This is a genomic window from Rugamonas sp. GW822-FHT03B10 (assembly GCF_058801745.1).
The window spans coordinates 1-115,343 of sequence record NZ_JBXANP010000009.1 but is presented as its reverse complement, the minus strand read 5'-3'; the positions used below and the strand labels follow the sequence as shown (position 1 = coordinate 115,343).

Here is a 115,343-nt window from a genome sequence, read left to right as displayed (position 1 = left end):
CGCCTGCTGGATCGTCATGCCCGGCATGGCGGCGAAGTAGTTCGATGCTTCGCGCGCCAGCGAGTCGGTGGCGTACAGGTCGCGCAGGCCGGCCGTCATGCGCAGGTCGGGCGAGAAGTGATAGGTCGCTTCGCCGAACGCCGCCTTCTGCGTGGTGCGGTAGTGGCGCGCCGTGAAGTAGGCGCTGTCGTTGGTGAAGGCGCCGGGGAAGGTGCCCGACATGACGGCCGGGTCTTCCGCGTTCAGGCCGTATTTGGCGAACAGCGCGTTCATGCCCGGCACCGGCTCGTTGTCGTTGACGGTGGTGTGCAGGTTGGAGAAGTAGGCGCCGGCCAGCCAGGTGACGGGCGTGGGCGCCTTGGCGTCGTAGCCCTTGGAGGCGAGGCGGAACTCCTGCGCGAACTGGCGCACCTGGTTGTTCAGGTAGACGTAGGCGGGCGTGACGGCCAGCGTGGAGGCGAGGCCCGATGGTGCGCCCGGTTGCAGCAGCGTGGCCAGGTAGGCGCTGTTGGCCTGGGTGCCGTCCTGGGTGCGGTTGAAGTCGCGCTGGTAGAAGCTGGTGACGGACACCAGGTCGGCCTTGCCCAGGTCGTAGTTGACGGTCAGGCTCGGGGTGAACAGCTTGTCCTTGCCCGGCTCCAGCACCGGCTTGCTGACCTGGTACGGTTGCAGGGCGGCGCCCGAGGTTTGCGAATACGGGTATTCGGTGGGCAGGTCGCCCGTCTTGACCTCCTGGTAGAACAGGGCCGGCGTGACGGTCAGGTCGCGGTTGACGGCCCATTTGAGCGCCATGCGCAGCACGGCGTCATCCTCCGAATTGGTGCGGCGGTGCACGGTGGCCAGCGTGTCGGGATCGACCTGGGTGATGTAGCCGCTCACGTGGGTGCTCTGCACGCCCACACGCAGCGCCATCTCGTTGGCCACCAGCGGCACGTTGAGCACGGCGTTCAGGCTGTGGTTGATGCCGCCGTGCGAAGTGGACGACACCTCGGCCATCGCGCTGTTGTCCATCTTCTTCAGGTCCGGCTGGTTCAGCAGCACCTTCAGCGTGCCGCCCATGGAGCTGGCGCCGTACAGCGTGCCTTGCGGACCGCGCAGCACTTCGATGCGGTCCACGTCGAAGAACTTCGGCTCCGGGCTGCCCAGGCTGTACAGGTTGCGGGTGGTCATGGAGACGTCGTCCATGTAGATGCCGACCGTGCCGGAACCGGCCGACGAGGCGATGCCGCGCATCTCGATGTTCGACAGGCCGGGGCCATTGCCCTGCGTGCCGCCCGAGAACGAGATGTTGGGCACGTTGCGAGTCACGTCTTCCAGACCGGCGATGTGTTGGGCCGCCAGGTCCTCGCCGCGCACCACGGACATGCTGATGGGCACCTTGCCCGCGTCTTCCTTGCGCTTTTGCGCCGTGACCTGGATGGTCTGGATCTGATCGCTGCGTGCGGCTTTGGCGGGCGCGCCGGCGGCGTCGGCGGTCGTGGCGGCGGGCGGCGCGGCAGGCGCTTCCTGCTGGGCCCAGGCGGTGGCGCCGACGGTGGCGCCGGTGGTGAAGAGGGTGGCGATCGCCAGCTGCAATCGGGTGCGTTGGATTTTCATGTGAGGACAGGGCCGGCGGGCAGTCGCGGCCGCAATATTGGCAAGGGCCGATATTGTCCTACATTGTTGCACCGCGGAATTGATTGTATAGACAACAAATTTTGCGGCAATCGCGGCTTTCTTGATTCTTCGCTGCTTATCCGGTTCACGGGAAGCCGGTTACTAAAACTGACTACATGCCGCTATCGAAATAGTGGCGTTTAGTTTGGCTTAGTGTTGCCTGCACGGTTATTTTAGTAAGCGATAGTGGGCGATAGCAGCCATTACAAACATATAGCGGCGATTAGAAAAAAGAACTGGCGTGGATGGATCCTGGCCGGTCTGGCGGGGAAGCGTCCGTCAACGTTAATCTTATGGCTATTTTTCGCCGGGATCGAGCATTGGCGCGGCCTGCGGGCGAAAAAAAGACCATATTTTCGTGCGCATTTTTCACGCACAATTGGTTGTTGAGATACAATGCCGCGTGCTATCCTGATTGACCGATTTTAGTTCTACCGAAAGAAACAAGAGTCCTTCCCCACAACTTGATGTGCAATCCGCTAACCGGTCAGGCCGTGTCGCGGAAGGTTAGATTAACCCGCTAATCTCGCGAAACGCGAAGAAAGGTGAGCAATATGATGCAACAATACACGTCCAACTCCTACCTGTTTGGTGGGAACGCGCCGTACGTCGAAGAACTGTACGAGGCGTATCTCAACAACCCGGGTTCCGTGCCAGACAACTGGCGCGCCTACTTCGACGCCATGCAGCACGTGCCGGCCGTCGATGGTTCCAACAAGCCTGACGTCGCCCATGCCTCCGTGATCGCCTCGTTCGCCGAGCGCGCCAAGGCCGGCCCGATCCGCACCGTGACCGCCTCGGGCGATCCCGAAATGGGCCGCAAGCGCGTCGCCGCCACCCAGCTGATCGCCGCCTACCGCTACCTGGGCTCGCGCTGGGCCAACCTGGACCCGCTGCAGCGCCAGGAACGTCCGATGATCCCCGAGCTGGACCCCAGCTTCTACGGCTTCACCGATGCGGACATGGACACCGTGTTCAACATCAGCAACACCTACTTCGGTCCTGAAACCGCGACCCTGCGCGACCTGACCAACTTCCTGCGCGATACCTACACCCGCTCCATCGGCGCGGAATACATGTACATCTCCGACCCGGCCGAGAAGCGCTGGCTGCAGGAGCGCCTGGAATCGATCCGCTCCACCCCGAATTTCACCAAAGAGAAGAAGCAGCACATCCTTGACCGCCTGACGGCCGCTGAAGGCCTGGAACGCTACCTGCACACCAAGTACGTCGGCCAGAAGCGCTTCTCGCTGGAAGGCGGCGAGACGTTCATCGCCTCGATCGACGAGATCATCCAGCGCGCCGGCGAAAAGGGCGTGCAGGAAATCGTGATCGGCATGGCCCACCGTGGCCGCCTGAACGTGCTGGTCAACACCCTGGGTAAGAGCCCGAAAGAGCTGTTCGAAGAATTCGAAGGCAAGCATGGCGACGACCTGCCGGCCGGCGACGTGAAATACCACCAGGGCTTCTCGTCCGACATCTCCACCGTCGGCGGCCCGGTCCACCTGTCGCTGGCGTTCAACCCGTCGCACCTGGAGATCGTCAACCCTGTCGTTGAAGGTTCCGTCAAGGCCCGTATGGACCGTCGCGGCGACGCGCAAGGCGCGCAAGTGCTGCCTATCCTGGTGCACGGCGATGCCGCTTTCGCCGGCCAGGGCGTGGTCATGGAGACCCTGAACCTGGCCCAGACCCGCGGCTACGGCACGGGCGGCACGGTGCACATCGTTATCAACAACCAGATCGGCTTCACCACCTCGGACCCGCGCGACGCCCGTTCGACCATCTACTGCTCGGACGTGGTCAAGATGATCGAGGCGCCCGTGCTGCACGTGAACGCGGACGATCCTGAAGCCGTGGTGCTGGCCTCGCAGATCGCGATGGACTACCGCCTGCAGTTCCAGAAGGATATCGTGGTCGATATCATCTGCTACCGCAAACTGGGGCACAACGAGCAGGACACGCCTGCCCTGACCCAGCCGCTGATGTACAAGAAGATCGCCCAGCACCCAGGCACCCGCAAGCTGTACGCGGACAAGCTGGCCGCGCAAGGCGTGATCGCTGCCGATGGCGGCGACAAGATGGTGGCCGCCTACCGCGAAGCGATGGACGCCGGCAAGCACACGATCGATCCGGTCATCTCCAACTTCAAGAACAAGTTCGCCGTCGACTGGCTGCCGTTCCTGAACCGCAAGTGGACCGACTCGGCCGACACCGCCGTGCCGATGACGGAACTGAAGCGTCTGGCCGGCCGTATCACCACCGTGCCGGAAGGCTTCAAGGTGCACTCGCTGGTGGAAAAGGTGCTGGGCGACCGCGCCGCCATGGGCCGTGGTGAACTGAACCTGGACTGGGGCATGGGCGAACACCTGGCCTACGCCTCGCTGGTGTCGTCCGGCTACGCCGTGCGCCTGACCGGCCAGGACGCCGGCCGCGGCACCTTCGTGCACCGCCACGCCGTGCTGCACGACCAGAACCGCGAGCGTTGGGACGCCGGCACCTACGTGCCGCTGCAGAACATCGCCGAAGGCCAGGCCCCGTTCACCGTGATCGACTCCGTGCTGTCGGAAGAGGCGGTGCTGGGCTTCGAATACGGCTACTCGACCGCTGAACCGAACACGCTGACGATCTGGGAAGCCCAGTTCGGCGACTTCGTCAACGGCGCGCAAGTGGTGATCGACCAGTTCATCAGCTCCGGCGAAGTGAAGTGGGGCCGCGCTTCGGGCCTGGTCATGATGCTGCCGCACGGTTACGAAGGCCAGGGTCCCGAGCACTCGTCGGCCCGTCCTGAGCGTTTCCTGCAGCTGTGCGCTGACAACAACATGCAAGTGGTGCAGCCGACCACCGCGTCGCAGATCTTCCACGTGCTGCGCCGTCAGATGGTGCGCCAGTTCCGCAAGCCGCTGGTGATCCTGACCCCGAAATCGCTGCTGCGCAACAAGGACGCCGGCACCCCGCTGACCGAACTGGCCAAGGGCGCGTTCCAGACCGTGATCGGCGAGGTGGACGACAAGATCGACGCCAAGAAGGTCAAGCGCGTGGTCGCCTGCTCGGGCAAGGTCTACTACGACCTGGTCAACGCACGCAAGACGCGCGGCCAGACCGATACGGCCATCATCCGCATCGAGCAGCTGTATCCGTTCCCGCACAAGTCGTTCACGGCCGAACTGAAGAAGTTCCCGAACCTGGCCGAAGTGGTGTGGGCGCAGGACGAGCCGCAGAATCAGGGCCCATGGTTCCAGATTCAGCACAGCATCTTCGAGAGCATGGAAGCGGGCCAGCGCCTGGCCTACGCCGGTCGTCCGGCCTCGGCTTCGCCGGCTGTCGGCTACTACGACAAGCACTACGCCCAGCAAAAAGACCTGCTGGAGACGGCGTTCTCGAAGCTCAAGGGTTTCGTTCTGACCAAGTAATCAAGCACACACACACTGACGGTGCGCCGCGCGGCCTGCAAGGGCGGTCAGCGCGGCGCCGCAACAACAAAATATACGGAGTTTTACATGGCACAAATCGAAGTCAAGGTTCCTCAACTGTCCGAGTCGGTCGCCGAAGCGACCATGCTGACCTGGCATAAAAAAGTCGGCGAGGCGGTGGCCCGCGACGAAAACCTGATCGATATCGAAACCGATAAAGTGGTGCTGGAACTGCCGGCGCCGAGCGCCGGCGTGCTGGTGCAGATCATCAAGGGCGACGGCAGCACCGTCGTCGCCGGCGAAGTGATCGCCATCATCGACACCGAAGGCTCGGCATCGGCCGCCGCTCCAGCTGCCGCTGCCGCTCCCGCCGCTGCACCAGCCGCAGCACCTGCCGCCGCCGCCAACAAGGGCGACGTGGCCATGCCCGCCGCCGCCAAGATCCTGTCGGAAGCGAACCTGTCGGCCTCGCAAGTGGCCGGCACCGGCAAAGATGGCCGCGTGACCAAGGGCGACGCCCTGGCCGCCGCCGCCAAGCCTGCTCCCGCCGTCGCGCCGCTGGCGCCAGCCGCCGCCAAGCCGGCGCTGCAGCAAGTGGCCGTGGCCGCGCCTAACCTGGGCGACCGTCCGGAAGAGCGCGTGCCGATGAGCCGTCTGCGCGCCCGTATCGCCGAGCGCCTGATCCAGTCGCAATCGACCAACGCCATCCTGACCACCTTCAACGAGGTGAACATGGCGCCGGTGATGGACCTGCGCAACAAGTACAAGGACAAGTTCGAGAAAGAGCACGGCGTCAAGCTGGGCTTCATGTCCTTCTTCGTCAAGGCCGCCGTGGCCGCGCTGAAGAAGTACCCGATCCTGAACGCCTCGGTGGACGGCAACGACATCGTCTACCACGGTTACTTCGACATCGGTATCGCCGTCGGTTCGCCACGCGGCCTGGTGGTGCCTATCCTGCGCAACGCGGACCAGATGTCGATCGCCGACATCGAGAAGAAGATCGGCGAATTCGGCGCCAAGGCCAAGGAAGGCAAGCTGACGCTGGACGACCTGACCGGCGGCACGTTCTCGATCTCGAACGGCGGCACCTTCGGCTCCATGCTGTCGACCCCGATCATCAACCCGCCGCAGTCGGCCATCCTGGGCGTGCACGCGACCAAGGACCGCGCCGTCGTTGAAAACGGCCAGATCGTGATCCGTCCGATGAACTACCTGGCGATGTCGTACGACCACCGCATCATCGACGGCCGCGAAGCCGTGCTGGGTCTGGTGGCCATGAAGGAAGCGCTGGAAGATCCAGCCCGCCTGCTGCTGGAACTGTAATCCCCCGCGTTTCGCCAGTTCAAAGGGTCTGACCCGCACGGGCCAGACCCTGGTTTGAAGCACGACTAGCCCGAAAGGCCGCCATGAACGTATCCGAAGAAATCAAGCGCCTGCACGAGCTGCACCAGGCGGGCGCCTTGTCCGACGAGGAATTCGCCCAGGCCAAGGCCAGGCTGCTGAACGCCGGCCCGCCGCCGCGCGACGGCGGCGAGGTCGACCTGCCGGGCGAATTGAACCGCCTGCGCCGCTCGCGCAGCGACCGCTGGATCGGTGGCGTGTGCGGCGGCCTGGCCAAGGCGTCGGGCATGGAATCGTGGGTGTGGCGTTTGATATTCGCGCTGTTCACGGTGTCCTTCGGCTTCGGACTGGTGGTCTACCTACTGTTATGGATCTTCGTCCCGGACGAGGAACTGATTGGGAATTGAGAAAAATATGAGCACTAAACAATTTGACGTCGTCGTGATCGGCGCCGGTCCTGGCGGCTACATCGCCGCCATCCGCGCAGCGCAGCTGGGCTTCTCCGTGGCCTGCGTGGACGCATGGGAAAACGCCAAGGGCGGCCCCGCTCCCGGCGGCACCTGCACCAACGTCGGCTGCATCCCGTCCAAGGCGCTGCTGCAATCGTCCGAGCACTACGAGCACGCCGGCCACGCCTTCAAGGAGCACGGCATCGACGTCGCCGGCCTGTCGCTGAACCTGGGCCAGATGATCAAGCGCAAGGACACGGTCGTCAAGCAGAACAACGACGGCATCCTGTTCCTGTTCAAGAAGAACAAGGTCACCTTCTTCCACGGCCGCGCCTCGTTCGGCGGCGCCGCCACGGCCGACGGCTATCCTATCGTCGTCTCGGCCCCGGCCAACGAGACCATCAACGCCAAGCAGGTCATCATCGCCACCGGCTCCAACGCCCGTGAACTGCCAGGCGCACCGTTCGACGAGAAACTGATCCTGTCGAACACCGGCGCGCTGGCCATCGACGCCGTGCCGGCCAAGCTGGGCGTGATCGGCGCCGGCGTGATCGGTCTGGAAATGGGTTCCGTTTGGCGCCGTCTGGGCTCCGAAGTGACCGTGCTGGAAGGCCTGCCCGTGTTCCTGGGCGCCGTCGACGAGCAGATCGCCAAGGAAGCGGGCAAGCTGTTCGCCAAGCAGGGCCTGTCGATCAACCTGGGCTGCAAGATCGGCAAGATCAGCACCGGCAAGAACAACGTCACCGTGGAATACGAGAACGCCAAGGGCGAAGCCCAGAGCGCCGTGTTCGACAAGCTGATCGTCTCGATCGGCCGCACCCCCAACACCAACGGTCTGGCCGCCGACAAGGTCGGCCTGCAACTCGACGAGCGCGGCTTCGTGGCCGTGGACGGCGACTGCAAGACCAACCTGCCGGGCGTGTGGGCGGTGGGCGACGTGGTGCGCGGCCCGATGCTGGCGCACAAGGCCGAGGAAGAAGGCGTTGCCGTGGCCGAGCGTATCGCCGGCCAGCATGGTCACACCAACTTCAACACCATCCCCTGGGTCATCTACACCTCGCCGGAAATCGCGTGGGTGGGCAAGACCGAGCAGCAGCTGAAAGCCGACGGCGTGGCCTACAAGGCCGGCACCTTCCCGTTCCTGGCCAACGGCCGCGCGCGCGCGCTGGGCGACACCTCGGGCATGGTCAAGTTCCTGGCCGACGCCACCACCGACGAGATCCTGGGCGTGCACATCATCGGCCCGATGGCCTCCGAGCTGATCTCGGAAGCCGTGGTGGCGATGGAGTTCAAGGCCTCGGCTGAGGACATCGCTCGCATCTGCCACGCGCACCCATCGCTGTCCGAAGCGACCAAGGAAGCGGCGCTGGCGATCGACAAGCGTACCCTGAACTTCTAAAGCAGCACGCGGCGGGCCACGCCCGTCCTACGCGGTACTGGTAGGGCGGGCGCAGGCCCGCCGCTTTTTTTTGCGCAGCCGTCGCACTGAAGTGAATTCCATGAACGTCCAAGAGTTTTACCAGCACGCGCTCGAGCAGCGCGATTTCAAGGCCGACCCTGAACAGCGCCGCGCCGTCGACCGTCTGCAGCAGTGCTACGACGAGTGGGTGGCCTACAAGGGCCAGCGCTCGAACAGCCTGAAACGCCTGATCAACCGCCCCGGCGTGCCGCGCGGCGTGTACATGTGGGGCGGGGTGGGGCGCGGCAAGTCCTTCCTGATGGACAGCTTCTATTCGGTGGTGCCGGTGGTGCGCAAGACCCGTTTGCACTTCCATGAATTCATGCGCGGCGTGCACCGCCAGCTCGACGAGCTGAAGGGCGTGGCCGATCCGCTCAACGAGGTGGCGCGCCGCGTCGCCAAGAAATACCGCTTGATCTGCTTTGACGAGTTCCACATCTCGGACGTGGCCGACGCCATGATCATGTACAACCTGCTGTCGGCGCTGTTCGACAACGGCGTGAGCTTCATCATGACCTCCAACTACGACCCGCAGCTGCTGTATCCGGACGGCCTGCACCGCGACCGCATCCTGCCCACCATCCGCCTGCTGTACGAGAAGCTGGACGTGATGAACATCGACGCCGGCATCGACTACCGCGGCCGCGCGCTGGAGCAGGTGCAGTGCTACTACACGCCGCTGGGCGCGGCCACCGACCAGGCGCTGCGCGACGCCTTCGCCAGCGTGGCCGAATCGGCCGACGAGGAGCCGACGGTGCGCATCGAGAGCCGCGAGATCCGCGCCCTGCGCCGGGCCGGCACCACCATCTGGTTCGATTTCGCCACCCTGTGCGGCGGCCCCCGCTCGCAGAACGATTACCTGGAAATCGCCAGCCGCTTCCATACCGTGATATTGTCCGGGATTCCCATGATGTCGGCGGCCATGTCGTCCGAGGCGCGCCGCTTCACCTGGCTGATCGACGTGTTCTACGATCAGAAGGTCAAGCTGCTGATGTCGGCCGAGGTGGAGCCGGAAGAACTGTACACGACCGGCACGCTGGCCAACGAGTTTCACCGCACCGTCTCGCGCATCGTCGAGATGCAATCGCGCGACTACATGGACAAGGAACAGCGCGGCGCGGCCGACGCGCTGGCGTAAGGCGTAACCGGAATTGAAGATGACACCAACCACTTATTTGCGAACTGCGTTGCGAACTGCGTTGCGACCGGCGCTGCGCGTGGCGCTGCTGCTGGGCGCGGCCCTGCTGGCGCCGGCCCATGCCCAGACCATCGGCCAGGGCCCGCAAGGCGCGCCGCGGGTGCCGGTCACCCATTCGGTCGAGCAGGCCGACGCCACGCTGGAACAGGTGGCGCGCGACCGCGCCGCCGTGCACGCGCGCTACGCGCAGGACGAGCAAGTCTGCTACGGCAAGTTCTTCGTCAACCGCTGCCTCGACCAGGCGCGCGAGAAGCGGCGCGCGGCGCTGTCCGACTTGCGCGCGGTGGAAGTGGAGGCCAGTCATTTCAAGCGCAAGGACGCCGTCGACAAGCGCGACGCCGAGCTGGCCGAGCGCGCCCGCAAGGACGCGGAGGAGCAGGCCGCGCGCGCCGCCCAGCCGCGCACGGCCAAGGCGGCGCCGGTGGACGACAAACCGGCGGCCGCGCCCAAGGCCGGCCCCTCGCTGGCCGAGCGCCAGGCCGAGCACGACGCGCGCGAGCAGCGCCGTCAGGCCGAGGAGGCGGCCGGCGCCGCCCGGCGCGCCGCCAACGTGGCCGCGTACGAGCGCAAGCAGCGGGAATCGGCCGAACGCAAGGCGGCCATCGCGAAGAAGAAGCAGGAAGCGGGCGCCAAGCGCGCCGCGCGCGAGGAAGCCGAGCGCAAGAAGGCCGCGGCGGCGGCCGCCGCTGCCGCGTCGGCCCTCAAGCAATAAGCATCCTAACCGGTGACACCGAATTTGGTCAGACGGCCCGCTTCAGCCGCTGCACCGTGTAGCTCGGTTTTTCCTTGGGTGGGGCGACCAGCTTGATGATGGCCATCGAGCAGTTGTCGCCCTTGCCGGCGGCCCGTTCGATGGCCTTGTTGATCAACCGTTCCGACGCCTGGCGCGGCGTGTTGCGCGCCAGCGCGGCGGCCAGTTCGAGGTCGGTGAAGTATTGCCACAGGCCGTCCGAGCACAGCAGGAAGGCGTCGCCGGCCTGCAGGTTCTCGTGCCGGCCCACGGTGACGAAGGGCGGCTTGAGGCTGTTGCCCAGCACGTTGCTGAGCAGCTTGGAATTGCGGTGCTTCCTGGCCGCCTCCAGCGGCAGCTTGTCGTTGCCGACCAAGTGCTCGACGTAGGCCGCGTCGTTGCTGCGCGCGGCGCAGCTCTGGCCGGCGAAGCGGTACAGGCGCGAATCGCCGACATGGGCCCACACGGCCTGGCGCTGCGGCGTGAGCGCCAGCAGCACCAGCGTGCTTTGCGGCTCGCTGCTGGCGGCGATGGGGTTCATCTTGATCACCTCGTGCGCCTCGTGCGCGATGGTGCGCAGCAGCTCCTCCAGGCGCTCGAGGTTGGGCGTGTCGCCGACGCGGAATTCATCGAACAGGTGCTTGCTGGTCAGCAGCACCTGGTCGGACGCGATGGCGCCGCCGCTGACGCCGTCGGCCAGCACCGCCAGCACGTAGCCGGGCGCCTGGGCGGCCGTGTACAGGGCCACCCGGTCATTTTGCTGGGCCCGGTTGCCGATGTGCTGGGCCGTGCCGGCTTCGATTTTATACGCGCTCATATGTCACACTGTATCCCTGCTGGGCTGGCCGTGGCGTTCGCCACATCAATTCTGTTGGCGGCTGGGCTGGGGTAGATTAAACTATGCACCGTTACACAGTTTTGTTGCAAGCATGGTTGTTGGCTAAGCGAAACTATTTGGATTGTATGCGTATCTGCCCGGAACGCACGGAACAATTTGTAACAGAAAACCTCACCATGACTGATGCACAAGAAATACAGCGGCGCCTGATCGAACTTGACGTGGAACACCGCGACCTCGACGCGGTGATCGAAATGCTGACGCGCGATGGCCACCACGACCAGCTGCAACTGCGTCGCCTGAAGAAGCGCAAGCTGCAGTTGAAGGACTATATCACATTGCTGAAAATGCAATTAGTGCCGGACGTCCCGGCCTGACCCCGGGCGCCCGCACGCCACCACGAAGCTTATTTTGACCGAACCCCAGTTACCGCCCGCCGCCGCGCCAGCCGAGTCCGGCGCGTCCCCGGTGGCCAGCGCGCCATCCGCCAATCCCGCCGTCCCGCACGTGCCCGGCCGCCACGACGCCGAGATCGAACGGCTGTTCGGCGCCGGCGGCCCGCTGGGGCCGGCCGTGGGCAGCTACCGCCCGCGCCGCTCGCAGACCGAGATGGCCAAGGCCGTGGCGCAGGCCATCGCCGAGCAGCAGACCCTGATCGCCGAGGCGGGCACCGGCACCGGCAAGACCTTCGCCTACCTGGTGCCGGCCCTGCTGTGGGGCGGCAAGACCATCGTCTCGACCGGCACCAAGAACCTGCAGGACCAGCTGTTCCTGCGCGACATCCCCACCGTGCGCACGGCGCTGCAGGCGCCGGTGTCGGTGGCGCTGCTCAAGGGCCGCTCCAACTACGTGTGCCACTACCACCTCGAGCGCACGCTGCAGAACGGGCGCATGACCTCGCGCGACGACGTCGGCCACCTGCGCGAGATCTCGCGCTTCCTGAAGATGAGCAGCTCCGGCGACAAGGCCGAGCTGGCCCGCGTGCCCGAGAACGCGCTGATCTGGAACCTGGTCACGTCCACCCGCGAGAACTGCATGGGCGCCGAGTGCCAGTACTACCAGGACTGCTTCGTGATGAAGGCGCGCAAGGAAGCCCAGCAGGCCGACGTGGTGGTGGTCAACCACCACCTGTTCTTCGCCGACGTGGCCTTGAAGGACACCGGCGTGGCCGAGCTGCTGCCGTCGGCCAACACCATCATCTTCGACGAGGCCCACCAGCTGCCCGACACGGCCACGCTGTTCTTCGGCGACACCTTCTCCACCTCGCAGGTGCTCGAGCTGTGCCGCGACGTGCTGGCCGAGGGCCTGGCCCACGCGCGCGACGGCGCCGACTGGGGCAAGACGGTGACGGTGGTGGAGAAGGCGGCGCGCGACCTGCGCCTGACCTTCCCGCAGGACATCGTGCGGCTGTCGCTGCCGCAGATCGCGCCGTCGAGCGACTTCTTCCCGGCCCTGCAGACGCTCAAGGACGAGCTCGACGGCCTGAACGCCGTGCTGGAGACCCAGGCCATCCGGGCCGAGACGCTGGAGCAGTGCCGCGTGCGCGGCATCGAGCTGGCGCAGCAACTGGCCGCGTGGAAGTACGATCCCAAGGCCAGGGTGGAGAAGGGCGAGGAGGCCGTGTTCTGGGTCGAGGCCTACACCATGTCGCTGCAGCTGCACAAGACGCCGCTGTCGATCGCGCCCATCTTCAACGGCCAGCGCGAGGGCGTGCCGCGCAGCTGGATCTTCACCTCGGCCACGCTGGCTGTGAAGAACGACTTCAGCCACTTCGCCAACCAGATGGGGCTGACGGGCGAGCTGTCGATGTCCTGGCCCAGCCCGTTCAACTACGAGCAGCAGGGCATCCTGTACGTGCCGCAGGGCCTGCCCGACCCCAACTCCATCGGCTACATCGACGCCGTGCTCGACAAGGCGCTGCCCGTGATCGAGGCGGCCGGCGGCAAGACCTTCCTGCTGTGCACCACGCTGCGCGCCGTCAAGCGCGCCGCCGAGCGCCTGCGCGACGAGTTCGCCAAGCGCGAGCTGCCGTTCCCGCTGTTCGTGCAGGGCGACAAGGGCCGCACGGAATTGCTCGACCAGTTCCGCAAGGCCGGCAACGGCGTGCTGATCGGCAGCCAGAGTTTCTGGGAAGGGGTGGACGTGCGCGGCGACGCGCTGTCGCTGGTGATCATCGACAAGCTGCCGTTCGCGCCGCCCGACGACCCGGTGCTGGCGGCCCGCATCGAAGTGATGGAGAAGCAGGGCATGAACGGCTTCATGCACCACACCCTGCCGGAGGCGATCATCAACCTCAAGCAGGGCGCCGGCCGCCTGATCCGCGACGAGGGCGACCGTGGCGTGCTGATGCTGTGCGACCCGCGCGTGATCTCCAAGCCGTACGGCCGGCGCATCTGGCAAAGCCTGCCGTCGTTCAAGCGCACGCGCGAGCAGGACGACGTGGTGGCCTTCTTCCGCGAAAAATAAAAACCGGGGTCAGGTCATACCATTAAGCAAGCTGTGCGCAGCTTGCTTAATGGTATGACCTGACCCCGGTTTTGACCCTGGGCGCTGTTCGCTTACGCCTGCGGCAGGATCACCACCTTGCCCGTCACCAGCCGCGCGGCCATGTCGTTCAGGGCCGCCGCCGTGTCGGCCAGCGGATAGCGGGCCGAGATGTGGGGCTGGATCTTGCCTTCCTTGAGCCAGCCCAGCAACTGTCCCATGGCCGCCAGGTTGGCCTTCGGTTCGCGCTTGACGAACTCGCCCCAGAACACCCCCACCAGCGACGCGCCCTTGAGCAGCGCCAGGTTCAGCGGCAGGCGCGGGATCTCGCCGTTGGCGAAGCCCACCACCAGGTAGCGCCCGCGCCACGCGATGCCGCGGAACGCCGGCTCCGCGTACACGCCGCCCACCGGGTCGTAGATCACGTCCGGCCCTTTGCCATCCGTGGCGGCCTTGACGGCGTCGCGCCAGTCGTCGTCGCTGTAGTTGACCAGCACGTCGGCGCCATGGGCCTTGCACACTTCCAGTTTGGCGTCGGTGGAGGCGGCCGCGATCACGCGCGCGCCCAGCGCCTTGCCGATCTCGATCGCGGCCAGCCCCACGCCGCCGGCCGCGCCCAGCACCAGCATGGTCTCGCCCGCCTTGAGGCCGGCCCGGTCCACCACCGCGTGGTGCGAGGTGCCGTAGGTGAGCGTGATGGCGGCCGCCGTGTCGAAGTCCATGCCGGCCGGCATCGGCATCAGCGCCTGCACCGGCACCGCCAGTTGCTGGGCGAAGCCGCCCTGGCCGGTGAAGGCGATCACGCGGTCGCCCACCTGGTAGCCCTGCACGTCGGCGGCCACGGCGCGCACCACGCCGGCCACTTCGCTGCCGGGCGTGAACGGCAGCGCCGGCTTGACCTGGTATTTGCCCTGGATGATGAGCACGTCCGGGAAGTTGACCCCGGCCGCCTGCACGTCGAGCACCACCTGGCCGGGGCCCGGTTGCAGATCGGGAAGTTGCTCCAGGGTCAGCGTGTCGGGCAAGCCCCAGGCCTTGCAGACGATGGCTTTCATTGTGATGTGTTCCTCGTTGGTGGGTGGAAAATCAAAAAAATAGTACGACCGTAAGATTTTTCATTATGCCTGAAACGGGCGGCCGCCGTGCACGCCGGTGCGTGTTTGCGCCCGCGCAAAGCGCGGGGCGGGGGCGGCGCTAGAGTAGGGTGGCGTGGTGCCGCTTGGGGGAAGAAACGGGAGGGGATGTGATGACGATCCGCTACGGCTGTTTCTTTAGCTACGCGCATGGCCAGCATGCGTACATGAGCAAGTTCAAGAACGACCTGGTCGAGGCGCTCAAGTGCTATCTGGAACCGCATTTCGACACCGAGAAGGAGTTGTTCGTCGACAGCGAGCAACTGGGCGGTGGCGACGACCTCGACCAGCGCATCGCGCGCGCCATGTGCGAGAGCGTGTGCATGATCGTCATCTACACGCCCAAGTACGAGGCGCACGCCTACACCCGGCGCGAGTTCGCCGCCATGCAGCTGATCGAGGCCGAGCGCCGCCTGTGGTATCCGCTGCCGAGCCACCTGACCATCCCCGTGATCATGACGCGCCATCCGCTGAGCCTGCCGCCGCAGATCACGGAGCCGGGCATGTACGTGGACTTTTCGCGCTACACGCTGGCCAGCACCGACCTCAAGACCAACCCGGACTTCCTGCCCGACATAGAAAGAATCGTCCAGCGTATCGCCGCCCATTACCACTACCTGAAACGCTGCATGCCGCCCGGGCATGATTGCGGCCGCTTCGTGCTGCCCGACATGCCACCGGAATGGCGCGCCATTCCGCCTCCCCACTTTCCACGCTAAAGGTTCGTCATGGAACTCTCCTCCCTGTCCCTGCCGCCATTGACGGCGCCCGGCGAAGTCGTGACCTTCTATTCCTACAAGGGAGGCACGGGGCGCACGCTGGCCTTGTCCAACCTGGCCGTGCTGCTGGCCAGGCAACGCCATGCGGGCACCCCGGTGCTGATGGTGGACTGGGATCTGGAGGCGCCCAGCCTGCACCACTATTTCCCCTGTCTGGAAGCGGGGCCGGGCGTGCTGGAATTGTTCGAGGCCTGCCGCGACCAGTTGCAGCGGCGCGCCATGCCGGGCATGGACGCGGCGACGCTGGCGCACGACGTGCTGCAGGCGGTCGGCTGGGAGCAATACGTGTGCCGGGTCGACGCGTCCTGTCCGCTGTACCTGATGCGGGCCGGTCACTTCGACGATGGCTACGCCGAGCGCCTGGCCGCCCTGCGCTGGGACGCGCTGTTCGAGCGCTGTCCGCCCCTGTTCCGCTGCTTCGCCGACATGCTGACCCGCCATTTCCGCCACGTGCTGGTGGACGCCCGCACCGGCCGCGCCGACAGCGCCGGCATCTGCACCACGCTGCTGCCGCGCAAGCTGGTGGTGGTGTTCACGCCCGACCGCCAGAACCTCGACGGCGTGCAGACCGTGCTGACGCGGGCGGCCGCCTACCGCCGCAGCCACGAGGACGAGCAGCGGCCGTTGCTGATCTACCCCTTGCCCGCGCGCGTGGAGATGGCCGACAGCGCCGAGCGCGCGCAATGGCGGCGCGGCGACGCGCAACTGGGCATCGCCGGCTACCAGCCCGTGTTCGAGCGTCTGCTGGGCGACTGCTACGGCCTGTCCGCGCCGAGCCTGGAGAGCTATTTCGACGAGGTGCAATTGCAGCAGGGCCGCGGCTTCGCCTACGGCGAGCGGCTGGCCGTGCGGCTGGAGCAGGGCGGCGACCGCTTCTCGCTGACGCGCACCTTCACCACCTTGCTGGACTGGCTGGACGGCGGCTATTTCCCGTGGCAATCGAAGGACGAGATCGCGCTGCTGGGCGCCATCGCCACCGCCCGCGACGACATGGAGCGGGGCGGGCGCGGCCAGGCTTTGCCGCTGGCCTCGCTGTTGCGGCGGCTCGGCGAACTGTACCGGGGGGAAGGGCGGCTGGCCCAGGCCCTGTCCTGTTTCGAGGAGAGCCTGGCGCTGCGCCAGCGCAGCCTGGGCGAGGACCATGCCGACACGCTGGCCGGCAAGGCCAGCCTGGCGATCGCGCTGCGCCAGCAGGGCCGGCTCGACGACGCCCGCTTCCTGCAGGAGTGCGTGGTCGGGGCCAGCGCGGCCGCGCACGGGGCCGACCATCCCGCCACCTTGGCGGCCCAGTCCCAGCTGGCCGCCACGCTGGCGCTGCAGGGGCAGGGCGCCGACGCGCTGGCCTTGCAGGAGGCCGTGCTGGGCAGCTACCAGCGGCTGCTGGGCCCGCATCATGCGTTGACGCTCGACAGCCAGGCGGCGCGCGCCGACATGCTGTGCCAGCGCGGCGATTACGGGCTGGCGCGCGACGTGCAGGAGCAGGTGCTGGCCGCGCGCATGCGCTCGCTGGGCGCCGAGCATGGCGACACGCTGCGCGCCAAGGCGGCGCTGGCCGCCACCCTGGTCCAGCTCGATGAGCTGGACACGGCCCGCTGCCTGGCCGAGCGGGTGTTGCGGGCCCGCCTGCGCCAGCAGGGGGCCGACCATGCGGACACGCGCCTGGCGCGCGCCCGGCTGGCCGACATCCGGCGGCGCCTGGGCGAGCCGGCCATGCCGGCCCTGTACCCGGAGCCCGGGGAGCCGGACGAGGGCGGCGCCGACCCGCTGCCGGCGCTCGGCGGCCTCGACGCGACGCTGCTGCGCGCGCGCGAACCGTCGACCGACGCCTACCAGCGCGACATCCTGCTGACGCTCGACGGCCTGCTGACCGAACCGCGCGGCACGCCGCGCTAGGCCGGCCGCGGCGCGAAATTTATCTGCGCGCGAAAGGCCGGTCATGCGCAGCACGGCCATTGCTTCAGGTAAAATCGTCGTATGAGAATCCTGATCAGTAATGACGACGGCTACCTGGCGCCCGGCATCAACGCCCTGGCCGAGGCGCTGGCGCCCATCGCCGATATCGTGGTGGTGGCGCCCGACAGCAACCGCTCCGGCGCCTCCAATTCGCTGTCGCTGGACCGGCCCCTGTCCGTCCAGCGCGCCGCCAATGGTTTCTATTTTGTCAATGGCACGCCGACCGACTGCGTGCACGTGGCGCTGACGGGCATGCTCGACTACCGCCCCGACCTGGTGGTGTCGGGCATCAACAACGGCCCCAACATGGGCGACGACACGCTGTATTCGGGCACGGTGGCGGCCGCCACCGAGGGGTATCTGTTCGGCATCCCGTCGATCGCGTTCTCGCAGGGCTCCTACGGCTGGGAACACGTGGAGGACGCGGCCCGCCACGCGCGCGACATCATCGTGCGCTACGGCGCCACGCTGCCCAGCCCCTACCTGCTGAACGTCAACATCCCGAACCGGCCGTACGACCAACTGGGCAAGGTGGTGGCCACCCGGCTCGGGCGGCGCCACCAGGCCGAGCCGGTGATCAAGGCGCTCGACCCGCGCGGCAAGGAGATCTTCTGGATCGGCCCGCCCGGCGCCACCCGCGATGCCGGCGAGGGCACCGATTTCCATGCCTGCGCCCAGGGCTGGACCTCGATGACGCCGCTCCAGATCGACTTGACCCACAAGCGCCAGCTCGATGTGCTGGCATCGGCCCTGGCATGAACGACAAACCCCGCACTTTCCCCTTGCCGCTGTCCTCGGTGGTCGATGCGGGCGGCAAGAAGCCGGTCGTGCGGGGGCCGGTGGCCACGCCGCAGACGGCGACCCAGAACGCGGCCCTGAGCGCGGCCCAGCACGCGGGCCGGGGCGGGGCGTCCGGCCAGCCGCTGTACCAGGGCGCGCGCGCCGTGGCCTCGCCGTCGAAGTCGCACCGCGAGGCGCTGGAGCGGGCCGTGCAGCCGGCCCCCGCCGCGCCGCGCCAGCATGCGCTGGTGTCGGACGCCGTGCGGCGCGCCATGGTGGAGCGGGTGGCCAAACAGGGTGTCCAGGACGGCGTGGTGCTGGCCGCGCTCGACACCGTGCCGCGCCACCTGTTCATGGAGGAGGGGCTGGCGGCCCAGGCCTATATCGACGCCTCGCTGCCGATCGGCCACCACCAGACCATCTCCCAGCCCTACATCGTGGCCCGCATGATCGAGGTGATGCGCAATGGCGGCGAGCTCAAGCGCGTACTCGAGATCGGCACCGGCTGCGGCTACCAGGCGGCCGTGCTGGCGTGCGTGGCGCGCGAGGTGTGGTCGATCGAGCGCATCAAGCCGTTGCACGAGCTGGCCAAGGCCAATTTACGCCCGCTGCGCGTGCCGAACCTGCGTTTGCACTATGGTGATGGTATGCTAGGCTTGCCGCAAGCCGCGCCGTTTGACGGTATCATTCTGGCCGCGGCGGGGCTGGAAGTGCCGCGCGCGCTGCTGGAACAACTGGCCATCGGCGGCCGGCTGGTGGCGCCCGTGGGCGCCCGCGCCCAGCATCTGGAACTGATCACGCGCACGGCCAAGGCCGAGTGGGTCGGCACCACGCTGGAGGATTGCCATTTCGTGCCGCTGCGCCCGGGCACCGTTTGAGTTGACATTGAAGCGCACGCGCCGAGGCCGCGCCATCCACCGGATACCGTCCCACCGCGAGTACCGAACACACAGATTAAGATGAGAATGACGAATAAAAGTTCCCTGCTAGTTGCGACCCTGACGCTCGCCCTGTTGAGCGCCTGCACCACCACCCCCAACCAGGCGCCGGTGGTCGAGCGCACGCCCACCGCGCCCCCGGCCAAGCCTGTCACCCCCAGCGAGGAAGCGCAGAAAGAGCGCGACGAGCGCGGGCTGTACACGGTCAGGAAGGGCGACACCCTGATCCGCATCGCCCTCGAGCACGGCCAGAGCTACCGCGACATCGCGGCCTGGAACAACCTGGCCAATCCGGACGACATCAAGGTCGACCAGGTGCTGCGCGTGCAGCCGCCCGACAGCGCCGCCGTGCAGACGGCGGCCGTGGCCATGCCGCCATCGGACACCAAGGCGCCGCCGGCCGCGCCGGTGCCGCGCAAGACCGGGCCCAAGGGCGAGAAGCGGCCGTACTCGGATGCCACCCTGGCCGAACTGCAGAAGGCCGAGGGCGTGACGCCGGAGCGCACCGAGGTGGCGCTGGTCAAGCCGGCCTCGCTGCCGCCGGCGGCCGCGCCGGCCCTGCCGCCGCTGGGCGCCGACGAGGAAAAGCTGAGCTGGATGTGGCCGGCCGACGGCAAGGTGGTGGCCAGCTTCGACGAGGGCAAGAACAAGGGCGTGGACATCGCCGGACGTGCCGGACAGCAAGTCGTGGCGGCCGGCGCGGGAAAAGTCATGTATGCCGGCAGCGGCATCCGCGGTTATGGTAATCTCGTCATTGTGAAGCACAGTAACAGCCTGTTGTCGGCCTATGCCCACAACCGCAGCATCCTGGTGAAGGAGGGCCAGACTGTGAGCAAGGGACAAGCGATCGCGGAGATGGGCGATTCGGACGCCGACTCCGTCAAACTGCACTTTGAAATCCGCCAGCAGGGCAAGCCGGTCGATCCGTCGAAATTCCTGCCTAACCGTTAGCGTACCGTTTATGACACACACGCCGCACGACCCGCTGGACGACGACCCGGCACCGGATGAATTTCCGGACGAGCCGGGCGACGAGCTCGCCGTCGACGCCATCGACCACGGCGATGGCCCCGGCGATGGCGAGGCGGCCGTGGAAGTGGGCGCGGTGCTCGAGAGTGTCGACGAGCTGAAGAAGGTGCTGGCGGCCGAGCTGTCGACCGACACCACCCAGCACTACCTGAACCAGATCGGCACCCGGCCGCTGCTGACGGCGCCGCAGGAGGTGCATTACGCGACGCTGGCCAAGCAGGGCGATTTCAGCGCCCGCCAGACCATGATCGAGCACAACCTGCGGCTGGTGGTGTCGATCGCCAAGCACTACATCAACCGCGGCGTGGTGCTGCTCGACATGATCGAGGAGGGCAACATCGGCCTGATGCGGGCCATCGACAAGTTCGAGCCCGAGCGCGGTTTCCGCTTCTCCACCTACGCCACCTGGTGGATACGCCAGAGCATCGAGCGCGCCATCATGAACCAGGCCCGCACGGTGCGCCTGCCGGTGCACATGGTGCGCGAGCTGAACCAGATCCTGCGCGGCAAATACCACCTGGAGGCGCGCCACCACAACGGCAAGGACGCCACCGCCGAGGACATCGCCGAACTGGTGGGGCGGCCGGTGGAGGAGGTGCAGGACATCCTGGCCCTGTCCGAGCACGCCACCTCGCTCGACGCGCCGCTCGACAACGACCCCCAGTCGTCGCTGATGGACATGCTGCCCGGCGACAGCGAGGACAGCCCCGACGCCCGCGCCGAGCACCACGAGATGACGGTGCTGGTGCGCGACTGGCTCACCAAGCTGCCCGACAAGCAGCGCATCGTCATCATGCGCCGCTTCGGCCTGGACAACGACGACCCGGCCACGCTCGAAACACTGGCCGAGGAAATGGGCGTCACGCGCGAGCGCGTGCGCCAGATCCAGCAGGAAGCGCTGGTCAAGCTGAAGCGGGCCATGGCCGCCCGCGGCGTGGTGCGCGACTCCCTGCTGTAAGCCTGCCGGCGCACCGTCCGGGCGCCGCTTTCTGCTATCATACGGCCCGCCCTGGCGTCCCGCCGGCCGGCCTGTCCCCTCCTCATTAATTGAACGTTATGCAAGAAAATATCATCGACATCAAATCGCTCGACATGGATGCGCGCGGTATCGGCCACATCGACAATGAAGACGGCTCGCCGGGCAAGGTGGTGTTTGTGGAGGGCGCGCTGCCGGGTGAGCGCGTCAGTTTCGAGACGTTCAAGAAAAAGAAGAACTGGGAGGCGGCCCGCATGACGGCGCTGCACCGCGAATCGTCGCTGCGCGTCAAGCCCAAGTGCGTGCACTTCGACTACTGCGGCGGCTGCTCGATGCAGCATCTGGAGCCGTCGGCCCAGGTCGCCATCAAGCAGCGCGTGCTCGAGGATAACCTGTGGCACATCGGCAAGGTCAGGCCGCTGACGGTGATGCGCCCGATGTACGGCCCCACCTGGGGCTACCGCTACCGCGCCCGCCTGTCGGTGCGCCACGTGGTCAAGAAGGGCACGGTGCTGGTCGGCTTCCACGAGAAGAAATCGATCTACGTGGCCGACATCAGCAGCTGCCAGATCCTGCCGCCGCACGTGTCGGACATGCTGCTGCCGCTGCGCGCGCTGATCGGTTCGCTGTCGCTGTACAACCAGATCCCGCAGATCGAAGTGGCCGTGGGCGAGGATGTGACGGCGCTGGTGCTGCGCATCATGGGCCCGCTGACGGCCGACGATGAAACCAAGCTCAAGGCGTTCGCCGACCAGTACCAGATCCAGTTCTGGCTGCAGACCAAGGGCCCGGAAACGGCCGCCCCGTACTACCCGCTGGGGCCGCAGCTGCATTACCTGCTGCCCGAGTTCGGCGTGCGCATGCCGTTCAAGCCGGTCGACTTCACCCAGGTCAACCACCACATCAACCGGGTGCTGGTGCACAAGGCGCTGGGCCAGCTCGACGTGCAGCCGGGCGACCGCGTGGCCGACCTGTTCTGCGGCCTCGGCAACTTCACGCTGCCGCTGGCCACCCAGGGCCGCGAAGTGGTCGGCATCGAAGGCAGCACCAGCCTGACAGAGCGCGCGCTCGACAACGCCAAGGCCAACGGCCTGTCGGCCAAGACGGCTTTCTCGACCCGCAACCTGTTCGAGGTGACGGTCGAGGACCTGATCGCCTTGGGCAAGTTCGACCGCATGCTGATCGACCCGCCGCGCGACGGCGCCATGGCCGTCAGCCTGGCGCTGGGCGCGCTGCGCGAGCAGCGTCCGGAGCTGCTGCCCAAGCGCATCGTCTACGTGTCGTGCAGCCCGTCCACGCTGGCGCGCGACGCCAACGTGCTGGTCAACATCGCCGGCTACACGCTGAGCAAGGCGGGCGTGGTCAACATGTTCCCGCACACCTCGCACGTGGAATCGATGGCCGTGTTCGACCTGGCCTGAGTACTATCAAGTCGTTCCCGCGCAGGCGGGAATCCATACGCCGCGTATTCAGAGGCTCGGCATGGGTTCCCGCCTGCGCGGGAACGACGAGTTAGCGGCTTTTCGAGGTGTCCGGTAATGCTGGCATACATCGGCGCCTCGCCCCCCCGCCGCGTCGCTTTTGTGATGGCTTTTTTATAATTTTATTGACAGCCACAGGCGCCTTTGTAACACTGGCAGCTCCCCCTGATTCCTGAAGCATGCGCCAGGCCGCCAGTGCTTGTGCACTCCCAGCCCGGTAGTGCGACACTCACCGGAGCCGGCATGCCTGTCCTGCGTCATATCCTCGTCTCAATCCTGTTGTGCTGCGCGGCCTGGTCCCTGCCCGCGCGGGCCGCGTCGCCGGGCGTGCTGTCGTTCTCGCCCAGCGGCGCGGCCAAGGCCGTGCGCCAGGTGCAGGTGCGCTTCGACACGCAGATGGTGGCGTTCGGCGACCTGGCCCTGGCCGATCCGTTCACCATCGACTGTCCCGAAGCGGGCAGCGGCCGCTGGATCGACGGCGCCAACTGGAGCTACGATTTCGCGCGCGACCTGCCCGGCGGCGTGGCGTGCCGCTTCACGCTCAAGCCCGGCCTGAAGAACCTGGCCGGCCAGCCGCTGGCCGACACCACGCCGTTCCGCTTCAACACGGGCGGCCCCGCCATCGTGCAGGCCATGCCGCGCGAGGGCAGCATGGTGGTCGACGAGCAGCAGGTGTTCGTGCTGGGCCTGGACGCGCTGCCGCGCGAGGACACGGTGGCCGAACATGCGTGGTGCCGCGCGGACGGTATCAACGAGCGCATCCCCGTGCGCGTGCTGGCCGGCGCCGAGCGCGATCAGATCCTGGCCCAGCGCAAGGACTTCACGGAACGCTACCTGTCGCTGTACTTCCGCGCGCGCGGCGTCGTGTGGCGCGCCACCACGGGCGTGCGCAGCAAGTGGCTGGAGCGGATGCCGATCGTGGTCCTGCAATGCAAACGCCGGCTGCCGGCCGAAGCGGGCGTGGCGCTGGTGTGGGGCGCGGGCATCGCGGCCGACAGCGGCGTCGCCAACACGCAGGACCAGACCCTGAGCTACAAGACGCGGCCCGACTTCACGGCCCGCTTCAGTTGCGAGCGACTGCAGCGCAAGGGCGGCTGCATCCCGTTCCTGCCGGTGCGGGTCGATTTCTCGGCACCCGTGCGCATGGCGGACGCGCTGGCCGTGCGCCTCACCGGGCCGGGCGGAAAGAGCTACGGCGCCGCCGTCGACAAGAGCGAGAAGAAGGCCGATTTCGTGAGCAGTGTGACGATCGCCGGCCCGTTCCCCGAGCAGACCAAGTTGATGCTGGCGCTGCCGTCCGCCTTGAAGGACGACGCCGGCCGCGCCCTGCTGAACCAGGCGCGCTTCCCGCTGGCCGTGCGTATGGACGCGCAGCCGCCGCTGGTCAAGTTCCCGGCCCGCTTCGGCATCATCGAGGCGCGCGGCGACCGCATGCTGCCGGTCACGGTGCGCAATGTGGAGCCGGCGCTGGCGGGGAACATGGCGCGCGTCGAAGACGGTGCCGTCAAGGGCGCCATGCTGCGCGTGGCCGACCAGCAGGACCAGCAGGTGATGGATTGGCTCGCTCGCATGTCGCAAGGCCCAGGCAACTGGGAACCGGGCGAGCTGTATGGCACGGCCTTCACGCGGCCCGTGCTGGGCGGCGGGAAGGACGCCACGGTGAGCCGTTTCACGCTGCCCAAGCCGGGTGGCAAGCGCGCGTTCGAGGTGGTCGGCATCCCGCTGCGCAAACCGGGCTTCTACGTGGTCGAACTGGCCAGTCCCAAGCTGGGCGCGGTGCTCAACCTCAAGCCGTCGCCGGCCTACGTCAGCGCGGCGGCGCTGGTCACCAACCTGGTGGCGCACTTCAAGCATGGCGCCAGTTCGTCGCTGGTGTGGGTGACCTCGCTCGACAAGGGCCAGCCGGTGGCGGGCGCCCAGGTGGCCGTGCGCGACTGCGCCGGCAAGCTGCTGTGGCAGGGCGCCACCAACGCGCAGGGCGTGGCGGCCATCGCGCAGGAGCTGCCGCTGCTGACCTGCCACAACAACGACGGCTATTTCGTCAGCGCCCGCAGCGGAGGCGACATGACGTTCACGCTGTCGAACTGGAACCGCGGCATCGAAACGTGGCGCTTCAACGTGCCCACCGATGAATTCAAGGCCGACAACATCATCGCCGCCACCGTGTTCGACCGCACCCTGCTGCGGGCCGGCGAGACGGTGCACATGAAGCACTTCCTGCGCCGCCATGTGGAGCAGGGGCTGCGCTTTGTGCGGGCCGACGACGGTCCGCGCACCAGCAACCGCGACTGGCGCGCGCGCAGCCTGGGCGCGCAGGACCGCGCCGCGCTGCCGCAGAAGATGTTCGTCATCCACGAGGGCAGCGAGCAGAAATACGAACTGCCGCTGCGCTGGAACGCCAACGGCACGGCCGCCAACGACTGGGCGATTCCGGCCGACGCCAAGCAGGGCTGGTACGAGATCATGCTGGGCGGGCAGAGCGCGGGGCGCTTCCGCGTCGAGCAATTCCGCGTGCCGACCATGAAAGCGGTCCTGCAGGGGCCGAAGACGCCGGCCGTGCAGGCGTCCAGCGTGGACCTGGACGTGCAGCTCAGCTACCTGTCCGGCGGTGGCGCGGGCGGCGCCGCCGTCAAGCTGCGCACGATGGTGGAGCCCAAGACCGTGCGCTTCGACGATTATGACGACTTCACCTTCAGCGCCGGCGACGTCCGCGTGGGCAAGGAGGACGACACGCCCGTGTTCGACGAGGACGAGGGCGGCTTCGACGAAAGCGGCGACCAGCCCTCGCCCGGCGCCGCGCGCACGCGCGAGCTGACGCTTGACCGCGCCGGCGGCGCCCGCGTGGCGCTCGACGGCCTGACGCCATCGCCGGTGCCGCGCCAGCTGGTGGCGGAGATGTCCTACCAGGATGCGAATGGCGAAACGCTGACGGCATCGACCGGCATCGCGCTGTGGCCATCGTCCTATGTGATCGGCATCCAGCCCGATGGCTGGGTGATGAGCCGTGCCGCGCTCAAGTTCCAGGTGGTGGTGCTGGACCTGCAGGGCAAGCCCGTGGCCGGCGCGCCCGTCAACGTCGACTACTTCCAGCGCGAGAACTACTCGCACCGGCGGCGCCTGATCGGCGGTTTCTACGCCTTCGAGAATAGCAGCGAAGTGAAGGCGCTGGGCGCCGCCTGCGAGGGCAAGACCGACAGCAAGGGCCTGCTGATCTGCGAGGTCAAGGCGCCGGCGGCGGGCAATCTGATCCTGCGCGCCCGCACCAAGGACAACGCCGGCCACGAGGCCGTGACCAACCGCGAAACCTGGGTGGCGGACGGCGACGACTGGTGGTTCAAGGCCACCGACAACGACCGCATCGACCTGCTGCCCGAGAAGAAGCGCTATGAACCGGGCGACACGGCCAGCTTCCAGCTGCGCATGCCGTTCCGACATGCCACGGCGCTGGTCACGGTGGAGCGCGAGGGCGTGATCGACACCTATGTGCGCCAGTTGTCGGGCAGCGCGCCCGTGTTCACCATTCCCGTCAAGCCGCAGTACGCGCCGAACGTCTACGTGTCGGCGCTGGTGGTGCGCGGGCGCGTGGCCGGGGTGCGGCCGACGGCGCTGGTGGACCTGGGCAAGCCAGCCTACAAGCTGGGCATCGCGCCGCTGCGGGTGGGCTGGTCGGCCAACGAGCTGAAGGTGCAGGTGCACGCCGACAAGCCGGTGTACAAGATCCGCGAGAAGGCCACGGTGGCCGTCAAGGTCACGCGGCCGGACGGCACGCCCGCGCCGGCCGGCGCCGAGGTGGCGCTGGCGGCCGTCGACGTGGGCCTGCTGGAACTGATGCCCAACGCCAGCTGGGACTTGCTGGAGGCGATGATGGGCCAGCGCAGCCTGCAGGTGCAGACGGCGACGGCGCAGATGCAGGTGGTGGGCAAGCGCCATTTCGGCCGCAAGGCCGTGCCGGCCGGCGGTGGCGGCGGCAAGGGCGCGGGCCGCGAGCTGTTCGACACGCTGCTGTTCTGGAAGGCGCGCGTGGCGCTGGACGCCAACGGCGAAGCCACGGTGCAGGTGCCGCTCAATGATTCGCTGACGGCGTTCCGCATCGTCGCCGTCGCCAGCGCCAACGCCGACCTGTTCGGCACCGGCCGCACCGAGGTGCGCAGCACGCAGGACCTGATCCTGCTATCTGGCCTGCCGGCGCTGGTGCGCGAAGGCGACAAGTTCCGCGCCGGTTTCACGCTGCGCAATACGACCGATGGCGAGGTGCAGGTGGACCTGGGCGCCAGCGTGGGCGGCAGGGCGCTGGCGCCGCAGAAGCTGGCGCTGGCGGCCGGGCAGGCGCGCGAGATCGGCTGGGACTACCAGGCGCCGACCGGCGTGGAGCAATTGCAGTGGGACGTGAGCGCGGCCATCCACGGCAGCGGCGGCGCGGCGGCCGGCGCCGCCGACCGGCTGCGCGTGCGGCAGAAGGTGGTGCCGGCCGTGCCGGTGCGCACGGTGCAGGCCACGCTGCTGCAGCTGGACAAAGCGCACAACATGACGGTGCGCTTGCCGGCCGAAGCCATTCCCGGCCGGGGCGGCGTGCAGGCCACGTTCAGTGCGCGGCTGGGCAACGAGCTGCCCGGCGTGCGCGAATACATGCGCAGCTATCCGTACACCTGCCTGGAACAGCAGGCCTCGCGCGCCATCGTCCTGCAGGACAAGGCCCGCTGGCAAACGCTGGTGGGCACGCTGCCGGCGCACATGGATGGCGATGGCCTGCTCAAATACTTCCCGATGATGGAACAGGGCAGCGACAGCCTGACGGCCTACGTGCTGTCGGCGGCCGACGAGGCGGGCTACGAGATACCGCCCGAACTCAAGGCGCGCATGGAGGAAGGCTTGCTGGGCTTCGTGCAGGGCAAGGTGGTACGCGGCTCCGCCTTGCGCACGGCCGACCTGGCGGTGCGCAAGCTGGCCGCGCTGGAGGCGCTGTCGCGCAGCCGTCCGGTGGCCGCGCGCGAGTTGGAATCGTTCACGCTGGCGCCCGACCTGTGGCCCACCTCCGCCGTGCTCGACTGGTATCTGATCCTGCAACGCAGCGCTGCCCTGCCGCAGCGCGCGGAACGGATGGCCCACGTGCAGCAGGTGCTGCGCACACGGCTGAATCTGCAGGGCACGACGATGGGCTTTTCCACCGAGCGCAGCGACGACTGGTGGTGGCTGATGGCCTCGCCCGACGCGAACGCCAACCGCCTGCTGCTGGCCGTGATGGACAACCCGGCCTGGCAGGCGGACATGGGCCGGCTCGCGCGCGGCGCGCTGGGGCGGCAGGTGCAGGGCCGCTGGCGCACCACGGTGGCCAACACCTGGGGCGTGCTGGCGTTCGACAAGTTCACGCGCAAGTTCGAATCGGTGCCGGTGACGGGCATCAGCAGCGCCTCGCTGGCCGAGTCCAGCAAGAGCATCGCCTTCGACAAGACCGTGGCCGGCGGCAGCGCCTTGCTGGCCTGGCCGCGCGGCGAGGGCGAGCTGCAACTGGAGCACGCGGGCAAGGGCAAGCCGTGGGTGACGGTGCAAAGCCTGGCCGCCATCCCGCTGCGCAAACCGCAATCGAGCGGCTACACCATCAACCGCACCGTCACCGCCATCGAGCGCAAGGTGCCCGGCGTCTGGTCGCGTGGCGACGTCTACCGCGTGCACCTGGACCTGGAGGCGCAGGCCGACATGACCTGGGTGGTGGTGGACGACCCGATCCCGGCCGGCGCCAGCGTGCTGGGCACGGGCCTGGGCCGCGATTCGAAGATACTGAGCGGGGGCGAACAGCGTGCCGGCTGGACCTGGCCCGCGTTCGAGGAGCGCAGCTTCGAAGCGTTCCGCGCCTACTATGCCTTCGTCCCGAAAGGGAAGTGGAGCGTCGAATACACGGTGCGGCTCAATAACGCGGGCCGGTTCGTGCTGCCGCCCACGCGCGTGGAAGCCATGTACAGCCCCGAGATGTTCGGCCAGTCGCCCAACGCGGCGGTGGGAGTGCAGTGATGGCGAAGGAAGGCGCCACGGCCATCGTGCTGGCGGCGGTATTGATTGTGGCCGGCGCGCCGGCGGTGGCCGCGCCCGGCGGCGCGGCCACAATCCCTGCGCCCGCGCCCGACGGTGCGGCGGCCATGCCCACGCCCGCGCAGGTGCGGGCCGCCTATCTGCCGTCGGACGCCCAGTTGCTGGACCGGCACGGCCAGCCCGTGCAATCGCTGCGCGTCAATCTGCATGTGCGGCGCCTGCCGTGGGTGGCGCTGGACGACATCTCACCGAGCCTGCCCGCCGCCGTGTTGCAGGCCGAGGACCAGCGCTTCTACCAGCACGACGGCATCGACCTGAAGGCGATCGGCAAGGCGGCGTGGGACAACCTGTGGCGCAAGCGCGCGCGCGGCGCCTCCACCATCACCATGCAACTGGCCGCGCAGCTGGAACCGGCCATGCGCGGCGGCGCGGCGGGACGTAGCTGGAGCCAGAAGTGGGACCAGATGATGGCCGCCCGCCAGCTCGAAGCCAGGTGGAGCAAGCCGCAGATCCTGGAGGCGTACCTGAACCTGGTGTCGTTCCGGGGTGAACTGCAAGGCGTGGGCGCGGCAGCGCGCGGCCTGTTCGGCAAAGCGCCGTCCGGGCTCGATCGGACCGAATCGGTGATCCTGGCCAGCCTGCTGCGCGCGCCGGAAGCGCCGGCGCGCCAGGTGGCCAGCCGCGCGTGCGCGCTGGCGCGCGAACTGCGCATGCCCGATAGCTGCGCCGCCATCGAACAGAGCACGCTGCTGGCGCTGAGCCGCCCGCTGCTGGCGTCTGCGCTGCCGCCGGCGCCGCAGGTGGCGCGCCAGTTGCTGAAGGAGGGGGGCGGCCCCGTGCGCAGCACGCTCGATGGCGACCTGCAGCGCTACGTCCAGGCCGCGTTGCGCCAGCAGCTGATGGCGCTACGCACGCGCAACGTCAACGACGGCGCCGTCATCGTGCTCGACAACGCCAGCGGCGACATCCTGGCCTATGTGGGCAACGCCGGCGGCAGCGAAGTCGATGGCGTGACGGCGCTGCGCCAGGCAGGGTCCACGCTCAAGCCCTTCCTGTACGAGCTGGCGCTGGAGCGGCGCCTGCTGACGGCCGCCTCGCTCATGGAGGACAGCCAGATCGACCTGTCCACCCCGTCCGGCCTGTACATCCCGCAGAACTACGACAAGGACTTCAAGGGCTACGTGAGCGCCCGCACCAGCCTGGCCAGTTCGCTCAACGTGCCGGCCGTGCGCACGCTGCTGATGACGGGGCTGGACCGCTTTTACGAGCGCCTGCACGCGCTGGGGCTGGACAGCCTGACGGAAGGCGCCGACTACTACGGCTACTCGCTGGCGCTCGGATCGGCCGAAGTCAGCCTGCTGGAACTGACGAACGCCTACCGCACGCTGGCCAGCGGCGGGCTGCAGGGTGCGGTCGGCCTGCTGCCGCGTCCCGCGCAGGCGCGCGTGCGCGTGCTCGACGCCGGCGCCGCCTTCATCGTCGGCGACATGCTGGCCGACCGCGCGGCCCGCAGCGTCACCTTCGGCTTGAAGAACGAACTGGCCACCACCGTCTGGAGCGCCGTCAAGACCGGCACCAGCAAGGACATGCGCGACAACTGGTGTCTCGGCTACACGGAGCGCTACACGGTGGGGGTCTGGGTCGGCAATTTCGACGGGCAGTCGATGTGGGACGTGTCGGGCGTGAGCGGCGCCGCGCCCGTGTGGCGCGACGTGATCGACTACCTGCACCAGCATGAGCCCAGCCGCGCCCCGCAGGCGCCGGCCGGCGTGTTGCGGCGCCAGGTCGCGTTCGAGCCGGCGCTGGAAGCGCCGCGCGCCGAATGGTTCCTGGCCGGCACGGAGACGCCCGTGGTGGCGCTGGTGGATGAGGGGCGGCGCGCGCCGCGCATCCTCTATCCGGGCCAGTCCAGCATCATCGCCATCGACCCCGACATTCCCGATGCCAGCCAGCGCGTCACGTTCCAGGCGCAGGCCGGGCAGGGCCTGCAGTGGCGGCTGGACGGCGCCGTGCTGGGCCAGGCCGGCGCCGACTACGCGTGGCGCCCCGTGGCCGGCGCGCACCAGCTGGCGCTGGTGGACGCCGACGCCCGCGTCATCGCCGAAACCCGCTTCCACGTGCGCTAACAAAAAAACCGGGGTCAGGTCATGCCTTCACGCAAATTGCGCGAGGGCATGACCTGACCCCGGTTTCGGGGGCGTTGCTTGCTTAGTCGCGGTTGCCGCCGAAGATGCCCAGCAGCGACAGCAGGTTGACGAAGATGTTGTACACGTCGAGGTAGATGGCCAGCGTGGCGCGGATGTAGTTGGTCTCGCCGCCGTTGACGATCTGCTGCACGTCATACAGGATGTAGGCCGAGAAGATGGCGATCGCGATCACGGAGATGGTGATGGCCAGCGCCGACAGGCCCAGGAAGATGTTGGCCAGCGAGGCGACGATCAGCACGATCACGCCGGCGAACAGCCATTTGCCCAGACCCGAGAAGTCGCGCTTGGACACGGTGGCCACACTGGCCATCACGGCGAATACGCTGGCCGTGCCGCCGAACGCGGTCATGATCAGGAAGCCGCCGTTGCCGTAGCCGAGCGTGCGCGACAGGATGGGGGTGAGCATCAGCCCCATGAAGAACGTGAAGCCGAGCAGCAGCGCCACGCCCAGGCCGCTGTCCTTGTTGCGCTCGATGCCCCAGATGAAGCCGAACGCGATCCCCAGGAACAGCAGGGCACCCAGGCCGCCGCCCAGCATCGGCACGTGGAAGGCCACGCCGATGAACGCGCCCAGCACGGTCGGCACCATCGACAGCGCCAACAGCCAGTAGGTGTTGCGCAGCACATTGTGGCGGACCGCCTGGCTGCCGCCGGCATAGTCATAGGTGTTTTGCATTTGATTCATAGTGCCTCCGATTCATTGGTGTTCATGGCGCACAGTGCGCGCCGTGATAAAAGCATAGCATGCTGGGGGAAAATCGCGCAAAATTGGCCCGGCCAGATGCTTAAGCGAGACTTAAATTTCACCGGAACGGGCCCGCGGCGCGCTCTCGCCTTGCAATATCCGTTATATGGGGTGTTCTATGGTAAAATCAAAGGTTGATTGAGTTATCAATACTTGTTTTAAACCTTTCTTTTTATTGGAGTTTTTTAAATGGCAATCGAACGCACCCTGTCGATCATCAAACCAGACGCAGTCGCTAAAAACGTCATCGGCCAAATCTACAGCCGTTTCGAAGGCGCTGGCCTGAAAATCGTCGCAGCCCGCATGACCCTGCTGTCGCGCGCCGACGCTGAAGGCTTCTACGCTGCGCACAAAGAGCGCGGTTTCTTCAAGGATCTGGTGGACTTCATGGTGTCCGGTCCTGTCATGATCCAGGTGCTGGAAGGCGAAAACGCCGTGCTGGCCCACCGCGACCTGATGGGCGCCACCGATCCGAAGAAAGCTGAAAAAGGCACCATCCGCGCCGATTTCGCCGACTCGATCGACGCCAACGCCGTGCACGGTTCGGACGGCGTGGAAGCCGCTGCGAATGAAATCGCTTACTTCTTCCCAGCACTGAACGTCTACTCGCGTTAATTGAACGCCTGGCGCGCGCCGCGTGCGGCGCCGCCGCTGATGTACCCCGTTCCCGCTCCGGCGGGGACGGATTGATTGGAATTGCATTGAACAAGATTATGGACACGACCCTCACCAACTTGCTGGACCTGGATCCCGCGCAGCTCATCGCCTATTGCGCCGGGTTGGGAGAGAAGCCGTTCCGCGCCAAACAACTGCAGCGCTGGATCCACCAGTTCGGCGCCGCCGATTTCGACTCGATGACGGACCTGGCCAAGTCGCTGCGCGACAAGCTCAAGACGCGCGCCGAAGTGCGCGCGCCGGCCGTCATCAGCGACCACACCTCGTCCGACGGCACCCGCAAGTGGCTGGTGGACGTGGGCAACGGCAACGCCGTGGAAACCGTGTACATCCCGGAGGACAACCGCGGCACGCTGTGCATCTCGACCCAGGCCGGCTGCGCCGTCAACTGCCGTTTCTGCTCCACGGGCAAGCAGGGCTTCAACCGCAACCTGACGGTGGGCGAGATCATCGGCCAGCTGTGGATGGCCGAATTCGAACTGCGCCGCACCAAGGGCATCGAGCCCGGCCCCAGGGGCGAACGCCAGATCACCAACGTGGTGATGATGGGCATGGGCGAGCCGCTGCTGAACTTCGAGCCGACCGTCACGGCCCTCAAGCTGATGCTGGACGATAACGCCTACGGCCTGTCGCGCCGCCGGGTCACGTTGTCGACCTCCGGCGTGGTGCCGATGATGGACAAGCTGTCGCAGGAAGTGCCGGTGGCGCTGGCCGTGTCGCTGCACGCGTCGAACGACGCGCTGCGCGACGGCCTGGTGCCGCTCAATAAAAAATACCCGTTGAAGGAGCTGCTGGCCGCCTGCAAGCGCTACCTGGAATTCGCGCCGCGCGACTTCATCACCTTCGAGTACTGCATGCTCGACGGTTTCAACGACACCGACGAACACGCGCGCGAGCTGGTGGCCCTGGTGCAGGACCGCCAGCACGGCGTGAACTGCAAGTTCAACCTGATCCCGTTCAACCCGTTCCCGGAATCGGGCCTGTTCCGCTCGAAGAATCCGCGCATCAAGGCCTTCGCCCAGATCCTGATGGACGCCGGCATCGTCACCACCATCCGCAAGACGCGCGGCGACGATATCGACGCCGCCTGCGGCCAACTGGCCGGCGAGGTGCAGGACCGCACCCGGGTCCAGGAGCGCATGGAGAAAATGGCCGAATACCAGCAGAAGTTCGGCGCCGACTTCGGCAAGATCGTGGAGATCCGTTCCTGATGACACCCCAGACCCGCCGCCGCCGTCCGTTGCTGTCCGCCCTGGCGCTGGCGGCGATGCTGGCCGGCTGTGCCGCCGGTCCGGGCAACAGTGGCAAGGAGGAGCTGCAGACGGCGTCGGACCAGACGCCGGTGCAGCGCCGCGCAAGCATCCGCATGCAGCTGGCCGTGGGCTACTACGAGCAGGGCCAGTACGCGGTGGCGCTCGACGAGGTGAAGCTGGCGCTGGCGGCCGATCCCCAGTACGTGGACGCCTACGGCATGCGCGCGCTGATCTACATGGCCATGGGCGAGACGGCGCTGGCCGAGGATAACTTCGTGCACGCGCTCAAGCTGGCGCCGCGCAATCCCGAGTTGGCCAACAATTACGGCTCGTTCCTGTGCGAGCACGGCCGCGTGCCCGAGGCGCTCAAGCACTTCGAGCTGGCCCTGGCCAACCCGGCCTACAAGTCGCCGGACAAGGCGCTCAACAACGCCGGATCCTGCGCGCTGAAGATCAAGGATGTCGCGACGGCGGAGAACTACCTGCTGCGCGCCTTGCAGCTCACGCCCGACCTGGCCGCGACCAACGCCAACCTGGCGCAGGTCTACTACGCGCGGGGCGATTATCCCCGTGCCGGTTTTTTCATTACCCGGCTGGGCAAGTTAGCAAAGATGGAGAGCATGACGGCCGATGTGCTGTGGCTCGCGATTAAGGTGCAGCATAAGCTTGGCGACAAGGACGCGGAAGCTGGCTGGGCGACGCAATTGCGGCGCCACCACGCCGGTTCGGTCGAGTATGCTGCGTATCAACGTGGGGCGTTTGATGAGTGAAACAGGGGTACCAATGAATTCAGAGTGGGCTGAACCGCCAAAAGACCAGGGCAGCAACCTGGCCACGCCCGGAGTACAACTGGCCGCCGCCCGTGAAGCGGCCGGCTGGACGATCGAACAGATCGCCGATCAGCTGAAACTGGCGCCGCGCCAGGTGATCGCGCTGGAGAAGGGCGACTACGCGTCGCTGCCCAACATGGCCGTGGTGCGCGGTTTCGTGCGCGCCTACGCCAAAGTGCTGAAGATAGACGCCACGCCGCTGGTGGCCATGATCGAAGTGGTCTCGCCCACCAGCCACGAAGCCGCGCCGCCGCGCCGCGAGCGCTCGCCCACGTTCTCGGAGTCGCGCTTCCCGTCGCTGACGGAGCGCTCGTCCAAGCCGGCCGGCTGGATGATCGCCGCCGGTGCGGCCGTGGTGGTGGCCGCCGCCGGCGCCTACGCCTATCACGCCGGCCTGATCGCGCCGGGCATGCTGGGCCAGGCCAAGGATGGCGCCACCGTCGCCGCCCCGGCCGTGGCCGAGAAGGCCGCCGATGCGGCGGCGTCGATCGAGACCACGCTGGTCAAGCCGGGCCAGGAAACGGCGCCCATGCAGTCGCCGTCCGTGCCGCTGATTTCCGTGCCACCGCAGGGCGGCACGCCGGCCGCCGGGTCGCCCGGCGCCGGCGCAGGTGTTGCCGGTGCCGCCGCCGCGAACCCGGCGCCCGCGCCGGTGACGCCGCCGGCCACCGCGCCCTTCGCCGCCACCGCCCCTGCGGCACCGGCGCCCGCGCCCGCCGCCACGCCCGCGCCGGCCGCCGCCAGCGGCCACGCGCTGGTGCTGAAGGTGACCCAGGATTCGTGGATTGAAATCCGCCGTCCCGGCAAGTCGCCGCTCATTTCGCGTCTGGTCAAGGCCGGCGCGACGGAGACCTTCGACATCGCCGATCCGGCCCTGCTCATCGTCGGCAAACCGGCCGGCGTGGAAGCGACGCTGGGCGGCTCGCCGCTGGCGCTGCCGGCCGTGCCGGGCGGCACGATCTCGCGCGTGAACATCAAGTAATCGCGTCTTACCGAACACAATCAGAACACCCATGTCTACTACGACTACGCAAACAGCCATTCCTTCCGGTCCGTCCGCGCGCCGCGCCAGCCGCCGCGTGCTGGTGGCCCACGGCGCCCGCCAGGTGTGGGTCGGCGGCGACGCGCCCGTGGTGGTGCAGTCGATGACCAACACCGACACGGCCGACGTGATCGCGACGGCGATCCAGATCAAGGAGCTGGCCCGCGCCGGTTCCGAACTGGTGCGCCTGACGGTGGACAAGCCGGAAGCGGCCGCCGCCGTGCCCTACATCCGCGAGCAGCTCGACAAGATGGAGATCGACGTGCCGCTGGTGGGCGACTTCCACTACAACGGCCACACGCTGCTGAACGAGTATCCCGAGTGCGCCAAGGCGCTGGCCAAGTACCGCATCAATCCCGGCAACGTGGGCAAGGGCGCCAAGCGCGACAGCCAGTTCGCCCAGATGATCGAGGTGGCGGCCCGCTACGACAAGCCGGTGCGCATCGGCGTCAACTGGGGCAGCCTGGATCAGGCGCTGCTGGCGCGCATCATGGACGAGAACGCGGGCCGCGCCGAGCCGTGGAGCGCGCAGGCCGTGATGTACGAGGCGCTGATCACCTCCGCCATCGAGAACGCCGTGCGCGCCGAGGAACTGGGCCTGGGCCGCGACAAGATCATCCTGTCGTGCAAGGTGTCGGGCGTGCAGGACCTGATCGCCGTGTACCGCGAACTGGCGCGCCGCTGCGACTACCCGCTGCACCTGGGTCTGACCGAGGCCGGCATGGGCAGCAAGGGCATCGTCGCCTCGACGGCAGCGCTGTCGGTGCTGCTGCAGGAGGGCATCGGCGACACCATCCGCATCTCGCTCACGCCGGAACCGGGCGGCGACCGCACCAAGGAAGTGGTGGTGGGCCAGGAGATTTTGCAGACCATGGGCCTGCGCAAGTTCACGCCGATGGTGATCGCCTGCCCCGGCTGCGGCCGCACCACCTCGACCACGTTCCAGGAACTGGCCGACAACATCCAGACCTATCTGCGCGAGCAGATGCCGGAATGGAAAAAGACCTATCCGGGCGTGGAGGCGATGAACGTGGCCGTGATGGGTTGCATCGTCAACGGCCCCGGCGAATCGAAGCACGCCAACATCGGCATCAGCCTGCCCGGCACGGGCGAATCGCCGGCCGCGCCGGTGTTCGTCGACGGCCAGAAGGTGGCCACGCTGCGCGGCGAGCGCATCGTCGAGGAATTCCAGACCATCGTATTGAATTACGTGCAGACCAATTACGGCAAGACCGTGGCTGCCTGAGCTAAGCTAGAAGAAGATCGCAATGTCCGAAAACAAAAAAGCTGAAAAAATCGTCGCCGTCAAAGGCATGAACGACATCCTGCCGGCCGACGCCCACCTGTGGGAACTGTTCCAGAACACCGCGCAGTCGGTGGTGCAGAGCTATGGCTTCCAGCAGATCCGCACCCCCATCCTGGAGAACACGGGCCTGTTCGCGCGCGCCATCGGCGCCGTGACCGACATCGTGGAAAAGGAGATGTACTCGTTCACCGATTCCATGAACGGCGACCAGCTCACGCTGCGCCCGGAAGGCACGGCCGGCGTGGTGCGCGCCGTGATCGAGCATAACCTCGTCTACGAAGGCCCCAAGCGCCTGTGGTACACGGGCCCCATGTTCCGCCACGAGCGTCCGCAGCGCGGCCGCTACCGCCAGTTCTACCAGTTCGGCTGCGAGGCCGTGGGCTTCAACGGCCCGGACATCGACGCCGAGCTGATCATGCTGTGCCGCCGCCTGTGGGACGACCTGGGGCTGCAGAACATCCGCCTGGAACTGAACTCGATCGGCGACGCCGAGGAGCGCGCGCGCCACCGCGTGGACCTGATCGCCTACCTGGAGTCGCACGAGGCGCTGCTGGACGCCGAGGCCAAGCGCCGCCTGCACAGCAACCCGCTGCGCATCCTCGACACCAAAAATCCCGCCATGCAGGAGATGGTCAACAACGCGCCCAAGCTGCTCGACTACCTGGGCGAGGAATCGCTGGCCCACTTCAACGGCGTGCGCAAGATCCTCGACCACAACAACATCCCGTACACCATCAACACCCGCCTGGTGCGCGGCCTCGATTACTACAACCGCACCGTGTTCGAGTGGGTGACGGACCAACTGGGTTCGCAGGGCACCGTGTGCGCGGGCGGCCGTTACGATCCGCTGATCGCCAGCTTCGGCGGCAAGCCGACGCCGGCCGTCGGTTTCGCCATGGGCATCGAACGCCTGCTGGAACTGATGAAGGAAGAGGGCGAGCCGGAACAGCCGAACCAGTGCGACGTGTACCTGGTGCACCAGGGCGAGGCGGCGCAGCTGCAGGCGTTCGTGCTGGGCGAGCGTATCCGCGACGCCGGCCTGGACGTGGTCATGCACGCCTCCACGGCCGCCGGCGCCGGCAGTTTCAAGTCGCAGATGAAGAAGGCCGACGGCAGCGGCGCCGCCTTCGCCGTCATCATCGGCGAGGACGAAGTGGCCAACCACACGGCCAGCGTCAAGGCCATGCGCGCGGCCGAGGGCGAGCAGCAGCAATCGACCGTGCCGTTCGATGAGGTGGTGGACTTCCTGGTCGAGCAGATCACCAGCGACGGCGGCCACTATCACGTGCACGACGAGAACTGCAATCACTGAGCTGTATTGAACGGTACCGATTAACCTTTACAACCCCAACCTGACTTAAATTCATGGCATACGATCTCGAAGAACAAGAACAACTTGCTTCCCTCAAAGCGTGGTGGAATCAGTATGGCAACCTGACCTCGTGGGTGCTGATCGCGGGCCTGGCCGCCTACTCGGGCTGGACCGGCTGGAACTACTACCAGCGCAGCCAGGCGGCCCAGGCGTCGGCCCTGTACGACGAGCTGCAGCACGCCGTCGATGCCAAGGACGCGGCCAAGGTGCTGCGCGCCGCCGGCGACATGGAAAGCCGCTTCGCCGGCACCGCCTACGCGCCCATGGGTGCGCTGCTGGCCGCCAAGAGCGCGTTCGACGCCAATGATCTGAAGTCGGCCAAGGCCCAGCTGCAATGGGCGTCCGAGCACGGCGACGATGAAACCAAGTCGGTGGCCAAGCTGCGCCTGGCCGGCGTGCTGCTGGACGAGAAGGGTTACGACGAGGCGCTCAAGGTGCTCGCCACCGTCACCGCGCCGCAGTTCGCCGGCGCCGTCGCCGACCGCAAGGGCGACGTGCTGGCCGCGCAGAACAAGCTGGCCGAGGCCCGCGCCGCCTACCAGGCCGCGCTGGATGCGACCGACAAGAAGAACCCCGGCCGCCAGCTGATCGAGCTGAAGTTCGAAGCCATCGGCGGCGCCGTGCCCGCGGCCAAGGACGCGGCGTAAGCATCTTCGCGGGGACGCGCGCGACAGGCGCGCCGTCCCTCATGCCTTACCTGTACCAACAAGGTTAAATTTATGCGCACCACCCAAAAAGTAATCGCAGTGAGCCTGCTGGCGCTGATGTCCGGCTGCTCGCTGTTCTCGTCGAAGGAAACCAAGAACCAGCCAGCGCCGCTGGTCGAGTTCAAGGCCACCATGTCGCCGCACGCGGCGTGGAAGTACTCGCTCGGCTCGTCCGGCCAGGCCGTGTTCACGCCCGCGCTGGTGGGCAACAACGTGTACGTGGCCGACGCCGGCGGCACCGTGGCGCGGCTCGACGCGACCACCGGCAAGGAACTGTGGCGCGTCAAGGCCGGCGCCGACCTGACGGCCGGCGTGGGCAGCAACGGCGACGTGACCGTGGTGGGCGGGACCAAGGGTGTTATCCTTGCGTTCGACGCCAACGGCAAGCCGCTGTGGAAGGCGCAGGCGTCGAGCGAAGTGCTGTCCTCGCCCGTGGTGGGCACGGACGTGGTGGTGGTGCGCAGCGTCGACAACCAGATCACGGCCTATGAGGCGGCCACCGGCGTCAAGCGCTGGTCCGTGGCCCGCACCACGCCCGCGCTCACGCTGCGCAACGCGCCCGGCATGACCATCGCCGGCCCGAACGTGTATGTGGCCCAGCCGGGCGGCAAGCTGCTGGCGCTGGCCCTGGCCGGCGGCCTGCCGCGCTTCGAGGTGGTGGTGGGCGAGCCGCGCGGGGCGACGGAACTGGAGCGCGTGACCGACATCGCCGGCGCGCCCGTGGTGTACGACAAGGACGTGTGCGCCGTGTCCTACCAGGGCCGGGTGGCCTGCTTCGACCTGGCCACCGGCGTGCCGCACTGGGCCAAGCCGGCGTCCTCGGACGTCGGGGTGGCCGTCGACCAGCGCTTCGTGTTCGTCGCCGACGACCAGGGCGCGCTGGCCGCGTACAGCCGCGAGACGGGCACCAACGCCTGGAAAACGGACAAGCTGGCCTACCGCCGCCTGTCCACGCCTGTGTCGTACGGCCGCGCTGTCGCGGTCGGCGACTTGCAGGGTTACATCCACTTCCTGTCGCGGGAAGATGGCGCTTTAATAGGTCGCGTCGCTACCGACGGCAGCCCGATACAATCGGCGGCGGTGGTGGCGGGCGCGAATTTGATTTTTCAAACCCAATCAGGGACAGTGACCGCCATCGCGGTCGAGTAATACAATGAAGCCGGTAATCGCACTAGTGGGTCGACCCAATGTTGGGAAATCGACCTTATTCAATCGTCTGACCCGCTCGCGCGATGCGCTGGTGGCGGACTTGCCTGGGTTGACGCGCGATCGTCACTATGGCGAGGGCCGTGTCGGCGAACGTCCCTTCCTCGTGATCGACACGGGCGGTTTCGAACCCGTCGCCAAGGAAGGCATCATGCACCAGATGGCCCTGCAGACCAAGCAGGCCGTGGCCGAGGCCGACGTCGTCGTGTTCCTGGTCGACGGCCGCCAGGGCCTGACGCCGCACGACAAGACCATCACCGACTTCCTGCGCAAGAGCGGCCGTCCGGTGCTGCTGGTGGTGAACAAGTCCGAGGGCATGCGCTACACGGCCGTGGTGTCGGACTTCTACGAACTGGGCCTGGGCGATCCGTACGCCATCTCGTCGGCCCACGGCGACGGCGTGGCCGACCTGGTGGAGGAGGCGCTCAACCTGGCCTTCGCCCAGCGCCCCGAGGAGCCCGAGGAGCTGGAGCCGTCCGACCACGGCATCAAGATCGCCATCGTCGGCCGCCCCAACGTGGGCAAGTCGACCCTGATCAACACCCTGGTGGGCGAACAGCGCGTGATCGCGTTCGACATGCCGGGCACCACCCGCGATTCGATCGAGATCCCGTTCGAGCGCGACGGCAAGCTGTACACGCTGATCGACACGGCCGGCATCCGCCGCCGCGGCAAGGTGTTCGAGGCGATCGAGAAATTCTCGGTGGTCAAGACGCTGCAATCGATCTCGGAGGCCAACGTGGTGGTGCTGCTGCTGGACGCCCAGCAGGACATTTCCGAACAGGACGCCCACATCGCCGGCTTCGTGCTTGAAACGGGCCGCGCGCTGGTGGTGGCCGTCAACAAGTGGGACGGCCTGCAGTCGGACCGCCGCGACGAGATCAAGATCGACCTCGACCGCAAGCTCGACTTCCTGTCGTTCGCCAAGACCCATTTCATCTCGGCCCTGAAGGCGACCGGCATCGGCCCGCTGATGAAGTCGATCGATTCCGCCTACGCGGCCGCCATGTGCGACCTGTCCACGCCCAAGCTGACGCGCGCGCTGATCGAGGCCGTGGAGAAGCAGGAGCCACGCCGCAAGGGTTCGATCCGACCCAAGCTGCGCTATGCGCACCAGGGCGGCATGAACCCGCCCGTGATCGTGATCCACGGCAATGCGCTGGACGCGGTGGGCGATCCGTACAAGCGTTACCTGGAAAAACATTTCCGCGACACGTTCTCGCTGGTGGGCACGCCGCTGCGCATTGAATTGCGCACTGGCAAGAATCCATTTGCCAAAACGCAGAAATAAGCACAGAAATTAGGGCGAAACGCGCTGGCGCGGCCTGCAGAAAGTGCGAAAACAGGTTACAGTAGCTTCATGGCATGATTCCCCTGCGGGGGAGTGAAGCTTGCACCCTGTTTTTATATTGAGCCGCACTTGAAAACCAGCGTGCCGCCTCCAATTCAAACACTACAACATTAATCGGAGCTGTTATGAGCAACAAAGGGCAACTGTTACAAGACCCATTCCTCAACGCCTTGCGCAAAGAGCACGTGCCTGTCTCGATCTACCTGGTCAACGGCATCAAGCTGCAGGGTCACATCGAATCGTTCGACCAGTACGTGGTGCTGCTGCGTAACACCGTGACCCAGATGGTGTACAAGCACGCCATTTCGACCGTGGTGCCGGCCCGCGCCGTCAATCTGAACATTGAAGCCGACGCGGAATAAGCGCTTGCCACCTCGTCATCCGCTCACTCGCCCGACCGCCGTATGCGCGCCGCTTTAGTCGGTATCGACTTCGGTCAGGGCGACTTCGCCGCCAGCATCGAGGAACTGCAACTGCTGGCCCGGTCGGCCGGGGCGGAACCCGTCACGACCATCACGGCCAAGCGCTCCAGTCCCGACGCGGCCTATTTCGTCGGCAGCGGCAAGGCCGACGAGATCGGCCTGGCCGTGCTCGATCACCAGATCGAGATCGTCATCTTCAACCACGCGCTGTCGCCGGCCCAGCAACGCAACCTGGAGAAGCGCCTGAACGTGCGGGTGCTCGACCGCACCAGCCTGATCCTCGACATCTTCGCCCAGCGCGCCAAGAGCCACGAGGGCAAGCTGCAGGTGGAGCTGGCCCAGCTGCAGCACCTGGCCACGCGCCTGATCCGCGGCTGGACCCACCTGGAACGGCAAAAGGGCGGTATCGGCCTGCGCGGCCCCGGTGAGACCCAGCTCGAGACGGACCGCCGCCTGATCGGCGAGCGCGTGAAAGCGCTGCGGGCCCGGCTCGACAAGCTGCGCAAGCAGCACGATACCCAGCGCCGCGCGCGCGGGCGTACCCAGACCTTCTCCATCTCGCTGGTGGGCTACACCAACGCCGGCAAATCGACCCTGTTCAACGCCGTCACCAAGGCCGGCGTGTACGTGGCCAACCAGTTGTTCGCCACGTTGGACACGACCTCGCGCCGTGTCTACCTGGGCGAGGACGTGGGCCAGGTCGTGATCTCCGACACGGTCGGCTTCGTGCGCGAACTGCCGCACCAGCTGGTGGCGGCGTTCCGCGCCACGCTGGAGGAGACCATCCACGCCGATCTGCTGCTGCACGTGGTGGACGCCTCGTCGCCGGTGCGCATGGAGCAGATCGAGCAGGTGAACCTGGTGCTCAAGGAGATCGGCGCCGATCATATTCCGCAGATCCTTGTCTGGAACAAGATCGACGCGGCGGGGCTGGAGCCGTCCGTCGAGCGTGATGAATATGATAAAATTTCCCGCGTTTTCATCAGCGCCCGCACCGGCGCCGGCCTCGATCTGCTGCGCGCGGCGATCGTCGAATGGGCCAAGGCCGCGCCGGGCGCGCGTCCGCCGCGCCCGCGCTATGAGGGCGAACTGGCCGACGCCGGCGACGATGACGGCGACGACGGGCATGAACCGGATCTGCAGGACGACGACACCCTGGCCCCCGACGAGGGCGCGCCAGGCAAAACAACCATCACTCATGTCGGATCACATTAAGTATGCGTGTCTCCACTCTCATGCAACGACTGGGCCTGAAACTCTCGCTCAACGATCCCCGCTGGGGCGCTGACAAGAAGGACGGCAACCGCCACGCCCAGGAGGGCAACAAGCCCGGCGACGGACCGCCCGACCTCGATCAGCTGTGGCGCGATTTCAACCAGCGCCTGAACGCCTTCTTCGGCCAGAAGAAGGGTCCCGACGGCGGCGGCACGCCGTCCGGCCCCCGTCCCGACATGAAGGGCGCGGGCATCACGGCCGGCGCCGTGGGCGCCGTGCTGGCGCTGGTCTGGCTGGCCTCCGGCTCGTTCATCGTGCAGGAAGGCCAGACCGGGGTGGTGCTCACGTTCGGCAAATTCAGCCACACCACGCCGGCCGGCTTCAACTGGCGCTGGCCGTACCCGTTCCAGAGCGACGAGACGGTCAAGGTGTCGCAGGTGCGCACGGTGGAAGTGGGCTACCGTGGCAACGTCAAGAACAAGCAGTCGCGCGAGGCGCTGATGCTGACCGACGACGAGAACATCATCGACATCCAGTTCGCCGTGCAGTACACGCTGAAGGATCCGGTGGCCTGGCAGTTCAACAACGCCGACCCCGAGGACACCGTGCGCCAGGTGGCCGAGACGGCCATCCGCGAAGTGGTCGGCAAGAGCAAGATGGACTTCGTGCTGTACGAGGGCCGCGAGAAGGTGGCCTTCGAGACCCAGCAGCTGATGCAGCACATCCTGGACCGCTACGCCACCGGCGCCCAGATCACCAACGTCACCATGCAGGGCGTGCAACCGCCCGAGCAGGTGCAGAGCGCGTTCGACGACGCCGTCAAGGCCGGCCAGGACCGCGAGCGCCAGAAGAACGAAGGCCAGGCCTACGCCAACGACGTGGTGCCCAAGGCGCGCGGCGCGGCGTTCCGCCTGGTGCAGGAGGCCGAGGCCTACCGTGCCACCGTCAGCGAGAACGCGGCCGGCAACGCGGCCCGCTTCAAGCAGGTGCTGGCCGAGTACCAGAAGGCGCCGGCCGTCACGCGCGACCGCATGTACCTGGAGACCATGCAGCAGATCTTCTCCAGCGCCAGCAAGGTGATGGTGGACGCCAAGTCCGGCAGCAACCTGCTGTACCTGCCGCTCGACAAACTGATCGCCCAGGCGGCTGCCACCGACGCGGCCGCCGCAGCGGCCAAGGCGGCCGCCGCCACGGCGGCGCCGGCGCCTGCACCGGCGGCGTCCACGCCGTCCGACATGATGCCGACGGTGGAGATGAGCCGTCAGCGCGACAGCCGTTCGCGCGATTCGTCACGTGAACGGGAGGGCCGCTAATGAATCGTATCGTTACCATCGTAGTGGGCGGATTCATCGCCCTGATGCTGCTGTCGTCCACCATGTTCGTGGTCGACCAGCGCCGTTACGCCATCGTGTTCGCGCTCGGCGAAGTGAAGGAGGTGATCCGCACCCCGGGCCTGCACTTCAAACTGCCGCCGCCGTTCCAGAACGTGCTGTACCTCGATAACCGCATCATGACCATCGAGTCGCCCGACGCCGAGCGCTTCATCACGGCCGAGAAGATGAACATCCTGGTCGACACCTTCGTCAAGTGGCGCATCGGCCGTGGCGAGGACCAGCCCAAGAAGTACTTCGTCAGCTTCGGCGGCGACGAGAACCGCGCGCGCGACCGCATGTCGCAGATCGTCAAGGCGGCGCTGAACGAGGAGATCACCAAGCACACCGTGCGCGAAGTGATCTCCGGCCAGCGCGGCCAGGTGATGGAAGCCATCCGTGGCAAGGTGGTGACGGAGGCGTCCCAGATCGGCGTCGAGATCATCGACGTGCGCCTGAAGCGGGTCGACTACGTGGAGCAGATCAACAACTCCGTGTACGACCGCATGAAGGCCGAGCGCGTGCGCGTGGCCAACGAACTGCGCTCGACCGGCTCGGCCGACTCGGAGAAGATCCGCGCCGACGCCGACAAGCAGCGCACCGTGATCCTGGCCGAAGCCTACCGCCAGGCCGAGACCATCCGTGGTGAAGGCGACGCCAAGGCGTCGCAGATCTACGCCGAGGCGTTCGGCAAGAACCCCGAGTTCTACAAGTTCTACCGCAGCCTGGAAGCGTATCGCGCCACCTTCAAGAACCACGGCGACGTGATGGTGATCGATTCCAATTCCGACTTCTTCAAGTATTTCAAAGGCGCGGGCGCCGCGGCCGGCAAGAAGTAAGGCGGTGACGGGGCCGGCGCGGCGCACAGCCGGCCGGCCCCGTTTTCCCCGTCCGCCGCGTGATTTTCCTCCTTCCCCGGCGCATTTTCGCGTAAAATATCAGGTTCGGCTCTGCGCTTGATGGCTGCGCGATTGCGCCACGTTGTTCAAATTTCACTAACTTCCGACTCCAGTTTCCCATGCCGAATTGGCTTCTGCCCGAGAATATCGCCGACGTCCTGCCGTCGGAAGCACGCAAGATCGAAGAACTGCGTCGTCTGATGCTGGATAATTTCCGCCTGTACGGCTACGAGCTGGTGATGCCGCCGCTGCTCGAATACGTCGAGTCGCTGCTCACCGGCGCCGGGCAGGACACCGACCAGCGCACCTTCAAACTGGTCGATCCGGCCTCGGGCCGCATGCTGGGCCTGCGCGCCGACATGACGACCCAGGTGGCCCGCATCGACGCCCACCTGCTCAACCGCGCCTCCGTCACCCGCCTGTGCTACGCCGGCAGCGTGCTGCACACCCGTCCCTCGGGCCTGCACGCCACCCGCGAACCGCTGCAGATCGGCGCCGAGATCTACGGCCACGCCGGCCTGGAGGCGGACGCCGAGATCCAGGAACTGGCGCTGGCCTCGCTGGCCCTGGCCGGCTTCAACGACGTGCGGCTGGACCTGTCCCACGTGGGCGTGCTGCGTTCGCTGATCGCCGGCGACCCGGCCGCCGTGCGCGACGAGGCGGCCCTGTACCTGCTGCTGCGCGCCAAGGACATTCCCGGCCTGCGCGACCTGACGGCCGACTACTCGCCGATGGTGCGCGACGCGCTGCTGGCGCTGCCCAACCTGTACGGCGACGTGGAAGTGCTCAAGAAGGCGCGCGATGTGCTGCCCGACCTGCCCGGTATCGCCAAGGCGCTGGCGGAACTGGCCGCGCTGGCCGGTTCGGCCATCGGCCGCGCCGAGGTGGCGATCGACCTGGCCGACCTGCGCGGCTACCAGTACGAGAGCGGCGCCATGTTCGCGCTGTACGTGCCGGGCCTGCCCAACGCCGTGGCCCGTGGCGGCCGTTACGACCACGTGGGCGAGGCCTTCGGCCGCGCCCGTCCGGCCACCGGCTTCTCGCTCGACCTGCGCGAACTGGCGCGGTTGCTGCCGACGGCCGAACGCAAGCATTCGATCCGCGCGCCGTGGGGTAACGCGCCGGAGCTGAAAGAGAAAATCGCCGAGCTGCGCAAGTCCGGCGAAGTGGTGATCCAGTCCATGCCGGGTCACAGCAATGAACAGGACGAGTTCGAGTGCGACCGCGCGCTGGTGCTCGACGATGATGGTAGTAACTGGATTCTTAAAAACTTAGGTTAAGTGTGATGTCAAAGAAAAATATGGCAAAGAACGTCGTTGTCATCGGCACCCAGTGGGGCGATGAAGGTAAGGGCAAGATCGTTGACTGGTTGACCGATCATGCACAAGGTGTGGTGCGTTTCCAGGGCGGCCACAACGCCGGCCATACGCTGGTCATCGGCGGCGTGAAGACGGCGCTGCAGCTGATCCCGTCGGGCATCATGCGCCCCGGCGTGGCCTGCTACATCGGTAACGGTGTGGTGGTGTCGGTGCCGGACGTGCTGCGCGAGATCGACAAGCTGGAAGCGGTCGGCGTGGAAGTGGCGTCGCGCCTGAAGGTGTCGGACGCCGCCCCCGTGATCCTGCCTTACCACGCAGCGCTGGACGCGGCCCGTGAAGCGGCCCGTGGCGCCGCCAAGATCGGCACCACCGGCAAGGGCATCGGCCCGGCCTACGAAGACAAGGTGGCGCGCCGCGCCATCCGCATCGCCGACCTGCTGAGCGAAAAGCGCCTGTCGGAGAAGCTGGCCGAGAACCTCGACTACCATAACTTCGTGCTGGAAAACTATCTGAAGGCGCCGAAGATCGACTACCAGAAGACCCTGGACGACGCGCTGGCCTACGTGCCGCGCCTGCGCCCGATGGTGACCGACGTCTCGAGCGCGCTGTACAAAGCACACAAGGCCGGCGCCAACCTGCTGTTCGAAGGCGCCCAAGGTTCGCTGCTGGACGTGGACCACGGCACCTATCCGTTCGTCACCTCGTCCAACTGCGTGGCCGGCAACGCCGCCGCCGGTTCGGGCGTGGGGCCGGGCATGCTGCACTACATCATGGGCATCACCAAGGCCTACACGACGCGCGTCGGCTCCGGCCCGTTCCCGTCGGAACTGCCGACCGACGCCGGCGTCGGCCACCACCTGGCGCAAGTGGGCCACGAGTTCGGCACCGTGACGGGCCGTGCCCGTCGCTGCGGCTGGTTCGACGCGGCCCTGCTGCGCCGTTCGGTGCAGATCAACGGCGTGACCGGCATGTGCCTGACCAAGCTGGACGTGCTCGACGGCCTGGAGTCGCTCAAGCTGTGCACCGGCTACACGGTGGACGGCCAGCCGGTCGACATCTTCCCGTCCGGCGCGGAAGAGGCGGCGCGTTGCGTGCCCGTCTACGAGGAAATGCCGGGTTGGAAGGAAAGCACGGTGGGCGCCAAGTCGCTGGCCGCGCTGCCGGCCGCCGCCCGCAACTACATCAAACGGATCGAAGAGTTGGTCGGCGTGCCGGTTGACATGGTGTCGACCGGCCCCGATCGCGAAGAGACGATCGTGCTGCGTCACCCGTTCGAGTAATTCAAGCAACACACTGAGGAGTTATCATCTTGACCACCCCACAATCGAACGACAAGCATCTCTGGGTGTCCTGGGATGAGTACCATCGCCTGATCGAGCGCCTGGCGCTGAAGGTCCATGAATCTGGCTGGAAATTCGACCAGGTGCTGTGCCTGGCGCGCGGCGGCGTGCGCCCCGGCGACATGTTCTCGCGCATCTTCGACGTGCCGCTGGCGATCCTGTCGACCAGCTCGTACCGCGCCGACAAGGGCACCGTGCAGGGCGACCTCGACATCGCCAAGTACATGACGATGACCAAGGGCCCGCTGTCGGGCAGGATCCTGCTGATCGACGACCTGGCCGATTCGGGCGTGACGCTGATGAAGGTGATCGAGCACCTGAAGAACAACTTCGACGGTGTGTCCGAAGTGCGCACGGCCGTGATCTGGACCAAGGGCAGCTCGGCCTTCAAGCCCGACTACCAGATGCAGGAACTGCCGCACAACCCGTGGATCCACCAGCCGTTCGAGGACTACGACGGCCTGCGTCCGCACCAGCTGGCGGCGTGGATCAAGAAGGGCGAGGTGGCCGCGTAAAGCGGTGCCGGTGTTTCGTCCGATCAAGAGCGGCCTGCGGGCCGCTTTTTTTACGTCCGCCATTACGCCGCCATGCAACAGTTGCAGATTGCTAGCATTAAAATATTGCCATAATAATCACTTGCTGGCATACAATGAATTCGGCAACTGTCGGGTTGTCCGTGCCACACCATGCTCTTGAACCCTCATGCGCAAGCCCCGCCTCATCGCAGCCCCGTCCGACCGCAAGGCGTCCGCCATGGTGCTGGCCGCCGGGCTGGCGCTGCATGCGGCTTGCGCGGGCGCGGCCGTGCCGCCCGGCGACCTGCGCGAGCTGTCGCTGGAGGAATTGGGCAATGTGGATGTCAGCGCCGCCTCGTTGCTGGCGGCCGGCTTGCTCGACACGGCCGCCTCCGTGAGCGCCATCACGCCCCAGCAATGGCAGCGCCACGGCGCGCGCCGCCTGCTCGACGCGCTGGAGACGCAGCCGGGCGTGCAGGTGCTGCCGCACACCAGCGGCAACCAGGTGCTGGCCATCCGCGGTTATGCGCGCAGCACGTCCTACACCGGCGTGGCCACCAGCTGGGATGGCGTGCCGCTCAATGACCTGTTCCGCTCGGGTCCCCAGTTCAACCTGCCGGCCATCAACCTCGGCGCGCTGAGCCAGATGCAGTTGATCGAAGGCCCCGGTTCGGCCCTGTACGGCAGCGACGCCTTCCACGGCCTGCTGGCCCTGCGCGGCTACGAGGCCGACCACGACCAGCGCGAGCTCAGCGCGGCGGGTGCCAGCAATGGCTACTACGAGGCGGCCCTGCGCCAGAGCACCGCCGTGGGCGACGGCGCGCGCCTGAACGTGGCGCTGGCCGCCAACGGCCAGCCGGACCAGGACCGCGTGGCCCACGCCGTCCACCCGGTCACGGGCCGGCCGCTGCAAAGCGCGCGCGAGAACAACTTCGACGCCCAGACGGCGTCGTTCAAACTGGCCGGCGAAGGGCAGGGCGGCCTGTCCTGGTTCGGCGGCCTGTACCTGCACCACTACGACGCCGACGCGTTCCAGGGCTTCGGCACGCGCCTGTCCGGCGGCAACGACCTGGGCTGGCTGGCCACCCGCTTCGCCATGACGCAGGCCGGCGTGCGGCGCGACCTTGAGCGCGGCGGCTCCGTCGAACTGAAGGGCTACTACTGGTGGGTGGACAACGACCTGGCCAGCAACCTCGGCACCGGCGCCGTGCCCATCCACCGCGACTTGTGGACGCGCCAGTACCGCGCCGGCCTGCAAGCCACGTGGCGCGACGGCCTGCCCGCCTGGCACACGGCCTGGGCCCTGTCGGCCGGGCAGGAGCGGCTCGGCGTGCGCAGCGCGCTGGCCGAGGCGGTCACGCTGGCCGGGCAGCCGCTGCCCACCACCATCAACCCGGCAGAGGGCGCGGGGCGCGGCGTGCGCAACCTGACGCTGGAACTGAACAGCAACTGGGGCGAACGCTGGGGGCTGGTGTATGGCGGCCGGCTCGATGACTATTCCGATTTCGGCCGCCATGCGTCGCCGCGGCTGGGCCTGATCTACCACCCGCTGCCCGACGCGGCGCTCAAATTCCTGTACGGCCAGGCGTTCCGCGCGCCGTCGGCGGTGGAGATGGGCGGCGCCGCAGGCAGCGTGCTCGGCAATCCCGACCTCAAGCCGGAAGTGATCGACAGCTACGAGCTGGTGGCCCAGCGCCAGACGGCGCGCTACCTGGCCCAGGCCACCGTGTTCCGTACCTTGTGGCGCGACGGCATTTCCGCCGTGCTGGCGCCGCCGGCCACGCTGACCCAGTACCGCAACGTCGGCCGCAATGACGCCTATGGCGCCACCGTCAGCATGCAAGGCCAGTGGCGGGGCTGGGGGCTGGACGCCAGCGCCTCGTACGTGCGCAGCCGCAACGCCATCACCGGCATGGACTACAACATCTTCCCCGCCACCATGGTCAACCTCGGCATCAGCCATGCGCTGTCCGACCCGGCCTGCGTGCTGACGCTGAACCAGCGCTGGCAATCGCGCACCGACGACATCCCCGCCGGCGACGGCCTACCCACGCAGACCCTGCCGCGCTACCTGCGCACCGACGTGGGCGTGGAGCGCCGCTATACGCCGCGCCTGACGGCCTACCTCCAGCTGCGCAACCTGTTCAACCGCGACAACCGGCTGCCGTCGCCACCGTCCTCCGTGGGCGGCATCCCGGACGAGCATTTCAGCCTGAACCTGCGCCTCGACTACCGCTATTGAGCGGCGGCGATTGCGCAGAAAGTTGACTCGTGGCAGCATAGAGCCGCCAACCGGCGCCCGTATGAAAGCCCCCATGACCCAGAATTTTTTCCAGACCTTTATCCTGCTGTTGCTTGTGACCGACCCGTTCGGCAATGTCCCCCTGTTCGCCGCCGCGCTCAACCCGGTGGCGCCGGCGCGCCGGCCCCGCATCGTGGTGCGCGAATGCGCGATCGCGTTCGCCGTGCTGCTGATCTTCATGTTCTTCGGCCGCCACTTCCTGTCCGCGCTGCAGCTGTCGGAAGTGTCGCTGCGGATTGGCGGCAGCGTGATCCTGCTGCTGATCGCCATCCGCATGATCTTCCCCCATCCCGATGGTGTGCTGGGCAAGACCGAAGGCGGCGAACCGTTCATCGTGCCGCTGGCCATCCCCGCGCTGGCCGGTCCGTCGGCGCTGGCCACGGTGCTGCTGTTCTCGCGCGAGAGCACGGGGGAAGTGCTGGTGCACGTGGCGGCGCTGGGCGCCGTGGGCGTGGTGTGGCTGGCCGTGTTCCTGGGCGCCGAGCGCCTGCAAAAGGCGCTCGGTTCGCAAGTGATGACGGCCTTCGAACGGTTGATGGGCCTGATCCTGACGGCCATGTCGATCGAAATGCTGCTGGGCGGCGTGCGCGAGTTCGTCAAAACCCTGTAAAAAAACCGGGGTCAGGTCATGAATTCACGCAACTTGCGTGAATTCATGACCTGACCCCGGTTTTGTTTTAGCCTGCCATGGGGTCGAGGTGGTCTTCGCCCGGGGCGCCGAACAGCTGCTGCTTGAGCACGTGCAGCTGGTCGCGCACCTGGGCCGCCTTTTCGAACTCCAGGTTCTTGGCGTGGTCGAGCATCTGCTTCTCCAGCTTCTTGATTTCCTTGCTGATCTGCTTCTCGCTCATGGCCTCGTACTTGGCCGTCTCCTGCGCCACCTGCAGTTCCTCGCGCGCCGCGTCGGGGCTGTAGACGCCGTCGATCATGTCGCGGATCGACTTGCTCACGCCGCGCGGCACGATGCCATTCGCTTCGTTGAATGCGAGCTGCTTGACGCGGCGGCGCTCCGTCTCGCCGATGGCGCGGCTCATGGAGTCCGTGATGCGGTCGGCGTACAGGATGGCCACACCATGCAGGTTGCGGGCGGCCCGGCCGATGGTCTGGATCAGCGAGCGCTCCGAACGCAGGAAGCCTTCCTTGTCGGCGTCCAGAATGGCCACCAGCGACACTTCCGGCAAGTCCAGCCCTTCGCGCAGCAGGTTGATGCCGACCAGCACGTCGAAGGTGCCGATGCGCAGGTCGCGCAGCAGTTCCACCCGCTCCACCGTTTCGATGTCGCTGTGCAGGTAGCGCACCTTGATGCCATGGTCGCCCAGGTATTCCGTCAACTGTTCGGACATGCGCTTGGTCAGCGTGGTCACCAGCACGCGCTCGTTGCGCGCCACGCGCAGCGTGATTTCCGACATCAGGTCGTCCACCTGGCTCAGCGCCGGGCGCACGATCACCTGCGGGTCGACCAGGCCGGTGGGGCGCACCACCTGTTCCACCACCTGGTCCGCGTGGCTGTTCTCGAACTCGGCCGGGGTGGCGGACACGAACACGGTCTGGCGCATCTTCTGCTGGAATTCCTCGAACTTGAGCGGCCGGTTGTCGAGCGCGGACGGCAGCCGGAAGCCGTAATCGACCAGGTTGGTCTTGCGCGAACGGTCGCCGTTGTACATGGCGCTGAGCTGGCCCACCAGCACGTGCGACTCGTCGAGGAACATCAGCGCGTCCTGCGGCAGGTAGTCGACCAGCGTGGGCGGCGGTTCGCCCGGCAGCGCGCCGCTCAGGTGGCGCGAATAGTTTTCGATGCCCTTGGTGAAGCCGATCTCGGTCATCATTTCCAGGTCGAAGCGGGTGCGCTGTTCCAGCCGCTGTTCCTCGATCAGCTTGTTCTCCTTGCGGAAGAACTCGAGCCGTTCGCGCAGCTCGTCCTTGATGGTCTCGATGGCGCGCAGCACGGTGGCGCGCGGGGTCACGTAGTGCGAGCCGGGGTAGACGGTGAAGCGCGGGATCTTCTGCTTGACGCGCCCCGTGAGCGGGTCGAACAGCTGGATCGATTCAAGCTCGTCGTCGAACAGTTCCAGCCGCACGGCCAGCTCGGCGTGCTCGGCCGGGAAGATGTCGATGGTGTCGCCGCGCACGCGGAAGGTGCCGCGGCCGAAGTCGACCTCGTTGCGCGTGTACTGCATCTGGATCAGGCGCGCGATGATGTCGCGCTGCGCCACGCGGTCGCGCGCGCGCAGCGTGAGGATCATCTGGTGGTATTCGTTGGGATTACCGATACCGTAGATGGCCGACACGGTGGCCACGATCACCACGTCGCGCCGTTCCATCAGCGACTTGGTGCACGACAGGCGCATCTGCTCGATGTGCTCGTTGATCGACGAGTCCTTCTCGATGAACAGGTCGCGCTGGGGCACGTAGGCCTCGGGCTGGTAGTAATCGTAGTAGCTGACGAAGTACTCGACCGCGTTCTCGGGGAAGAATTCGCGGAACTCCGAATACAGCTGGGCCGCCAGCGTCTTGTTGGGCGCGAACACGATGGCGGGCCGGCCCAGGCGGGCGATCACGTTGGCCATGGTGTAGGTCTTGCCCGAGCCCGTCACGCCGAGCAGGGTCTGGAAGAACAGGCCGTCGTTGATGCCTTCGCACAGCTGGTCGATGGCCGTGGGCTGGTCGCCGGCGGGCGGGAAGGGCTGGTGCAGCTTGAACGGCGAGTCCGGAAAAGTGACGATTGTTGCTGCGGAAGGGGTTTTTACGTCTGCTGTTTCAGCCATCTTTTCAGACCTTTGATAGAATAATGGCCTGCCAGCGGCCTGAAGCACTTTATTAAATTCGGAGCCGCCGGCTGACACTGCCGCGAACCGCTTCCAAACGACACCAATCTTATCATGACGACTCCTTCTGCCAGCCTCTTCAGCGCCATCGACATGGCCCCACGCGACCCTATCCTGGGCATCACCGAAGCGTTCAACGCGGACCAGAATCCCGCGAAGATCAACCTCGGTGTCGGCGTCTATTATGACGACAATGGCAAAGTGCCGCTGCTGTCGTGCGTGCAGAAGGCGGAAGCCATGCTGATCGAGCAGCCCGCTCCGCGCACCTACCTGCCGATCGAAGGTCTGGCTGCCTACGACCAGGCCGTGCAGCAACTGGTATTTGGCGCCGACAGCGCCGTGATTCAAGAGAAGCGCGCCGTCACCGTGCAAGCCATCGGCGGCACCGGCGCGCTGAAGATCGGCGCCGACTTCCTGCAGCGCTTCGCGCCGGGCGCCCAGGTCTACATCAGCGACCCGAGCTGGGAAAACCACCGCGCGCTGTTCGAAAGCGCCGGCTTCGTCGTCAACAACTACAGCTACTACGACGCCGCCACCCACGGCGTGAACTTCGCCGGCATGCTGGCCGACATCAAGGCCATGCCGCGCGGCTCGATCGTGCTGCTGCACGCCTGCTGCCACAACCCAACCGGCGCCGACCTGACCTCGGCCCAGTGGGATGAGGTGATCGCGGCCGTGACGGCCGGCGGCCTGGTGCCGTTCCTGGACATGGCTTACCAGGGCTTCGGCTCCGGTATCGCCGAAGACGGCGCCGTGGTGCGCCGCTTCGCTGCCGCCGGCGGCCCGCTGCTGATCTCGAACTCGTTCTCGAAGTCGTTCTCGCTGTACGGCGAGCGCGTCGGCGCGCTGAGCGTCGTGGCCGCGAGCGCCGAAGAGGCGGCCCGTCTGCTGTCGCAACTGAAGCGCGTGGTGCGCACCAACTACTCGAACCCGCCTGTGCACGGCGGCAAGGTGGTGGCCACCGTGCTGACCACGCCGGCCCTGCGCCAGCTGTGGGAAGAGGAACTGGCCGGCATGCGCGTGCGCATCAAGGAAATGCGCGAAGCGTTCGTCACCAAGCTGAAAGAGAAGGCCCCGGGCCACGACTTCGGCTTCGTGCGCGACCAGGTCGGCATGTTCTCGTACTCGGGCCTGACCAAGGAGCAAGTGGGCAAGCTGCGCGAACAGTCGATCTACGCCGTGGACACGGGCCGCATCTGCGTGGCGGCCCTGAACTCGCGCAACATCGACATCGTCATTGACGCGATCGCCAAAGTCCTTTAATATCTTGTTTCTCCGGATTGATCAACAGATTGGTCCGGAAGGCAGCATGAAGTACGGTAAGAAGTTGCACTATCATAAAGCTTGATGGCGTGAACGAAACAGTATAAAATGTTGCCTCTATTCCCTGATAGCTCAGTCGGTAGAGCGACGGACTGTTAATCCGCAGGTCCCTGGTTCGAGTCCAGGTCGGGGAGCCAGAATACAGCAAACAAAAAGCCCAGCCTTCATCGGTTGGGCTTTTTGCTTTGCGCGGACGGAACGGATACTATCGCGGTTGTGGTTATTGTTATCACAACGTTCATCCTTTTCCTGAGTGCGCCTTGGATACTGATTCCCGCCTGTCAGCAGTTCGCCATTTGCCGTTGCCGAATGAAGCGCGCGTCCACGACGAGGAGCGGCAGGCCGCGTTGACGGCTCGCTATCTGTCGCCCGCGTTGCCGGAACTGGAAGCCTTCTTTTTCGCCGTGCGGACGCAGGTGGATGCGTCGCTGGCGCGCCAGCAGCCCGTCAAGCTGGGCAAGGCCTATCCGCTTGGGCAGTGCCTGGAAATCTCGCTGGCCGTGCAGCAGCGATTGCAGGACCTGCGTGCCGGGGAATGGACGACCGGCGCCGCCGCCGCCGGGTATGCGGCGTTCGCCGCCTTTCGCAAGGCGGGTGGCGTATTCCGCCAGGTGTGGGGCGATTTGCGGGGAGAGTTCTTCCAGAACGCGTTTCAGTTGGGAACCCTGTATCTGGATGTCTCCAACGACACCGTGACGCCCACCAAGCCCAAGGTGGAAATCCTGCCGTTCGCCGAGGCCCGCTTCATCCCCATCGCCGATTTCCGCCACTTCGCGCGGATCGCGGCGCGCTACTGGCAACACCGCATTTATCCCAATCACGTGTTGCCGGAACTGGCGCCATACTGCCCGCTCGTCCACGTGATGCCGGACAGCCAGATCATGGTGTGCGAAGGCACGCAATACATGGTGTCGCTGGCGCAAGCTGGCGGCTTCGCGCCCAGCGAGGCCGTATTGACGGATGCGCCCATGCCTGACGACGTGTTTCAGCGCGTCAGGGCGGCGCTGGCGGGATCCGCGTGGCCGCTGGCATCGGCGCCCGATCAGGGACGTGCCATGGCGTTGCGCACATGCCGTGCGCTGCGTCGCCAGCGCGGACACGCATCGGCGCAGCGGATCGAGGAAGCCATCAGGATAACTCGTGAGATTAACCGCAGGCTGGGTCAGGCCGCGCGCCGACACCCGCAACATAGCACCTATCAGGAGCCAGGTAACGTCATGAACCATGTTGAAAAAGTCCAGATCGACGGCAGAGAATACATTCTGAGCGAGTTATCGGAGGAGGCGCGCCAGCAGTTGAACATGGTGCGCCTGGCCGACCTCCGGCTGGCGGACCTGCAGCGCGATCTGGCCATCACCCAGACCGCGCGCAGCGCCTATGTTGCAGCCCTGGCGAAGCTACTGCCGGCGCCAAGGTAGCCGCGTCTGACGGACGCGGCGCGCTGTCGCTTTATTTCGCGTCCAGCGTGACGGTGACGCCGTTGTAGATCTGGGTGATTTGCGCGCGGGTGAGCTTGGGCACGCCCGCCGCCGAGATCGTGTACGTCGTGCTGTAGCTGCTTTGCGGCGTGGTGGTCAGACCATAGTCGGTGGTCACCATCTGGAAATTCAGGCTATTGGCATCGCTACCCGGGGTCGTGACATAGGTCAGCTTCTGCACGTTGATCAAGGTTTGCTTGCTGCTATCGGCGTAGCAATTAAACGTGGCGATAGCGCCAGTCTGGCCAGCGGTGGCCATTGCGGGGTAGGTGGGTGTGCCGGTGGCCACGCAGTAGTCGTCCGACGAACGTTCCCCGATCGGCGCGTATTGTGCATTGACAATCAAGGCACCGGTGACCGCGATCGGTTGGGAGATGCCGTTGGCCGAGATAGTGGCGCTCAGGCTCTCGGTCGATTGCATCGCCGCCGCCCCCTCGAAGGTCGTGTTGGACGCGATCCCCAGCGCGTAGCTCAGCGTGCCGCTGATTTGAGCGCTGCTCGCGCCATTGGCGGCGGTGCCTGTGATGGACAGATTGGCTTGCATGCCATGCGTAAACGCGTAGGCCAGCGCTTGCTGGACCGGGAAGCTGGTGGTGATGGTCGTGGCGTCGGTGGTCGTGCCGGCCGAGCCGCCGCCACCGCAAGCCGATAAAGACGCCGCCAGCATGGCGGCGACGGCGAGCGGTGTCATCTTTTTCGTAAATCTCATCGTGTGTTTTCCCTGTTGGATGTAAAACCCGCGCGATCGCGGTTGATCACTGCTGTGATGCAAGTAAGTGCGCTGCGATGTTATCCGTTTGATCATGCGTGAAATCTATTCAATTGTTGCCTGGCTGGGGAGGGCGGTGCCCGGCTGTGTCCGGGACACTTCCGCTGCGCGCGTGTTCGGTTGTCGGGAAAGCACGACGGGTGCTAAATTGACATGTATTGAATCCGTGCTAATGATGTAAAATTGCAATTATTAAATTTCTTGAGGAATATCAATATGCAAAAATTAAAGGCAGCCCTCGCCGTTGCAGCGTTTGCCGTTGTGGCGCCGATGGCCCACGCAGCAGACATCGTCAATGGTGGTTTCGAGAGCAGCAATTTCTCGGGTCTTTTCCGGACCTACTTTGCCGGCGGCAACCTCGGAGGATGGACGGTTGACAGTGGCAGCGTCGATCTGGTCAACACCTACTGGCAGCCAGCCGCCGGCCATTACAGCCTGGACCTGAACGGCAGCTCGACCGGCGTGATCTCGCAATCGTTCGCCACCGTCGTCGGCCAGACCTACAATGTCAGTTTCGACCTGGCCGGCAACCCCGAGGGCGGCGGTGCGGTGAAGTACCTCACGGCCGGCGTGACGGGTGGCCATGCGTTCACCTTCGATACGACCGGCAATTCGCGCGCCGCCATGGGCTGGACGACGCAAGGTTTCAGCTTCGTGGCGGATGCGACCACCAGCACCTTGCGTTTCGCCGGCGACAGCCGCAATTCGTACTTCGGCGCCGCGCTGGACAACATCTCGGTCATGGCTGCGGTACCTGAGCCTGAAACATACGGCATGCTGATCGCAGGTCTGGCGTTGCTGGGTGTGGTCGCCCGTCGTAAGCGCAAGTAAGCGCAAGAAAGCTCAAGTAAGCGAGCGCCCGGTCCGGTTTGCCGGCTGCGCGACGAAAAATGCGCGCAGCCTCTGGTCAATTCGGATTGACCCAGATATAATCCGGGCCTCAATTCCCTGATAGCTCAGTCGGTAGAGCGACGGACTGTTAATCCGCAGGTCCCTGGTTCGAGTCCAGGTCGGGGAGCCAGAATTTCCAAGTGAAAGCCCAGTCCTCGCCGGTTGGGCTTTCGCTTTTCAGCAGTGGGCAGCGCTGCTGGAGTTTTAGTTTGACAATACGGTCGTTCAGCGTTAAAGTTTCGACCCTCAATTCCCTGATAGCTCAGTCGGTAGAGCGACGGACTGTTAATCCGCAGGTCCCTGGTTCGAGTCCAGGTCGGGGAGCCAGAATTCAGCAGTATGCCAAGAACCCAGCCCTAACCCGGTTGGGTTTTTGCGTTTATGGGCCGGCTTTGTGACTTCGGTTGGCTGCAATGCAGATACAACCAGACGGGCAACCGTTACCCGATCAGGTTCGGTAGCCGGCAGCCGGGTATAGACGCCAGCTGCCAGGCAGAAATTACAGGCCTTTCACCTGCAGGGTTTGATCTGGGGTTTTGATGCTGAACAGACGGTCAATGTTGGGATGTTTCCCTGGGTTGGCGCGGGCATCCTGCGTGTGTTCTGCATACATCTTCAGGCCCAGTTCCGCCGCTTCGGGGGTAATGGCGCCGAACTTTTCTGCCAGCCAGCCATAAACGCGGAGCGAGCCCGCCTGGCCTGGCTTATTTTCGATCTTTGCTATTGGCGCGCCTGACTGGTCGACCAACTCGATTGCCGCCACCGTATCCATGACGGGCAGTTGGGCCAGATTGTCTGAAAATTTATCGCTGAAGTTTTGTAGTTGCATAGGTACTCTTGCAAGTTTTTATGTGGTTAAAACGGTATTTTGTCATAGGTGGCGTTTTGTCGGCGATGGACAGACTGTGGCATGCCGAATTTGAAGGGCCATGTCGCAGGGTGCGGCCGTTTTTGTATGTCAGGCAGGGATGCCCACTTCATTGGATTCAAGAGGCCTTGCGTTTGCGAGCAAGGCCTTTTTCTATGACGCTGGCGCTTTCGCTCTTGCCCAAACGGACGCAATCTGGCATGTTAACAATTTAAAAATGTTGAATTGAAGTTCATTTTAAGTTGACCTCGCCATGAAATTGTTTAAGCGCTGGATGCCCGACTTTCTTCTCGCATTTATCTGTAGCTGTCTTGGCGGCCTGATTTATTCGATCTTTGCCGGCAGGGAGTACAACTATGCTTTCAATGCGATGATGGGCGTCATCATGGGTGTGGTTGTGTGCGCCATGCGGCGGCGTGAACGGCGATTGCCTAAGTCCGTGCGCCGGCCACTTTAACGTTGATGCGAAACGAGCGATGTCTAAGATTCTGAAGATTATTGTCGCCTTCGTCGGTGCGGCTGCCCTGGTGATCGCCTGTGGTATTTCCGGACTCTCGTTCTACTTGTGGCCGACTTTCGTGGGCGACGAGGCGCTTGCGGTGACGCCGCAGGCGATGGCGGCGCTCACGCGAATTCGCGGAGAACGGAAGTTCCTGGCGGATCAATCGGAATTCTACGTTGGCGCACCCAATGAGGCTGTGCGATTATCTGCGCAGCGTTCGGTTGACGGACTGTTGGATGCATTGCTCGGGGAATTGCCGGCTAACCCGAGGCGCTCCATGGTTCTCGCCCAGTTCAAAAACGCAATGGCATCGTTTCCGGTTTCGGAATCTGAGGAGCGCGATCAATTCCTGGTCTACTTGCAACGCATTATGAAAGTGCTTGGGATGCGAAGCTCTGGCGAATTACTCAACGTCTGGCGCTACGGTTTCCCCTATGGTTGGTTATTCTAAATCCCATCAAACACGCCGTCGGATGTGCCAAGGCGCGCCAATTATTTTTGAACTTCAGATTTGCCGGGAGAGCATGACATCATGAACCAAGCACTGGAAACCGAGCGCCTGTTACTCCGGCGCTTTACCCATAACGACGTCGCGGCATTCTACGAGCTGGGCACCAATCCGGAAATCGTGCGTTACGTGGGAAATCAACCGTTTGAATCCATTTCCGCTGCGGCGGCTGCACTTGAGGCGGCGCCGCTCCGCGATTATGACGTCCATGGTTATGGCCGACTGGCATGCGTGCTGAAGACGACCGGGAAAGTCATCGGATTCAGCGGCGTTAAGTTTATCGAGGAATTAGACGAGTCGGAGCTTGGGTATCGCTTCCTTCCTGAATACTGGGGGCAGGGCTTCGCCACGGAAGCTGGCTTGATCTCGATCGGGTACGCGCGCTCCGTTTTGAGGCTGCGCCGGCTCATCGGGCTGGTGCATCCGGAGAACGTGTCTTCGGTTGGCGTGCTGCGTAAGCTTGGCTTTGCGCAGCAAGGACAGGTCCCCTTCGCATTGTTCGGCGACCTGAAGGCAGAACTCTACGCGAAGCACATCTGATTTGCCGGCTCAAGCGGACGGCGGACACGCGCGCCCAGCTTGTGCGCGGGTGTGGCTCCACGGGCGCGATTCAGGGCGTTTCGCTCCACCATTCGCTGAGTTTCCTGCACTGCTGCGGCGCCTGCGCCGGCCGGAACTGGCAGTCGAGTGTGATGAAGAAGTCGCGCGAGATGCCGTAATCGCGCTGGTAGCGTCCCAAGATACGGTCGATCTCCCCCGTGGCATACAGTTGCGCGATGCCTTGCTCGAACGCGGTGCGCTGCGCCTCGGTGCGGAACCGCAGCCAGTAAAACCTGCCGTGACCCAGTACGTCGTGAAATGCCAGTTCCGCTTCGGCATGGGCTTTGTGCGGCAGTTGCTGCTTGAGGTAGTACCGGAAGACGTCGGGTTGCGAGATGATCACGTCTGTGCGGCCGAGGAACAGCGCGCCTGATGGCATGGTCACCGCTTCCCGATATTGCGGATGGTCGGCCACTGCGGCCGCATACGCGGGTCCGAGCACGTCACGCGCGTTGCGGAATGCGGTCACGCGGTATTTTTTCAACTCTTCCACGCTGGACAACACGGGGATCTTGCCACGCAAGGTGATCGCCTCGTTGTGAAAGTATGAAACCGGCCACCGGCTCAGGTAGCCATTCTGCGCCCGCTGTTCCGTGGTGGCCGTGTTGACGTCGAATACACCCTGGCGAAACAGGTCTTCGAAGCCGGCGTTGGGCAAATAGATGAATTCGGCGGTGACCTGTTGCGATGCGTAGGCGGCGCGCAGCACGTCCACGAACAGGCCGCTCGCATGATCCGGCAGCACGAAGGGGGCGATCGCGCTTTGCAGTCCGATCTTGACGGCGGTGGGGCCGGCATCGGCCGGCACTGGTTGGGCAGCGGCACTTGCGGTGGCCATTGCGGCAAATACAACGGCGGTGAACCTCATCGGCGCCCCCCAGTCCAGTTTCCTATCTTCATTATAGTCTCGGTGATGCGGCACCTCGTGCGCTTGGCGGGCCGGCGCGAACAGAAACGACAGCCCGTGGTCTCACGGCAGATAGAAATACTCTTTTGGAATCAACGCGCACGGCATGACACCGACCCGCGCGTGTTGCAGCCGTGCTACGCACGCCGGCGCCACGACCGATATTGCAGGTCAGGCAACACTTCGCGCTATACTGGTGGCAAGCCCGGCGTCTGCGACTGCCATTGTTCCTGGCGCCGCGCATGCCCATGATCGCAGTGCGCCACGGAGTGTGCCATGCAACCCTGGAATTGGTGGATCGCGTCCTTGTTCCTGGCGGCCTCATGCCAGGCGGCGCCCGATGACGCGCCGGCGCAGCAATTCCCCTTCATCTGCCGGGCCCAGGAAGCGGGCCTGGGCCAGCCCATCGTCGACAGCTTCGATGCCTCGGCCCATCCGGTGCTCGACAGCGCCAGCCACCAGCCGTTCGGCTACAGCCGGCAGTGCGCCATCACGCCGCGCATCGTCTATTTCTACTACACCGGCAGCGCGTTCAAACCATTCGCGCCGGCCACCGATTACGCGCACCCGCCGGCCGACATGCGCCGCGCCCGGTACGGCGGGGCCAGTGTGCCGTTCGTGGTGCGGGTGGAGGTGGGCACCATCAACCGCTTTTTCTACACCATCGCCATGCTGGCGCCGGGACCCGAGCCGGCGCCGGCGGCCTGGAACCACAAGCTGTTCTACTGGCTGCGCGGCGGGGTGGGCATAGGCCACCAGCAGGGCTTGCCCATGTGGATCAACGGCGCGCTGAGCCGCTCCGAGCGGCAGTTGCTGCCATCCGTACTGGAGCAGGGCTACGCCGTGCTCAGTTCATCCGGCAACGAGACTGGCGTCCATTACAACATGCGGCTGGCCGGCGACACGGCGCTCAAGGTCAAGCAGCATTTCATCGCCGGCCACGGCCAGCCGCTGTACACGATCGCCATGGGCGGTTCGGGCGGTGCCGTGCAGCAATACCTGTTCGCGCAGAACCTGCCCGGTCTGTTCGATGCGGGCGTGCCCATCCAGTCGTTTCCGGACATGATCACCCAGACCATACCGATCGCCGATTGCCCGCTGCTGGGCCAGTATTTCAAGGATGCCGTGGCGCATGATCCGGCTTCGCCGTGGACGCGCTGGAGCAGCCAGGCGCTGGTGGAGGGCATGCACGCCAGCGACACGGTGCGCAATGCCCTGTCCGGCCAGCCCGGCACGACCGAGTGCATCAATGGCTGGCGGCTGGCGATGCCCACCGTGCTCAATCCGCTGTACCGCGACCATCGATTCGACCTGGGCGCGCATGCCTACGGTTATCCCGACGGCGCGCTCGACAAGGTGAAGTGGACCCACTGGAACGATCTGGCCGACATCTACGGCGTCGATGCGCGCGGTTACGCGCCCATCCCCATCGACAACGTGGGCGTGCAGTACGGCCTGGCCGCGCTGGCGGCCGGCAAGCTCGACGTGGATGAATTCCTGCGCCTCAACGCCTGCGTGGGCGGATGGAAGGAGCAGCCCGATTTCGTGGCCTGGAAAGGCGCGGCCGATCCCTTCGACAGTGCCAACATGCTGCGCGGCGACCATTGCGGCGCGCCGGATGGCGTCCCCGCGCCGCGCCGCGCGGGCAACGTGGACGCCATGCGGCGCGCCTACATTGCCGGCCAGGTGTTCACCGGACAACGGCTGGGCATTCCCATGATCGACCTGCGGCCGTATCTGGAGGCGACGCTGGACATGCATAACGCGCGCCAGTCGTTCGCCACGCGCGCGCGCCTGCGCGCGAACAATCCGGCCGAGGCCGCGCAGCAAGTGATCTGGTTCGTGCGGCCGGAGGCTGACCTGGTGCCCGTGGCGCTGGAGGCCTTGGGCGTGCTCGACCATTACCTGGCCCAACATCGGCCGCCGCCGCTGTTCACCGACCGCTGCATGGACGAGCAGGGCGCCACCATCGCGGCCGGTCCGGCCGTGTGGGATGGTGTGCTCGACCAGCGCCCGCCCGGCGCCTGCACGCAAGCGTTCCCACTTTTTTCCAGTCCGCGCATGGTGGCCGGCGACACGATCCGGGGCGACACCTTCAAGTGCTTCCTCAAGCCCGTGGCCACGGCCCTGGCGGACGGCAGCTATCCGCCCGGCGTGGCATTCTCGGCCGGTCAGCGGGCGTGGCTGGCCCGCATCTTCCCGCAGGGCGTATGCGACTACCGGCGCGGCGATGCGGGACGGCCGCCGGCCTGGTAGCGCGCCGCCGTCCGCGCCGCCGCAAAATGTTGCGTCGCTGTCATATGCATGGCTTGGCGGATAGTTATTACTGTATATTTGCAAAGCGGCCTGCGTCCATGTCCCGCGCGGCGGCACCGCGTTGCGGCCCTGTCCATGCCGATGTTCGCAGTCGTCCTGCCGCCACGCGCCTTGCGTGCCGCGGCCCGGCAGGCGGCGCAGATGACCGATGTGTGCAGGGGAGGGCGGGGAATGTTGAACAGCTGGTGGAGCACGGCCTGGCGCCAGACGCTGGGTGTTCTTCTGATGTGCCTGCCATTGGCGGGCGGCGCCGCCAGCCAGGCGCCGGTGCGGCTAGTGGTGGGCGAGTTGCCGCCGTTCGCCATGGAAGGCGGCGAACGCGGCCCCGGTTCGCTGGTGGAGATCACGCAGGAACTGGCGCAGCGGCTGGGGCTGGCCACGCCGGTCGAATTCTATCCATGGCAACGCGCGTTGAAGATGACCGAAGGCATGTCGCGCGTGGTGGTGCTGCCGCTCACCCGCACTCCCGAGCGCGAGCCGCGATACACGTGGCTGACGCGGCTATACCGTCAGGATTTCGTGTTCGTGTCGCGCCATGGCACGCTGGACTTGCCCAACATCGAAGGATTGAAGGCGCGCCGCATCGCCGTCCTGCGCGGCTCGCCCCACAAGGAGGTGCTGACGGCGGAACACTTCACGGCCGTGTTCGAATGCGCGACCGTGCGCGAATGCATGCGCATGGTGCAGACCGGCTTGGCCGACGCCACCTACGGCGGCGAAGTGATCCACCGCAGCGCGGCCAACCTGGCCGGCGCCTCCGTGTCGGATTTTGACTACAGCGCGCCTTTCCGTTCCGGTGAAATCTGGCTGGCCGGCTCGCTCGATTTTTCCGCCGCCGACATCGCCCAGTGGCAGGCCGCCATGAACGCCATGCGCCATGACGGCAGCTGCGCGCGCATCCTGCGCAAGTACGGCTTGCCGCTCGATACTTGCAAATAAGTCCATATTAATCAATTGCTTAGCCTGTCCCGCCGGGCATCGCCGCGGCGTGCGCCCGATCCGCGTCCGACCCGCCGAATGTTTTGTCCGGACCGCCCCGGACGGCAATTTCTACCAATCGAGGCGCCCCTCGGTATATTGCGCTTGCAATACACGGTATCAATGCCAGACAATACTGCCTTTTTGCAAGTCGGTGCATTCTAGACATCATTGAGATGCGGGCCAGACCTGTCACCGCTCACGAGGCGAAGTGGCGGGCTGTTCCAGGCTCACCGAAAGCGGCACAGCCCGCTAGCGCCGTTCCGACGGTGTCGACAGAAGAGAGAACAGGAGACAACTGTTAGCCACTCTTTGCCTAAATCTACTTAAATCGGGAAATTGAATGATCAAATTGTCCAAGATGCATAAGCGCCTGCTGGCGCTGAGCGCCGTCATGCCCATGGGCGCCGCCGTGGCGCAGACCGCACCGGCCGCCGCCGACGTGCCCCAGCTGGAAACGATTACCGTGACGGCCCAGCGCCGCACCGAAAACATCAAGGATGTGCCGGTGTCCGTGTCGACCCTGAAGGACGAGAAGCTGGACGTGCTGGTCTCCGGCGGCCAGGACATCCGCCTGCTGGCCGGCAAGGTGCCGAGCCTGAACGTGGAATCGTCGAACGGCCGCACCTTCCCGCGCTTCTACATCCGCGGCTATGGCAACACCGACTTCAGCACCTTCGCCTCGCAACCGGTGTCGCTCGTGTATGACGACGTGGTGCAGGAAAACGGCATCCTGAAAGGTTTCCCGATCTTCGACGTGGCCAACGTGGAAGTGCTGCGCGGCCCGCAGGGCACGCTGTTCGGCCGCAACACCCCGGCCGGCGTGGTCAAGTTCGAATCCGAAAAGCCCAACACCAAGGGCATCGAGGGCTATTACAACCTGTCGCTGGCCACCCACAACACGGCCAACGTGGAGGCGGCCGCCAACATTCCGCTGGCTAAGGAATGGGCGATGCGCGTGTCGACCCTGCGCCAGCACCGCGACAACTTCGTGGACAACACCTTCACCGGCCAGAACGACGTGATGGAAGGCTACAACGAGCACGCCGAACGCGTGCAGTTCCTGTACCAGCCCGACACCGCGTTCAACGCCCTGTTCAACGTGCACTCGCGCACCACGGACGGCAGCGCGCGCCTGTTCCGCGCCAACCTGATCAAGAAGGGCACGAACGACTTCGCCGACGGTTACGACTTCACCAAGATCAACACCAACGGCCAGAACATGCAGAGCCTGAGCACCAACGGCGCCAACGCGCGCCTGACGTGGGACCTGGGCGCGGTCAAGCTGTTCTCGATCACCGGCTACGAAGGCGTGGACAACTACTACAGCCGTGGCGACATCGACGGCGGCGCGCCCGGCCAGGTACCGTTCCAGGTTGAAACGGGTGGCGGCCTGACCGACCTCAAGCAATACAGCCAGGAATTCCGCGTCGAATCGAAGAACGCCGGCCCGCTGAACTGGCAGACCGGCCTGTACTACTTCTCGGAAGACGCCAACGGCTACACCAACAACTACAACAGCACCACCGGCGCCCAGACCTCGCACCTGGCCAGCCACCAGAAGAACACGGCGTGGGCGGCCTTCGGTTCCGTCAACTACGCCGTCAGCGACGCCCTCATGCTGCGTGGCGGCCTGCGCTATACGGACGACAAGAAGGACTTCAACACGGTCGACGCGGTCAACGTGGTGCAGATCGGCCCGAACGGGGTGAGCGAGAGCAAGAGCAAGGTCAACTGGGACCTGAGCGGCACCTACAAGATCAACAAGGACGTGAACGCCTACGCACGCGTGGCCACCGGCTTCCGCGCGCCCAGCATCGCCGCCGCCAACAGCTCGGTGCCCATCACCGTGGCCGACGCCGAGACCATCGTCTCGTACGAGGCCGGCATCAAGGCCGACCTGTTCAACCGCCGCGCGCGCGCCAGCGTCAGCGTGTACGACTACGACGTGAAGAACCAGCAGCTGACCGTGGTGGGCGGCAACTCCAACGTCACCAAGCTGGTCAACGCGGCCAAGACCAAGGGCCGTGGCGTGGAAGCCGAATTCGAAGCCTTCGTCACCAGCGACTTCAAGGTCACGGCCGGCGGCAGCTACAACTTCACGGAAATCCGCGATCCTAGCCTGTCGGTGACCAAGAACCCGTGGAGCACGGTGCTGAACCCGATCAACGCCGCTGGCCGCGTCGTCATCGACGGCAACCCGCTGCCGCAGGCGCCGAAGTGGACCTTCAACGCCACGGCCAAGTACAACTGGGCGCTGGAGAACGGCAACCTGTTCGTGCTGACGGACTGGTCGTATCGCAGCAAGATCAACTTCTTCCTGTATGAAGCGACCGAATTCACGGGCAAGGCCATGCTGGAAGGCGGCCTGCGCGTCGGTTACAACTGGGATGGCGGCAAGTATGAAGTGGCAGCGTTCGGCCGCAACATCACCAACACCCAGCGCATCATCGGCGCCATCGACTTCAACAACCTGACCGGCATGGTCAACGAGCCACGCCAGTTCGGCGTGCAGTTCAAGGGCAATTTCTAAGCCCGGGACGACGGGCTGACGGCGGGCGGTGAAAATTTTCCACCGCCTTCTGGACAGCCCGGCATTGGCTGTATATAATTCGGCCTCTTTTCCCTGATAGCTCAGTCGGTAGAGCGACGGACTGTTAATCCGCAGGTCCCTGGTTCGAGTCCAGGTCGGGGAGCCAGAATTTTCAAGCATCGAGCCCAGCCTTTCGCGGTTGGGCTTTTTGCATTCAGGGGCGCACATGGAAAACAACGATCAGCGGTATCTGGTTCAGCAGAACAAAATCAGCGACAGCAACAAGCCGCCCGTCTTCGCCAAGGTCATGCGCAGCAAGGAAGGCGTGTTCGAGGGCGTTTCCTTTATCAAGAACAAGGAAAAGGCGACCGTGATGACCATTGCGGAGGCGAACGAAGCCATCGCCTGGGCCACCAAGAAGAAAAGCGGCGCAAACGAATACGCGACCAAGATCATTTGCGTCGGGCAATAGCGCGACAGCAAGTCCCTCCCGCCACCAGCGTCGGGCTTCCGGTTGTTAAATCCCTTCATTTGCTGCGCGCAAACAGCTTATTTGCCGATAATTCCCACGGAAGCGTCAAATCCGGTGGACGAAAAAGTTGCATTTCAGTATTCTCTTGGTATCTGGGTGGGCCGTGCTGGCCATGCGCCGCGTGCGCCTGCTGAGCGAGGTGACATTGTTTCGCCTGGCGCTGGCGGATAGCGCATAATGCTCAAACAATAATGGAAGGGGCTTAGGCCATGGAAGAAACTAAAATCGTTTACGGTACGGAAGATTTGCTGACCAGTCTGTGCAACTCGGTCACGCGTGTGCTGGGCATCGCCACGCAGACCAAGGTGCATTATTCGGCCATGGTGCAACGGATCACCAAAGTTGGCCTGAAACCGGACATCGGCTGCTTCGTGCTGTTCGATGGCGGCTTCACGGGGCTGGTCGTGCTGAACTTCGCGGCCGAGACGGCGATGGAGATCTATTCGCGCTACATGCTGCACATGGGCATGCCCAAGTCGGAACTGGCCAGCTCGCACACGTCGGACGAGGTGGCCAATATCCTGGGCGAACTGATGAACCAGATCGTGGGCGACTTCACCGGCAAGGTGCGGCGTGAATTGCAGACCAATATCACCCAGAACCAGCCGAAGATGCTGGTGCTGAACAAGCAGGTCATGCTGAGCGTCGACACGCCGCTGGACCGGCCGGAAATGCGCCGCGTCTCGTTCTACACGGAAAAGAGCAACGTGTTCTACCTGGAACTGGCGATCGACCGCACGGAATTTGTCCGCCTGTACGAGTTCGACGCGAACGAGACGCCCGATCCGGATGCGTTGCTGGCGTTCGAGCAGGAGAACCAGAATCAAGCGGCCGAATCGGCTCCCGCGTCCTCTGCGGACGAGGACAATGATGAATTGCTGAAATCGCTGGGCATGTAAGCCGGCGCAGCAGCGTTACCGACGAGGCCCGCGAGCGATCGCGGGCCTCTTTCGTTTGGGGCGGGGCGGGCGGGCTCAACGACTGGGCGTGCGGCACACCGCTTCGTTTTCCCAGCGGCCCGAGCAGATGCGCGAGCGGCACAGCATGCCTTCGATCAGGCCCAGTTGCTTGCAGCGGCGCAGCAGTTCGGCCGTGGTGTCGCTGTCGCCGCGCTCGACCACGTCACGGTTGGGCTGGGCGATGACGGTGGCCGGTTGGCTGGCGTGGGCCACCAGCGCCGTCAGCAAGGTCACGTCCGTGTCCGCCAGCGGCGCGGCGGGGATGCCGGTGTTCATTTTGGCGTTGCGCGGCCCGGATGGACGGGCCGTCGCCACGACCTCGCGCGTGGTCCCGGGCGCGGCTTTGCGCGGGATGGGGCCGGACGCGACGGCGGCCTTCGTTGTGGCTGCGGTCTGCGCGACCGTCGTGCGCGGCTGATCGGCCCGCCGCACGATTTCCACCTGGACCGGCGCGGCCCTGTCGTCGATGATGGCGGCCGCCTCGTTGGACGTGGTGGGCGCCATCACCACATGGGCCAGTCGTGGCCCGACCGTTGCGGGCGCCGCGGCGCGCGGCGCGATCCCGTCTGGCGACGGGGACGTCGATGCGGACCGATGGACGGTCCACGCCAGCGCCGTCGTCGTCAACAACAGCACGCACAAGCCCGTGGTCCAGCCATTGAGCTTCCACGGCGGCACGCGCTGCTGCTCCAGCGTGAGGGCGCCATGTTCCAGGCTGGCCAGGATGCGCCATGCGCCTTCGCGCGCCGGGCGCCTGGCCGCCAACAACGTCGGTCTGTTCTGCCTCTCCAAAATTCCACCCCCGAATTTGATCTAGCGTTCGATGAAGTTTTCTGGGCGGCTTACGATGGGGCGATCCCGGCGTGCATGGCCGCAAGCTAGTGTCCAATCTGCGCCTGCCGCCCGTATTGATGGAGCGCACGATGTTACTTCTTTCCATGCTGATCTTCTTCCTGCTGCTCTGCGGCGGGGCCTGGTTGTCGTTGTTCCCGTCAGGCCGCGATCTGGTGCGGCAGTCGCTGACCTTGATGGGGCGGTGGACGGGGCGCCACGCGCGTCAAGTGGGCAGGCGCGGCACGCAAGGCGCCGGCGCGCTGGCGGACGGCGCCGGCTCCGCGCTGCGCTCGGGTGGCGGACTGCTGCGCCGCCATTATTTGACGGCGCTGGCGGCGTCGGTGCTGCTGGCGGTGCCGCCCTTGCTGGCCTGGCTGGTCAGCGGACGCGGCATGCTCGGGGGCTTCGACGGCGGCGGCGCCGAGGTCAACGCGCAAGTGGCGGCGCTGCTGCAAGGCGAGCAGCTGGCGCCGCCCGCGCCGCTGCCGCCCGTCACCTTCACCACGGCCGAGGTGACGCAGGTGCGGCCCATGCTCGACAGCGCCAACCGCAACTGGCGCCTGCTCGACGCCGAGTTCGCCCAACGCTTGCTGATGGTGTTCAAGATCATGCGCGAGCGCTACGGCTACGACATGGCCATCCTCGAAGGCTACCGCAGCCCGGCGCGGCAGAACCAGCTGGCCGCCGCCGGTCCCGCCGTGACCAACGCCAAGGCGTTCCAGAGTTATCACCAGTTCGGTCTGGCGGCCGATTGCGCCTTCCTGCGCGACGGCAAGCTGCGCATCTCCGAGCAAGACCCGTGGGCCATGCGCGGCTATCGCTTGTACGGCGAAGTGGCCGAATCGGTGGGCCTGCATTGGGGCGGACGGTGGACCATGATGGACCTCGGCCATACGGAATTGCGGGTGCCCGGCACGGTGCACAAATAGCGTGGCGCGGCGGGAACGTTGTGCCCGCTCAAACAATTGCCACGGTGGCGGTGGCACCATGGCTCGGTCTGCCTGCATCTTCCCCCACCCCAACCTGGCGGCCCGCTCATGATGCGAAGAATCTGGTACTTCCTGCTCGATAGCCGCAAGATGGCCGTTGTGGGTTTCATCGGCCTGCTGGCGCTTCTTTACTTTGGCGCCGCGGCGCTGGAGCTGACCTTGCTCTGGACCTTGGCGGCGCTGGCCACCGCCGTGCTCGCCTGGGCCGCGTGGTACGGTTGGCGCTGGTACCGATCCCGGCGCGTGTCGCGCGCGATGGGGCAGGTGATCAGTGGCGAGGACGGCGACGCCGCCGCCTTTGCCGCCGCGCCGGCCGCGACGGATGGCGACAATGGGGCGGCCACCCGCGCCGAGGTCAGCGCCATCCGCGACAGCATGCTCAAGGCCATCGCCACCATCCGGGGCTCCAAGATGGGCATGGTGTCGGGCGCGCGGGCCTTGTACGAATTGCCGTGGTATATGATCATCGGCAATCCGGCCGCCGGCAAGAGCAGCGCGATCACCCATTCCGGCCTCCAGTTCCCGTTCGCGGACGGGCAGATCGTGCAAGGCGTGGGCGGCACCCGCAATTGCGACTGGTTCTTCACCACCGACGGCATCCTGCTCGACACGGCCGGGCGCTACGCGGTGGTCGACGATCACCGCGACGAATGGTTCGGCTTTCTCGACCTGCTGAAGAAATACCGCAAGCGCGCACCCATCAACGGCATCATCATCGCTGTCAGCATCGCCGAGCTGCGCGGCGACGATCCCGAGGCCGGCATCAAGCTCGCGCGCAGCCTGCGCAAGCGGGTGCAGGACTTGATCGAACGGCTGGAGGTGTTCGCGCCCGTGTACGTGGTGTTCACCAAGGCCGATCTGATCGCCGGCTTCGGCGAGTTCTTTGCGCAAACCGAGCGCAGCGAGCGCGAGCGCGTGTGGGGCGCGACCATGCCCTACAAGCGCAAGACCACCAGCCAGCAGTTGCTGACCTTCTTCGACCAGGGTTTCAGCGAGCTGTGCGATGGCCTCAGGGAAATGAGCCTGGCCAATATGGCGATGCAGCGGCGTGAGTCCATGCCGCCCGGCGTGTTCACGTTTCCGCTGGAGTTCGCCACCATCCGCGCCGCGCTGCGGGCCTTCCTGGCCACGTTGTTCGAGGAGAACCCGTTCCAGTTCAAGCCGGTGTTCCGCGGCTTCTATTTCACCAGCGCGCTGCAGGAAGGACGGCCGGTCAGCGCCGAGTGGCGGCGCACGGCCGAGCGCTTCGCGCTGCAGCTACCCGCGTTGCCGCCGTCCGATCACAGCGGCCAGACCGGCTTCTTCCTGCTCAAGCTGTTTCGCGAGGTGGTCTTCGCGGACAAGGATCTGGTGGCGCAATACGCCAGCAAGAGCAAGGTGCAGCTCAAGTATGCGGTGTTCTTCGCGTCCGTCGTCCTGCTCGGCGCATCGCTGGGCGGATGGAGCTGGTCCTACCTGGGCAACAGGCAACTGGTCAGCAACGTGCAGGCGGATCTGGACAAGGTGGTCAAGTTGCAGGAGCAGCGGCTCGACCTGCAATCGCGGCTGGAGGCGCTTGATATTCTGCAGGACCGAATTGAACAGCTGGACAGCTATCGGCGGCGCCGGCCGTGGTCCCTGCGCATGGGCTTGTATCAAGGCGAACTGCTGGAGCGCAAGCTGCGCGAAGAATACTTTTCCGGCGTGAAGGAAGTGATGCTCAAGCCCGTGGTCGCCAACCTGGAGGCGATGCTGGCGGAAATGAACGCGCACGCCGATCAGCTGCAGGCCGTGGTCCGCGCGGCGCCCGATGCGCATGACGGATCGGGCATGGCGCCGGCCGCGTCCGCCGCCGCGTCGTCCGCCAGCCAAGCCGGTGCGCAAGCCGGTGCTCAGGCCGGTGGCACGGCCGCCTTCGCGGCGACCCCGCCGGCAGGCGGCCCGACCCCGCGCGCGCCGGTCGCCCAACCGTATCTCGACGCCTCGCCCACCAACGCCGAGGATGCCTACAACGCTCTGAAGACCTACCTGATGTTGGTCGACAAATCACACGCCGAGCCGAGCCACCTGAACGACCAGCTCACGCGCTACTGGCGCGGCTGGCTTGAAAGCAACCGGGGCGCGATGCCGCGCGAGCAGATGATACGCAGCGCCGAACGGTTGATGACGTTCTACCTGGCGCAGATCGCCGATCCGTCCTGGCCGCGCGTGGAGGAAAAGCTGGCGCTGGTGGACCAGGCCCGCGAGAACCTGCGCCACGTGGTGCACGGCATGCCGGCGCGCGAGCGCGTGTACGCCGACATCCGCGCGCGCGCCGCCACCCGCTTTCCGGCCATGACGGTGGCGCGCATCGTCGGCGAGCAGGACCAGGCGCTGGTGGCGGGCAGCCATGCCGTGTCCGGCGCCTTCACCCGCGAGGCGTGGGAAAAATATGTGGACGGCGCGTTCAAGGAAGCGGCCACGCACGAATTGCAAAGCGCCGACTGGGTGTTGCAGACGGCGGCCAAGGACGACCTGACCCTGGAAGGCAGCCCCGAGCAAATCCAGAAAGGCCTGGTGGATCTCTACAAAGCCGACTATGCGCGCGAGTGGAAGCAGTTCGTGCAGGGCGTGACCATCGCCGACCTGCGCGGCTTCGACGCGGCCGTGGCCGCCATGAACCGGCTCGGCGATCCGCAATCGTCGCCGCTGGCCAAACTGCTCACCACGATCTACCAGCAGACCACGTGGGACAATCCTGCCATGGCCCAGCCGGGCATGCAGGAGGCGCGTCGCGGCGCCTTCGATTGGATCACCAGCCTGTTCTCGCGCCACGCGCCGGTGCCCGTGTCCGGCGCCAGTCTCGCCATCGATCCGGCCCGCTTCGAACGCCCGATGGGGCCGGTGGGACGCGAGTTCGCCGGCGTGGCCAAACTGGTGGCGCCCAAGGAAAAGGACGCTTCGCTGATGGGCTCGTATCTCGACGCCCTGTCGCGCGTGCGCACCCGGCTCAACCAGTTGAAGAACCAGGGCGACCCCGGCCCCGGCGCGCGCCAGCTGATGCAGCAGACGCTCGAAGGCAGCGGTTCGGAACTGTCCGACGCCTTGCGCCTGGTGGATGAGCAGATGCTGACCGGCATGAGCGACAGCCAGAAGCAAGCCATCCGTCCCATCCTCGTGCGGCCGCTGATGCAGACCTTCGCCGTCATCATCGGCCCCAGCCAGACGGAGATCAACAAGACCTGGCTGGCCCAGGTGTACGACCCGTTCCAGAAATCGCTGGCCAACAAATACCCGTTTTCGGCCACCTCGCGCATCGAGGCGAGCAACGCCGAGATCGCCCAGTTCTTCGGCCCGGACGGCGTGATCGCCAAGTTCGTCACCGGCGCCATGGGCCCGCTGGTGGTGCGGCGCGGCGACGTGCTGGCGCCGCGCACCTGGGCCGACATGGGCATCAGCCTGGCGCCGCAAGTGGTGGCGCGATTTCCCGGCTGGATCGCGCCGATCGGCGCCGGCGGCGTGGCCACAGCCTCTGCGGCGGATCAGACCGTGTTCCAGATCCAGCCGATGCCGGCGCCCGGCACGCTGGAATACACGGTCGAGATCGACGGCCAGCAACTGCGCTATCGGAACACGCCCGCGCAATGGAGTAACATGGTCCATCCGAGCCCGCAGGGGGCGCCCGGCGCGCGCATCACGGCCGTCGCGTTCGACGGCCGCAGCGTGGACATCTTCAACGAGCCGGGCCAGTTCGGCCTCAAGCGCATGATCGACGCGGCCAGCAAGCAGCGCAAGGATGGCGGCGTGTACGAATTGCGCTGGACCAGCGGCGCCATCACGGTGGCGCTCGACCTGAAGATCACCAGCAGCCCCGAAAGCAATGGCCGCGACGGCGGCGCGCCCGAGGCGCAAGGCTTCCGGGGCATGAGCTTGCCCGAAACCATCGTCGGGGCGGCGCCATGAAGCGCGCGCCGCAGGCCACGCGGGTCGGTTACTTCGGCAAGATTCCCGCCCGCAGCGATTTCATCAAGGCCGTCGACAACCCCGCCCTGGCCGCGCTGCTGGACCAATGGCTGGCCGAAGTGATGAACCGGCTCACGCTCAACCCGCGCTGGCGGCAGCACTACGACGCGCTGCGGCCGCTGCCGTTCGCCTTCGTCGGCAACCGCAGCCGGCGCGCCATCGCCGGCCACATCGTGTCCAGCGGCGACCAGTCGCAGCGGCGTTACCCCTTCCTCGTCATGAGCGCGCTGGAGGTGCACGAGCCGCCCGCGTTCCTGGCGCGCAGCCCGCTGGTGCTGGCGCCGTTGTGGGAAGCGTTGGCGCCGCTGGCGGCCGAAGTGCCGGCGTCGGACGATCCGGCCCCGGCGCTGCACGCGCTGGCGGCTACCGTGGTGGAGCTCGATCCCGACGACCCGGACCACGCGACCGCCTTCACGCGCTTTCTCGATGGTCACGATGTGGCCAGTCTGCAAGCCATGCTGGCGAATGCGCCGGTGCGGCAGATTGTGCTGGCGCTGGGTTTGCTGCTACAGCCGGTCAAGGGCGACGGCCAGGCCAGCCTGGACCGCAGTCTGGCGCTGCCGCTGCCGGACGAGCCGCGCTATCGCTACCTGGTGGCCGCGTTCTGGCTCGACCTGATGGCCCCGTTCCTGCGCCACGGCGAATTCGAGCTGTGCCTGTTCTTCGCCGACCTGAACGAGCAGTACGTGCTGGTGGTCGGCTTCAATGGTGCCGCGCCGGAAACGCTGCAAGCAGTGATCGATCCGCAATGCGTGGACGAGCAGCAGGTCACCTTGCACGAGGCCGACTGGGTGGAGCCGTACCTCGATGGCGACCAGCGCGTCCGCCAGCTGGCCGCCTACCTGGAGCAGGGCCAGTTGTCGCTGCGATCAGTCCAAGCGCTGTTTCACGAAACATTTGCCTGACTTTGCCACGGAGGTCATCCATGCGCGCGATCGTTTTGCCATTACTATTGGCGGCCGCAATCCCAGCCTCGGCGCAAGTGCCGGCGCCGGCCACGCCCATGCCGGGCCAGGTGCTGGTGAGCGGCACCGTGCCGGACGAGGCCAGCAAGGCGGCGATGCTGGGCCGGCTGCGCGAATTGTACGGCGCCGACCGCGTGGTCGACCAGATCGCGATTGGCCGGGTGGTGTTGCCGCCGAACTGGGTGGCTTATGTGCAAAAGCTGATCGGCGCCGACCTCAAGCTGATCAGTAAAGGCCAGCTCAGGATCGACGGCAACAACGTCAGCGTGCATGGCGAGGTGGCCAACGAGGCGCAGCGCCAGCAGATCGCCAGCGACTTCGCCACCAGCCTCAACCCGACCTACACCGTCAACAATGGCTTGCGCGTGAGCGCCGCCGAGCAGAACCTGCTGGACGCCACATTGGCGCGCCGCATCATCGAATTCGACAGCGGCAAGGCCACGCTCACGCCGTCGGGCCAGGCCATCCTCGACGAGATGGCCGGCGCCTTGCACAAGGTCAAGGACAGGAAGGTGGAAGTGATCGGCCACACCGACAACGTCGGCCTGCGCGAGAGCAACGTGGCGCTGAGTCTGGCGCGGGCGGAAGCCGTGCGCAGCTACCTGGCCGGGCGTGGTGTCGATCCCGGCATGGTGACGGTGTCGGGGCAGGGGCCGGACCGGCCCGTGGCCGACAACGCCAGCCCCGACGGCCGCGCCCGCAACCGGCGCATCGAGTTCCGGGTGGCGCAGTAGGGCGTCAAGAGTCTGAACTTGCGCGCGGGCGGCGGGACGATAAGCCGCGCCGCGCGATCGCTGGTTAGAGCTTGAATTCGGGGAGGACGGATGGAGCGTTTACTGCCTTACTACGAGCGCGAATTGAGCATGCTCCGGGAGTCCAGCCAGGATTTCGGCCGGAAGTATCCGCGTATCGCGGGGGAATTATTGGGATTGGGGGAGGCCGGCTGCGATCCGCATGCCAGGATGGTGATACAAGCCTTCGCATTGATTGCGGCGCGCATCGAAAAGCGACTCGATGATGACTATCCCAAGTTCACCGAGTCATTGCTCGAATCCATCTATCCCCACTATTTGCGGCCGTTTCCCTCGTGTTCCATTGTTTGCCTGAACGCGGGCGACGAGCCTGGAGCCGGAGCGGGCAGCGATCAGTCCATTCCCCGGGGAACAACATTGCGTTCCGCGCCCGTGCGCGGAGTGCGCTGTCAGTTCCAGACCACCAGCGCGGTGGCGCCCGTGGCGATCAGCCTGGACCGCGTGCAATTCTCATCCTTCATCGACGCCCCACCGGCGATCCGCCTCCCTGCCGGGGCTGGCGCGGAGATCGGCATTGCGATGAGCGTCAAGTCACTGGAAGAACTGCGTAAGCCTGGCTGTTTGACGGTACGCATCTATCTGGACGGCGAGCCATCCTTCTGTGCCGCGCTGCGGGATACCCTGTTCATGCGTGTGTGCGGCGCGTTTGTCGAAGTGGGGGGCAATTGGCGGGTACTGGAGCGGCTGCCGATCCGCTCGGTTGGCTTTGCCGAGGACGAAGCGCTGATCCCGTTCCCAGCGCGATCCCATATCGCTTACCGTCTTCTCACGGAGTACTTCGTCTTCCCCGAGAAGTTCAATTTCATCGACATCGACTTGAGCGAGCTTACCACGCTGCTGCCATCCGACTGCCGCGCGTTCACCCTGCGCCTTGCCGTCAGAAACGCGGCGGCAGATTCCAGCGTGGCGCGTGCTCTGGGTTCGCTGTCGGCTAAGAACTTCGTTCTCCAATGCGCGCCGATCATCAACCTGTTTCGCAAGTCCGGCGTGCCGGTGCAGATCGACCGCAAGAAGCCAGACTACCCGCTTCTTGCCGATGGACCGCACCCGGCGGCCTACGAAATCCACAGCATCGAATCGGCTCACTTGCTCAAGGAAAGTGCAAAAACAGACGGCCTCTCGGAGCTCAAGCCATTTTACGGACGGCATCATGGCCAGGGCGAAGATCATCATGCCCGCTACTGGATAACGCGCCGTGACGGCAGCATGGAAAGGCGGGCCCCGGGGCATGAACTGCGTATCGCACTGGTCGACAGCGAATTGGATACGCTCGCCATCGACCCGCAGACGCTCACGGTGCAGCTTCTCTGTAGCAATCGCGATTTGCCGGCGGCGCTGAGCCACGGCGCCGGCGACGGCGATCTGTCGGTCGGTAAAGGCAGCGCCACCGCCACCGCACGGATGTTGCGCAAGCCCAGTCCGAGCTACCGTTTCGCATCTGGCAATGGTACGCATTGGCGGCTCATATCGCATCTGTCGCTGAATCATCGCTCCTTAACGGAAGTGGGGTTGGAGGAATTTCGCCAGATGCTCACACTGTACGACCTGCCGCGCTCGGCGGTCACACAGCGTCAGATACAGGGGGTATGCGGCCTGCGGTACAAGGTGGTCATGGGTTGGGTACCGGGCGAGCCATGCTCGACGCTCATGCCGGGGGTGGAAATCCGGTTGACGCTCGATGAAGACGCGTTTGTCGGTGGCGGCATCCATTTGTTCGCCGAAGTCATCGACCATTTCTTCGGCCTGTATTGCCAAGTCAATGTGTTCAGCCAGCTGCTGGTGTTGTCGAAGAAGACCGGAGAGGAATTGCTGCGATGCCCACCCCGTACTGTGATGACGACCTTGGCCTGATCCAGCAGTTGTTCGAGGCCCCCTATCAATTCGATTTCTTCCAGGCCGTACGGCTGCTGGAGGAGTGGCTTGGGCAGCATGGCATGCCACGGGACGCCGTGCTGAAGCAGGTGCTGCGCTTCCGCAACAGCGTCGCCATGCATTTCCCCGCCAGTGCCATCGAGGCGCTGCACGCCCGCCATGGCGAGGTAGACGGCGTTGACCTCGACGCCATCATGGACAGCGTGCGCGAGCGGGAAGGCAGCGTTCGCATCGACATGACCCCGACCTTTATCGGTTTGCTTGGGGTGCAGGGCGCACTTCCGCTTCATTATTCCGAGCGTATCGCTGCGCACCAGCAATCGACCGGGGACGAGGGCGCGCGTGCTTTTCTCGACCTATTCAGCAACCGCTTGGTGGCGCTGTTCTACAAGGCTTGGCTCAAACACCGGCTGGAGCTGGCCGACACCGAGCGTTTGCCGGATCGGCAGTTGTCCTTATTGTTGTCGTTGATCGGCGATGTAAGGGGCGGCGCCAGTCAACCGGTTGCCGACGAAGTGGCCGCGTTTTATGCCGGCGCGCTGCGTCAGCGTCCCGTTTCGCCCGCAGCATTGCAAGGCGTGCTGAACGACTATTTCAGGGTGCCTGTCCACGTTGAACCGCTGCAGGGATGCTGGCAGGCGTTGGAACCTGCGCTCCAGGCCCAACTGGGCGGCGACAATGCCTGCCTGGGAGAGCGTTGCGTGCTTGGTGCCGCTACCTGGCGGCGGGACTTGCGGGTCCAGATCCGGCTCGGCCCGCTGAGCAAGGCGCAATACGATCACTTCTCACCTGACTCGACGGGCGCACGGGCGTTGAAGAATTTGCTCTCCATGTTCGCGGCCCCGACCCTGCAGTTCCAAATCCGCCTGATCCTGCGGGCCGAAGATGTGCAGCATGTCGTCCTGGGCGCGGCGCCCGATAACGGCGGCGCGCGGCTGGGCCTGGATGCCTTTCTCGCCGGGCCGTCCACGGAAGAGGATAGGGACGATCTTAGCTATGTACTTGATCAGCTCTAAGCCGGTCCCGGCGGCAGTCTGCGATTGCGCAAGATGAGTTTTGGTTGCGCTCGCTAAAGTCTGCTTTGCGCCCAGCGTGCGCAGAGGAAGGAGCACCCACATGAACCTATTGCAAGGCGCCAGCGTCATCCTGTCGGCCCTCAACGCCGATAGCCAGGAACGGCGCATCCTGCGCCTGGACTTTCCCCGCGGCGACGGGCCGGCAAGCATCATGCTCGCGAACGTGTTTTCAGGACAGGAGACGCTGTCGCGCGACTTTCATTACACCGTCGAAGTGCTGTCCGATGATGCCCATATTTCGCTGAAGTCCGTTATGGGCAAGATGGTGACGATTTCGCTTGTGCTGAACGATGGTACGTTGCGCTACTTTAATGGCTACGTGTTTGAATTTCGCTTCGTTAAAACGGATGGTGGCTTCGCCGTCTATGAAATGGGCTTGCGGCCTTGGCTGACGTTCTTAAGCTTGGGCAAGAATAGCAGCACCTTCCAGAACGTCCTGCTCGCCGAAATGATCGAGCAGGCTGTCGTCGATTGCCCGCAACGCGACTACAAACTCCTTCTGACAAAAGAGTCGCCGGTGATCACGCTGGCCATACAGCACAACGAAAGTGACTACAACCATCTCTATCGCCGGCTGGAAGCAGCCGGTTGCCATACCTGGTACGAACACCGTTTTGACGGCCACACGCTATGGATCAGCGATGACAGCACACTCGCTGATCCGATCGACGGCGTACCCACGATGCAGTTCCAGAACCAGGCTGGCTCGCAGGAGGATGACGGCGTATCGCAATGGAGCCCAGTGAGACGCGTCTGCCCGCAGCGGGTGATGGTCAATAGCTACGACTTCAAACGCGCCGGCACCGAGCGTCCGGCGCGCGATTCCATGAACCAGCAGGGCGAGGTACCCGAGATCGAAGTGTTCGAGGACACTGCCGTCTACGGTTTTCGCAACTACGAGGACGGCGAACAGTTGGCGCAACGCTTGATGGAGGCGATCGACGCCCGGGGGCAGGACTTCCAAGCCGACAGTAACGACCGTCGCGCCCAGCCTGGCCGTTGCTTCCAGTTGACAGGCCATTTCAGCGCCGACGCGCTCAACCCGGCCAGCGACATTGGCCAGCGCGAATACCTGATCCTCACGGTTCAGCATAGCGCGACCAACAATTACCAGCATGGTGGCACGCGTCTCTCGTCCTACCAGAACACGTTCACCTGCCTGAGAAAGACCACACCGTGGCGGCCACAGCGCGGCTTCAACAGCGTCGACACGCGTATCTATGGCGTGCAGACGGCGATCGTGGTCGGCCCCAAGGGGGAAGAGATACACACGGACCAGTATGGCAGGGTGCGCCTGCAGTTCCATTGGGACCGGGAAGGAAAATTTGACGACGGCAGCTCACCCTTTGTCCGCGTGGCGACCTTGTCGGCCGGGGCTAATTTTGGCCACGTGTCGATTCCCCGGGTGCGTCAGGAAGTGGTGGTGATGTTCATCGACGGCAATCCCGACCGGCCGCTGGTGGTGGGCAGCCTGTACAACGAAGATCATATGCCGCCTTGGGCGCTGCCGGCCAACAAGACGCAAAGCGGCCTGCTGACCCGCTCGACCAAGGGCGGCACGGCGGCGAACGCCAACGCGCTGCGCTTCGACGACCGCAAAGGCGCGGAGGAGGTGTGGCTGCATGCGGAGAAGGATCAGCGCATCGAAGTGGAGCATAACGAATCGCACAGCGTGGGCAACGACCGCAGCAAGACCGTCGGGCATGACGAGACGGTGGAGGTCAAGCATGACCGCATGGAGACGGTGGGCAATGACGAAAGCATCACCGTGCACGGGAGGCGGACGGAGCGGGTGGACGGGGATGAAAGGATCGACATCGGCGGTGATCGCATTGAGCAGGTCGGGGCTGATGAAACCGTCAACATCTCCGGCCGCAAGGTCGAGTCGGTTCACCAAACCAAGCTGGAGAGAGTCAATCTGGCCAAGGCGCTGGAGGTGGGCGGCGTCTACGGGGTCTTGGTGGGCGCGTCCATGTCCACTAATGTGGTGGGGGCGCAGGTCGAACTGGTCGGCGCCGTCAAGGAAACCAAGGTTGGCGGCAGCTATCTGATCAGTGTCGCGCAGTCTTTTCAAGTAACAGTGGGCGAAGCTAGTCTGACGCTGAGCGGCGACGGCACCGTGTCCATCTCCGGGGCACGCATCGACATCAGCGCATCCGGGCCGGTACGCATCAACGGCAAAGACGTGAACATCAATTGAGCGTGCGATGGACGTCATTAATCACACCCCATTTCCAGCGCAGACATTCGAGGCGGAGGACCAGCATGAACAGGTGTTCCAGGTGTTCGTGCTGAAACAAACGCTCAGTTTCGCCGCTGGACAGCTAGAGTACGCGGGAAAGCAGGAACCCCTGTGCGCCACCGAGAGAGACTTTGGCGTGGGGGCGGACGGTGTGCGGCAAGAGTCGGATTATTGTCCGTTTAAGCCGAAGTGCGACGTGCTCGTTAACGCAATTGCGCGCGCGCCTAGGGGCAAACCGGTGGAATGCTTCCACGTGCGACTTAGCGTGGTGCGGGGAAGCGGGACGAGCGCAAAGAAGTTGATCGAAAAGACGTTGCGCGTGCTGGGGGAACGCCACTTCAGAAAAAGAATGTGGCCAGTGCGGTTGCTGCAATGGGTAGTCAAGTGCCTAACGCTGACGTTGATCCGACCCAACCCGTGGAAACTGACGCGTGCCGTGCCGTTCAATGCGCTGCCGTTGCGCGACGAACATACATATGGTGGACAGTGTCGCATCAACGAGGGGGAGCGGGACGCTCGCTGGGTACCGAAGGCCCACCGGCTTACGCCGGAGCAGCAGGTCGAATATGCGAACACTGGTGGCGCCGCGCGACCCGTCGCCCATACGGTGTTTGAGGCCAATCCCGTCGGTGTGGGTTATGCGCCGCATTGGTATCTGAAGGCTGCGTTGAAGTCGAAGGTGCCGGCTCCTCGAATCGAGCTGATAGGAGCGGAGCTGACTGCCAAGCAATTTTGGCGCTTGCAAAGGCCGACGAAGAACACGGTTCAGGTGGAGCCGGCCGGCTTCGGCGTCCGCAGTAAATCGCATCCGGCCCGTCGCGTGTTGCTAGGTAAAGCCACCAACGCCTTCGCCCATTCCAAGGCGCGGCTGCCGCAAGACTTTGACTTCGGCTATTGGAATGCCGCGCCGCTGGATCAACAGCTTGATGCCCTGATCGGCGGCGATCAGATCGAGCTCGTAAACCTATGCCAGCCGGATACGCCTGATCTGCATATTGATAAGGTCGGACATGCTTATTGCCGCCTTACGCTGCCCGAGCATGAATGTTTCATTTCCTTGCATGGGGCGGACGGGGCGGCCTTATCCCGCGCGTTGGTGATCGATACCGTGTGCATCGAGCCGGAGGAATATGCGTTGACCTTGGTTTGGCGAGTGACCCTGTCCAAAGATGAGGTCGCTGGAATGGACGGCTGCGAATTCTGCATGCGTACCTTCGGCGATCGGGATCGGGACCGGCATGATCACGCATCCCAGCAGGGAGCCTTCGGCCACTTTATGGACGGGGTCGCGTCATGAACGACCGGCTGAAGTTATCCGACCCCAATGGCGACGCAGAAGTCGACCGAATAGCGGTTGCGCTTACACAGAAGGAAGATGCTGATCACATCCGAACACTGCAAAAAAATATCGCAGCGCTTCAAGTGAAGCTGGCAAAGCAGAAGGCCAATGGCGGACTTGGCGCAGAGCGCGGCGGCAGTAACAAAGTCGGTGCTCGCAAACACGCCAGCTTCATGGCCATCAGCACCGCGCCTTCCATCAACTGGACGCCACTCGGCCCGACCAAGGTGCCGATCGCATATCCGACGGTACAAGATTTGTCCAGCAGCGTGAACACGGCGCGGACCGTCAACTTCAATGGCTGTCCTGTTTATCTGCTCGACGCCAGCACGCAACCGCACTGCACCGGGGACGAACGCGGCACGGCAAAGGGGATTAAGTCCGGCACCGTCAGCGGCGAGGTCAAACCGCTAAAGGGCAGCAGCACGGTGCGGATAGAGGGCAAGCAGGTAGTGCGGGATGGTGATCCTTGCACGATGAATGAGGGGAACAATCCTGGTATTTACGTGGTGGTATGCCAGCCGAGTTCGGCACCGCCGAAGACTGCAATTGAAACGTCCAATCCACCGACGGCGCGTGGCGGCTTCCCAGCCAAAATGAAGTCAGAATCAGGCGATGGTCTGAAAGTGCAAAGTCGGGAAATTACTCCTGAACAAACAATGCTCTTGACAAAGGGGGACTTTATGGGGTTTTGGCGCTCTCGCTATTGGGATAGTAATGATCCAGTAGCACGGACCGCTTTGATTGGCTGGGGACAGCCGGGCGTGGTTTACTCGCCACAAGTTTTTGAAAGGGTGGCTGCATCGTTCACATGGACAATGTTAGGCCAATACTTGCAGAAGGTTAATAATGTGGCAAACGTAAACAAAGAAATGCAGAAAATTGGCCTTGATTTGGCGCGCGCGCATGCGTTGGCCGTCACAAAAGATATTGCTGAGAACCATGGGGTTCCGGGACTGCTAAGTCCGAACCAAGTTGCTGCATATCACTGGCAAGTATTTCAATCACATCAAGTGCCACCAGAATTATTTGGTGGGACAATGTTGGGAATCCCAGCCGGAACATATAGTGAAATTTGGTGCAATGGGTGCGATAAAAAATGAAAATAAAGATTCTTGTATTCCTCCTTTCTATTTTTATGGGTTTTATGTTGATATTTTTTTCAAAAATTAGAGTGTGTATTGCGGGAACAAGTTTTTCATTCCCACGCAGATATATTGTCGGGGCGCCATATTTGATCAATTATAAATTATTGGATTCATCTAGCGGAGTATTTGTGCAGATCCCAGGCGGACCATATTATGGAAAGTGGGGCTTTCTTCTCCAATCTAGTTACGACATAAAGGGGACAGGCAATCCAATGGCCGATATTGCTGAGAATAGTCATGGAGACAGAATTGGTTGCATATCGGAAATGGATTTTGAGATCGATGCCCACACCGGATGGTTCTATTGTAAAAAAAAATCACTTGTTCGTGGATGGTATTTTAGAAAAATACCTGGGAAATCAGAGAATATTTATTCGATAAATACTGCAATATGCCAGGATGACGGCGTGTGCTCACTTAACTTTAATTTTAAATCAATAGATGTTGAAGTTCCAGTCAGATTTGAGAAACTGAAGAATGCGTCAAAAATTGTTGAGGATGCAAATGCAATACTTGGAAAATATTTGGATTAGGATTTTAGATGTTTAGTTCCATGTGGCGTTGTTGCATAAGCCATCGCTCGGGCAGGGCTGACTGACGTTTACTCGCAACGGTGCGTACCGCAAGGCTGTGAACTTTGGACGAAACTGCGTAGATTCTTGTTGACCGGCCGGGAACTGACCGCGAGTACGAGAGGGGCGCTGGCGACCGAGGTGGCAGTTCGCGTGGGCGTGCTCAACCGCATGACCGCACTTGCCCGCCCTCAGTCCATCCGGAGTGCGCCTGCACATAGCTCAGCCTTGGAGCATGATGCTCAACGGCAGTGCGCGAGGCTTCGCAAGTTGCTTTTCGATCCCATCTGTCCGACAGGCATAGGCGGGCGAAGTCGGGTAAGTAGTTGGCGATGGAATTGGCGCAGTGGGGATGGCCTTCCAATTCATCTTCGGCAAATCCAGACCGGGCATTGAGCAATACTTCTAGGTTGCGTGCGATAGATCGCTTGAATTGCTGAAGGGTCACATGTGTGGCGGCTGGCTGTTCCAACGCGGCGTTGGTTTGAGCGATCATCCGGTCCTAGATGCTAAATGTATAAATGGCTTCTTTCGACTGCACCGTGCACCACTTCTCGCTGCCAACTTAAAGGACAGTCGACATCGTCGGTACGTCACAGGCTGAGTAGTTCCTGCTTTACGGCAAAACAATCGTCACATTCGCCGGCCGTGGCGCGAGCTTGATGAGGTCTGCATAGGCCGCCATGCTGTTCTGCGTGCTGTGATCCAATGACGATTTCATGCCCACGAAGACCCCAAGCGCGATCGCCGCGAACACGGCCGAGAACGCCCAAAGCGGCACTTCGCCGCGCAGCTTATTGATGATCTGATCCGGCCGCTCCGCCTGCGGCGCGAAGCCGTGGCTCTTACCTTTGATGTGGGCGATTTCCTCGCCCAAGCGGGCCGTCAGGTAGGCGAGCTTGTCGCCCGGCTCGTGGATATACATGCCTTTGAATCCAAGCAGCAATATCATGTGAAACACCTGCAGCGCTTGCAGGCGCGCGCCGCCTTTGCTGCGCAGCGCTTCCAGCCGGTCGAAGAAGTGGTCGCCCGCCAGTTGATCGCCAAACACCGAGAGTTGCAGAGGGTGCTCGGCCCAGTATTCACTCATCATCAGCCTGGCGCGCAGGACCATTTCGTCGAAGGCCGCGCAGAACGCATACTTGGCGGCCAGGATGTCATCGCCATTGGCGCGAATCTTGCGCGCTTCGCGGTCAAATTCCGCCAGGAAGTCGTCGATCTTTTGCTTGAGTAGCTTGGCGTCCAATGTTCCCGCGTCTAATGCGCCGGATGGCTGGTGTTTCGCATCCGAGGCCATTTCCGCTGTCTGCGGACCAGGCATCGCACCGCGCGACGCCGCCGCGCGCTCTTCCACGGCGAGCTGATGCGGCGGCTTCGCACCGTTCTGCAACATGAACAAGAGGTAGAGCCCGTCTTGCAGCAGATCCAGCAACGACTTCACGTGCCCTTCGCGGGGGCGGTCGTCCCGGCGCTGGTTGCCTGTGAGTGTGGACGAGGTCCGTCGGTCGGTGGACGTATTCATGCCGTCACCGCCAGCAGGTCCAGCCGCAGGTCGTCGAATCCTTTCGGCGCGTAGATCGTGATCGACTGCGCCTTCAGCATTTGTTCGTACAACTTGCCTTTGGCCTCCAGCGCGAAATAGTAGGTGTCGGGCCGCACCGGGATGCTGGCCGGCACTTGCGGCACGTGCAGAAGGTTTATCCCCGGCAGCGCCGCCATCACGCATTTTTCGACATCGTCCGGCGCGCCGATCTTGAGCCTGCGCGGCACCACGTCAACCAGTTCGAGCGCCGGCATAGTGGCGCTGACCGCCAGATAGAGCGTGGTGTGCTGGTCCAGCTTGCCGGAGTCGAGCATGCCGCTGTGGAAGCAGGTCTTGTTCTCCTGGATCGGAATCGGGAAGCACTTGGCGGAGATCACAGTGTCGAGCAGCGTCCGGATCATGGCGTCCAGGTCTGCGAAGCAGGCGCCGATGTCGTCGTGCAGGTATTTGGGGACATTGGTAATCGAAAACATTTTGGAATAGGTCATGAGCGCACCAGCCAGACTCAACAGCGCTTCAAACAGCCGTTCGGGATGCAGTCCGGGGTTGTGCAGGTAATGCGTCAATGCGGTGGCGTGGGTGCTCACCGTGTGCAGCAGCCAGAACGAGGCGACGTCGGCGGAGCGGAATTCGATCACGTTGGGGCGCGGTTCGCGCAAAGTTCCTTGCAGCGAATCGGCTTTGGCCTGCAAAGCCTCCAGCAGTTGCGTGAGTCCGGCTAGCAGGGCTGGCGCGCTGTCGACTGACAGGCTGGGGGGAATGAACGAGGTGTCCTTCTCGAAGCCGCCGGAGACGGCCCGCCGCAGCTTGATGATGGGGAAGCAATCATAATCCCCCAGTGGGGTGAGGCTTGAAATCAGGATGATGTTCTTCCTCAGGTAGCGTATCGGTTTCGGATCGCCGTCCGCCAACTGATCGGCCGTCGCCCGTTCCGTTTGGCTGTAGCGCGTCCGTGCGCCGGGGCCGCCGTGCGGCGTGACGTTGCTGCCGCCAGTCCAGTCGGGCATGGCGGCGTAGTAGGTGATGTCTTGTACGTCCGATGGCAAGGCACTGAGGTCGATGGCGGCGGGCAGGGGATCGTTGTCCGGTGCGTCAACGATGTCGCCAGTGTGAAAAATCGCCGACAAGGCGAGTAGGCGCAATTTGTTGATCTTCAGGGCTTCCCGGTCCCATGTCACGCCCCGCACGCCCCATAAATAGGGCTGTAATGTGCTGGTGATTTGAGACAGGCATGCTTCATGGTAGCGGTCTTGTTGCTGGAAATGTTGAGGCAGCAAGAATTGGCCCTGGGCCCAAAGAACCTTCGACGGTTTGCTCATGGTTGCTCCTGTCATCAAAGAACTATCGGCAGCGTACGGGCGCCAGTGGCTGGCTCACCGGCGCGCCGCCGTCCGGTTGGGCGCCGCTACCCGCGCTCAGCGCGCAGGCGTGGGCGCCGATGGTGATGCCGTCCCTCTCCGCGTCGGTGGCCGCGAACGCCATGCGCCAGCGCTGTTCGGCCGGCGCTCGGAACAGGGCCACCACGCCGATGTACGCCGCTTCGCGCGTCACCTTCTCGACTACATCGTAGTGTTGGCCGGGCACCAGCAACACTTCCTTCACCTCCAGCAAGTCATTGCCCAACAGCTCGTGTTCGGTGTGAGCGTTCAGGAAGCTGCCGTAACCGATCTGGCGGAACGTGGCGTCCTGGCGCAGCTTGTAGATGCGCGCCACCAACGCCAGCGGATGACCGTCGGTATCCGTGTTGAGGTTGGGGCTCGCGTGCAGCCGGATCGCGACGTTGCGCGGCGGCTTTTGCGCGTCCGGCAGTTCGGGCGGCTTGCGCACGCCGATCATCTCCAGCGCCGTGCTGGCGATCGAGCCGGCGGCACAACCCGACAACGTCAGCACGGCGGCCAGGCACAGCAGGGCATGGGGTGGTCGGTTCATGGCTTCTCCAGGCGACCTTGCCATTAGAACCAAAGCGGCCTGGTCGGGATTTGCGGCCGCGCAAGGGCCGCGCACCTTGCCGGCGGCGCCGGGCGCGCCATGCCGGGCCGCCCGCGCCGCACTGCGCCAGATCAGTCCGGAGCGCGATAGCCGGCGCCCTGACGCGCAATGCAACTTGCCTTGAGCGCGCGCAATTGCGGCCTCAACCATTGATGAATAATGGCCTCCACCCCGTCCGCCTCTCCACATTCGTTCCACCAGGGAGCAAATCATGAATCCGATCCGAACATCTCTACCCGTCCTCGCCTGCGCGGTGCTGCTGTCCGCGTGCGCCACCGATGGTGAACAAGTGCGCGCCGAGCGCGCGCAACCGGTCACACTGGACCGGGCGCTGGCCGAGGCCGACACGGCCGTCGCCGCCGGCCAGGCCGACAAGGCGCAAGTGATCCTCAAGAGCGCGGCCAGCACCTATCCGGCCGACAAGCAGCCGTGGCTGCACCTGGCGCAAATGAAGTTCGACCGCGCCAGTTACGGCGAGGCCATCGCCAACGCGCTGGAGGCGTTGCAGCGCGATCCGAACGACAAGCTGGGCAACAGCATCGTGGCCGTCAGCGGCCTGCGGCTGTCGACCAAGGCGTTGACGGACCTGAGCCGGCAGAACAATCTGAACGGTTCGCTGCGGTCGGAGGCGCAGGACCTGGCCAGCCTGCTGCGCGCCAGCCTGGGCGAAGACGTGCTGGTGCCGCCGGCGCCGCGGCATGTGCCGGTCCATACGCGGCGGAGCGCGAGGTCCACCGCGCATCATCCGGCCGACAAGCCCGATAACGCGTCGGCCAGCACCGATCCGTTCGGCGGCCTCAAATAATCCGGGAGCGATCATGGCTAATGGAGACAGCGTACAGAAGCGTCTGAGCAAGGTGCGCGCGCCGCGCGTGCAGATGACCTACGACGTGGAAATCGGCGACGCGATGGAGAACAAGGAGCTGCCGTTCGTGGTCGGCGTGGTGGGCGACTTCGGCGGCAATCCGGACGTGGAGCAAAAGCGCCTCAAGGACCGCAAGTTCGTCAACGTCGACAGCGGCAACTTCGACGAGGTGCTGGGCGGGGTGGAGCCGGTGGCGCGCTTCCAGGTGCCCAACCAGCTCAGTGGCGACGACAGCACGTTCGCTGTCGAACTGCGCTTCCGCTCGATGGCCGACTTCCGGCCCGAGTCCGTGGTGCAGCAGGTGGCGCCGCTGCGCGAGCTGCTGGAGGCGCGCGGCAAGCTGGCCGACCTGCGCAACAAGCTGGCCGGCAACGACAAGCTGGAGGACATCCTGACCGAGGTGCTCAACAACACCGACCAGCTGTCCGCCCTCCGTTCCGACCAGCCCAGCAAGGAGTGACGCCATGTCCGCCCAATTACAAGCGGCGCAAGCCGCCGTCGTGCCCGATGCCGCGTTCGACGCCGCGTTCGACGCCGATAAGCTGCTGGACCAGATCGTCGAGCGCAGCAAGGTCGCGAAGTCCGGCACCGAACACGCGCGCGCCAAGGACATCATCTCGGAACTGGTCAGCCAGGTGCTGCGCGGGACGGTGGTGGTGTCGAACAATCTGTCGGCCACGCTCGACGCGCGCGTGGCGGAGCTGGACCGGCTGATCTCCAGCCAGTTAAGCGCCATCATGCATGCCCCCGCGTTCCAGAAACTGGAGCAGAGCTGGACCGGGCTGCACTACCTGGTGAAGAATTCGGCCACCGGCCAGGGGCTGAAGATCCGCATGCTCAACGCCACCAAGCGCGAGCTGGTGAAGGATTTCCAGACCGCGCTGGAGTTCGATCAGAGCACCATGTTCAAGAAGGTCTACGAGGAGGAATTCGGCACCTTCGGCGGCGCGCCGTACGCGGCCCTGCTGGGCGACTTCGAAATCTCGCGCCAGCCCGAGGACATGTATTTCATCGAGCAGATGTCGCACGTGGCGGCGGCCTCGCATGCGCCGTTCATCGCCTCGGCCGCGCCGGAGCTGTTCGGGCTGGAAGGCTATGCCGACCTCGGCAAGCCGCGCGACCTGGCCAAGGTGTTCGACACGGTGGAATACGCGAAGTGGAAGGCGTTCCGCGAATCGGAGGATGCGCGCTACGTGGGCCTGACCTTGCCGCGCTTCCTGGGGCGCCTGCCATTCAACCCGGTCGATGGCACCACGGTGGAAGGCTTCAATTTCGTCGAGGAGGTGGACGGCACCGACCACCACAAGTACCTGTGGTGCAACGCGGCCTATGCCTTCGGCGCCAAGCTGACCAAGGCCTTCGACGACTACGGCTGGTGCGCGGCCATCCGTGGCGTGGAGGGCGGCGGCCTGGTGGACGACCTGCCCACCCACACCTTCAAGACCGACGAGGGCGAGGTCGCGCTCAAGTGCCCGACCGAGGTGGCCATCACGGACCGGCGCGAGAAGGAGCTGAGCGACCTCGGTTTCATCTCGCTCGTGCACTGCAAGAACACGGCCTACGCCGCCTTCTTCGGCGCCCAGTCCACCCAGAAGGCGCGCAAGTACAACTCGGAGGCGGCCAACGCCAACGCCGTGCTGTCGTCGCAGCTGCAGTACATCTTCGCCGTCTCGCGCATCGCCCACTACATGAAGGCCATGATGCGCGACAAGATCGGCAGCTTCAACGCGGTCGCCAACGTGGAGGATTTCCTCAACCGCTGGCTGATGAAGTACGTGCTGCTCGACGATAACGCCAGCCAGGAGCAGAAGGCCCAGTTCCCGCTGCGCGAGGCGTCGGTGCAGGTGCACGAGGTGGCGGGGCGGCCCGGCGTGTACCGCGCCGTGTCGTTCCTGCGGCCGCACTTCCAGCTCGACGAATTGTCCGTTTCCCTCCGACTGGTCGCGGAGCTGCCGCAGTCGACCAACACCTGAAGCTTTCCCAACCAACGAACGAGGAGCGCGCAATGGCAATCGACGTCTACCTGTACATTGAAGGCATCAAGGGCGAGTCGGCCGACGACCGCCACAAGGACTGGATCGAATGCAAATCGGTCAACTGGGGCGTGGAGCAGCCGAAATCGGCCACCGCCTCCACCGGCGGCGGCCACACGGCCGAGCGCTGCGAGCATCGCGACATCGTGATCAGCAAACTGGCCGACCTGTCCTCGCCCATCCTGCTGCAGACCTGCTCGGCCGGCAAGACCATCCCCAAGGCCAAGTTCGAATTCATGCGGGCCGACGCCCAGGGCGAGCGGGTCAAGTACTTCGAGATCGAAATCGACAATGTGCTGATCGGCCAGGTCACGCCGTCCGTGGAGGAGGGCGACATCCTGGCCGAGCAGGTGGGCTTCAAGTTCTCCAAGGTGCGCTGGAAGTACACCCAGCAACGCATCAGCGGCGGCGCTGGCGGCAACACGTCCGGCGGCTGGGACCTGTCCAGCAACCGCGTGGTCTGATCCTCGCCATTAAGTCAGACCCGTCGTTCCCGCGAAGGCGGGTACCCATAGGGCGCGCGCGCTGCGCAAACGCTTAAGTTCTATGGATTCCCGCCTGCGCGGGAATGACGGGTAACGGCGAGGGGCTGGTTCTTGTTCCTCCCGTCCCCTCAAATCTCACGTTCGCGGAGCGACAGCATGGGCATCAACCTGAAGACGCTGATCGGAAAACTGAACGACACCACTCGCCAGGCCGCCACCCGCGCCGCCGCCATCTGCGTCGGGCTGGGGCAATATGAAGTGGACGTGGAACACTTGTTCCTCGCCTTGCTGGAGCAGGAGCGCAGCGACGTCGCCGTCATCGCCCGCCGCTGCGACATCAGCCTGACGGGCCTGGACGCGGATTTGCGGCGCGAAGTGTCGGGCTTCCGCAGCGGCAGCAGCCGCACGCCCGTGTTCTCGCCCCACTTGTCCGCGCTGCTCGAACATGGCTGGTTGATCGCATCGCTGGCCACGGCGCAGCCGCACGCGATCCGCAGCGCGCACCTGTTGCTGGCGCTGTTGACGGACCCGGAACTGGCCCAGCTGGCCGCGCGCGCCTCGCGCCAGTTCGGCCGCTTCCCGCTCGAAGGCTTGAAGCACCAGCTGGAAAAATACACGGATGGCTCGCAGGAAGCGCTGCCCATGTCGGCGGCCCCGGTTGAGGAATTGGATGCCGATCCCGTCGTCCAGGTGGCGGCCCGCACGCCGGCGCTGGACCAGTACACCAGCAACCTGACGCAGCTGGCCCGTGATGGCAAGGTCGATCCCGTCATCGGGCGCGACATGGAAATCCGTCAGTTGATCGACATCCTGATGCGGCGCCGCCAGAACAATCCCATCCTGACCGGCGAGGCGGGCGTGGGCAAGACGGCCGTGGTGGAAGGGCTGGCGCTGCGCATCGCGGCCAACGATGTGCCGCACACCCTGCAGGGCGTGGCCATCCACACGCTGGACATGGGTTTGCTCCAGGCCGGCGCCAGCGTCAAGGGCGAGTTCGAGAACCGCCTGAAGAATGTGATCGACGAGGTCAAGAAAAGCCCGCACGCCATCATCCTGTTCATCGATGAGGCCCACACCATGATAGGCGCGGGCGGCCAGGCCGGGCAGAACGACACGGCCAACCTGCTCAAGCCGGCCCTGGCGCGGGGCGAGCTGCGCACCATCGCCGCCACCACGTGGGGCGAGTACAAGAAGTACTTCGAGAAGGACGCGGCGCTGGCGCGGCGCTTCCAGGTGGTCAAGGTCGAGGAACCGTCCGAGGAGATCGCCTGCGCCATGCTGCGCGCGATGGTGCCACTGATGGAGGGCCACTTCGGCATCCGCATCCGCGACGAAGCCGTGACGGAGGCCGTGCGGCTGTCGCACCGCTACATCAGCGGGCGGCAGTTGCCGGACAAGGCGGTGGGCGTGCTGGACACGGCCTGCGCCCGCGTGGCGCTGGGCCGGCATGCCGTGCCGGTGGCGGTGGAGGCGGCGGCCCGCGCCCAGGAGCGCAGCGGCGCCGAAATCGCGGCGCTGGAACGCGATGGCGAGGGCGGCGGGGCTGGCGGAATCGGCGCCGCCGCACGCATGCGGCAACTGCGCGAGGCGCACGAAGCCCAGCGCGAAGAACATGCGCGCCAGCGCGCGCGCTGGGAAGGCGAGCAGGCGCTGCACGCCGAGATCGTGCGGCTGGAGGGCGAGGGCAATGCGGCGGAGGCCCGCGCGGCCAGGGACAAGCTGGCCGCCCGGCAGGACGGCGCGGTGATGGCGCCGCTGGAGGTCGATGCCGGCGTGGTGGCGGGCGTGGTCGCCGGCTGGACCGGCATCCCGCTCGGCAGGATGGTCAAGGATGAAATCCGCACCGTGCTGCGCCTGCGCGAGGCGCTGTGCGAAAGGATCGTGGGTCAGGACCATGCGCTGGCGGCCGTGGCCCAGCGCGTGCGCACGGCGCGCGCCAGCCTGGACGATCCGGACAAGCCGAAGGGCGTGTTCCTGTTCGTCGGCCCGTCCGGCATCGGCAAGACGGAAACGGCGCTGGCGCTGGCCGATCTGCTGTATGGCGGCGAGCGCAAGCTGATCACCATCAACATGAGCGAATACCAGGAGGCGCACAGCGTCTCCGGCCTGAAAGGATCGCCACCCGGCTATGTGGGCTACGGCGAGGGCGGTGTGCTGACCGAGGCGGTGCGCCGCAATCCCTACAGCGTGGTGCTGCTGGACGAGATCGAGAAGGCCCACCCGGACGTGACGGAACTGTTCTTCCAGGTGTTCGACAAGGGCGTGATGGACGACGCGGAAGGACGCGAGATCGACTTCCGCAACACCATCATCATCGCCACGTCCAACGTCGGTTCGGCGGCCATGATGCAGGCCTGCCTGAACAAGCCGGCCGGCGCCCAGCCCGCGCCGGCGGAACTGGAGGAATTGTTGCGGCCCCAGTTGATGCGGCATTTCAAGCCGGCCTTCCTAGGGCGCCTGAAGATCGTGCCGTTCTATCCGCTCGGCGATGAGGCGCTGGCCAGCATCATCGGCCTCAAGCTGGCGCGCATAGGCCAGCGCGTGCGCGACAACCACCAGGCCGAATTCAGCTACGAGCCGTCGCTGGTGGAAGCGGTGCTGGCCCGCTGCACCGAAGTCGATTCCGGCGCGCGCAGCGTGGACCACATCCTGAACGGCACGCTGCTGCCCGAGATCGCGGAAGCCGTGCTGGCGCGCATGGCCGAAGGCGCGGCCATCGCCAGAATCAAGGCCGGCGCCCGCAACGGCCAGTTCAAATACACCGTCAAATAAGCCGGAGGCCAGCCATGTTCAGCATCGCGCAACTGCTTCTCCCCATCAGCGCCGCGCAAACCTGCGGCGAAGACCTGTCGTTCAGCAGCGAACTCGATGACATCGCCAAGGCCCGCACCTACGACGATCCCACGCTCGACCAGGGCGAATGGGTGGTCGCGCTGAAGGAGGCCGACTGGGGCTTCGTCGGCAGCCGCTGCGCGCGGTTGATCGAATCGAAGAGCAAGGATTTGCGACTGGCCGTCTGGCTGGCCGAAGCCCATGCCAAGACGCGCGGCTTGCGCGGCCTGGGCGATGGCTTCGCCGTGCTGGCCGGCCTGTGCGAACACTACTGGGACGGGCTCTATCCATTGGCCGATGATGGCCAGTTCGAGCAGCGCGTGGGCAACCTTGGCTGGCTGCTGGCACGCACGCCACAACTGTTGCGGGATATGGCCGTGACGGAGGAGATGGGCTACACCTGGGCCGACTTCGACGCGGCGCGCCAGCGTGCCGCAGGCAGCGGCGGCGCGGACAACCAGGGCTGGGGCAGCGCGCCCGACGCCGGCCTCGCGCTGGCCGATCTGGACGCGCAGCGGCGCCGTAACAGCGCCGGCTACAACGCGGCCTTGCTGGCGGACGCGCAATACTGCCTGGCCACGCTGGCCGATCTGGAGCAGGCCGTGGATGCGCGTCTTGGCGTGGACGGCCCGGCCTTCACCGCCGCCCGCGAGGCGCTGCAGGGCCTGATCCATTTCGTCGCACCGCTGGCCGGTGGCGTGCTCGCGGGGGAGTCGGACGGCCAGATGGAAGGGGCGCGTAGTGACGACCTGCGTCAGGCAACGGGCTATGGCAGATCACAGCCGGGAGAACCGCTGCGCAGCCGCGACCAGGCACTGGCCCAGTTGCGGCTGGTCGCCGACTTCTTCCGGCGCACCGAGCCGCATAGCCCCGTGGCCTATCTGGCCGAGAAGGCGGCCGGCTGGGGCGAGCAGCCATTGCATTTATGGCTGCGCGCTGTCGTCAAAGACCCTGCCACGCTGGCCAGCCTTGAAGACTTGCTGGGCGCTGCGCCGCCCGCCGCCAATGCGTAGCGGCGCTTGGTCGCGTTCAACCGCGCCAAATCGGGCCTGAAGGTGCCTGACTGCGCCTAGCTGCGCCGCCGGGCGACCACCACGCCCACGCCGGCCAGGCCAAGCAGCAGCATGGCGTAGGTGGACGGCTCCGGCACGGCCGGGGCAAAGGTGGCATAGCTGGTCGTAATGTGGCCCTGCCCCGGATCGGTCAGGTCGTACACCGCCGTCTTGCCGTAGTTGGTGGCGGTGGTATCGAGGAACATGAAGTACGATTCCGACCCCGGCGTCAGGTAGGGATCGCCCTGCGTGTGACCGAAGATGTAGTTGACGTAGCCCACGAGTGGCGTGCCGAAGCGGTAGGCCGAATCGGGCGCCACGTTGCCGAGGCCGTCGCTGCGCCAGTTCGCGTTATATTCGGGCGCGATGAAGTTCCCGAGCCGGAACGAACCGATATCGCCGGCCGAGCTGCGGTCGCTGATCACCCGCCAGTAGAAGTCCAGCGTGCCGTCGACGCTGGAACGCACCACGCGCGACTGCACCGTGCCCGACACGATCCCGCTGCCATTGTTGAACGAGAAGGCCTGCACCTGGTCTTCCAGCACAACGCCGGCCAGTTGCGGTTCGGCCGCCACGGTGGTGCCGGGCAAAGCGGTGTAGGTATTGATCGGCAGCGTGACGGCGACGGCGGATTGCATGGCGGCCAGCGCGGCGGCCACGGCGAGCAGACGGGGTAGGGTTTTCATGAATGCCTCCGGTTGATTGGTGTTGGTATGAGCGGGGGAAGACGCAGACTGTGCCCGTTTGGCCCACCCAGTATAAGCAGAGGCTTACATGATTTCTATTGCATGATTAATATTTTGAGAACTATTTTTAACACTGTTTTCGTGTTGGTTATTTTGTTGTTTCAATAATTCTTTTAAGCGGCACACTTTCCTTGCCGCATGGCCAATGCGAGGGTGGCGCTTCGGTACAATGTCGCGCTATGACATACCCTCTGAATCCCGATGCGGCGGGTGGACACCGCCGCGCCATGTGCGCCACCTGCCTGCGCGCGCAATCGGCCTGCATCTGCCGCTGGGTGACGCCACTCGACAACGCTGTTGATGTCCTTATTTTGCAACACCCGATGGAAGTGGCGAACGCCAAGGGCAGCGCGCGGCTGCTGCATCTGAGCCTGGCGCGCAGCCGGATGGAAGTGGGGGAGGCGTTCGCGCCGGCCGCGCTGGCGTCGTGGCTGACGGCCGATGGGCGCCGGCCCGTGCTGCTGTATCCCGAGACGGTGGAGGCGGGCGGGCCGGTCATGGTGCCGTCCGCACCGTTCGACCCCGCGTGGTGTGCCGAGCCGGAACGCCTGCGGCTCGTGGTGCTGGACGGGACATGGCGCAAGAGCCGCAAGATGCTGTACCTGAACCCCGCCCTGCAAGGCTTGCCGCGCCTGCCGCTGCGCGACACGCCACCCTCGCACTACCTGATCCGCAAAGCCCATTTGCCCGACCAGCTTTCGACGCTGGAGGCGACCTGCTACGCGCTGCAGCAGCTCGAAGGCCGGCCCGCCGCGTTCGCGCCGCTGATCGCGGCCTTCGATGGCTTCGTCGGACAGCAGCAAGGGTATGTGACGGGAGCGCGGGGGCCGGTTTGATGGGCGCCGGTCATGTGCCGGCGGCGGGATCATGCGATCAGCTTCAAGCCCGGCGGCAGCGCGTCGCCGAGCAGGCGTTTCTCGTCGGCCTGGTCCAGCTGCACCACCTCGCGCACCATGGCGCTCCAGTTGGCGGGCGCGCCCACGGCCGACAAGCGCCGCAGGATCTCGGCCCGCAACGCCTCGTCCACGTCGCGCGAACGGTCGCCCGTCATGCGCGCCAGATGGGCCGCCGCATAGCCGGCCGGTTCCACCTTCTTCCAGTCCAGCGCCAGGATGACGGCCAGCCATTGCGCCACGGTGGCCGTGGCCACCACGTCGTGCGCGCTGCCGTGGAAAGGCTGGCGCGCGCCCACGCGGCTCAGGCCCCACAGGTAGCGGGCCTGCGCCGCTTCCGCCTTGGCCGTGGCATCGGCCTTCGCGCTGCTGGAGCGCGCGGCCGCGCCGCCTTTGGCCGCCGCCGTGCGTTGCAGCGCCGTCGTGGCCTGTTCCAGTTGCATCAGCATCCAGGCGCCGATCTCCGCCTTGTAGTTGCCGGGGATGCGTTCCAACGAGGCGCCCAGGCGCAGCATGTCGTCGTCGCTGCCATCGACCAGCGTGTGTGGCCGGCGGCCCCGTTCCTGCGCGTCGGCCTGCACGTTGAAGGCGAAATCGTCGAGGATGCGCAACTGCGCCGTCGCATCGAGTCCACCCGAGACGCGGCGCCACATGGTCCACCATTCCGCGCACACCTGGCTGTCCTTGTGATGCTGGGCGCCCGTCTCGAACAGGGCCCACAACTGCTCGATGCGCCATTCGTCCAGCGTGTAGCCGAAGCCAGGACGCAGGCAGTAGCCGCACAGGTTGAACCACACGCGCTCATGGTCGGCCGAACGGCGCCGGCCCTTGGCGCGCGCCAGCAGCGCGTCGAACAACTGGCGCAGCAGCGGCGTGGCCCACTTTTCGCGGCTGCCCAGCGCGTTTTCGAGCTGGGTGCGCAACTGGCGCACCTCCTTCAATTCGACCTGCTGCGCGCGGGCGCCGAAGATGCGGTCGATCTTTTCGATGGCCACGGCCAGACCCGGATGGGAGGCCGCCGGTTGCGCGTCCGGCGCCGCGCTGGCGTCCGCGTTCGGCGCGCTCGCTTCGCGCAGCTGGAATTCCAGCAGCCAGCGTTGTTGCGGCTGGCCTTCCGGCTGGGCATGCGGCTGATCATGCGGCGCACCTTTCGGCTGGGTGCCGCCCGCGTCCGCGACGGCCACGCAGTGCACTTCCAGCGTGCCCACTTCGCTCAGCGAGGTGGCCAGTTGCACGGGAATTTCCTTGCGCGCCGCGCTGCCGCTGTCGCGCAGCACGGTGGCCATGGCGGGCAGGCGCACGTAGTCGCCCTGGTTCAAATCCACCATCTCGCCGGCCAGCGGCGCCGCGCCCGATTGCGCGGTGGAGGATGCGAGGTGGAAGCGCACTGGCCGCCCCAATCGCAAAGCGAAGCTGCGCTCCGACAGCAGCACTTCGCTGCCCTCGGCCGTACCGCGCGGCAGGATGCAGATGGCGCGGCAGGGTTTGTCCGCGCGCTGTTCCTCGTCCAGCACCAGGAAGTAGCTGCGCGCCGAACCGCCCGTGATGGCGGGCGCCGCGCCGCGTCGGGCCAGCGCGTAGGCCACGCCGCCACGGGCCACGGCCACGTCTGGATTGTCGTTGTGGAGCACGCGCAGCGGTTGGCCGCGCCATTGCGCCAGCGTAGCCTGCAGACGGCGCGCCAGCGCGTCGGCGCGGAACACGCCGCCGTTGAGCAGCAAGGTATCTGGAATCGGGACCGGCGCATCGTCGGCCAGGCCCAGCGCGGCACGCGTGGCGCCCGCGTGCTGTTGCAGGAAGCTGGCCAGGTGGCGCGTGATGGCCGGGTCGCTCGCATAAGGTAGGCCGAATTCGACGATGGCGCCCCGGCCGCGCCGCGCGCCTTCGTCCACCGCGCCCATGGGGAAGAAGCCATCGACCACCAGCCGTTCCACTTCCTCGCGCGTGAATTCCACCGAGCGGGTGCCGCCGATCAGGCGCGAACCGGCGCCCAGCAGCGTGACCGTGACGCGCTCGGGCGCATCGGCGGCCAGCAGTTGTTCCTTGGCAGCGCGGCAGCGTTCCGTCAGCTGCGCCAGGCGGCCGGCGGACAGGCGGGTGGGGTTGTCAGCGTTGCCAACCTCGCCGGTGTTGCCCGCATTGCCAGCCGCGCCAGCGGCCATGCGCCTCTCGGCCAGGTGGGCCAGCGCCAAGTCCATATTGTCGCCGCCGAGGATCAGGTGGTTGCCCACGCCAATACGGCTCAATTGCGGCACGCCGTCCACCAGCTCCACCTTGATCAGGCTGAAGTCGGTGGTGCCGCCGCCCACGTCGCACACCAGCACCAGCCGGGTGTCGGCCAGTTCCTCGCCCAGCGTGGCGCGATGGCGGAACAGCCAGTCGTAGAAGGCCGCCTGCGGTTCCTCCAGCAGGCGCAGGCCGGGCAGGCCGGCCATGCGCGCCGCTTCCAGCGTCAGCGCGCGCGCGCCTTCATCGAACGAGGCGGGGATGGTCAGCACCAGCTGCTGCTGTTCCAGCGGCTGTTGCGGGAAGCGCGTGTTCCATGCGGCCCGCAAATGGGCCAGATAGCTGGCGCTGGCCGCCACCGGTGAGACGCGCGGCACGCCTTCCTCGGCGCCCCACGGCAAGATGGGCGCCATGCGGTCCACGCCGGGATGGGACAGCCAGCTCTTGGCGCTGGCCACCAGCCGCCCAGGCACCTGCGCGCCCAGCACGCGGGCCAGCCGGCCCGTGACCACCTGCGCCAGGCCAGCCACGTCGTCCTGCCGCCACGGCAGTTGCAGTTCGCCGTCGGCCAGCTCGCCCTTGGCCGGATGGTAGCGCAGCGACGGCAGCAGCGCGGCCGGCGCCACCTCGCCCGGCGCCACCAGCTGTTCGATGTCGAACAGCTGGATCTGCGCCGTCTCCGGCGCGGCGCCCAGCGCCGAATAAGCCAGCACCGTGTTGGTGGTGCCCAGGTCGATGCTGACGAGGTAGTGGGCCATTGTCAGACTGTGGCTCCTGCGCGTACGTCGAACTCCACCTTCCAGCGCTGGCCGTCGTTGGCCACGGCCAGCAGTTCCAGCGTGCCCGATTCCGTGGCCAGCGCGTGCAGCTTGACCTGCACCACGTCGCCCGCCTGGCGGCCTTCCGGCGACAGCGTGGCCGCGATCTCGTTCAGTTCTTGCAGCTCGTCGGGCAGCCAGCTGTCGAGCAGATCGCCGATCTGGTCCTGGCGCCGCACGGACGAACCGAAGAAGCGGAACTGCACCGGCTCGCCCACCACCAGCCCGAATTCCTGCGCCGGCAGTTCCATCTCCGCGCCTTCCTCCATGCCGAACGGCGCCACGCACAGGGCCTGGATCGGCGGTTCCATGCCGGGAATGGCCGGCATGGCCGACTCGATCGCCACGTAGTAGGAACGGGCCGTGCCGCCGCGAATGCGCACGCCGCTGCCGCGCCGCACGTAGCTGTAGTAGGCGGCGCCGCGCGCCACAGCCAGGTCGAGGTCCGCGCCGCCCAGCATGCGGGCCGGCTCCGCGCCTTCCATGTACAGCCAGTCGTTGAGGGTGGCCATCACGCGCTGGGCCAGCAGCTCGGACTTGAACACGCCGCCGTTGAACAGCACGGCCGTCGGATGCAGGAAGGTGGCGTCCGCGTTCTGGCGGCCGGCATAGCCTTCCAGCTCCGCCGTCGCGCCCAACTGGCGCGCCAGGAAGGCGGCCAGATGGCGCGTGATGCCGGCGTCCTGCGCATACGGCAGGCCAAGCTGGGTCAGGCCGGCGCGGGTGCGCACGGCCGGCCGGGCCGACGCTTCCACGGCGGGGAAGAAGCCGTCGAGGATGAAGGTGCTCACTTCCTCGCGCGTCAGTTCGGTGCGGATCGAACCGCCGATCAACTTGGAACCACGGCTCGGGACGACGATCGGCCAGGTGGCCGCGTCGGCGTCGGCCAGCAGGGCTTCCTTGGCGGCGCGGCAGCCGTAGGTGAGCGCGCGCATCTGCCAGGCGTCGAGCGTGGTGCCGTTGGCGGACAGCTTGCGCGCCACCAGGTGGGCCAGCGCCAGGTCCATGTTGTCGCCGCCCAGCAGGATGTGGTCGCCCACGGCCACGCGGTGCGGTTCCAGCACGCCGTCCCGTTCCAGCACGGCGATCAGCGAGAAGTCGCTGGTGCCGCCGCCCACGTCCACCACCAGGATCACGTCGCCCGGCTTGACCTCCTTGCGCCAGCGGCCGGCGCTGCCCTGGATCCAGCTGTACAGCGCGGCCTGCGGTTCCTCCAGCAGCGTGAGCGCGTCGTAGCCGGCGGCGCGGGCCGCGTCGGCCGTCAGTTCGCGCGCGCCCGGATCGAACGAGGCGGGGATGGTGACGGTGACGGCTTGCTGCGCGAACGGCGCGTCCGGGTGGGCCGCGTCCCACGCCGCCCGCAGGTGCGCGAGGTAGCGGGTGGAGGCGTCCAGCGGCGATACGCGCGTCACTTCCTCGGGCGCGTCGTTGGGCAGGATGGGGCCACGGCGGTCCACGCCGGGGTGGCACAGCCAGCTCTTGGCGCTCGACACCAGACGGATCGGCGTGGTGGCGCCACGGCTGCGCGCCATCTCCCCGACGACGGCGGTCTGTTCGGCGGCGCTTTGGGCCCAGGGCAGGCTCAGGTCGCCGGGCGCCAGTTCATCCGCGTGCGGCAGGTACAGGAACGAGGGCAGCAGCGGCAGTTCCTCGACCGTGCCGGGCGCCGTCAGCTGGGGCACGGCCAGCACGCCGTGGCTGGTCTGCTCGCCGTCGCTGGCGGCCAGGTCCACGTAGGACAGGGCGCTGTGGGTGGTGCCCAGGTCGATGCCGATGGCATAGCGCGGATCGCTCATAATTCCACCTCCGCCGGGGCCAGCACACTGGCGTCGTGCGCTTCGGCCAGTTTCGGCAGCAGCACGTTGGTGGCGCGCCAGCCGCGATGGCTCAGCGTGCCGCGGAACGGCGCCTTGCCGACCACGTTGCCGGTCAGGCGCACGGCGCCCGCGTCGAAGCCTTCCTCCAGCACCACGCGGCTGCCTTCGGCCTCGGCGCGCACGGGTTCGATATGGAAGTGCTCGCGCAGCACCTTGCCGCAGCCTTCATGCACCACGCGGGCGGCGGCGCCGATGTCGGCGTCGGCATAGGCGCTCAGGTTTTCCTGGGTGAAGTCGATCAGGCGCGCTTCGCGTTGCAGCAGGCTCAGCAACTGCAAGGCGGCGTCGGGCGTGGCCATGCGCAGCGGCGCGGGGGCGGGCGCCGGTGCAGGGGCGGCGACGGGTGCCGGCGGATAGCTGGCGGCGTCGTTCATGCGCTGCAGGCGGCTGGCGTAGCCGGCGTCCGACAAGGTGTTGACGAAGGCGCTGAAGGCCAGCGGCAGCCGGCTCCAGAACGACAAGGGTTGGGCAGGTGTGGGTTGGGTCATGGGGTGCTCGCGTCAGTAAGTCAGGGCGCCGCCATGCTCCGGGCGGCATCCTGATCAGTTGTAGGGTGGGGCAGGGGCGCTACAGGCCCGCCGGCGCGGCAATCGGCGCGCGCGGCGTGGGGATGACATCTCCCCAAGTTTGTTCGCATGATACCAGTTTGCGGGCCGTAACTGGAGGGGCGGGGATCAAATCTGCCTTGCTATTGCCGCCGCATCTACCTAGAATGCTGTTTAAATATACAGTAGTTATGGGTGTCTCATGTCCGATGCGGAAGAACAGTTCGAGCAAACCATGCTGCCGCCCCGGCCACTGCAGGCCACCAAGGGGCGCGGCGCCGTCAGCAATTTGCAGGGGCGTTTCGAGCGCGACGCGCGCGCGCCGTTCGACGACGGCTGGGAGCAAGAGGAAGAGGAACAGCGCGGCTGGAAGACGCAGGTGACGCATGAACAGGCCCGCAGCATCCTGAGCCGCAACGCCTCGCCCGATATCCCGTTCAACGTGTCGCTCAATCCCTACCGTGGTTGCGAGCATGAAATGTAAACCGAAGTCTAAGATCTACTTTCATTGAGAGTCAGGAGTAAATTTTCTTTTCGAAGTCAATAACATTGAACCACTAGATTTGTGCAGATATTTTCCTTTTTTCCCTTGATCTATAGGTAATTTGTTCTACTCTGATAAATTATTTGTTCATGAAAATTTCGATCAAGTGACAAGGTGGTGAACGTGTTTCTTCGAGCGGAGATCGTCCTTTTTATCAATAACACCGGCAATCCAGAGTTGAAGCAAGGTGCGCCGGCATTGTTTCTGGAAACAAGGGATAAACTGGACTTGTTCGAGGGACCCACGCGATTCCTGGGCGAGCGCTATGTGCAGTCAGGTTCTACACCGAGTCCACACACTTGGGCAAAAGCCGCGTATGGTCTCAAGAGTTGGTTCCAATTTTTGCAGGCTATTGATCGTGACTGGCTGAACGCGAGCGAACAAGACCGGGTCGATTTCAGGGATGCGTATCTGGGGTCGATCAGTCAGAGAACCGGGAAGGCCTATGGTGCGGCTGGCGTACACGATGCCATGGTCGTGGTACGTGCTTTTTATCAGCACTGCTTGGACCGAGGTACGTATCACGGTGATATCGGGGCAAGTTTGACGTTATCGGATCACAAGGTGCCGGTTGATCGGGACGCCATGGCGCATACCCGGTCCGCTGGCGTCATGAAGAGCAGGGATCGGGCCCTTCCAAAAGCGCGGCCTGGCGTCAAAATTCATCCACTGATGTCGCGCGATTTGAAAAACCTGCTCTGTCACGTCGGCCCGCAGGCCGACGCCCGCGATGGCGATCAACGCATGGCGCGCGATCGTCTGATTTGCGATCTAGGATGGGCCGTCGGCCTTCGGCTGGGCGAAATCAACAACCTGACCACGCTGCAGTTTATGACTCTGAGTCCTGACCGTTGCGCACCCTTCGTCGGCATGGAGCTCACCATCCTCCATGGTAAGGGGAACAAGACGCGTCAGGTAATGATCCCGGCCTGGCTAGTTATGGATGTTCATGCGTATATGGATGGTGAGCGGGCGGCTTCGCTGCGGGCATCCAAGACCAAGAGCGGACACCCGCCGACGCGTCTTCTACTAGGGCATGAGCATACCTCCAGCGCTGGAAGGCCTATTACGAACGCGGCGCTGCAAAAAATGTTCAGGGAGGCTTGCTTGTCGTTGGGATTGGTGGAGATCGTCGAGAAAACCGATCCGGACACAGGAAGGAAATTCACATACAAGACGCCACGGCACTCGATACATGATTTGCGCCATACATATGCCGTACTGACCTATCACGTCGAGCGAGCCAACGGCAACGCCGAGCCATGGAAGAAGATACAGGCCCAACTCGGCCATCGAAATCTCCAAACGACAATCGACACTTATCTGTCGCATGTAGAAATATTCACTGACCAGCCAGGCTTGCTCGACGTAAGAGAGATGCTCGGACTATGACAATCGAACCGAAGTCCCCGCAAGAGTTTGAGCCGCGCAAAGGCAAGAAGCTATCTTCGGCTGCCAGTAATGTTGCGCAGGCAAAGGCGAAAGTGCAGCAGGCGGAAAAAATCGGGACCATCACCCAGACCCGCATTGCGCACGGTGTTGATCCGAAGACCGGCGCACCGACGCTGACTGCCATATTCCCTCGGAATGGCGGGCGCGCACCGCACCAGTTGGACATAAGTTTTCTGCTGGGCTTCCCCAACCTCCAGCCAATGTTTGCGGAAGCATTTCTTTGCTGGGGGGACGTGCTCTCGCCGCGATCACGCATTGGAGGTAGATTTAATCTGCGAAGCTATTTCTTCCCATATCTGAAGTCGGAATGGACGCATATGCTGCATCCTGACGAAATCGACGACGAGGTCCTGAGCGGGTTCAGAGACAGCTTGTTGACCAGCTCTGGCCTGCGCTCCAAGGCGCTCCATCCCAATACCGTGACTGACGCGCTAGGTGCATTGCGCGCGGTTCTTGATAAACTTGACACTGGACCGTGGGCGCGCGCTGCCCGTCGCATCGCCGAGCGGGTTCCGCCCGGACCTGTCGGAGCCGTCAGAAAAGGAACGCCAACGGAAGTGCTGGGTGTCGAGCAACTGCTGGCGATTCTCGAGGCTGCGGAGAAGGCAGTACTGTCCGTCATTCAGCGCTTTGAAAAGGCAAAGGTGTTTCTGGCAGAGGGACGCAAGAAGCTGCGAGACCCGGCAAGGGGCACGAATGATACTCGGGCCGACTACCATGATTTTGCGGTCTGTCTCGCCGCCGTGGACGAAGCCTGTACTGGCGTGATTCCCGAACTGAAGGTGTTACAGGCTAAGTACCCGGCGCTGGGGTGGGCTGTGCAGTGTACGCACGGTCAGAGAGAAATCAATTCCTACTTCTACGCATCGGGCCTCGATCTCGTACCATTCGCGGTGCTCCTGGCTATCGCCACCGTCTTTAATCCAGATACGGTATTGAGCCTGAATTGGGCGCACATTGACTTTAACAAGGACCGGGCCGGAACAGATGCGATTGAGATCGTTGGATTGAAGGGGCGGGCCGTTCGTGATCTGGTACGGTTACTTGATCCGGATTCGGCGGTGTCCTCTGAACTTAGTTTGAAACAGGTGCTTTTCTGCTTGCGGGATATTACATCACGCATTAGACCGCATCTCGCACCAGAGCACGCGGATCGTCTGTTCGTGTACGTTCAGCAAGTTGGAGCAAAGCGGCCCAAGGGTTTTGGTTTGGACGGAGAAAAGATTTGTTCAACAACGAGCGATGTTGTTTGGACGTATTCGCTCAAGAAATTCATCAGAGACAATAAGCTCCCTCCATTTACGCTGGGCCAGTTGCGTCCGACCATTCTCAATCTGGTCCAGTTCATGAACGGCAGCCTTGAAGCAGCGCGCAAGGTCGGTAACCATGGCAGTCCGGCGACTACTTGGACCCATTACACAAGCGGCGGCGTTAAGGCTCGCTACAGGGAGCGGATTGGACAGGTCATCGTGCTACGGGAGCGTTGGCTGCAAACGGAAGGGAGAATTGACCCGAGGCGTCTGGTGCCTGGACAGGACAAGGGAGCCGCGACCCCGGGTTTCTCGTGTCTTGATCCATTCGACTCGCCGCGGCCAAACCAGCAGAAAGGTAGGCTGTGCAAGGACTACGGCGGTTGTCCTTCCTGTGCACTGGCGGTCGCGCATCCGGGCGATCCGCAGTGCGTCGGGTTCTATACTGCGCTCGAGGCTGCAATCTATCGGAGCCAAGGTGCGATGAGTGCGCGGACATGGATCGAACGTTGGACTCCGGTCCTGGCCGACTTGGCAGCGCTGCGGGCGTGGATTCCTCCGGGCGTGTTGAAGGAGTCGCAAGAGATTTCCGCCTGGCTTCCTAATGTGGGTTAGAAATATGGACACAATCCAGCAAGGCAATGATACCGAGCAGCCGGAACGGAAAAAGATTTATGAAATGAATGGCGAAGAGCTCGGCGAATATCAAGTCAGCGGTTATAGCCAGTTCAAGGATAGAGTCTGGTTTTTTTCTAATCCGACACCGGGTTATCACAAGTCAAGTTCCACTCTTAACTGGGGATTGGTCCTGTTTGACGGCAGCCGACTTACCGACGCTCAGCACTCTTCGCGTTTGCGCTGGGCACAAATACTGACTCTCGTTCGTCTGGTGGTGCCATTTGACGGATGCAAGCCGGCGCCTGGATCTATGGGTGGAGTCGGCAATGAACTCAAATGGCTGCTTTCCTGGATGAGTGACTCTGGATACCAACATGTGAATGAACTGACGCCCGCCGTGATCCGTGACTACGTTGACCAGCTCGGGGAGTATATATCGACCCGTTCCAGTGACGGGGAGATTAGCGTGGGCACGGCGAGAAGGGCGCTGACTCCGCTGATGCATCTTTGGAATCAGCGGAATGCGATGGCGAGGATGGGACTGGATTCGCTGCCAAGTCATCCTTTTGAAGGAAAAAGCGCGCAATCCGTTGCCAAGGGGGTGGCGACTAAGGCCATGGGATGGATAAAGCCTTTGCCAGACGAGGTAGCGATTCCTTTGCTGAACAAGGCCACGTGGTTTCTCGGTACACCAGCTGACGATGTACTTAGGTTGCTTGACGTAGTGCGCGACCCACTCGCCGGTACTACGCTTAAGATGAAAAGATCTCGTGGCAGCGGTGTGGCTGTTTTTAGAGCCGGCACAAAGGCCGACGCAAGGATGAGCCGCGCCAATAAATTTCTTGATGAATTTCAGTTTAGCGCTCCACCCGGGGATAGTGAGCCGTGGCATGAACCGCTCGATTCGGCATATAAGCGGTCATCGGACCGTCAAAATGCAAGAATGGGTCGCGTCAGGGAATTGTGGGAAGCAGTGCGAGACTCTGCTGCAATCATCGTGCAGGCGACCACTGGAATGCGCGTGTCGGAACTGCTGGGGATATTGGCTGGAACCGAGGAAGCCACCGGCCTTCCACGCGGCGTACGCCTGGAGCTTAGCACCACTGGCCTATATGAGTGGTTTGTTATCAGATCCCAGATTTCAAAGACCGAAGAGGGCTTGCCGCGTGAGGTAGACTGGGTGTTGGGTATGCGTCCTGCGGGAAGTAGCGAAACGCCGCTAGCAGTGCGAGCGCTACAAATTCTCGGCAGTTTGCACAAACCATGGAGTGCATGTGCGCAAACCGACCGGTTAATTCTTGCCAGCCGGTGTGGCATGACGTTAGGTGTTGCTTCGACGCGGCTTGGCCCGATGGCATCTTCAGCGATTAATGGTTCGATGAAACGCTTCATCAGCCGCTGGGTCGACCTGTCTGACCTACCCAACGAGAGCGCGCGGAAGACCGAGGACAACGATCTCGTACGCTGGCGCGAAAGCAAGGGAACGGTCTTCACCAATCACATGCTGCGCAAGGCTTGGGCCCAATTCGCGCTGGCCTGCGATTCCCGCCTTTTGCCCGCGATTCAGATGCAGTTCCATCATATGAGCTTGGCGATGACGGAAGGCGGCTACATCGGTCGTAACCCGCTGCTTTTGAGCGAACTTGATTCCATGTCCACCCAAAAGACCAATCTTGCTGTGTTCGACATTGTCGTTGGAAAAGGCAAACTGGCAGGAAGGATGGGCGATCAGCTACAGCAGGCGCTGGCGAAGCTGCGTGCCGACGTTGGCGAGCTGCCGACATCGGAGAAGTGGCGGCAAGCCGTCGAGTGGACCGAGCGCAACGATCTTAAGATGTTCTTCACGGCATATGCAATCTGCTGCCCGACTCGGGTCAGTAAGATGCGCTGCCATGATGCATCGAACACTCCGGTCTGGCTGCGCAGGGCGCCCAATACAGCGACGCGCGAGCCGAGTGTATGCTCCGGTTGCGCCTGTGCGATCATGGACAGGAGCCACGAACAGTTCTGGTCTGATCGCTACGTGGGGTGCGAGGTGTCCGTGCGTGAGGCCAGTGCGGCTGGCGCGCACTCCGGCCCGTTCCGGGAAATCCGCTTCCGTGCGGACCAGGCCCGTGGCATCCTGAAGCAGTTCGGCGCTGACATGGATGCGCTGGACGCTCGCGTGGCGTCAATCATGGTGAACGGACATGCCTAGACTTAAGAAAGAAGCCCCACCGCAGGATCCTATCGAGCAGGATTTTCTGGACGCCATTGACCGGTTGCGAGATGGTAAGCCAAAAAACAAACAGCTGAAGGTCCGCAGGGCTAAGGGAACACTGAAAGTCAACGTCGCCAATGTTGCGCTGGAAGCGGGCCATTCGCGTACTCTGATCGCCATGGAAATGGGATGCCGCTATCCGCGTGTACGCGAATTGATCAAACAGGCTAAGAGTGGCCACAACGGACTGCCAACGACCTTGACCGAAGTCATCGCGCGGCTGCGCGCCGACAACGCCGAATTGAGAGCTCAGATAAACACTCATAAGGCGGCCGCATTGGCACATTTCAATGCGCGAGATAAGGCCGAGAAAGAGGCTGCGCGCGAGCGCGCTGCCGCGTCGCGCCTGAGAAAGGAACTCGCGGAGTCGGGTAAGGTAGTGACGATCATTTCGAGGGAGGCGTGATGAGGCCTCTCTGCATTGTTCCCCAAATTAACCCGCCCTTTGGCAAGGCCTTCGTATCCATATTTCAAGATCAGCTCTCGACAGTGACGCTCTTTCGAGGATTGTGGATCGAGTTCGAACACATCAGTGACAGACTTGGCGATGACAATCGTTTCATCTTGCGCTCGGAGTTCAAGAAGCCGGACAAATTCGTGGATATCGATTCGTCCACCGAATTTTTTAGTGTAGAGACGGTAGTTGTTTAGTTCCGTGTGATCATATCCCTCGCCGTAGCTGGCCTTTGTTTCGCGCCAAGGCCATACTGGAGGAACTGATCGCAGACCATTTCCACCGGGCTGCGCAGCAATCAGGCTAAAACACCGCTAAGTGGATCTAGCTGGCGTGGTAGACCTATTTCCTTATAGAATGTTCCAAATCGGAAATTTAGGCGTGCACGATGAAACAAAGATTTCAACATTTGCTGAAGCAGCTCAATCATGGCCTGATAGAACGGGAGACTACCCTCAAGACCGCACTGCTGGCGGCCATTGCGGGCGAAAACGTGGTCCTGATCGGCCCACCGGGCACCGCTAAGAGCGAAGTGGCGCGCCGCCTGGCCAGGTGCTTCTCGCCGCCCGGGGAGCTGGACTATTTCGAATACCTGCTGACCAAGTTTTCCACCCCTGATGAGCTGTTCGGTCCCCTGTCGATCACGCAATTAAAGGCCGACCGCTTCCACCGCAATACGACAGGTTACCTGCCCAGCGTGAAGGTCGCTTTCCTAGATGAGATCTTCAAGGCCAGCTCATCGATCCTGAATGCCCTGCTGACCATCCTGAACGAACGCAAGTACCACAACGGCGCCCACATTGACACGGTCCCGATGCAGACCCTGATCGCCGCCTCCAATGAGCTGCCGTCCGAACAGGAAGACCTGAGCGCTTTGTACGACCGCTTCCTTGCCCGCGTATTCGTCGATGTGGTTAGTCCCGCCGGCCGCGCCCAACTGTTCGCGCCGGTGGCGGTGGCTAGCGCGCCCGAGCCGTTGAACAACACCGAGTTAACGGAGCTGACTAAACTGGCCAGAAAAGTTACTCTGGGTCAGCCGATTATCGATGCCGTGCTGGGGATCTGGGAACGTCATGAACAAACGTTCAAGGACGATCCCCGTGAGCGCCTATCGGACCGGCGCCTGAAAAAAGTTATCCTGTTGATCCAGGTTTCCGCCGCCAGTAATGGCCGCGACGAGGCCGACCTGTCGGACCTGTTGACGTTGAAGGATTACCTCTGGAACCATCCGGACAACATCGCGAAGGTGCGCGACCTAATCCTGACAACGTTGCAGAAATGCAGCCGCATGGTACCCGCCATCCCGGCAACCGATGCGGCCCCTGCAAAGGACGACGTCTCGTCGTCAGCGCGCGTCGACAGCTCGCCCGAACGCTCCAGTCCATCGGGCGCCAGCGTGGCAGGACTGGCTGGCAGTGGAACCGCGCAAGATCCGCTGCGGGTGGCCTCGGTCCATGACCTCATGACGCTGGAGTGTGTCGAGGTGGGGCAGCAAGGCTATCACTTCCTCCAGACCGCCGATATCGATTGCAGTGCCATCACGGTCTGGCCGGATATCCATTTCAAGGGTCATTTTGACGGCGGCGGCTACTGCATCCGCCATGGAGCCAAGAAGAACGTGACCGGTCTCACCGGCGCCTTCCCAGGCAGCTTCGTAACCGGGGTGGCGGTCGCAATGGCAAATTCTATCGCATCAGTTGCACCAATGAATTTGTTCTCCGCGCTCGCTGCGGATACCCAAGTTAGCGACGTCCGGCTGCAGGGATTCTACTTGGCGGGACAGGTCAACGGCAGCCAGATCACCAACTGCGAAAGCGACGGCCATTTAATCAGCAAGAATGCTGTCGACAGCACGATTTCCAACTGCTCGACGGATTTGAATATGATCGCCGAGACCGCGACGCGCTGCACGATTACCGATTCCCGCTCCGGTTACGCCCTCATCGGCGGAGAACTAAAGCACAGCGTCGTCGAGCGCTGCGCCGCGCGCGACATCTTGGTCTTCCGCAATGTGGTCGCCAGCTCCATCGCCGACTGCAGCGTTGAATTGAGAACCGATCGTCCCATTTCAGCTGATCGCGGCGGGATCGCCGCAACGCTCAGTGAAGGTAGCCTGGTGGCGCGTTGTATTGTCAGCGGTGCGCTGTACTCACGCAGTTCGGCATCGGTGTACTTCTCCGGCATGGTGTACAGGTGCGAAAACAGTACAGTGCAGCAGTGCGCGCTGGGCAAACTGGACGTCCCGAATAACGTCCAACTGCATCGCATCGCGAAATACACCGACCGGGAAACCCTGAAAAACAACATTTCCTTGCATAGCAATGCGGGCGACAGCGCAAGCGACGGCCCCTCCAGTAAGACTGTGGACGCTGGTAATTTCACCCAGCGCTATTTTGAACATCAGCTGAAGTGGAATTTCGATACCACCTGGGAGTGGGACGATACAGCGTCCCGGCCGCGCCTGCGACCGTTTCGGGCGGATACCATGGCTGCCGGCGGGCCCGGGACGGTTGACCTGCTGGCCAGCCAGGTGCAAAACAATATCTGGCTTTAAGGGGTGGCCATGTTATCTCTGCTCCGGCGCGCGGCACAGCTGGGCCCCGGCCTCGCGCTGCAGTTCGGTATCAAAAACATCAAGTATTTTATCGACAGTACCTTCCGGGCCAAGGTCACGCCGGTACCCGGCAGCGTGCTGTATTGCGACCTGTGGGTTGCGGTCGAACACTCGGGCATCTATGCCGACGACGGTCAGATCGTTAATATCGTTGTCGAGGGACTTGCCGAGAGCGCAGTGCGCGTAGATCGGGCCGATGACTTTACTTCCAAGAGCGTTTTGGGTCGGCAGATCTATGTCTCCTGCGATGCCGATGGTGCTGTCGGCGATGCGGCGGTGGCTGCGGCCGCCCAAGACGCCCTGGGCCAGCGCGGCTTTTACGGACTAGTCTATAAGAACTGCCATCATTTCTCCTCCCGCTGCGTTCAGCGGGCGCCTCGGTCCCGGCCGCTGGCCGGCGCCTTGGCTCGGCTCACCCAGTGGGATACCTGGGAGCCCTCCATCACGGCGCTCAAACACGCGGCCGCCGACAAGCTGGGGGCTACCAAGTGGCGTCTGTGGGACTGGCAGGCAGAGTACGAAGATGACGCCGCGCCCACGCCGGCACCAGACTGGGACTCCAGTGCGCGCAACTTCCAGCAGCTGCCGCTCAGCCCCGAGAACGTCGCCATGATCCAGGCCCAGCTCGATGCCACTGCGGCCTATGCCGACGAGATCGCCGATGAAGACATCCCGTCGACCGTTCGCCAACGCCTGGCCAGCTTCCAGCAGGCACTGGAAGCCATCACTGCCAAGTACGCCGAGGCGCGCGCCTTTATCGATGCCTGCGGCGGCTCGGCTTTTTCCTATGCAGATTTGACCGCGACACAGGAAGATTATTCAGCGCTAGCGCAGCTGCTGCAACAGCACGTCGGCATCCGTGCGCTGGTACGCCAGCTGGGACGAAACTATATTGACCCGGAAAAGAAGCGGCAAAGGACAATCACCGCGGCTGGGAGCAGCGAAGTACATGGAACCCGGCGCAGCGATGATCTGATGCGCATCCTGCCTAGCGAACTGGTCAACCTGGAGGACGACACTCTCGAACTGCTGTTCTATGCGCGCCTTTTGGAACACAACCTAATGTCCTATGCGCTCAAGGGAGCCAGCGCGGACGACAGCCCGGAGTCCAACCACCAGGCACAGCGCACGGGGCCGGTGGTCGCGTTGCTCGACACCTCGGGCAGCATGCAGGGCGTGCCGATGCTAAAGGCCAAGGCGCTGTTACTGACCTGCGCCACCATGCTTGCCAGCGAAGGGCGATCGCTGCATGTGCTGCTGTTTGGCGACGCCGGTCAGTTGCGCGAATATCGACTCGAAAGCGCTTTGGGCACTTCAGGCCTTCTGGCCTTTCTGGCCCAGGGCTTCGGCGGTGGCACCGATTTTACCGCCCCCTTGCGCCGGGCAGTTGACATCATTGATCACCACCCGCAGTTCCTCAAGGCCGATGTCCTCCTGATTTCAGACGGCGACTGTCAGATTGACGAGTCGTTCGAGACCTGCCTGAAAGAACACAAGGAGCGGCTGGGCTTTTCCATCTACTCAGTCTTGTGCAATGGCGCCCGCGCGACCGAACGCTACAGTGATGAAGTGATCGTGCTGTAGTAACATGAGTATTCGCGCAATCGCCGCCACCTAATCGCATAGAACGCCGCCACCCATTCGCCTAGACCGCCGCCATACGTTATCTTAGAACGCCGCCACATCAAAAGTCTAAGACGAAGAAACGTCTGCCCACTAATGCTGATGGGCGTTACGTCGTTTGCCCATCTAGCAACGCCGTCATGCCTTCTTTGAGCGCTCTGATCGCCCATCCTTCTTCATTGCTGGCGCATTCATGCGGCGCATGGTCTCGCCGGATAAAGCGATAGGATATCGGCCACGGCAACCCACCAACGATTCGCATGCTATACGATCCAATTGATGGCCCGGTTAGCAGCGTGTGCTACGCGGCTGCCGCGGAACGTGTGCGTTGACAGGCGGCTTCCGCCCCGAAGCTGACCTCCGAGAATCATCTTAATCGCCTAGGGTAAAAGTTCTACGCATCAAAATTACCAACGACTTATGCTGTCTCTTGTTTTCCTAGATAAGCTGAAAGACGATTATTATTTTGAATTAATTTTTGTGAAATTTCAAACTCCTCGAATTTCTGCGCAGGCTGAATCGTATATTTTGGCACTTTCATCCCCTTAATCCAAAATTCCATTTTCTGTGAGGTTGTCAGCGAAGAATTATCGATCAAGACATATGCAATTACGCCGCCAAGCATCATGCGATACATATTTCGTTCGAATTTTCTATCAAGCTTTGGTGCTCTATACGCAAAGACATCGCCATCAGTAGCGTGCAACTTGGGGCGGATAAGCAGCGCATCAAGAAACTTTGGTATCGGTGCATTGAAGAATAGAAAATTTTGAAGCGGATTCAAGAAAGGGCCAAGATTGATTTGACCCAAATCCTTCCTTGTGATTGCATATTTGTATAAAATTGCCGCGTAAAATTTTAGTAGCGACTCAGAACTTACCTCCATTAATTCGTAAGAACCAAAATCCTTCCCTGAAGCTTCGGATCTTAATCTTTGAAATGCTTTCAAGGCAATTTCTTCGTATTGGCCAAGCTTGCCGTCATGCTCCTCACAAAGGATACCAATGTCCCAAAGCCCTGATTGGCTAGATTTAAACTGACCATCGGAGTTGGTCACGGCATGAGCCTTTCCCACCTGGACTTCAGTGCACATAGATCGAGGAATAAGATGCGCTTTGATTGTTTCAGGTTTACCGCACACACGACAGGGCATATTTTTCTTCCTATAAATCAATGATGCAAACAAAAAAACAATAACACTAACGGATTACGGTTATGTATTGCGTAGCCGAAATCGGAATAAGTTATACCGAAACCACTCGTTCATCGATAAATCCTATGCTCATCGGCAGCTTCTGGCCGTATCCGGCAAGATCCATAGTTTGCTACTTCCCTAGAACCGGGCTAAAACGAATGTCTCGAATTGATTGTTCAAGAAAAGACAGGTCCAAAGCTGTGCGCGTCGACTTCTCTTGGGAGCTCAAAATCGAGTAACTAAAGCTTGCGATGCGAACATGGTCAGGTTCAACAACGCTTGCCACCGACCACCAATAGATCGTGATGGGGGTGCCACGATCAACTTCCCTCGAAACGTGTTTAGCTATCGCTGCCCCAGTTGGCAATGACTCTACATCCGAATCGCCAGTCTTTAAAAGTACTGCGGCGCTATCAGCCGTGGTCACGGGGTGCGGTGATTTAGCAGTGATAACATCCAGTCGTAGCGTGCCTGTATCATCTCCGGGAGCATAAAAGACTCCGCCCCCTTCTGGCTCGTACTCCTCAATCCAGGTGCCCGGCAATGCGAATACTACCAGTCCTCCGCGGTAATGTATCTGCTTTGGCTGTGACTGCAATTCCTGAGCCGCTACCGAGCTCTTAATACTTAATAATGTCGCGATGCCAGCAATAAGCTTGCGCATGAAGTGCCTTAAAATTTTGATGGTCCGGTTCTGGCCGGTTTCGGGCAACTGCAATTGGACGACCCTTGTTAGCGAATTCGAGTCCAGCCCGTTACCGGGTAATCTGTCGTAATATTGTGGACCATTTCAACAACGGGCTCTATGCCGTTTCCAGTGGAAATTGACATCGGGTACCATGTCGGGTAACGCCATTTCATAGGTTCCAGAATCCT

General features: G+C 64.5%; 87 protein-coding genes, 4 tRNA genes and 2 pseudogenes (1 of these 93 running past the window's edge). 75 read left to right on the top strand and 18 right to left on the bottom strand.

Annotation, left to right across the window (positions count from 1 at the left end; translation table 11 throughout):
- Positions 1–1,596, bottom strand: partial view of a TonB-dependent receptor gene (locus AC1RQG_RS16280; protein WP_493133055.1) — the 5' portion only. It extends 813 nt beyond the left edge of the window; 1,596 of the gene's 2,409 nt are visible here — the first part of the coding sequence; it begins with the start codon at positions 1,594–1,596; the stop codon falls past the left edge of the window.
- 614 nt (positions 1,597–2,210) lie between these two features.
- Here AC1RQG_RS16280 and AC1RQG_RS16275 point away from each other — a divergent pair.
- The 6 genes from AC1RQG_RS16275 (at position 2,211) to AC1RQG_RS16250 (ending at position 10,225) form a co-directional block, all read left to right on the top strand.
- A complete protein-coding gene (locus AC1RQG_RS16275; RefSeq protein ID WP_493133054.1) occupies positions 2,211–5,066 on the top strand; it encodes a 2-oxoglutarate dehydrogenase E1 component in 2,856 nt (951 codons plus the stop codon).
- Between the two features lie 87 nt (positions 5,067–5,153).
- Positions 5,154–6,389, top strand: coding sequence for a 2-oxoglutarate dehydrogenase complex dihydrolipoyllysine-residue succinyltransferase (gene odhB, locus AC1RQG_RS16270; protein ID WP_493133053.1), 1,236 nt, complete (start codon positions 5,154–5,156; stop codon positions 6,387–6,389).
- An 83-nt stretch (positions 6,390–6,472) separates the two neighbouring features.
- Entirely contained in the window at positions 6,473–6,814 is a 342-nt protein-coding gene (locus tag AC1RQG_RS16265) for a PspC domain-containing protein (RefSeq protein ID WP_493133052.1), read from the top strand.
- 7 nt (positions 6,815–6,821) lie between these two features.
- Positions 6,822–8,255 carry a dihydrolipoyl dehydrogenase gene (gene lpdA, locus AC1RQG_RS16260; RefSeq protein WP_493133051.1) on the top strand — a complete coding sequence of 478 codons (1,434 nt, stop codon included), beginning with the start codon at positions 6,822–6,824 and terminating at the stop codon, positions 8,253–8,255.
- Positions 8,256–8,355: 100 nt separating this feature from the next.
- A complete protein-coding gene (zapE, locus tag AC1RQG_RS16255) occupies positions 8,356–9,453 on the top strand; it encodes a cell division protein ZapE (protein ID WP_493133050.1) in 1,098 nt (365 codons plus the stop codon).
- 19 nt (positions 9,454–9,472) lie between these two features.
- Positions 9,473–10,225 (top strand): hypothetical protein, encoded by a 753-nt coding sequence (locus AC1RQG_RS16250; protein WP_493133049.1) that lies wholly within the window; start codon positions 9,473–9,475, stop codon positions 10,223–10,225.
- A 28-nt stretch (positions 10,226–10,253) separates the two neighbouring features.
- Here AC1RQG_RS16250 and AC1RQG_RS16245 read toward each other — a convergent pair whose 3' ends face one another.
- On the bottom strand, positions 10,254–11,060 hold the full coding sequence (locus AC1RQG_RS16245; protein WP_493133048.1) for a PP2C family protein-serine/threonine phosphatase: 807 nt from the start codon (positions 11,058–11,060) through the stop codon (positions 10,254–10,256).
- 197 nt (positions 11,061–11,257) lie between these two features.
- On the opposite strand from AC1RQG_RS16245, the gene AC1RQG_RS16240 reads away from it, so the two are divergent.
- Together AC1RQG_RS16240 and yoaA are read left to right on the top strand one after the other, a co-directional pair.
- On the top strand, positions 11,258–11,458 hold the full coding sequence (locus AC1RQG_RS16240) for a YdcH family protein (protein ID WP_182155475.1): 201 nt from the start codon (positions 11,258–11,260) through the stop codon (positions 11,456–11,458).
- A gap of 91 nt (positions 11,459–11,549) precedes the next feature.
- A complete protein-coding gene (gene yoaA, locus AC1RQG_RS16235) occupies positions 11,550–13,547 on the top strand; it encodes a DNA repair helicase YoaA (protein WP_493133169.1) in 1,998 nt (665 codons plus the stop codon).
- 92 nt (positions 13,548–13,639) lie between these two features.
- On the opposite strand, the gene AC1RQG_RS16230 is transcribed toward yoaA, so the two are convergent.
- Complete coding sequence (locus AC1RQG_RS16230) at positions 13,640–14,620, bottom strand: NADPH:quinone oxidoreductase family protein (protein ID WP_493133047.1); 981 nt, start codon at positions 14,618–14,620, stop codon at positions 13,640–13,642.
- 191 nt (positions 14,621–14,811) lie between these two features.
- Here AC1RQG_RS16230 and AC1RQG_RS16225 point away from each other — a divergent pair, with 191 nt between their 5' ends.
- From AC1RQG_RS16225 to pbpC, 9 genes are all read left to right on the top strand, one after another.
- Positions 14,812–15,417 (top strand): toll/interleukin-1 receptor domain-containing protein, encoded by a 606-nt coding sequence (locus AC1RQG_RS16225; RefSeq protein WP_493133046.1) that lies wholly within the window; start codon positions 14,812–14,814, stop codon positions 15,415–15,417.
- A 9-nt stretch (positions 15,418–15,426) separates the two neighbouring features.
- Positions 15,427–17,370, top strand: a complete 1,944-nt coding sequence (locus AC1RQG_RS16220; RefSeq protein WP_493133045.1) for a KGGVGR-motif variant AAA ATPase — start codon at positions 15,427–15,429, stop codon at positions 17,368–17,370.
- Between the two features lie 81 nt (positions 17,371–17,451).
- Complete coding sequence (gene surE / locus AC1RQG_RS16215) at positions 17,452–18,189, top strand: 5'/3'-nucleotidase SurE (RefSeq protein ID WP_493133044.1); 738 nt, start codon at positions 17,452–17,454, stop codon at positions 18,187–18,189.
- A complete protein-coding gene (locus AC1RQG_RS16210; protein ID WP_493133043.1) occupies positions 18,186–19,088 on the top strand; it encodes a protein-L-isoaspartate(D-aspartate) O-methyltransferase in 903 nt (300 codons plus the stop codon). The genes surE and AC1RQG_RS16210 overlap by 4 nt, the downstream gene beginning before the upstream one ends.
- Before the next feature lie 87 nt (positions 19,089–19,175).
- Entirely contained in the window at positions 19,176–20,099 is a 924-nt protein-coding gene (locus AC1RQG_RS16205; RefSeq protein ID WP_493133042.1) for a peptidoglycan DD-metalloendopeptidase family protein, read from the top strand.
- A gap of 10 nt (positions 20,100–20,109) precedes the next feature.
- Positions 20,110–21,135: an RNA polymerase sigma factor RpoS gene (gene rpoS, locus AC1RQG_RS16200; RefSeq protein WP_493133041.1), complete on the top strand. Its 1,026-nt coding sequence runs from the start codon at positions 20,110–20,112 to the stop codon at positions 21,133–21,135.
- 98 nt (positions 21,136–21,233) lie between these two features.
- On the top strand, positions 21,234–22,574 hold the full coding sequence (gene rlmD, locus AC1RQG_RS16195) for a 23S rRNA (uracil(1939)-C(5))-methyltransferase RlmD (protein WP_493133040.1): 1,341 nt from the start codon (positions 21,234–21,236) through the stop codon (positions 22,572–22,574).
- Positions 22,575–22,877: 303 nt separating this feature from the next.
- The gene (locus tag AC1RQG_RS16190) at positions 22,878–28,640 is read left to right on the top strand and encodes an alpha-2-macroglobulin family protein (protein WP_493133039.1); all 5,763 of its coding nucleotides are present in this window, start codon (positions 22,878–22,880) and stop codon (positions 28,638–28,640) included.
- Positions 28,640–30,784 carry a penicillin-binding protein 1C gene (pbpC, locus tag AC1RQG_RS16185; RefSeq protein ID WP_493133038.1) on the top strand — a complete coding sequence of 715 codons (2,145 nt, stop codon included), beginning with the start codon at positions 28,640–28,642 and terminating at the stop codon, positions 30,782–30,784. The genes AC1RQG_RS16190 and pbpC overlap by 1 nt, the downstream gene beginning before the upstream one ends.
- Positions 30,785–30,866: 82 nt before the next feature.
- Here the strand turns inward: pbpC and AC1RQG_RS16180 are convergent, their stop codons facing one another.
- Positions 30,867–31,550, bottom strand: coding sequence for a Bax inhibitor-1/YccA family protein (locus AC1RQG_RS16180; protein WP_493133037.1), 684 nt, complete (start codon positions 31,548–31,550; stop codon positions 30,867–30,869).
- A gap of 249 nt (positions 31,551–31,799) precedes the next feature.
- Between AC1RQG_RS16180 and ndk the strand changes: the two genes are divergently transcribed.
- The 18 genes from ndk (at position 31,800) to AC1RQG_RS16090 (ending at position 51,344) form a co-directional block, all read left to right on the top strand.
- Positions 31,800–32,225: a nucleoside-diphosphate kinase gene (gene ndk / locus AC1RQG_RS16175; protein WP_182167022.1), complete on the top strand. Its 426-nt coding sequence runs from the start codon at positions 31,800–31,802 to the stop codon at positions 32,223–32,225.
- 98 nt (positions 32,226–32,323) lie between these two features.
- Positions 32,324–33,496, top strand: a complete 1,173-nt coding sequence (gene rlmN / locus AC1RQG_RS16170; RefSeq protein ID WP_493133168.1) for a dual-specificity RNA methyltransferase RlmN — start codon at positions 32,324–32,326, stop codon at positions 33,494–33,496.
- The gene (gene pilW / locus AC1RQG_RS16165; protein ID WP_493133036.1) at positions 33,496–34,308 is read left to right on the top strand and encodes a type IV pilus biogenesis/stability protein PilW; all 813 of its coding nucleotides are present in this window, start codon (positions 33,496–33,498) and stop codon (positions 34,306–34,308) included. Before rlmN ends, pilW begins: the two co-directional genes overlap by 1 nt.
- Positions 34,309–34,321: 13 nt before the next feature.
- Positions 34,322–35,350 (top strand): RodZ domain-containing protein, encoded by a 1,029-nt coding sequence (locus tag AC1RQG_RS16160; protein ID WP_493133035.1) that lies wholly within the window; start codon positions 34,322–34,324, stop codon positions 35,348–35,350.
- Between the two features lie 31 nt (positions 35,351–35,381).
- Complete coding sequence (ispG, locus tag AC1RQG_RS16155) at positions 35,382–36,656, top strand: flavodoxin-dependent (E)-4-hydroxy-3-methylbut-2-enyl-diphosphate synthase (protein ID WP_493133034.1); 1,275 nt, start codon at positions 35,382–35,384, stop codon at positions 36,654–36,656.
- Between the two features lie 22 nt (positions 36,657–36,678).
- Positions 36,679–38,028: a histidine--tRNA ligase gene (gene hisS, locus AC1RQG_RS16150; protein ID WP_493133033.1), complete on the top strand. Its 1,350-nt coding sequence runs from the start codon at positions 36,679–36,681 to the stop codon at positions 38,026–38,028.
- Positions 38,029–38,081: 53 nt separating this feature from the next.
- A complete protein-coding gene (locus AC1RQG_RS16145; RefSeq protein ID WP_493133032.1) occupies positions 38,082–38,735 on the top strand; it encodes a YfgM family protein in 654 nt (217 codons plus the stop codon).
- A gap of 72 nt (positions 38,736–38,807) precedes the next feature.
- Complete coding sequence (bamB, locus tag AC1RQG_RS16140; RefSeq protein ID WP_493133031.1) at positions 38,808–39,944, top strand: outer membrane protein assembly factor BamB; 1,137 nt, start codon at positions 38,808–38,810, stop codon at positions 39,942–39,944.
- Positions 39,945–39,948: 4 nt separating this feature from the next.
- Positions 39,949–41,292, top strand: a complete 1,344-nt coding sequence (der, locus tag AC1RQG_RS16135; protein ID WP_493133030.1) for a ribosome biogenesis GTPase Der — start codon at positions 39,949–39,951, stop codon at positions 41,290–41,292.
- 185 nt (positions 41,293–41,477) lie between these two features.
- The gene (gene hfq / locus AC1RQG_RS16130; protein WP_182155148.1) at positions 41,478–41,714 is read left to right on the top strand and encodes an RNA chaperone Hfq; all 237 of its coding nucleotides are present in this window, start codon (positions 41,478–41,480) and stop codon (positions 41,712–41,714) included.
- A 42-nt stretch (positions 41,715–41,756) separates the two neighbouring features.
- Entirely contained in the window at positions 41,757–42,989 is a 1,233-nt protein-coding gene (hflX, locus tag AC1RQG_RS16125; RefSeq protein WP_493133029.1) for a GTPase HflX, read from the top strand.
- A gap of 2 nt (positions 42,990–42,991) precedes the next feature.
- Positions 42,992–44,302 carry an FtsH protease activity modulator HflK gene (gene hflK, locus AC1RQG_RS16120; RefSeq protein ID WP_493133028.1) on the top strand — a complete coding sequence of 437 codons (1,311 nt, stop codon included), beginning with the start codon at positions 42,992–42,994 and terminating at the stop codon, positions 44,300–44,302.
- Complete coding sequence (gene hflC / locus AC1RQG_RS16115) at positions 44,302–45,198, top strand: protease modulator HflC (protein ID WP_493133027.1); 897 nt, start codon at positions 44,302–44,304, stop codon at positions 45,196–45,198. Before hflK ends, hflC begins: the two co-directional genes overlap by 1 nt.
- A gap of 179 nt (positions 45,199–45,377) precedes the next feature.
- A complete protein-coding gene (locus tag AC1RQG_RS16110; protein WP_493133026.1) occupies positions 45,378–46,538 on the top strand; it encodes an ATP phosphoribosyltransferase regulatory subunit in 1,161 nt (386 codons plus the stop codon).
- 5 nt (positions 46,539–46,543) lie between these two features.
- On the top strand, positions 46,544–47,857 hold the full coding sequence (locus AC1RQG_RS16105) for an adenylosuccinate synthase (RefSeq protein WP_182166108.1): 1,314 nt from the start codon (positions 46,544–46,546) through the stop codon (positions 47,855–47,857).
- Positions 47,858–47,886: 29 nt separating this feature from the next.
- Positions 47,887–48,432, top strand: a complete 546-nt coding sequence (locus AC1RQG_RS16100) for a phosphoribosyltransferase (protein WP_493133025.1) — start codon at positions 47,887–47,889, stop codon at positions 48,430–48,432.
- Positions 48,433–48,619: 187 nt separating this feature from the next.
- Positions 48,620–50,674 carry a TonB-dependent receptor plug domain-containing protein gene (locus AC1RQG_RS16095; RefSeq protein WP_493133024.1) on the top strand — a complete coding sequence of 685 codons (2,055 nt, stop codon included), beginning with the start codon at positions 48,620–48,622 and terminating at the stop codon, positions 50,672–50,674.
- A 73-nt stretch (positions 50,675–50,747) separates the two neighbouring features.
- Positions 50,748–51,344, top strand: a complete 597-nt coding sequence (locus tag AC1RQG_RS16090) for a MarC family protein (protein ID WP_493133023.1) — start codon at positions 50,748–50,750, stop codon at positions 51,342–51,344.
- A gap of 67 nt (positions 51,345–51,411) precedes the next feature.
- On the opposite strand, the gene uvrB is transcribed toward AC1RQG_RS16090, so the two are convergent.
- Complete coding sequence (gene uvrB / locus AC1RQG_RS16085) at positions 51,412–53,499, bottom strand: excinuclease ABC subunit UvrB (RefSeq protein WP_493133022.1); 2,088 nt, start codon at positions 53,497–53,499, stop codon at positions 51,412–51,414.
- Between the two features lie 114 nt (positions 53,500–53,613).
- Here uvrB and AC1RQG_RS16080 point away from each other — a divergent pair, with 114 nt between their 5' ends.
- The 3 genes from AC1RQG_RS16080 (at position 53,614) to AC1RQG_RS16070 (ending at position 56,300) form a co-directional block, all read left to right on the top strand.
- The gene (locus tag AC1RQG_RS16080) at positions 53,614–54,822 is read left to right on the top strand and encodes an amino acid aminotransferase (RefSeq protein ID WP_493133021.1); all 1,209 of its coding nucleotides are present in this window, start codon (positions 53,614–53,616) and stop codon (positions 54,820–54,822) included.
- A 121-nt stretch (positions 54,823–54,943) separates the two neighbouring features.
- Positions 54,944–55,019: transfer RNA gene (locus AC1RQG_RS16075), tRNA-Asn, on the top strand.
- A gap of 123 nt (positions 55,020–55,142) precedes the next feature.
- Positions 55,143–56,300 (top strand): hypothetical protein, encoded by a 1,158-nt coding sequence (locus AC1RQG_RS16070; RefSeq protein ID WP_493133020.1) that lies wholly within the window; start codon positions 55,143–55,145, stop codon positions 56,298–56,300.
- Between the two features lie 31 nt (positions 56,301–56,331).
- On the opposite strand, the gene AC1RQG_RS16065 is transcribed toward AC1RQG_RS16070, so the two are convergent.
- Positions 56,332–57,069 (bottom strand): hypothetical protein, encoded by a 738-nt coding sequence (locus AC1RQG_RS16065; RefSeq protein WP_493133019.1) that lies wholly within the window; start codon positions 57,067–57,069, stop codon positions 56,332–56,334.
- Between the two features lie 276 nt (positions 57,070–57,345).
- On the opposite strand from AC1RQG_RS16065, the gene AC1RQG_RS16060 reads away from it, so the two are divergent.
- From AC1RQG_RS16060 to AC1RQG_RS16050, 3 genes are all read left to right on the top strand, one after another.
- Positions 57,346–57,960: a choice-of-anchor C family protein gene (locus tag AC1RQG_RS16060; RefSeq protein ID WP_493133018.1), complete on the top strand. Its 615-nt coding sequence runs from the start codon at positions 57,346–57,348 to the stop codon at positions 57,958–57,960.
- A gap of 114 nt (positions 57,961–58,074) precedes the next feature.
- Positions 58,075–58,150 (top strand) — tRNA-Asn (locus AC1RQG_RS16055).
- A gap of 121 nt (positions 58,151–58,271) precedes the next feature.
- Positions 58,272–58,347 (top strand) — tRNA-Asn (locus AC1RQG_RS16050).
- 172 nt (positions 58,348–58,519) lie between these two features.
- Here the strand turns inward: AC1RQG_RS16050 and AC1RQG_RS16045 are convergent.
- Complete coding sequence (locus AC1RQG_RS16045; RefSeq protein WP_493133017.1) at positions 58,520–58,849, bottom strand: DUF2322 family protein; 330 nt, start codon at positions 58,847–58,849, stop codon at positions 58,520–58,522.
- Positions 58,850–59,141: 292 nt separating this feature from the next.
- On the opposite strand from AC1RQG_RS16045, the gene AC1RQG_RS16040 reads away from it, so the two are divergent.
- The 3 genes from AC1RQG_RS16040 (at position 59,142) to AC1RQG_RS16030 (ending at position 60,438) form a co-directional block, all read left to right on the top strand.
- Entirely contained in the window at positions 59,142–59,345 is a 204-nt protein-coding gene (locus AC1RQG_RS16040) for a hypothetical protein (RefSeq protein ID WP_493133016.1), read from the top strand.
- A 19-nt stretch (positions 59,346–59,364) separates the two neighbouring features.
- Positions 59,365–59,841, top strand: a complete 477-nt coding sequence (locus AC1RQG_RS16035; RefSeq protein WP_493133015.1) for a DUF4844 domain-containing protein — start codon at positions 59,365–59,367, stop codon at positions 59,839–59,841.
- Between the two features lie 81 nt (positions 59,842–59,922).
- On the top strand, positions 59,923–60,438 hold the full coding sequence (locus AC1RQG_RS16030; protein ID WP_493133014.1) for a GNAT family N-acetyltransferase: 516 nt from the start codon (positions 59,923–59,925) through the stop codon (positions 60,436–60,438).
- A gap of 70 nt (positions 60,439–60,508) precedes the next feature.
- On the opposite strand, the gene AC1RQG_RS16025 is transcribed toward AC1RQG_RS16030, so the two are convergent.
- A complete protein-coding gene (locus AC1RQG_RS16025) occupies positions 60,509–61,366 on the bottom strand; it encodes a substrate-binding periplasmic protein (protein ID WP_493133013.1) in 858 nt (285 codons plus the stop codon).
- 315 nt (positions 61,367–61,681) lie between these two features.
- Between AC1RQG_RS16025 and AC1RQG_RS16020 the strand changes: the two genes are divergently transcribed.
- The 6 genes from AC1RQG_RS16020 (at position 61,682) to AC1RQG_RS15995 (ending at position 68,663) form a co-directional block, all read left to right on the top strand.
- Positions 61,682–63,661: a DUF6351 family protein gene (locus AC1RQG_RS16020; protein ID WP_493133012.1), complete on the top strand. Its 1,980-nt coding sequence runs from the start codon at positions 61,682–61,684 to the stop codon at positions 63,659–63,661.
- Positions 63,662–63,892: 231 nt separating this feature from the next.
- Positions 63,893–64,660 carry a substrate-binding periplasmic protein gene (locus AC1RQG_RS16015; RefSeq protein ID WP_493133011.1) on the top strand — a complete coding sequence of 256 codons (768 nt, stop codon included), beginning with the start codon at positions 63,893–63,895 and terminating at the stop codon, positions 64,658–64,660.
- A 382-nt stretch (positions 64,661–65,042) separates the two neighbouring features.
- On the top strand, positions 65,043–67,232 hold the full coding sequence (locus AC1RQG_RS16010; protein ID WP_493133010.1) for a TonB-dependent receptor: 2,190 nt from the start codon (positions 65,043–65,045) through the stop codon (positions 67,230–67,232).
- Positions 67,233–67,322: 90 nt separating this feature from the next.
- Positions 67,323–67,398 (top strand) — tRNA-Asn (locus AC1RQG_RS16005).
- A 60-nt stretch (positions 67,399–67,458) separates the two neighbouring features.
- A complete protein-coding gene (locus AC1RQG_RS16000; RefSeq protein WP_493133009.1) occupies positions 67,459–67,704 on the top strand; it encodes a hypothetical protein in 246 nt (81 codons plus the stop codon).
- Positions 67,705–67,973: 269 nt separating this feature from the next.
- Positions 67,974–68,663: a DUF3334 family protein gene (locus AC1RQG_RS15995; RefSeq protein ID WP_493133008.1), complete on the top strand. Its 690-nt coding sequence runs from the start codon at positions 67,974–67,976 to the stop codon at positions 68,661–68,663.
- A 75-nt stretch (positions 68,664–68,738) separates the two neighbouring features.
- Here the strand turns inward: AC1RQG_RS15995 and AC1RQG_RS15990 are convergent, their stop codons facing one another.
- The gene (locus tag AC1RQG_RS15990; RefSeq protein ID WP_493133007.1) at positions 68,739–69,488 is read right to left on the bottom strand and encodes a hypothetical protein; all 750 of its coding nucleotides are present in this window, start codon (positions 69,486–69,488) and stop codon (positions 68,739–68,741) included.
- Between the two features lie 158 nt (positions 69,489–69,646).
- Between AC1RQG_RS15990 and AC1RQG_RS15985 the strand changes: the two genes are divergently transcribed.
- From AC1RQG_RS15985 to AC1RQG_RS15935, 11 genes and pseudogenes are all read left to right on the top strand, one after another.
- On the top strand, positions 69,647–70,486 hold the full coding sequence (locus AC1RQG_RS15985) for a M15 family metallopeptidase (protein WP_493133006.1): 840 nt from the start codon (positions 69,647–69,649) through the stop codon (positions 70,484–70,486).
- 111 nt (positions 70,487–70,597) lie between these two features.
- Positions 70,598–74,467: a type VI secretion system membrane subunit TssM gene (tssM, locus tag AC1RQG_RS15980; RefSeq protein WP_493133167.1), complete on the top strand. Its 3,870-nt coding sequence runs from the start codon at positions 70,598–70,600 to the stop codon at positions 74,465–74,467.
- Entirely contained in the window at positions 74,464–75,432 is a 969-nt protein-coding gene (tagF, locus tag AC1RQG_RS15975; protein ID WP_493133005.1) for a type VI secretion system-associated protein TagF, read from the top strand. The genes tssM and tagF overlap by 4 nt, the downstream gene beginning before the upstream one ends.
- A gap of 20 nt (positions 75,433–75,452) precedes the next feature.
- Positions 75,453–76,226 carry an OmpA family protein gene (locus tag AC1RQG_RS15970; RefSeq protein WP_493133004.1) on the top strand — a complete coding sequence of 258 codons (774 nt, stop codon included), beginning with the start codon at positions 75,453–75,455 and terminating at the stop codon, positions 76,224–76,226.
- A 90-nt stretch (positions 76,227–76,316) separates the two neighbouring features.
- Entirely contained in the window at positions 76,317–78,155 is a 1,839-nt protein-coding gene (tssF, locus tag AC1RQG_RS15965) for a type VI secretion system baseplate subunit TssF (RefSeq protein ID WP_493133003.1), read from the top strand.
- Entirely contained in the window at positions 78,119–79,192 is a 1,074-nt protein-coding gene (tssG, locus tag AC1RQG_RS15960) for a type VI secretion system baseplate subunit TssG (RefSeq protein WP_493133002.1), read from the top strand. The genes tssF and tssG overlap by 37 nt, the downstream gene beginning before the upstream one ends.
- Positions 79,193–79,292: 100 nt before the next feature.
- Positions 79,293–81,452 carry a type VI secretion system Vgr family protein gene (locus AC1RQG_RS15955; RefSeq protein WP_493133001.1) on the top strand — a complete coding sequence of 720 codons (2,160 nt, stop codon included), beginning with the start codon at positions 79,293–79,295 and terminating at the stop codon, positions 81,450–81,452.
- 7 nt (positions 81,453–81,459) lie between these two features.
- The gene (locus AC1RQG_RS15950) at positions 81,460–82,791 is read left to right on the top strand and encodes a DUF2169 family type VI secretion system accessory protein (protein ID WP_493133000.1); all 1,332 of its coding nucleotides are present in this window, start codon (positions 81,460–81,462) and stop codon (positions 82,789–82,791) included.
- On the top strand, positions 82,788–83,936 hold the full coding sequence (locus tag AC1RQG_RS15945) for a DUF4150 domain-containing protein (RefSeq protein WP_493132999.1): 1,149 nt from the start codon (positions 82,788–82,790) through the stop codon (positions 83,934–83,936). Before AC1RQG_RS15950 ends, AC1RQG_RS15945 begins: the two co-directional genes overlap by 4 nt.
- Positions 83,933–84,514: a hypothetical protein gene (locus AC1RQG_RS15940; RefSeq protein ID WP_493132998.1), complete on the top strand. Its 582-nt coding sequence runs from the start codon at positions 83,933–83,935 to the stop codon at positions 84,512–84,514. The genes AC1RQG_RS15945 and AC1RQG_RS15940 overlap by 4 nt, the downstream gene beginning before the upstream one ends.
- A gap of 129 nt (positions 84,515–84,643) precedes the next feature.
- Positions 84,644–84,763: pseudogene (locus AC1RQG_RS15935) on the top strand (IS5/IS1182 family transposase); the annotation flags it as partial.
- A 406-nt stretch (positions 84,764–85,169) separates the two neighbouring features.
- Here AC1RQG_RS15935 and AC1RQG_RS15930 read toward each other — a convergent pair.
- The 3 genes from AC1RQG_RS15930 to tssJ are packed head-to-tail and all read right to left on the bottom strand — an operon-like array spanning position 85,170 to position 88,025.
- Positions 85,170–86,075, bottom strand: a complete 906-nt coding sequence (locus AC1RQG_RS15930; protein ID WP_493132997.1) for a DotU family type IV/VI secretion system protein — start codon at positions 86,073–86,075, stop codon at positions 85,170–85,172.
- Positions 86,072–87,415, bottom strand: a complete 1,344-nt coding sequence (gene tssK / locus AC1RQG_RS15925; RefSeq protein ID WP_493132996.1) for a type VI secretion system baseplate subunit TssK — start codon at positions 87,413–87,415, stop codon at positions 86,072–86,074. The genes AC1RQG_RS15930 and tssK overlap by 4 nt, the downstream gene beginning before the upstream one ends.
- A 22-nt stretch (positions 87,416–87,437) precedes the next feature.
- On the bottom strand, positions 87,438–88,025 hold the full coding sequence (gene tssJ / locus AC1RQG_RS15920) for a type VI secretion system lipoprotein TssJ (RefSeq protein ID WP_493132995.1): 588 nt from the start codon (positions 88,023–88,025) through the stop codon (positions 87,438–87,440).
- A 271-nt stretch (positions 88,026–88,296) separates the two neighbouring features.
- Between tssJ and AC1RQG_RS15915 the strand changes: the two genes are divergently transcribed.
- The 6 genes from AC1RQG_RS15915 (at position 88,297) to tssA (ending at position 95,313) form a co-directional block, all read left to right on the top strand.
- On the top strand, positions 88,297–88,890 hold the full coding sequence (locus AC1RQG_RS15915) for a tetratricopeptide repeat protein (RefSeq protein WP_493132994.1): 594 nt from the start codon (positions 88,297–88,299) through the stop codon (positions 88,888–88,890).
- A 13-nt stretch (positions 88,891–88,903) separates the two neighbouring features.
- Positions 88,904–89,410 (top strand): type VI secretion system contractile sheath small subunit, encoded by a 507-nt coding sequence (tssB, locus tag AC1RQG_RS15910; protein ID WP_493132993.1) that lies wholly within the window; start codon positions 88,904–88,906, stop codon positions 89,408–89,410.
- 4 nt (positions 89,411–89,414) lie between these two features.
- On the top strand, positions 89,415–90,923 hold the full coding sequence (gene tssC, locus AC1RQG_RS15905; protein WP_493132992.1) for a type VI secretion system contractile sheath large subunit: 1,509 nt from the start codon (positions 89,415–89,417) through the stop codon (positions 90,921–90,923).
- Between the two features lie 32 nt (positions 90,924–90,955).
- On the top strand, positions 90,956–91,447 hold the full coding sequence (locus AC1RQG_RS15900; RefSeq protein ID WP_493132991.1) for an Hcp family type VI secretion system effector: 492 nt from the start codon (positions 90,956–90,958) through the stop codon (positions 91,445–91,447).
- 177 nt (positions 91,448–91,624) lie between these two features.
- Positions 91,625–94,240 carry a type VI secretion system ATPase TssH gene (gene tssH, locus AC1RQG_RS15895; RefSeq protein ID WP_493132990.1) on the top strand — a complete coding sequence of 872 codons (2,616 nt, stop codon included), beginning with the start codon at positions 91,625–91,627 and terminating at the stop codon, positions 94,238–94,240.
- 14 nt (positions 94,241–94,254) lie between these two features.
- On the top strand, positions 94,255–95,313 hold the full coding sequence (gene tssA / locus AC1RQG_RS15890) for a type VI secretion system protein TssA (protein WP_493132989.1): 1,059 nt from the start codon (positions 94,255–94,257) through the stop codon (positions 95,311–95,313).
- Positions 95,314–95,369: 56 nt separating this feature from the next.
- Here tssA and AC1RQG_RS15885 read toward each other — a convergent pair whose 3' ends face one another.
- Positions 95,370–96,038 (bottom strand): PEP-CTERM sorting domain-containing protein, encoded by a 669-nt coding sequence (locus AC1RQG_RS15885; protein WP_493132988.1) that lies wholly within the window; start codon positions 96,036–96,038, stop codon positions 95,370–95,372.
- A gap of 239 nt (positions 96,039–96,277) precedes the next feature.
- On the opposite strand from AC1RQG_RS15885, the gene AC1RQG_RS15880 reads away from it, so the two are divergent.
- Complete coding sequence (locus tag AC1RQG_RS15880; RefSeq protein WP_493132987.1) at positions 96,278–96,934, top strand: tRNA-uridine aminocarboxypropyltransferase; 657 nt, start codon at positions 96,278–96,280, stop codon at positions 96,932–96,934.
- 29 nt (positions 96,935–96,963) lie between these two features.
- Here AC1RQG_RS15880 and AC1RQG_RS15875 read toward each other — a convergent pair whose 3' ends face one another.
- From AC1RQG_RS15875 to AC1RQG_RS15865, 3 genes are read right to left on the bottom strand one after another with little or no spacing between them, the layout of a single operon-like run.
- A complete protein-coding gene (locus AC1RQG_RS15875) occupies positions 96,964–99,975 on the bottom strand; it encodes an Hsp70 family protein (RefSeq protein WP_493132986.1) in 3,012 nt (1,003 codons plus the stop codon).
- A gap of 2 nt (positions 99,976–99,977) precedes the next feature.
- Positions 99,978–101,831, bottom strand: a complete 1,854-nt coding sequence (locus AC1RQG_RS15870; protein ID WP_493132985.1) for an Hsp70 family protein — start codon at positions 101,829–101,831, stop codon at positions 99,978–99,980.
- Positions 101,828–102,400 carry a DUF2760 domain-containing protein gene (locus tag AC1RQG_RS15865; protein WP_493132984.1) on the bottom strand — a complete coding sequence of 191 codons (573 nt, stop codon included), beginning with the start codon at positions 102,398–102,400 and terminating at the stop codon, positions 101,828–101,830. The genes AC1RQG_RS15870 and AC1RQG_RS15865 overlap by 4 nt, the downstream gene beginning before the upstream one ends.
- 259 nt (positions 102,401–102,659) lie before the next feature.
- Here AC1RQG_RS15865 and AC1RQG_RS15860 point away from each other — a divergent pair.
- The 7 genes and pseudogenes from AC1RQG_RS15860 to AC1RQG_RS15830 all read left to right on the top strand — a co-directional run.
- Positions 102,660–102,932 (top strand): annotated as a pseudogene (locus AC1RQG_RS15860) (PA0069 family radical SAM protein); the annotation flags it as partial.
- A gap of 186 nt (positions 102,933–103,118) precedes the next feature.
- On the top strand, positions 103,119–104,393 hold the full coding sequence (locus AC1RQG_RS15855; RefSeq protein ID WP_493132983.1) for a tyrosine-type recombinase/integrase: 1,275 nt from the start codon (positions 103,119–103,121) through the stop codon (positions 104,391–104,393).
- Positions 104,390–106,318 carry a hypothetical protein gene (locus AC1RQG_RS15850; protein ID WP_493132982.1) on the top strand — a complete coding sequence of 643 codons (1,929 nt, stop codon included), beginning with the start codon at positions 104,390–104,392 and terminating at the stop codon, positions 106,316–106,318. The genes AC1RQG_RS15855 and AC1RQG_RS15850 overlap by 4 nt, the downstream gene beginning before the upstream one ends.
- A gap of 4 nt (positions 106,319–106,322) precedes the next feature.
- The gene (locus tag AC1RQG_RS15845) at positions 106,323–108,518 is read left to right on the top strand and encodes an integrase (RefSeq protein ID WP_493132981.1); all 2,196 of its coding nucleotides are present in this window, start codon (positions 106,323–106,325) and stop codon (positions 108,516–108,518) included.
- Positions 108,511–108,987: a hypothetical protein gene (locus tag AC1RQG_RS15840; protein ID WP_493132980.1), complete on the top strand. Its 477-nt coding sequence runs from the start codon at positions 108,511–108,513 to the stop codon at positions 108,985–108,987. The genes AC1RQG_RS15845 and AC1RQG_RS15840 overlap by 8 nt, the downstream gene beginning before the upstream one ends.
- A 436-nt stretch (positions 108,988–109,423) precedes the next feature.
- Positions 109,424–111,589 (top strand): AAA family ATPase, encoded by a 2,166-nt coding sequence (locus tag AC1RQG_RS15835; RefSeq protein ID WP_493132979.1) that lies wholly within the window; start codon positions 109,424–109,426, stop codon positions 111,587–111,589.
- 9 nt (positions 111,590–111,598) lie between these two features.
- Positions 111,599–113,233: a vWA domain-containing protein gene (locus tag AC1RQG_RS15830; RefSeq protein WP_493132978.1), complete on the top strand. Its 1,635-nt coding sequence runs from the start codon at positions 111,599–111,601 to the stop codon at positions 113,231–113,233.
- A 457-nt stretch (positions 113,234–113,690) separates the two neighbouring features.
- On the opposite strand, the gene AC1RQG_RS15825 is transcribed toward AC1RQG_RS15830, so the two are convergent.
- Both AC1RQG_RS15825 and AC1RQG_RS15820 read right to left on the bottom strand, forming a co-directional pair.
- Positions 113,691–114,329, bottom strand: coding sequence for a hypothetical protein (locus tag AC1RQG_RS15825; RefSeq protein ID WP_493132977.1), 639 nt, complete (start codon positions 114,327–114,329; stop codon positions 113,691–113,693).
- Positions 114,330–114,597: 268 nt separating this feature from the next.
- Positions 114,598–115,185 (bottom strand): hypothetical protein, encoded by a 588-nt coding sequence (locus AC1RQG_RS15820; RefSeq protein WP_493132976.1) that lies wholly within the window; start codon positions 115,183–115,185, stop codon positions 114,598–114,600.
- Between the last annotated feature and the right edge of the window lie 158 nt (positions 115,186–115,343).

Bases quoted from the DNA above. Each gene is read 5' to 3' on its own strand.
- tssA (WP_493132989.1), top strand. From the start codon at position 94,255: ATGTTCAGCATCGCGCAACTGCTTCTCCCCATCAGCGCCGCGCAAACC.
- AC1RQG_RS15970 (WP_493133004.1), top strand. From the start codon at position 75,453: ATGCGCGCGATCGTTTTGCCATTACTATTGGCGGCCGCAATCCCAGCC.
- AC1RQG_RS16265 (WP_493133052.1), top strand. From the start codon at position 6,473: ATGAACGTATCCGAAGAAATCAAGCGCCTGCACGAGCTGCACCAGGCG.
- rlmN (WP_493133168.1), top strand. From the start codon at position 32,324: ATGGACACGACCCTCACCAACTTGCTGGACCTGGATCCCGCGCAGCTC.
- AC1RQG_RS15995 (WP_493133008.1), top strand. From the start codon at position 67,974: ATGGAAGAAACTAAAATCGTTTACGGTACGGAAGATTTGCTGACCAGT.
- surE (WP_493133044.1), top strand. From the start codon at position 17,452: ATGAGAATCCTGATCAGTAATGACGACGGCTACCTGGCGCCCGGCATC.
- rlmD (WP_493133040.1), top strand. From the start codon at position 21,234: ATGCAAGAAAATATCATCGACATCAAATCGCTCGACATGGATGCGCGC.
- AC1RQG_RS15865 (WP_493132984.1), bottom strand. From the start codon at position 102,400: ATGACCCAACCCACACCTGCCCAACCCTTGTCGTTCTGGAGCCGGCTG.
- AC1RQG_RS16065 (WP_493133019.1), bottom strand. From the start codon at position 57,069: ATGAGATTTACGAAAAAGATGACACCGCTCGCCGTCGCCGCCATGCTG.
- AC1RQG_RS16045 (WP_493133017.1), bottom strand. From the start codon at position 58,849: ATGCAACTACAAAACTTCAGCGATAAATTTTCAGACAATCTGGCCCAA.
- tagF (WP_493133005.1), top strand. From the start codon at position 74,464: ATGAAGCGCGCGCCGCAGGCCACGCGGGTCGGTTACTTCGGCAAGATT.
- AC1RQG_RS16230 (WP_493133047.1), bottom strand. From the start codon at position 14,620: ATGAAAGCCATCGTCTGCAAGGCCTGGGGCTTGCCCGACACGCTGACC.
- hflX (WP_493133029.1), top strand. From the start codon at position 41,757: ATGCGCGCCGCTTTAGTCGGTATCGACTTCGGTCAGGGCGACTTCGCC.
- zapE (WP_493133050.1), top strand. From the start codon at position 8,356: ATGAACGTCCAAGAGTTTTACCAGCACGCGCTCGAGCAGCGCGATTTC.
- AC1RQG_RS16035 (WP_493133015.1), top strand. From the start codon at position 59,365: ATGTCTAAGATTCTGAAGATTATTGTCGCCTTCGTCGGTGCGGCTGCC.
- tssJ (WP_493132995.1), bottom strand. From the start codon at position 88,025: ATGAACCGACCACCCCATGCCCTGCTGTGCCTGGCCGCCGTGCTGACG.
- bamB (WP_493133031.1), top strand. From the start codon at position 38,808: ATGCGCACCACCCAAAAAGTAATCGCAGTGAGCCTGCTGGCGCTGATG.
- AC1RQG_RS16275 (WP_493133054.1), top strand. From the start codon at position 2,211: ATGATGCAACAATACACGTCCAACTCCTACCTGTTTGGTGGGAACGCG.
- AC1RQG_RS15830 (WP_493132978.1), top strand. From the start codon at position 111,599: ATGTTATCTCTGCTCCGGCGCGCGGCACAGCTGGGCCCCGGCCTCGCG.
- AC1RQG_RS16095 (WP_493133024.1), top strand. From the start codon at position 48,620: ATGCGCAAGCCCCGCCTCATCGCAGCCCCGTCCGACCGCAAGGCGTCC.
- AC1RQG_RS16110 (WP_493133026.1), top strand. From the start codon at position 45,378: ATGCCGAATTGGCTTCTGCCCGAGAATATCGCCGACGTCCTGCCGTCG.
- AC1RQG_RS15900 (WP_493132991.1), top strand. From the start codon at position 90,956: ATGGCAATCGACGTCTACCTGTACATTGAAGGCATCAAGGGCGAGTCG.
- hflC (WP_493133027.1), top strand. From the start codon at position 44,302: ATGAATCGTATCGTTACCATCGTAGTGGGCGGATTCATCGCCCTGATG.
- AC1RQG_RS16040 (WP_493133016.1), top strand. From the start codon at position 59,142: ATGAAATTGTTTAAGCGCTGGATGCCCGACTTTCTTCTCGCATTTATC.
- AC1RQG_RS16090 (WP_493133023.1), top strand. From the start codon at position 50,748: ATGACCCAGAATTTTTTCCAGACCTTTATCCTGCTGTTGCTTGTGACC.
- hfq (WP_182155148.1), top strand. From the start codon at position 41,478: ATGAGCAACAAAGGGCAACTGTTACAAGACCCATTCCTCAACGCCTTG.
- AC1RQG_RS15875 (WP_493132986.1), bottom strand. From the start codon at position 99,975: ATGGCCCACTACCTCGTCAGCATCGACCTGGGCACCACCAACACGGTG.
- AC1RQG_RS15985 (WP_493133006.1), top strand. From the start codon at position 69,647: ATGTTACTTCTTTCCATGCTGATCTTCTTCCTGCTGCTCTGCGGCGGG.
- AC1RQG_RS15955 (WP_493133001.1), top strand. From the start codon at position 79,293: ATGAACCTATTGCAAGGCGCCAGCGTCATCCTGTCGGCCCTCAACGCC.
- ndk (WP_182167022.1), top strand. From the start codon at position 31,800: ATGGCAATCGAACGCACCCTGTCGATCATCAAACCAGACGCAGTCGCT.
- AC1RQG_RS16000 (WP_493133009.1), top strand. From the start codon at position 67,459: ATGGAAAACAACGATCAGCGGTATCTGGTTCAGCAGAACAAAATCAGC.
- AC1RQG_RS16030 (WP_493133014.1), top strand. From the start codon at position 59,923: ATGAACCAAGCACTGGAAACCGAGCGCCTGTTACTCCGGCGCTTTACC.
- hflK (WP_493133028.1), top strand. From the start codon at position 42,992: ATGCGTGTCTCCACTCTCATGCAACGACTGGGCCTGAAACTCTCGCTC.
- AC1RQG_RS16220 (WP_493133045.1), top strand. From the start codon at position 15,427: ATGGAACTCTCCTCCCTGTCCCTGCCGCCATTGACGGCGCCCGGCGAA.
- tssC (WP_493132992.1), top strand. From the start codon at position 89,415: ATGTCCGCCCAATTACAAGCGGCGCAAGCCGCCGTCGTGCCCGATGCC.
- AC1RQG_RS16180 (WP_493133037.1), bottom strand. From the start codon at position 31,550: ATGAATCAAATGCAAAACACCTATGACTATGCCGGCGGCAGCCAGGCG.
- AC1RQG_RS16210 (WP_493133043.1), top strand. From the start codon at position 18,186: ATGAACGACAAACCCCGCACTTTCCCCTTGCCGCTGTCCTCGGTGGTC.
- AC1RQG_RS16245 (WP_493133048.1), bottom strand. From the start codon at position 11,060: ATGAGCGCGTATAAAATCGAAGCCGGCACGGCCCAGCACATCGGCAAC.
- AC1RQG_RS15880 (WP_493132987.1), top strand. From the start codon at position 96,278: ATGACATACCCTCTGAATCCCGATGCGGCGGGTGGACACCGCCGCGCC.
- AC1RQG_RS15835 (WP_493132979.1), top strand. From the start codon at position 109,424: ATGAAACAAAGATTTCAACATTTGCTGAAGCAGCTCAATCATGGCCTG.
- AC1RQG_RS15840 (WP_493132980.1), top strand. From the start codon at position 108,511: ATGCCTAGACTTAAGAAAGAAGCCCCACCGCAGGATCCTATCGAGCAG.
- uvrB (WP_493133022.1), bottom strand. From the start codon at position 53,499: ATGGCTGAAACAGCAGACGTAAAAACCCCTTCCGCAGCAACAATCGTC.
- rpoS (WP_493133041.1), top strand. From the start codon at position 20,110: ATGACACACACGCCGCACGACCCGCTGGACGACGACCCGGCACCGGAT.
- AC1RQG_RS16250 (WP_493133049.1), top strand. From the start codon at position 9,473: ATGACACCAACCACTTATTTGCGAACTGCGTTGCGAACTGCGTTGCGA.
- AC1RQG_RS16205 (WP_493133042.1), top strand. From the start codon at position 19,176: ATGACGAATAAAAGTTCCCTGCTAGTTGCGACCCTGACGCTCGCCCTG.
- tssH (WP_493132990.1), top strand. From the start codon at position 91,625: ATGGGCATCAACCTGAAGACGCTGATCGGAAAACTGAACGACACCACT.
- AC1RQG_RS15950 (WP_493133000.1), top strand. From the start codon at position 81,460: ATGGACGTCATTAATCACACCCCATTTCCAGCGCAGACATTCGAGGCG.
- AC1RQG_RS15850 (WP_493132982.1), top strand. From the start codon at position 104,390: ATGACAATCGAACCGAAGTCCCCGCAAGAGTTTGAGCCGCGCAAAGGC.
- AC1RQG_RS16145 (WP_493133032.1), top strand. From the start codon at position 38,082: ATGGCATACGATCTCGAAGAACAAGAACAACTTGCTTCCCTCAAAGCG.
- AC1RQG_RS15945 (WP_493132999.1), top strand. From the start codon at position 82,788: ATGAACGACCGGCTGAAGTTATCCGACCCCAATGGCGACGCAGAAGTC.
- AC1RQG_RS15845 (WP_493132981.1), top strand. From the start codon at position 106,323: ATGGACACAATCCAGCAAGGCAATGATACCGAGCAGCCGGAACGGAAA.
- AC1RQG_RS16060 (WP_493133018.1), top strand. From the start codon at position 57,346: ATGCAAAAATTAAAGGCAGCCCTCGCCGTTGCAGCGTTTGCCGTTGTG.
- AC1RQG_RS15930 (WP_493132997.1), bottom strand. From the start codon at position 86,075: ATGAATACGTCCACCGACCGACGGACCTCGTCCACACTCACAGGCAAC.
- lpdA (WP_493133051.1), top strand. From the start codon at position 6,822: ATGAGCACTAAACAATTTGACGTCGTCGTGATCGGCGCCGGTCCTGGC.
- tssK (WP_493132996.1), bottom strand. From the start codon at position 87,415: ATGAGCAAACCGTCGAAGGTTCTTTGGGCCCAGGGCCAATTCTTGCTG.
- AC1RQG_RS16080 (WP_493133021.1), top strand. From the start codon at position 53,614: ATGACGACTCCTTCTGCCAGCCTCTTCAGCGCCATCGACATGGCCCCA.
- AC1RQG_RS16160 (WP_493133035.1), top strand. From the start codon at position 34,322: ATGAATTCAGAGTGGGCTGAACCGCCAAAAGACCAGGGCAGCAACCTG.
- AC1RQG_RS16240 (WP_182155475.1), top strand. From the start codon at position 11,258: ATGACTGATGCACAAGAAATACAGCGGCGCCTGATCGAACTTGACGTG.
- pbpC (WP_493133038.1), top strand. From the start codon at position 28,640: ATGGCGAAGGAAGGCGCCACGGCCATCGTGCTGGCGGCGGTATTGATT.
- pilW (WP_493133036.1), top strand. From the start codon at position 33,496: ATGACACCCCAGACCCGCCGCCGCCGTCCGTTGCTGTCCGCCCTGGCG.
- AC1RQG_RS16025 (WP_493133013.1), bottom strand. From the start codon at position 61,366: ATGAGGTTCACCGCCGTTGTATTTGCCGCAATGGCCACCGCAAGTGCC.
- AC1RQG_RS16190 (WP_493133039.1), top strand. From the start codon at position 22,878: ATGCCTGTCCTGCGTCATATCCTCGTCTCAATCCTGTTGTGCTGCGCG.
- odhB (WP_493133053.1), top strand. From the start codon at position 5,154: ATGGCACAAATCGAAGTCAAGGTTCCTCAACTGTCCGAGTCGGTCGCC.
- tssF (WP_493133003.1), top strand. From the start codon at position 76,317: ATGGAGCGTTTACTGCCTTACTACGAGCGCGAATTGAGCATGCTCCGG.
- tssG (WP_493133002.1), top strand. From the start codon at position 78,119: ATGCCCACCCCGTACTGTGATGACGACCTTGGCCTGATCCAGCAGTTG.
- tssM (WP_493133167.1), top strand. From the start codon at position 70,598: ATGCGAAGAATCTGGTACTTCCTGCTCGATAGCCGCAAGATGGCCGTT.
- hisS (WP_493133033.1), top strand. From the start codon at position 36,679: ATGTCCGAAAACAAAAAAGCTGAAAAAATCGTCGCCGTCAAAGGCATG.
- AC1RQG_RS16010 (WP_493133010.1), top strand. From the start codon at position 65,043: ATGATCAAATTGTCCAAGATGCATAAGCGCCTGCTGGCGCTGAGCGCC.
- ispG (WP_493133034.1), top strand. From the start codon at position 35,382: ATGTCTACTACGACTACGCAAACAGCCATTCCTTCCGGTCCGTCCGCG.
- AC1RQG_RS16225 (WP_493133046.1), top strand. From the start codon at position 14,812: ATGACGATCCGCTACGGCTGTTTCTTTAGCTACGCGCATGGCCAGCAT.
- AC1RQG_RS16105 (WP_182166108.1), top strand. From the start codon at position 46,544: ATGTCAAAGAAAAATATGGCAAAGAACGTCGTTGTCATCGGCACCCAG.
- AC1RQG_RS16015 (WP_493133011.1), top strand. From the start codon at position 63,893: ATGTTGAACAGCTGGTGGAGCACGGCCTGGCGCCAGACGCTGGGTGTT.
- AC1RQG_RS15885 (WP_493132988.1), bottom strand. From the start codon at position 96,038: ATGAAAACCCTACCCCGTCTGCTCGCCGTGGCCGCCGCGCTGGCCGCC.
- tssB (WP_493132993.1), top strand. From the start codon at position 88,904: ATGGCTAATGGAGACAGCGTACAGAAGCGTCTGAGCAAGGTGCGCGCG.
- AC1RQG_RS15870 (WP_493132985.1), bottom strand. From the start codon at position 101,831: ATGAGCGATCCGCGCTATGCCATCGGCATCGACCTGGGCACCACCCAC.
- AC1RQG_RS15915 (WP_493132994.1), top strand. From the start codon at position 88,297: ATGAATCCGATCCGAACATCTCTACCCGTCCTCGCCTGCGCGGTGCTG.
- AC1RQG_RS15940 (WP_493132998.1), top strand. From the start codon at position 83,933: ATGAAAATAAAGATTCTTGTATTCCTCCTTTCTATTTTTATGGGTTTT.
- AC1RQG_RS16020 (WP_493133012.1), top strand. From the start codon at position 61,682: ATGCAACCCTGGAATTGGTGGATCGCGTCCTTGTTCCTGGCGGCCTCA.
- der (WP_493133030.1), top strand. From the start codon at position 39,949: ATGAAGCCGGTAATCGCACTAGTGGGTCGACCCAATGTTGGGAAATCG.